This is a genomic window from Marivita sp. GX14005, assembly GCF_023370775.1.
Classification (GTDB): domain Bacteria; phylum Pseudomonadota; class Alphaproteobacteria; order Rhodobacterales; family Rhodobacteraceae; genus Marivita.
In genome coordinates this window covers 1-113,913 of record NZ_JAMCCQ010000004.1, presented here as the reverse complement: position 1 = coordinate 113,913, position 113,913 = coordinate 1, and the positions used below count along the sequence as shown (strand labels likewise).

The 113,913-nt window shown below is 64.9% G+C and carries 105 protein-coding genes and 1 pseudogene (1 of these 106 only partly in view); 59 read left to right on the top strand and 47 right to left on the bottom strand.

The annotated features are described in order from the left end of the window. Window positions 1-1,138 carry the 3' portion of an aminopeptidase P family protein gene (locus M3465_RS12595; protein ID WP_249502117.1) on the top strand. 65 nt of this gene lie to the left of the window's left edge, so the window shows 1,138 of its 1,203 coding nt (coding positions 66-1,203); its start codon lies beyond the left edge, outside the window; its stop codon occupies window positions 1,136-1,138. A gap of 33 nt (window positions 1,139-1,171) precedes the next feature. Here the strand turns inward: M3465_RS12595 and M3465_RS12590 are convergent, their stop codons facing one another. Continuing rightward, the gene (locus M3465_RS12590; protein ID WP_249502116.1) at window positions 1,172-2,212 is read right to left on the bottom strand and encodes a GlxA family transcriptional regulator; all 1,041 of its coding nucleotides are present in this window, start codon (window positions 2,210-2,212) and stop codon (window positions 1,172-1,174) included. Between the two features lie 139 nt (window positions 2,213-2,351). Here M3465_RS12590 and M3465_RS12585 point away from each other — a divergent pair, with 139 nt between their 5' ends. Beyond that, window positions 2,352-2,936, top strand: a complete 585-nt coding sequence (locus M3465_RS12585) for an HPF/RaiA family ribosome-associated protein (protein WP_249502115.1) — start codon at window positions 2,352-2,354, stop codon at window positions 2,934-2,936. A 37-nt stretch (window positions 2,937-2,973) separates the two neighbouring features. Here M3465_RS12585 and M3465_RS12580 read toward each other — a convergent pair whose 3' ends face one another. Beyond that, window positions 2,974-4,209: a urate hydroxylase PuuD gene (locus M3465_RS12580; protein WP_249502114.1), complete on the bottom strand. Its 1,236-nt coding sequence runs from the start codon at window positions 4,207-4,209 to the stop codon at window positions 2,974-2,976. A 102-nt stretch (window positions 4,210-4,311) separates the two neighbouring features. On the opposite strand from M3465_RS12580, the gene M3465_RS12575 reads away from it, so the two are divergent. Then, window positions 4,312-5,244 (top strand): LysR family transcriptional regulator, encoded by a 933-nt coding sequence (locus M3465_RS12575; protein WP_249502113.1) that lies wholly within the window; start codon window positions 4,312-4,314, stop codon window positions 5,242-5,244. On the opposite strand, the gene uraH is transcribed toward M3465_RS12575, so the two are convergent. Further along, entirely contained in the window at window positions 5,229-5,582 is a 354-nt protein-coding gene (uraH, locus tag M3465_RS12570) for a hydroxyisourate hydrolase (RefSeq protein WP_249502112.1), read from the bottom strand. The two genes, M3465_RS12575 and uraH, sit on opposite strands and share 16 nt — an antisense overlap. Window positions 5,583-5,737: 155 nt before the next feature. Between uraH and puuE the strand changes: the two genes are divergently transcribed. Genes puuE through M3465_RS12555 form a run of 3 tightly spaced genes read left to right on the top strand, consistent with a single transcriptional unit; the run spans window position 5,738 to window position 9,154 of the window. Then, window positions 5,738-7,150: an allantoinase PuuE gene (puuE, locus tag M3465_RS12565; RefSeq protein WP_249502111.1), complete on the top strand. Its 1,413-nt coding sequence runs from the start codon at window positions 5,738-5,740 to the stop codon at window positions 7,148-7,150. After that, the gene (locus M3465_RS12560; RefSeq protein WP_249502110.1) at window positions 7,147-7,629 is read left to right on the top strand and encodes an ureidoglycolate lyase; all 483 of its coding nucleotides are present in this window, start codon (window positions 7,147-7,149) and stop codon (window positions 7,627-7,629) included. Before puuE ends, M3465_RS12560 begins: the two co-directional genes overlap by 4 nt. A 52-nt stretch (window positions 7,630-7,681) precedes the next feature. Then, window positions 7,682-9,154 (top strand): uracil-xanthine permease family protein, encoded by a 1,473-nt coding sequence (locus tag M3465_RS12555; RefSeq protein ID WP_249502109.1) that lies wholly within the window; start codon window positions 7,682-7,684, stop codon window positions 9,152-9,154. 69 nt (window positions 9,155-9,223) lie between these two features. Here the strand turns inward: M3465_RS12555 and hydA are convergent, their stop codons facing one another. Genes hydA through M3465_RS12525 form a run of 6 tightly spaced genes read right to left on the bottom strand, consistent with a single transcriptional unit; the run spans window position 9,224 to window position 14,953 of the window. Further along, on the bottom strand, window positions 9,224-10,633 hold the full coding sequence (hydA, locus tag M3465_RS12550; RefSeq protein WP_249502108.1) for a dihydropyrimidinase: 1,410 nt from the start codon (window positions 10,631-10,633) through the stop codon (window positions 9,224-9,226). A gap of 29 nt (window positions 10,634-10,662) precedes the next feature. Continuing rightward, entirely contained in the window at window positions 10,663-11,367 is a 705-nt protein-coding gene (locus tag M3465_RS12545; RefSeq protein WP_249502107.1) for a GntR family transcriptional regulator, read from the bottom strand. 12 nt (window positions 11,368-11,379) lie between these two features. Then, on the bottom strand, window positions 11,380-12,132 hold the full coding sequence (locus M3465_RS12540; RefSeq protein WP_249502106.1) for an aspartate/glutamate racemase family protein: 753 nt from the start codon (window positions 12,130-12,132) through the stop codon (window positions 11,380-11,382). A 15-nt stretch (window positions 12,133-12,147) separates the two neighbouring features. Continuing rightward, window positions 12,148-13,428 (bottom strand): TRAP transporter large permease, encoded by a 1,281-nt coding sequence (locus M3465_RS12535; protein WP_249502105.1) that lies wholly within the window; start codon window positions 13,426-13,428, stop codon window positions 12,148-12,150. Beyond that, window positions 13,425-13,964, bottom strand: coding sequence for a TRAP transporter small permease (locus tag M3465_RS12530; RefSeq protein WP_249502104.1), 540 nt, complete (start codon window positions 13,962-13,964; stop codon window positions 13,425-13,427). The genes M3465_RS12535 and M3465_RS12530 overlap by 4 nt, the downstream gene beginning before the upstream one ends. Further along, entirely contained in the window at window positions 13,961-14,953 is a 993-nt protein-coding gene (locus M3465_RS12525) for a TRAP transporter substrate-binding protein (RefSeq protein ID WP_249502103.1), read from the bottom strand. Before M3465_RS12525 ends, M3465_RS12530 begins: the two co-directional genes overlap by 4 nt. 172 nt (window positions 14,954-15,125) lie before the next feature. Between M3465_RS12525 and M3465_RS12520 the strand changes: the two genes are divergently transcribed. Further along, window positions 15,126-15,542: a DUF3830 family protein gene (locus tag M3465_RS12520; RefSeq protein WP_249502102.1), complete on the top strand. Its 417-nt coding sequence runs from the start codon at window positions 15,126-15,128 to the stop codon at window positions 15,540-15,542. A 95-nt stretch (window positions 15,543-15,637) separates the two neighbouring features. Here M3465_RS12520 and M3465_RS12515 read toward each other — a convergent pair whose 3' ends face one another. Both M3465_RS12515 and M3465_RS12510 read right to left on the bottom strand, forming a co-directional pair. Further along, on the bottom strand, window positions 15,638-16,582 hold the full coding sequence (locus M3465_RS12515; RefSeq protein WP_249502101.1) for a polysaccharide deacetylase family protein: 945 nt from the start codon (window positions 16,580-16,582) through the stop codon (window positions 15,638-15,640). After that, window positions 16,560-17,249, bottom strand: coding sequence for a GntR family transcriptional regulator (locus M3465_RS12510; protein WP_249502100.1), 690 nt, complete (start codon window positions 17,247-17,249; stop codon window positions 16,560-16,562). Before M3465_RS12510 ends, M3465_RS12515 begins: the two co-directional genes overlap by 23 nt. A gap of 170 nt (window positions 17,250-17,419) precedes the next feature. On the opposite strand from M3465_RS12510, the gene M3465_RS12505 reads away from it, so the two are divergent. The 10 genes from M3465_RS12505 (at window position 17,420) to ispD (ending at window position 26,867) form a co-directional block, all read left to right on the top strand. Beyond that, window positions 17,420-18,166, top strand: a complete 747-nt coding sequence (locus tag M3465_RS12505; protein WP_249502099.1) for a maleate cis-trans isomerase family protein — start codon at window positions 17,420-17,422, stop codon at window positions 18,164-18,166. Then, on the top strand, window positions 18,163-18,858 hold the full coding sequence (locus tag M3465_RS12500) for a cyclase family protein (RefSeq protein ID WP_249502098.1): 696 nt from the start codon (window positions 18,163-18,165) through the stop codon (window positions 18,856-18,858). Before M3465_RS12505 ends, M3465_RS12500 begins: the two co-directional genes overlap by 4 nt. Window positions 18,859-18,907: 49 nt before the next feature. Then, a complete protein-coding gene (locus M3465_RS12495) occupies window positions 18,908-19,960 on the top strand; it encodes a TRAP transporter substrate-binding protein (protein ID WP_249502097.1) in 1,053 nt (350 codons plus the stop codon). 66 nt (window positions 19,961-20,026) lie between these two features. After that, on the top strand, window positions 20,027-20,647 hold the full coding sequence (locus M3465_RS12490) for a TRAP transporter small permease subunit (protein WP_249502096.1): 621 nt from the start codon (window positions 20,027-20,029) through the stop codon (window positions 20,645-20,647). After that, complete coding sequence (locus M3465_RS12485; RefSeq protein ID WP_249502095.1) at window positions 20,644-21,945, top strand: TRAP transporter large permease; 1,302 nt, start codon at window positions 20,644-20,646, stop codon at window positions 21,943-21,945. The genes M3465_RS12490 and M3465_RS12485 overlap by 4 nt, the downstream gene beginning before the upstream one ends. Before the next feature lie 3 nt (window positions 21,946-21,948). Beyond that, a complete protein-coding gene (locus M3465_RS12480; protein ID WP_249502094.1) occupies window positions 21,949-23,364 on the top strand; it encodes an amidase in 1,416 nt (471 codons plus the stop codon). Further along, a complete protein-coding gene (locus tag M3465_RS12475; protein WP_249502093.1) occupies window positions 23,361-24,050 on the top strand; it encodes an aspartate/glutamate racemase family protein in 690 nt (229 codons plus the stop codon). The genes M3465_RS12480 and M3465_RS12475 overlap by 4 nt, the downstream gene beginning before the upstream one ends. Next, window positions 24,047-24,589, top strand: a complete 543-nt coding sequence (locus tag M3465_RS12470; protein ID WP_249502092.1) for an MOSC domain-containing protein — start codon at window positions 24,047-24,049, stop codon at window positions 24,587-24,589. The genes M3465_RS12475 and M3465_RS12470 overlap by 4 nt, the downstream gene beginning before the upstream one ends. An 81-nt stretch (window positions 24,590-24,670) precedes the next feature. Further along, a complete protein-coding gene (gene cls, locus M3465_RS12465; RefSeq protein ID WP_249502091.1) occupies window positions 24,671-26,101 on the top strand; it encodes a cardiolipin synthase in 1,431 nt (476 codons plus the stop codon). Between the two features lie 70 nt (window positions 26,102-26,171). Next, window positions 26,172-26,867 carry a 2-C-methyl-D-erythritol 4-phosphate cytidylyltransferase gene (gene ispD, locus M3465_RS12460; RefSeq protein WP_249502090.1) on the top strand — a complete coding sequence of 232 codons (696 nt, stop codon included), beginning with the start codon at window positions 26,172-26,174 and terminating at the stop codon, window positions 26,865-26,867. On the opposite strand, the gene M3465_RS12455 is transcribed toward ispD, so the two are convergent. Beyond that, complete coding sequence (locus M3465_RS12455; protein ID WP_249502089.1) at window positions 26,862-29,258, bottom strand: YbcC family protein; 2,397 nt, start codon at window positions 29,256-29,258, stop codon at window positions 26,862-26,864. The genes ispD and M3465_RS12455 overlap by 6 nt on opposite strands. Continuing rightward, a complete protein-coding gene (locus tag M3465_RS12450) occupies window positions 29,255-30,844 on the bottom strand; it encodes a proton-conducting transporter transmembrane domain-containing protein (RefSeq protein ID WP_249502088.1) in 1,590 nt (529 codons plus the stop codon). Before M3465_RS12450 ends, M3465_RS12455 begins: the two co-directional genes overlap by 4 nt. Before the next feature lie 101 nt (window positions 30,845-30,945). Here M3465_RS12450 and M3465_RS12445 point away from each other — a divergent pair, with 101 nt between their 5' ends. The 3 genes from M3465_RS12445 (at window position 30,946) to bchJ (ending at window position 34,173) form a co-directional block, all read left to right on the top strand. After that, window positions 30,946-31,824, top strand: a complete 879-nt coding sequence (locus tag M3465_RS12445) for a LysR family transcriptional regulator (RefSeq protein ID WP_249502087.1) — start codon at window positions 30,946-30,948, stop codon at window positions 31,822-31,824. 92 nt (window positions 31,825-31,916) lie between these two features. After that, window positions 31,917-33,581 carry a magnesium-protoporphyrin IX monomethyl ester anaerobic oxidative cyclase gene (gene bchE / locus M3465_RS12440; protein WP_249502086.1) on the top strand — a complete coding sequence of 555 codons (1,665 nt, stop codon included), beginning with the start codon at window positions 31,917-31,919 and terminating at the stop codon, window positions 33,579-33,581. After that, a complete protein-coding gene (gene bchJ / locus M3465_RS12435; protein WP_249502085.1) occupies window positions 33,574-34,173 on the top strand; it encodes a bacteriochlorophyll 4-vinyl reductase in 600 nt (199 codons plus the stop codon). The genes bchE and bchJ overlap by 8 nt, the downstream gene beginning before the upstream one ends. Window positions 34,174-34,176: 3 nt before the next feature. Here bchJ and bchO read toward each other — a convergent pair whose 3' ends face one another. Genes bchO through crtA form a run of 4 tightly spaced genes read right to left on the bottom strand, consistent with a single transcriptional unit; the run spans window position 34,177 to window position 38,370 of the window. Further along, window positions 34,177-35,034, bottom strand: coding sequence for an alpha/beta fold hydrolase BchO (gene bchO / locus M3465_RS12430; RefSeq protein ID WP_249502084.1), 858 nt, complete (start codon window positions 35,032-35,034; stop codon window positions 34,177-34,179). Continuing rightward, complete coding sequence (locus M3465_RS12425) at window positions 35,034-36,668, bottom strand: magnesium chelatase subunit D (protein WP_249502083.1); 1,635 nt, start codon at window positions 36,666-36,668, stop codon at window positions 35,034-35,036. The genes bchO and M3465_RS12425 overlap by 1 nt, the downstream gene beginning before the upstream one ends. Continuing rightward, the gene (bchI, locus tag M3465_RS12420; protein ID WP_249502082.1) at window positions 36,668-37,672 is read right to left on the bottom strand and encodes a magnesium chelatase ATPase subunit I; all 1,005 of its coding nucleotides are present in this window, start codon (window positions 37,670-37,672) and stop codon (window positions 36,668-36,670) included. Before bchI ends, M3465_RS12425 begins: the two co-directional genes overlap by 1 nt. After that, complete coding sequence (gene crtA / locus M3465_RS12415; protein ID WP_249502081.1) at window positions 37,669-38,370, bottom strand: spheroidene monooxygenase; 702 nt, start codon at window positions 38,368-38,370, stop codon at window positions 37,669-37,671. Before crtA ends, bchI begins: the two co-directional genes overlap by 4 nt. A 166-nt stretch (window positions 38,371-38,536) precedes the next feature. Between crtA and M3465_RS12410 the strand changes: the two genes are divergently transcribed. The 3 genes from M3465_RS12410 to tspO are packed head-to-tail and all read left to right on the top strand — an operon-like array spanning window position 38,537 to window position 41,621. Continuing rightward, complete coding sequence (locus M3465_RS12410) at window positions 38,537-40,060, top strand: phytoene desaturase (RefSeq protein WP_249502080.1); 1,524 nt, start codon at window positions 38,537-38,539, stop codon at window positions 40,058-40,060. After that, window positions 40,057-41,103 carry a phytoene/squalene synthase family protein gene (locus M3465_RS12405; RefSeq protein WP_249502079.1) on the top strand — a complete coding sequence of 349 codons (1,047 nt, stop codon included), beginning with the start codon at window positions 40,057-40,059 and terminating at the stop codon, window positions 41,101-41,103. Before M3465_RS12410 ends, M3465_RS12405 begins: the two co-directional genes overlap by 4 nt. A gap of 32 nt (window positions 41,104-41,135) precedes the next feature. Further along, complete coding sequence (gene tspO / locus M3465_RS12400; protein WP_249502078.1) at window positions 41,136-41,621, top strand: tryptophan-rich sensory protein TspO; 486 nt, start codon at window positions 41,136-41,138, stop codon at window positions 41,619-41,621. Between the two features lie 2 nt (window positions 41,622-41,623). On the opposite strand, the gene crtC is transcribed toward tspO, so the two are convergent. Both crtC and crtD read right to left on the bottom strand, forming a co-directional pair. Beyond that, a complete protein-coding gene (crtC, locus tag M3465_RS12395; protein WP_349305045.1) occupies window positions 41,624-42,496 on the bottom strand; it encodes a carotenoid 1,2-hydratase in 873 nt (290 codons plus the stop codon). Next, window positions 42,451-44,004 (bottom strand): 1-hydroxycarotenoid 3,4-desaturase CrtD, encoded by a 1,554-nt coding sequence (gene crtD / locus M3465_RS12390; protein ID WP_249502077.1) that lies wholly within the window; start codon window positions 44,002-44,004, stop codon window positions 42,451-42,453. Before crtD ends, crtC begins: the two co-directional genes overlap by 46 nt. A gap of 114 nt (window positions 44,005-44,118) precedes the next feature. Here crtD and M3465_RS12385 point away from each other — a divergent pair, with 114 nt between their 5' ends. The 13 genes and pseudogenes from M3465_RS12385 (at window position 44,119) to dxs (ending at window position 56,270) form a co-directional block, all read left to right on the top strand. Then, window positions 44,119-44,997, top strand: a complete 879-nt coding sequence (locus tag M3465_RS12385; RefSeq protein ID WP_249502076.1) for a polyprenyl synthetase family protein — start codon at window positions 44,119-44,121, stop codon at window positions 44,995-44,997. A gap of 2 nt (window positions 44,998-44,999) precedes the next feature. Further along, the gene (locus M3465_RS12380; RefSeq protein ID WP_249502075.1) at window positions 45,000-46,145 is read left to right on the top strand and encodes a methyltransferase; all 1,146 of its coding nucleotides are present in this window, start codon (window positions 45,000-45,002) and stop codon (window positions 46,143-46,145) included. Between the two features lie 85 nt (window positions 46,146-46,230). Beyond that, window positions 46,231-47,172 carry a chlorophyll synthesis pathway protein BchC gene (bchC, locus tag M3465_RS12375; RefSeq protein ID WP_249502074.1) on the top strand — a complete coding sequence of 314 codons (942 nt, stop codon included), beginning with the start codon at window positions 46,231-46,233 and terminating at the stop codon, window positions 47,170-47,172. 8 nt (window positions 47,173-47,180) lie between these two features. Beyond that, window positions 47,181-48,173 (top strand): chlorophyllide a reductase iron protein subunit X, encoded by a 993-nt coding sequence (locus M3465_RS12370; protein ID WP_283255049.1) that lies wholly within the window; start codon window positions 47,181-47,183, stop codon window positions 48,171-48,173. Beyond that, window positions 48,160-49,764: a chlorophyllide a reductase subunit Y gene (gene bchY, locus M3465_RS12365; protein ID WP_249502072.1), complete on the top strand. Its 1,605-nt coding sequence runs from the start codon at window positions 48,160-48,162 to the stop codon at window positions 49,762-49,764. Before M3465_RS12370 ends, bchY begins: the two co-directional genes overlap by 14 nt. Window positions 49,765-49,906: 142 nt before the next feature. Continuing rightward, window positions 49,907-51,367 (top strand): chlorophyllide a reductase subunit Z, encoded by a 1,461-nt coding sequence (gene bchZ / locus M3465_RS12360; protein ID WP_249502071.1) that lies wholly within the window; start codon window positions 49,907-49,909, stop codon window positions 51,365-51,367. Continuing rightward, window positions 51,364-51,594 carry a cytochrome PufQ gene (gene pufQ, locus M3465_RS12355; RefSeq protein ID WP_249502070.1) on the top strand — a complete coding sequence of 77 codons (231 nt, stop codon included), beginning with the start codon at window positions 51,364-51,366 and terminating at the stop codon, window positions 51,592-51,594. The genes bchZ and pufQ overlap by 4 nt, the downstream gene beginning before the upstream one ends. Before the next feature lie 112 nt (window positions 51,595-51,706). Next, entirely contained in the window at window positions 51,707-51,862 is a 156-nt protein-coding gene (gene pufB, locus M3465_RS12350; protein ID WP_249502069.1) for a light-harvesting antenna LH1, beta subunit, read from the top strand. 10 nt (window positions 51,863-51,872) lie between these two features. Beyond that, window positions 51,873-52,043, top strand: a complete 171-nt coding sequence (gene pufA / locus M3465_RS12345) for a light-harvesting antenna LH1, alpha subunit (RefSeq protein WP_249502068.1) — start codon at window positions 51,873-51,875, stop codon at window positions 52,041-52,043. A 112-nt stretch (window positions 52,044-52,155) separates the two neighbouring features. Continuing rightward, complete coding sequence (gene pufL, locus M3465_RS12340) at window positions 52,156-52,986, top strand: photosynthetic reaction center subunit L (RefSeq protein ID WP_249502067.1); 831 nt, start codon at window positions 52,156-52,158, stop codon at window positions 52,984-52,986. Between the two features lie 14 nt (window positions 52,987-53,000). Continuing rightward, complete coding sequence (gene pufM / locus M3465_RS12335; RefSeq protein WP_249502066.1) at window positions 53,001-53,927, top strand: photosynthetic reaction center subunit M; 927 nt, start codon at window positions 53,001-53,003, stop codon at window positions 53,925-53,927. An 11-nt stretch (window positions 53,928-53,938) separates the two neighbouring features. Next, entirely contained in the window at window positions 53,939-54,178 is a 240-nt protein-coding gene (pufX, locus tag M3465_RS12330) for an RC-LH1 core complex protein PufX (protein ID WP_249502065.1), read from the top strand. A gap of 195 nt (window positions 54,179-54,373) precedes the next feature. Continuing rightward, window positions 54,374-56,270, top strand: a pseudogene (gene dxs, locus M3465_RS12325) (1-deoxy-D-xylulose-5-phosphate synthase). On the opposite strand, the gene M3465_RS12320 reads toward dxs, so the two are convergent. From M3465_RS12320 to M3465_RS12300, 5 genes are all read right to left on the bottom strand, one after another. Beyond that, window positions 56,267-57,448: a geranylgeranyl diphosphate reductase gene (locus tag M3465_RS12320; protein ID WP_249502064.1), complete on the bottom strand. Its 1,182-nt coding sequence runs from the start codon at window positions 57,446-57,448 to the stop codon at window positions 56,267-56,269. The pseudogene dxs and the gene M3465_RS12320 overlap by 4 nt on opposite strands. Window positions 57,449-57,450: 2 nt before the next feature. After that, entirely contained in the window at window positions 57,451-58,734 is a 1,284-nt protein-coding gene (locus M3465_RS12315) for a BCD family MFS transporter (protein ID WP_249502063.1), read from the bottom strand. Further along, window positions 58,734-59,639: a chlorophyll synthase ChlG gene (gene chlG / locus M3465_RS12310; protein ID WP_249502062.1), complete on the bottom strand. Its 906-nt coding sequence runs from the start codon at window positions 59,637-59,639 to the stop codon at window positions 58,734-58,736. The genes M3465_RS12315 and chlG overlap by 1 nt, the downstream gene beginning before the upstream one ends. Window positions 59,640-59,700: 61 nt before the next feature. Then, the gene (ppsR, locus tag M3465_RS12305) at window positions 59,701-61,116 is read right to left on the bottom strand and encodes a transcriptional regulator PpsR (RefSeq protein ID WP_249502061.1); all 1,416 of its coding nucleotides are present in this window, start codon (window positions 61,114-61,116) and stop codon (window positions 59,701-59,703) included. Window positions 61,117-61,166: 50 nt separating this feature from the next. Next, window positions 61,167-61,850 carry a cobalamin-dependent protein gene (locus M3465_RS12300; RefSeq protein WP_249502060.1) on the bottom strand — a complete coding sequence of 228 codons (684 nt, stop codon included), beginning with the start codon at window positions 61,848-61,850 and terminating at the stop codon, window positions 61,167-61,169. A gap of 388 nt (window positions 61,851-62,238) precedes the next feature. Here M3465_RS12300 and bchF point away from each other — a divergent pair, with 388 nt between their 5' ends. The 14 genes from bchF to hemA are packed head-to-tail and all read left to right on the top strand — an operon-like array spanning window position 62,239 to window position 77,453. Then, window positions 62,239-62,727 carry a 2-vinyl bacteriochlorophyllide hydratase gene (bchF, locus tag M3465_RS12295; protein WP_249502059.1) on the top strand — a complete coding sequence of 163 codons (489 nt, stop codon included), beginning with the start codon at window positions 62,239-62,241 and terminating at the stop codon, window positions 62,725-62,727. Continuing rightward, on the top strand, window positions 62,724-64,022 hold the full coding sequence (locus M3465_RS12290; protein ID WP_249502058.1) for a ferredoxin:protochlorophyllide reductase (ATP-dependent) subunit N: 1,299 nt from the start codon (window positions 62,724-62,726) through the stop codon (window positions 64,020-64,022). Before bchF ends, M3465_RS12290 begins: the two co-directional genes overlap by 4 nt. Further along, window positions 64,019-65,527 carry a ferredoxin:protochlorophyllide reductase (ATP-dependent) subunit B gene (gene bchB / locus M3465_RS12285; RefSeq protein ID WP_249502057.1) on the top strand — a complete coding sequence of 503 codons (1,509 nt, stop codon included), beginning with the start codon at window positions 64,019-64,021 and terminating at the stop codon, window positions 65,525-65,527. The genes M3465_RS12290 and bchB overlap by 4 nt, the downstream gene beginning before the upstream one ends. Then, window positions 65,517-69,059 carry a magnesium chelatase subunit H gene (locus tag M3465_RS12280; protein ID WP_249502056.1) on the top strand — a complete coding sequence of 1,181 codons (3,543 nt, stop codon included), beginning with the start codon at window positions 65,517-65,519 and terminating at the stop codon, window positions 69,057-69,059. Before bchB ends, M3465_RS12280 begins: the two co-directional genes overlap by 11 nt. 18 nt (window positions 69,060-69,077) lie before the next feature. Next, window positions 69,078-69,974, top strand: a complete 897-nt coding sequence (gene bchL / locus M3465_RS12275) for a ferredoxin:protochlorophyllide reductase (ATP-dependent) iron-sulfur ATP-binding protein (RefSeq protein ID WP_249502055.1) — start codon at window positions 69,078-69,080, stop codon at window positions 69,972-69,974. Then, window positions 69,974-70,666 carry a magnesium protoporphyrin IX methyltransferase gene (gene bchM / locus M3465_RS12270; RefSeq protein ID WP_249502054.1) on the top strand — a complete coding sequence of 231 codons (693 nt, stop codon included), beginning with the start codon at window positions 69,974-69,976 and terminating at the stop codon, window positions 70,664-70,666. Before bchL ends, bchM begins: the two co-directional genes overlap by 1 nt. Continuing rightward, complete coding sequence (locus M3465_RS12265; RefSeq protein ID WP_249502053.1) at window positions 70,663-72,090, top strand: MFS transporter; 1,428 nt, start codon at window positions 70,663-70,665, stop codon at window positions 72,088-72,090. Before bchM ends, M3465_RS12265 begins: the two co-directional genes overlap by 4 nt. Before the next feature lie 18 nt (window positions 72,091-72,108). Further along, window positions 72,109-72,882: a photosynthetic reaction center subunit H gene (gene puhA / locus M3465_RS12260; protein ID WP_249502052.1), complete on the top strand. Its 774-nt coding sequence runs from the start codon at window positions 72,109-72,111 to the stop codon at window positions 72,880-72,882. Window positions 72,883-72,906: 24 nt separating this feature from the next. Further along, window positions 72,907-73,536, top strand: a complete 630-nt coding sequence (gene puhB / locus M3465_RS12255) for a photosynthetic complex putative assembly protein PuhB (RefSeq protein WP_249502370.1) — start codon at window positions 72,907-72,909, stop codon at window positions 73,534-73,536. Between the two features lie 5 nt (window positions 73,537-73,541). Beyond that, window positions 73,542-73,997, top strand: coding sequence for a photosynthetic complex assembly protein PuhC (puhC, locus tag M3465_RS12250; protein WP_249502051.1), 456 nt, complete (start codon window positions 73,542-73,544; stop codon window positions 73,995-73,997). A 22-nt stretch (window positions 73,998-74,019) separates the two neighbouring features. Continuing rightward, on the top strand, window positions 74,020-74,316 hold the full coding sequence (locus M3465_RS12245) for an O2-dependent cyclase accessory protein (RefSeq protein WP_249502050.1): 297 nt from the start codon (window positions 74,020-74,022) through the stop codon (window positions 74,314-74,316). Beyond that, window positions 74,313-75,440: a magnesium-protoporphyrin IX monomethyl ester (oxidative) cyclase gene (gene acsF / locus M3465_RS12240; protein WP_249502049.1), complete on the top strand. Its 1,128-nt coding sequence runs from the start codon at window positions 74,313-74,315 to the stop codon at window positions 75,438-75,440. The genes M3465_RS12245 and acsF overlap by 4 nt, the downstream gene beginning before the upstream one ends. Then, window positions 75,440-76,249, top strand: a complete 810-nt coding sequence (puhE, locus tag M3465_RS12235) for a putative photosynthetic complex assembly protein PuhE (RefSeq protein WP_249502048.1) — start codon at window positions 75,440-75,442, stop codon at window positions 76,247-76,249. The genes acsF and puhE overlap by 1 nt, the downstream gene beginning before the upstream one ends. Next, entirely contained in the window at window positions 76,239-77,453 is a 1,215-nt protein-coding gene (hemA, locus tag M3465_RS12230; RefSeq protein ID WP_249502047.1) for a 5-aminolevulinate synthase, read from the top strand. The genes puhE and hemA overlap by 11 nt, the downstream gene beginning before the upstream one ends. Window positions 77,454-77,465: 12 nt before the next feature. On the opposite strand, the gene M3465_RS12225 is transcribed toward hemA, so the two are convergent. The 9 genes from M3465_RS12225 to M3465_RS12185 form a co-directional block, all read right to left on the bottom strand. Continuing rightward, a complete protein-coding gene (locus tag M3465_RS12225) occupies window positions 77,466-78,191 on the bottom strand; it encodes an aspartate/glutamate racemase family protein (RefSeq protein ID WP_249502046.1) in 726 nt (241 codons plus the stop codon). Next, a complete protein-coding gene (locus tag M3465_RS12220) occupies window positions 78,188-79,711 on the bottom strand; it encodes an amidohydrolase family protein (RefSeq protein WP_249502045.1) in 1,524 nt (507 codons plus the stop codon). Before M3465_RS12220 ends, M3465_RS12225 begins: the two co-directional genes overlap by 4 nt. After that, complete coding sequence (locus M3465_RS12215) at window positions 79,711-80,910, bottom strand: amidohydrolase family protein (protein ID WP_249502044.1); 1,200 nt, start codon at window positions 80,908-80,910, stop codon at window positions 79,711-79,713. The genes M3465_RS12220 and M3465_RS12215 overlap by 1 nt, the downstream gene beginning before the upstream one ends. A 7-nt stretch (window positions 80,911-80,917) precedes the next feature. Beyond that, complete coding sequence (locus M3465_RS12210; protein ID WP_249502043.1) at window positions 80,918-81,541, bottom strand: flavin reductase family protein; 624 nt, start codon at window positions 81,539-81,541, stop codon at window positions 80,918-80,920. Further along, on the bottom strand, window positions 81,541-82,620 hold the full coding sequence (locus M3465_RS12205; RefSeq protein WP_502846119.1) for an ABC transporter ATP-binding protein: 1,080 nt from the start codon (window positions 82,618-82,620) through the stop codon (window positions 81,541-81,543). Before M3465_RS12205 ends, M3465_RS12210 begins: the two co-directional genes overlap by 1 nt. 2 nt (window positions 82,621-82,622) lie before the next feature. Further along, window positions 82,623-83,618, bottom strand: a complete 996-nt coding sequence (locus M3465_RS12200) for an ABC transporter ATP-binding protein (protein ID WP_249502041.1) — start codon at window positions 83,616-83,618, stop codon at window positions 82,623-82,625. An 11-nt stretch (window positions 83,619-83,629) separates the two neighbouring features. Continuing rightward, the gene (locus M3465_RS12195; RefSeq protein WP_249502040.1) at window positions 83,630-84,562 is read right to left on the bottom strand and encodes an ABC transporter permease; all 933 of its coding nucleotides are present in this window, start codon (window positions 84,560-84,562) and stop codon (window positions 83,630-83,632) included. 13 nt (window positions 84,563-84,575) lie between these two features. After that, window positions 84,576-85,544 (bottom strand): ABC transporter permease, encoded by a 969-nt coding sequence (locus M3465_RS12190; protein WP_249502039.1) that lies wholly within the window; start codon window positions 85,542-85,544, stop codon window positions 84,576-84,578. Between the two features lie 89 nt (window positions 85,545-85,633). After that, window positions 85,634-86,620 (bottom strand): ABC transporter substrate-binding protein, encoded by a 987-nt coding sequence (locus M3465_RS12185; RefSeq protein ID WP_349305044.1) that lies wholly within the window; start codon window positions 86,618-86,620, stop codon window positions 85,634-85,636. A 113-nt stretch (window positions 86,621-86,733) separates the two neighbouring features. On the opposite strand from M3465_RS12185, the gene M3465_RS12180 reads away from it, so the two are divergent. Next, window positions 86,734-87,456, top strand: coding sequence for a GntR family transcriptional regulator (locus M3465_RS12180; RefSeq protein ID WP_249502037.1), 723 nt, complete (start codon window positions 86,734-86,736; stop codon window positions 87,454-87,456). A gap of 36 nt (window positions 87,457-87,492) precedes the next feature. Here the strand turns inward: M3465_RS12180 and M3465_RS12175 are convergent, their stop codons facing one another. From M3465_RS12175 to M3465_RS12165, 3 genes are all read right to left on the bottom strand, one after another. Next, on the bottom strand, window positions 87,493-88,830 hold the full coding sequence (locus M3465_RS12175; RefSeq protein WP_249502036.1) for a TRAP transporter large permease: 1,338 nt from the start codon (window positions 88,828-88,830) through the stop codon (window positions 87,493-87,495). Next, entirely contained in the window at window positions 88,823-89,308 is a 486-nt protein-coding gene (locus M3465_RS12170) for a TRAP transporter small permease (protein WP_249502035.1), read from the bottom strand. Before M3465_RS12170 ends, M3465_RS12175 begins: the two co-directional genes overlap by 8 nt. 69 nt (window positions 89,309-89,377) lie before the next feature. Next, window positions 89,378-90,382 carry a DctP family TRAP transporter solute-binding subunit gene (locus tag M3465_RS12165; RefSeq protein WP_249502034.1) on the bottom strand — a complete coding sequence of 335 codons (1,005 nt, stop codon included), beginning with the start codon at window positions 90,380-90,382 and terminating at the stop codon, window positions 89,378-89,380. Between the two features lie 152 nt (window positions 90,383-90,534). On the opposite strand from M3465_RS12165, the gene M3465_RS12160 reads away from it, so the two are divergent. The 7 genes from M3465_RS12160 (at window position 90,535) to M3465_RS12130 (ending at window position 98,169) form a co-directional block, all read left to right on the top strand. Beyond that, entirely contained in the window at window positions 90,535-91,704 is a 1,170-nt protein-coding gene (locus M3465_RS12160) for an acetyl-CoA acetyltransferase (RefSeq protein WP_249502033.1), read from the top strand. Next, a complete protein-coding gene (locus tag M3465_RS12155) occupies window positions 91,704-93,308 on the top strand; it encodes an acyl-CoA synthetase (RefSeq protein WP_249502032.1) in 1,605 nt (534 codons plus the stop codon). The genes M3465_RS12160 and M3465_RS12155 overlap by 1 nt, the downstream gene beginning before the upstream one ends. Next, a complete protein-coding gene (locus M3465_RS12150; RefSeq protein WP_249502031.1) occupies window positions 93,305-94,138 on the top strand; it encodes a PPC domain-containing DNA-binding protein in 834 nt (277 codons plus the stop codon). Before M3465_RS12155 ends, M3465_RS12150 begins: the two co-directional genes overlap by 4 nt. Window positions 94,139-94,331: 193 nt before the next feature. Continuing rightward, a complete protein-coding gene (locus tag M3465_RS12145; RefSeq protein ID WP_249502030.1) occupies window positions 94,332-95,333 on the top strand; it encodes an ABC transporter substrate-binding protein in 1,002 nt (333 codons plus the stop codon). Between the two features lie 18 nt (window positions 95,334-95,351). Continuing rightward, window positions 95,352-96,164, top strand: a complete 813-nt coding sequence (locus tag M3465_RS12140; protein WP_249502029.1) for an ABC transporter permease — start codon at window positions 95,352-95,354, stop codon at window positions 96,162-96,164. Further along, on the top strand, window positions 96,161-96,910 hold the full coding sequence (locus M3465_RS12135) for an ABC transporter ATP-binding protein (RefSeq protein WP_249502028.1): 750 nt from the start codon (window positions 96,161-96,163) through the stop codon (window positions 96,908-96,910). The genes M3465_RS12140 and M3465_RS12135 overlap by 4 nt, the downstream gene beginning before the upstream one ends. Then, entirely contained in the window at window positions 96,907-98,169 is a 1,263-nt protein-coding gene (locus tag M3465_RS12130) for an NnrS family protein (RefSeq protein WP_249502027.1), read from the top strand. The genes M3465_RS12135 and M3465_RS12130 overlap by 4 nt, the downstream gene beginning before the upstream one ends. 169 nt (window positions 98,170-98,338) lie before the next feature. Here M3465_RS12130 and M3465_RS12125 read toward each other — a convergent pair whose 3' ends face one another. Genes M3465_RS12125 through ribB form a run of 9 tightly spaced genes read right to left on the bottom strand, consistent with a single transcriptional unit; the run spans window position 98,339 to window position 111,384 of the window. Continuing rightward, complete coding sequence (locus tag M3465_RS12125) at window positions 98,339-99,718, bottom strand: aminotransferase class I/II-fold pyridoxal phosphate-dependent enzyme (protein WP_249502026.1); 1,380 nt, start codon at window positions 99,716-99,718, stop codon at window positions 98,339-98,341. Then, complete coding sequence (locus tag M3465_RS12120) at window positions 99,715-101,253, bottom strand: HAD family hydrolase (RefSeq protein WP_249502025.1); 1,539 nt, start codon at window positions 101,251-101,253, stop codon at window positions 99,715-99,717. The genes M3465_RS12125 and M3465_RS12120 overlap by 4 nt, the downstream gene beginning before the upstream one ends. Before the next feature lie 37 nt (window positions 101,254-101,290). After that, entirely contained in the window at window positions 101,291-102,475 is a 1,185-nt protein-coding gene (locus M3465_RS12115; protein WP_249502024.1) for a hypothetical protein, read from the bottom strand. After that, complete coding sequence (locus tag M3465_RS12110) at window positions 102,475-103,257, bottom strand: outer membrane lipoprotein-sorting protein (RefSeq protein ID WP_249502023.1); 783 nt, start codon at window positions 103,255-103,257, stop codon at window positions 102,475-102,477. The genes M3465_RS12115 and M3465_RS12110 overlap by 1 nt, the downstream gene beginning before the upstream one ends. A 38-nt stretch (window positions 103,258-103,295) precedes the next feature. Then, window positions 103,296-104,051, bottom strand: a complete 756-nt coding sequence (locus M3465_RS12105; protein ID WP_249502022.1) for a nitroreductase — start codon at window positions 104,049-104,051, stop codon at window positions 103,296-103,298. 42 nt (window positions 104,052-104,093) lie between these two features. Beyond that, window positions 104,094-106,454, bottom strand: coding sequence for an efflux RND transporter permease subunit (locus M3465_RS12100; RefSeq protein WP_249502021.1), 2,361 nt, complete (start codon window positions 106,452-106,454; stop codon window positions 104,094-104,096). Beyond that, window positions 106,435-108,000, bottom strand: a complete 1,566-nt coding sequence (locus M3465_RS12095; protein WP_249502020.1) for a class I adenylate-forming enzyme family protein — start codon at window positions 107,998-108,000, stop codon at window positions 106,435-106,437. Before M3465_RS12095 ends, M3465_RS12100 begins: the two co-directional genes overlap by 20 nt. Window position 108,001: 1 nt before the next feature. Then, the gene (locus tag M3465_RS12090; protein WP_249502019.1) at window positions 108,002-110,713 is read right to left on the bottom strand and encodes a 1-acyl-sn-glycerol-3-phosphate acyltransferase; all 2,712 of its coding nucleotides are present in this window, start codon (window positions 110,711-110,713) and stop codon (window positions 108,002-108,004) included. Window positions 110,714-110,730: 17 nt separating this feature from the next. After that, complete coding sequence (gene ribB / locus M3465_RS12085; protein ID WP_249502018.1) at window positions 110,731-111,384, bottom strand: 3,4-dihydroxy-2-butanone-4-phosphate synthase; 654 nt, start codon at window positions 111,382-111,384, stop codon at window positions 110,731-110,733. 214 nt (window positions 111,385-111,598) lie between these two features. Between ribB and M3465_RS12080 the strand changes: the two genes are divergently transcribed. After that, window positions 111,599-112,303, top strand: coding sequence for a helix-turn-helix transcriptional regulator (locus tag M3465_RS12080; RefSeq protein ID WP_249502017.1), 705 nt, complete (start codon window positions 111,599-111,601; stop codon window positions 112,301-112,303). 3 nt (window positions 112,304-112,306) lie between these two features. On the opposite strand, the gene M3465_RS12075 is transcribed toward M3465_RS12080, so the two are convergent. Together M3465_RS12075 and M3465_RS12070 are read right to left on the bottom strand one after the other, a co-directional pair. Beyond that, on the bottom strand, window positions 112,307-112,855 hold the full coding sequence (locus M3465_RS12075; protein WP_249502016.1) for a hypothetical protein: 549 nt from the start codon (window positions 112,853-112,855) through the stop codon (window positions 112,307-112,309). Between the two features lie 25 nt (window positions 112,856-112,880). Beyond that, window positions 112,881-113,564: an acyl-homoserine-lactone synthase gene (locus tag M3465_RS12070; RefSeq protein ID WP_249502015.1), complete on the bottom strand. Its 684-nt coding sequence runs from the start codon at window positions 113,562-113,564 to the stop codon at window positions 112,881-112,883. Window positions 113,565-113,913 lie beyond the last annotated feature (349 nt).

Genomic DNA, 113,913 nt, shown 5'->3' with positions numbered 1-113,913 from the left:
ATACGATGCGCGCCTGTCCAAGCTGCGCGCAGGCATGGCCGAAAAGGGCGTCGATGCCTGCGTCATGACCTCGATGCACAATATCGCCTATTATTCGGGCTTTCTCTATTGCAGCTTCGGGCGGCCTTACGGGCTTGTCGTGACACCGAGCGAAAGTGTGACCATCAGCGCCGGGATCGACGCGGCGCAGCCCTGGCGGCGCAGCCATGGCGACAACATCACCTATACCGATTGGCAGCGAAACAATTACTGGCGCGCCATCGAATCCGTCACCGGCGCCGGCAAGGTGATCGGCTATGAGGGCGATCATATCAGCCTTGCGCAGAAGGCGCTGCTCGATGAGTTTCTGATGCCGTCCGGCAGCCTTGATATCGCGCCGATGACGATGGTGCAGCGGATGCACAAGTCGCAGGCCGAGCTCGACCTGATCCGCCACGGTGCGCAGGTGGCCGATGTGGGTGGCTATGCGATCAAGGAGGCGGCAAAGCTGGGTGCGCGCGAGATCGACGTGGCGATGGCCGGGCGCGATGCGATGGAACTGGAGATCGCCAAGCGGTTCCCGGATGCCGAATACCGTGACACATGGGTCTGGTTCCAGTCGGGCATCAACACCGATGGCGCCCACAACCCCGTCACCAGCCGCAAGCTGGAACGCGGCGATATCCTGAGCCTCAACACCTTCCCGATGATCTCGGGCTATTACACGGCGCTGGAACGCACCATGTTCGTGCAGGAGGTGGACGACGCGAGCCGCAAGATCTGGGAGGCCAATGTCGGCGCGCATGAATACGGGATGAGCCTGCTCAAGCCCGGCGCAAGCTGTTCGGAGGTCACGCAGAAGATCAACGAATTCTTCGCCGAACGTGACCTGCTGCAATACCGCACCTTCGGCTATGGCCATTCCTTCGGCGTGCTGTCGCATTATTTCGGACGCGAGGCGGGGCTGGAGCTGCGCGAGGATATCGACACGGTTCTTGAGCCGGGCATGGTGATCTCGATGGAGCCGATGCTGACGATCCCCGAAGGCCAGCCCGGCGCGGGCGGCTACCGCGAGCATGACATTCTCATCATCACCGAGGATGGCAACGAAAACATCACCGGCTATCCTTACGGGCCGGACTTCAACATCGTCGGATAATCAGGCGGGCCGGGGCGGCGCAGGCGGTCCCGGTCAACCCTGCTTCAACTTGCGCAGATGCGCGGACGGGGAGGCGCCGAACCGTTCCTTGTAATGGCGCGAAAAGACACCGCTGGAGTTGAAGCCGCAGGCGATGGCGATTTCCGCAACGGTCATGTCTGTCTCGATGAAGAGCGTGCGCGCGCGGTCGAGCCGGATATTGCGATAGGTCGTCATCGGGCTTTCGTTCAGGAACTGCCGGAAATGCCGTTCGATCTGGCGGCGCGACAGGCCGGTCTCCTCGCTCAGATCGTCGAGCGTGAGCGGATCCTCGATATTCTGGTGCATCTTCTGCACGATCTGGATCAGCCGCGTGTTCCGCGTGCTCAGCGCGCTGGCGAGGGAGGAACGCTGCGCGGTGCGCGGCTCCAGATCGCCGCTGTTCAGGCACATATCCGAGACGACGATGGCGAACTCGCGCCCGTGATCGCGGCGGATGATCGACAGCATCATCTCCGTCGCCGCCGCGCCGCCGCCGCAGGTCCACAGATCGCCGTCGATCTCGAACCGGCGGGGGGAGGGGGCCAGATCCGGGAATTTCTCGATGAATCCCGGTTGGTTCTCCCAATGGAGGGTGAAGGCGCGGGTGCCCAGCAGCCCGGCCCGCGCCAGCGTCGAGGCGCCGGTGCAGATGCCGCCCACCTTGCCGCCGAAGCGCACATGTCTGCGCAAGATCGACAGGACCGCATCGCTCGCCACCTGCAAGCCGCGATTGCCCGAGCAGACGAGAAGCCGCATGTCGCGCGGCAGATCGGTGAGCGCACCGTGCACGCCCACGTCGATCCCCGAGGACGAAGCGACCGGCGCCCCGGTTTCCGACAGCACGGACCAGCGGTAAAGCGGCTTCTGCGACAGCTGGTTGGCGATCCGCAGAGGATCGAGCGCGGAACTGAAGGCCAGAAGCGTGAATTGCGGCAAGAGCAGAAAGCCCAGATGCCGCGTTTCGGTGAAGGTATCCACAGGGAAGAAAAACGCGCCCTCCGGGATGACATCCGGGGCAAGAGCGGCTGTGCTGGCGGGGGCTGAGGCGTTCATGGCGGCATTATGCGCTGCAATTTCCCGCGCGGCAACTGGGCCTGCGCAAGGAACACCGCCTGCCTTCGCCGCGTTGGTTTGGCAGATGCGGCTGGGCCATATCGGGCCGGGCCGGTGCAGTAGCAAAGAGGATCGTCTCATGGATAGCCCACTCGAAATCGTCTGGCACAATGTCGAGAAATCGGAACGGCTCGAAACGCGTATCCGCGAGAGGGTCGACAAGCTGCACCGGTATTTCGACCGGATCAACAGTTGCCATATCGCAGTCGAGCGGCCGCATCGCAGCCAGTATCACGGCTACGAGTTTCATTTGCGTATCGAAGTGCGCGTGCCCGGGCGCGAGATCGTCATCAGCGACGATCCGGGCAACCGGCGCGATCACTTCGACGCCGATCTGACCATCCGCGACGCGTTCGACGCGATGGAGCGGCGGCTCGAAGCGCATTCGCAAAAGGTGCGCGGCGAGGTCAAGACGCTTTCCGGCCCGCCTCATGGCACCGTGGTGCGCAAGTTCGACGATTACGGCTTTGTGCGCATGAGCGATGGGCAGGAGATCTACTTTTCCACCAATGCCGTTCTGAACGAGGGGTTCGATGCGCTCGAGGTCGGATCGGCGGTCGAGCTGACCGTCGCCGAGGGCGAGGGCGCGATGGGGCCGCAAGCCTCCATGGTGCGGCCCATCAGCGATATCAGCCTTGAATCGGAGCGGCGCGAGGAGATCTGAACGATAAAGCGGAGGCACCTTGGCCTCCGCTTTTGTATCACTCGCCGTTCCGGGCGTTTTTCACCCACGCGATGATGGTCTCGCGCGCCTCTTGCGGCATTTCAACGGCGTTGGGCGGCGGCATCGCGTGGCTGATCCCGGCCTGCAGGTAAATCTGCTCGGCATGGCGCGCGACATCGCCTTCGGTTTCCAGATAGACCTTCTTGGGGGCCCATTTCATGCTGCCCCAGACCGGCTCGCGGGCATGGCACATGGAGCAATTGCCCAGCACCGTGTCATAGGCATCCTCGAACCCGGCGGCGGACGCGAATTGCTGCTCGTAATCGGTAAGCGGCACTTCGGCGGCCTCATCGTAGGTCTCGGTCGGGCGCACCGAGGATAGCCATGCGATCACCACCATGATCAGCACCGTGACGGCCCAGGTCCAGGCCGGCCCCTTGCCGGTCGCGTGCATCGTGTTGAAGTAGTGGCGGATGGTCACGCCGGTCAGGAAGATGAGCGACGCGATGATCCAGGCGAATTCCGTCCCGTAAGCCAGCGGGTAGTGGTTCGACAGCATCAGGAACACGACCGGCAGCGTCAGGTAGTTGTTATGCGTCGAGCGCACCTTGGCGATCTTGCCGTATTTCGGATCGGGCTTGCGACCGGCCTTGAGATCCTCGACGACAATGCGCTGGTTCGGCATGATTTGGAAGAACACGTTGGCGGTCATGATCGTCGCGGTGAAGGCGCCCAGATGCAGCAGCGCGGCGCGTCCGGTGAAGATCTGGTTGTAGCCCCATGCCATCACGACGAGGATCACGAAAAGGATCAGCATGAGCAGCGTCGGGTTGTCGCTGAGCTTGGATTTGCAAAGCTGGTCGTAGAGGAGCCAGCCGATGGTGAGCGAGCCGCCGGAGATCAGGATGGCCTGCCACAATGCGAGATCGGCTTTCGAGGGATCGATCAGGAACAGCTCTCCGCCGACCCAGTAGATGATCATCAAAAGCGCGGCGCCCGACAGCCATGTCGTGTAGCTTTGCCATTTGTGCCAGGTCAGATGCTCAGGCATCCGCGCAGGGGCGACGAGATATTTGACGGTGTGGTAAAAACCGCCGCCATGCACTTCCCATTCCTCGCCATAGGCGCCCTCGGGGAGATCCTTGTTCGGTTTCAGCATGAGATCGAGCGCGACGAAATAGAACGATGCGCCGATCCAGGCCATCGCGGTTATCAGGTGGAGCCAGCGCACGGAAAATGCGATCCAGTCCCACATGACGGAAAAATCATACATCAGGTTCAGCCTCCCTAGATTCGCGTATAGGTCACCCTATGCGACCCAATATTCTTCTGCTATCGTCGCAAAGAACCAAGCAGCATCAAAAATTTCCGAATAATGTCTTATCTCGACAATATCCGAACCTTCGTGCGCGTCTATGAGCTCGGCAGCATGTCGGCCGCCGGGCGCGATCTGCGCATATCCCCGGCGGTGACGTCCTCGCGCATCTCGCAGCTTGAGGAACATCTGAGCGTGCGCCTTTTCCAGCGCACGACGCGCAGTCTGACGCCCACCGAACAGGGCAAGGCGTTCTATGGTGGAGCCTGCGAGATCCTGGAATCGGTCGAAAGCGCCGAGGCGCAGGTGATCAACATCACCGAAAATCCGAAGGGGTCTTTATATGTCGCAGCACCCCTGGGTGTCGGGCGGCGGCTGATCGCGCCCGAGATCCCGGCCTTTCTGGCGCAATATCCCGAGGTCAAGATGCGTCTGCGCCTGACGGATCGTAAGGTCGATTTGACGACGGAGGGGCTCGATCTGGCGTTCTTTCTCGGTCAGCCGGAGGACAGCAACCTGCGCATCCGAAAGATCGCGGATGTGCAGCGCGTGCTTTGCGCCTCGCCCGAATATATCGAGGCGCATGGCCATCCCGAAAGTGGCGACGAGATCGTGGAGCAGGGGCATGAATGCCTGAACCTGCGCTATCCCGGCGCGACCGAATTTCACTGGCGGCTGATGACCGAGGACGGCGTCAAGAAATACCGCGTATCGGGGCGATACGAGTCGGACGATGGCGATGTGCTGACCGATTGGGCGCTCGGTGGGCATGGTATCGCGATGAAGCCGATCTTCGAGGTCGCCGCCCATATCGAGGCCGGGCGGCTGATGCCGGTGGCAACGCACACACCGCCCGAGCCGATCCAGATGGCGTGTCTTTTCACCCATCGCAGACGGCAGGATCCCAAGACGCGGCTCTTCATGGAGTTCGTCATCGAAAGGATCGGCGAAGCCGTCCGCGACAGTTCAATGCAGGTTCAGCTGCCCCGGTAGGTCGAATATCCGAAGGGCGACAGCAGTAGCGGCACATGATAGTGCGACGCCTCGGACATGCCGAACCGCAGTGGCACGACATCGAGAAAGCGCGGCTCCTCGGGCGGCGTGCCGGTGGCGGTCAGGTAGTCGCCGGCGTGAAAGACAAGCTCATAGGTGCCGGTCTCGAATTTCTCGGCCGGGAGGATCTGCTCGTCCGTGCGCCCGTCATCGTTCGTCACGAGCGTTTTGAGATGCGTGCGGGACTCGCCGTCGATCTTGTAAAGGTCGATCTTCAGCCCTTCCGCCGGGCAGCCGCGCGCGGTGTCGAGAACATGGGTCGTCAGGTATCCGGTCATTGGAGCCTCTTTCGGTTTTCGGGTTTGTCGCTGTATAGGGCAGGAAGACGCGCGACAGTAAAGCGCGACGGCCAAAATGCTCCTTTCTGCTTTTTTTGAAAAAAGTTTGGATTGTTTTGGATTATTGAGGACACAAACCAAAAAAGGACATCTTTGTGACTCGTTATCCCCGCGACATGACCGGATACGGTTCCAACCCGCCCGCCGCCAACTGGCCGAACGGTGCCAAGATCGCAGTGCAGATCGTGCTGAACTACGAAGAAGGCGGCGAGAACAACATCCTGCACGGCGATGCCGCTTCCGAAGCTTTCCTGTCGGAAATCACCGGCGCGCAACCTTGGCCGGGGCAGCGCCACTGGAACATGGAATCGAATTACGAATACGGCAGCCGAGCCGGGTTCTGGCGCGTTCACCGGATGCTGGGCGATCTGCCGATCACCGTCTACGGCGTTGCCAGCGCCTTGGCCCGCGCGCCCGAGCAGGTCGCCGCGATGAAGCAATCGGGTTGGGAAATCGCCAGCCACGGGCTGAAATGGGTCGAACACAAGGACATGCCCGAGGAGGAGGAGCGCGAGGCCATCGCCCAGGCGATCCAGCTTCACTATGAAGCCACGGGCGAGATGCCGCGCGGCTGGTATACGGGGCGCTGTTCCAACAACACTGTCCGGCTCGCCGCCGAAACCGGACAGTTCGCTTATGTCGCCGACAGCATTTCCGACGATCTGCCCTACTGGATGCAGTTCGATGGCCGCGATCAGCTGATCGTGCCCTACACGATGGATTGCAACGACATGCGCTTTTCGATCCAGGCGGGGTTCACCACCGGGGAGCAGTTCGAATCCTATCTCAAGGACAGTTTCGACGTTCTCTATCAGGAAGGGGCCGAAGGCGCGCCGAAGATTCTGTCGATCGGCCTGCATTGCCGCATCATCGGCCGCCCCGGCCGCGCCGCCGCGCTGCGCCGCGCGATCGAGCATTTCCAGTCGCATGAGGGCGTCTGGTTCGCCACCCGCCTGCAGATCGCAGAGCATTGGGCCAAGGAGCATCCCCCCGTGCACAAGACCAGACCTTCCGAGATGGACCGCGAAACCTTCGTTTCCGAATTCGGCGGCGTGTTCGAGCATAGCCCGTGGATCGCGGAGCGCGCCTATGACAGCGAGCTCGGGCCGACCCACGACACCGCGCAGGGCGTGCATCAGGCGCTCGCGCGCCAGTTCCGCGCCGCATCCGAGGACGAGCGGCTGGGCGTGCTGACGGCGCACCCCGATCTGGCCGGCAAGCTCGCGCAGGCCAAGCGGCTGACGGCGGAATCGACAGCGGAGCAGGCCTCTGTCGGGCTCGACCAGCTGACCGACGAGGAGCGCGAGGGGCTGACGAAGATGAACGAGACCTACACCGGCAAATTCGGTTTTCCTTTCATCATCGCGGTGCGCGACAACTCCAAGCAGTCGATCATCGACACGTTCCAGCGTCGCATCGACAACGACCGCGACACCGAATTCGCCGAGGCGTGCCGTCAGGTGGAACGCATCGCCGAGCTGCGCCTGCTGGAGAAATTCGCATCATGACCGAGATCAGAACGCAAAAGCTGACAGCAGACGCCTTCGCGCCCTATGGCGATATCCTGGATGCCAGCGGCACGCCCGACAAATTCATCAATCAAGGGCGCTGCGCGCGGCACCATGACAAGGCGACGCTCGATTTTTCCGATGGCCGCGCGGGGATCAGCATATTCAAGGGCGAAAAGGAAACCCTGCCGCTGCCGCTCAAGCTGGTGGAGCGCCACCCCGACGGCAGCCAGGCCTTCGTGCCCATGTCGGCCGATCCGTTCCTGGTGGTCGTCGCGCGGGACGAGGGCGGCACGCCCGTCGATCCGATTGCCTTCATCACCGAGCCGGGACAGGCAATCAATTTTCATCGCGGCACATGGCACGGCGTTCTGACGCCATTGTCGGAGCCGGGGCTTTTCGCCGTGATAGATCGCATCGGCGACGGCCCCAATCTGGAAGAACACTGGTTCGAGCAGGAATTCACGATCGTCGAGTAATTTTCGTCGGTGGAGGAGCCGGCACATGTTATCTGTAGGGAAGGGAAACAGAATGGCAGATACATCCATCGGGACACCGGAACAGCTCCGGGATCCCAACTACACACCGGCGCTTCGCCGCGCCATTCCGCTGGGAATCCAGCATGTTCTGGCGATGTTCGTCTCCAACGTCACGCCGGCGATCATCGTCGCCGGGGCGGCGGGCTTCGGCTTTGGATCGAATTCGCCGGATTTTCCGGAATTGCTTTACCTGATCCAGATGTCGATGCTCTTCGCGGGCGTCGCCACGCTGCTTCAGACCATCACGGTCGGCCCGGTCGGCGCGGCGCTGCCCATCGTTCAAGGCACGTCCTTCGCCTTCATTCCGATCATGATCCCGCTCGTTGCGGGTAAGGGTGTCGATGCCCTTGCGGCGCTTTTCGGCGGTATCATCATCGGCGGCATATTCCACGCGTTCCTTGCGCTCTTCATCGGCAAGATTCGCTTTGCCCTTCCGCCGCTCGTGACCGGGCTCGTGGTGACGATGATCGGTCTCGCGCTCGTCGATGTGGGCATCCAATACGCCGCGGGCGGCGTTCCGGCCAAGGCATCCGGCGCGGCTGAATACGGCTCGATGCTCAACTGGTCGGCCGCTCTGGTCGTGGTTCTGGTCACGCTCGGGCTCAAGTTCTTCGCCAAGGGCATGATCTCCGTCTCGGCGGTTCTGATCGGCCTGATCGTCGGCTACCTCTATGCGCTTTTCGTCACGCCGATGTTCGCGACGCCGGAAATTCCGGCCATGCTGACCTGGGAAGCGGTTGCGTCCTCTTGGGATCGCGCGGCGGCCTTTGCCCTGCCGGTGCCGTTTAAATATGGCTTCGAATTCTCCATCGCCGCGGTTATCGGCTTCTGCCTGATGGCCTTCATCTCGGCCATCGAAACGGTCGGCGATGTCAGCGGGATCACCAAGGGTGGCGCAGGCCGCGAAGCGACCGACAAGGAAATCGAGGGCGCGACCTATGCCGATGGTATCGGCACGGCGATCGCGGGCATCTTCGGCGGCTTCCCGAACACCTCCTTCAGCCAGAACGTCGGCCTGATCGCGATGACCGGCGTGATGAGCCGCCACGTCGTGACCTGCGGTGCGATCTTCCTGATCATCTGCGGGTTAATCCCGAAGGTCGGCGGCGTCATCCGCACCGTTCCGATCGAGGTTCTGGGCGGCGGCGTGATCGTGATGTTCGGAATGGTCGTTGCGGCCGGTATCTCGATGCTGTCCGATGTGGCCTGGAATCGCCGCAACATGGTGATCTTCGCCATCTCGCTCTCTGTCGGGCTTGGCCTCCAGCTGGAGCCCGATGCGGTGCAGGGCCTGCCCGACACGCTGCGCATCTTCATGACCTCCGGTCTTCTGCCCGCCGCGCTGATCGCAATCGTGCTGAACCTCATCCTGCCCGAAGAACTGGCGGACGAAGCGACGGAGGAAGTCTCCGGCGGTCATGCCGGCCATGCGAAAGGATCGCTCGTTCCGGACAATCACGTCTGAGTTGCGATCTCGCAAAGAATGGAAAAGGGGCGCTGACATGCGCCCCTTTTTCGTTTCGCCGCCCGCTTGTCAGAGTTGCGTATCCGGCGCTCCACATTCCAGGAACGCGCCGCGCCCCGGTTTTGCCTCTAGCGTGCCGCCCTGGACAACGACCTCACCGCGCGAGAGGACGGTTTCGGGCCAACCCGTCACGCGCCGGCCCTCATAGGGTGTGTAATCGACATTGTGATGCAGCGCGTCGTTGGTGATCGTCACCTCGCGCGTCGTGTTCCAGATCGCCAGATCGGCATCCGCGCCGACCGCAATGGTGCCCTTGCGCGGGTAGAGCCCGTAAAGCCGCGCCGGGTTCGTCGCGGTGAGCGCGACGAACCGGTTGAGCGAGATGCGCCCCTTGCCGACACCTTCGGAAAAGAGCAGCGCCAGCCGCGTTTCAACGCCCGGAATTCCGTTCGGCACATGGGTAAAGCTGGCCCCATCGCCGCGCACCTTCTTGCCTTGTGGATCGTCGAACCGGAACGGCGCGTGGTCCGAGGAGAACACCTGGAACGTGCCATTCGCGAGCCCGCGCCAGACCGATCGCTGCGACGCGCTATCGCGCGGGGGCGGGGAGCAGATGTGCTTGGCGCCCTCGAACCCGTCCAGGTTCAGATCGTCTGCGGTCAGCAGAATGTATTGCGGGCAGGTTTCGGCAAAGACCTTGAGCCCCTTCGAACGCGCATGGGCGATCTGCTCCATCGCCTCGCCGCCTGACACATGCACGACGAGCATCGGCACATCGACGATTTCGGCGAGCGAAATGGCGCGATGCGTGGCCTCGCGTTCGGCGATGGCGGGACGCGCATCGGCGTGGTGGCGCGGTGCAGTCTGGCCGGCCTTCTCCAAAGCCTCGGTCAGCCAAGCGATGGCGTCGGAATTCTCCGCATGGATCATCGTGAGCGCGCCTTCGCGCTTGGCGAGCGCCAGAACCTCGATGATCTCCCGGTCGTTCAGTTTCAGATCGTCATAGGTGGTGTAGATCTTGAACGAGGTGTAGCCCTCTCGGATCAGCGCCGGCAATTCCTGGCCCAACACCTGCGGCGTCGGGTCCGTGACGATGAGGTGGAAAGCGTAGTCGATCACCGACTTGCCCTCCGCGCGCCGGTGGTAATCGTCCACCGCCGCGCGCAGCGATTGGCCTTTTTGCTGGCAGGCGAAGGGGATCACCGTCGTCGTGCCGCCGAACGCCGCCGAGCGCGGGCCGCTGTCGAAATCATCGGCCATTTTCGATCCGTCCGAGGTGGGCTGATCGAAATGGCAATGCGCATCGACGCCGCCGGGCAGAACCAGCTTTCCGGTCGCGTCGATCTCATCGGTCCCGCGCGGCAGATCGGCGGCAAGCGCGGTGATCCTGCCGTCCGAGATGCCGATATCGGCTTCGAAGATATCCGCCGCGGTGGCGATCGTGCCGCCGCGGATTACCAGATCGAATTGCTGCGTCATGAAGGTCCTCTTTATGGGAAGTTTTCTGCTCAGCCGGTTTCGGCCCGCGCCAGAAGGGCGATTGTCTGCTCGCCCGAGGCGATAAGGTGCTTCCGCCATGTCCGGCGCGCCAGATCGGGGTCACGCGCGGCGAAGGCGGCCATCAGATCCTCGTGCTCCTGCATCGCCGAGTCGCGCCGCGAATCGCGCTCCAGCGCGATGAAGCGGACACGTTCGGCTTGCTGCGCAAGAAGGTTGCGCTGCATCGTGAGGATCGGATTGCGCGCGTATTCGACGATCCTGTCATGAATCGTCCGGTTGAGCGCGAAATACCTGTCCCTCGCGGCATCGGCGGCATGGCTTTTCATTTCTTCGTGCAGGCTGGCAAGTTCGGCCAGATCCGCTTCGCTCATCCGTTTGCAGGCAAGCTCTGCCGCCAGTCCCTCGATCCCGGCGATGACCTCGAAAAGGTTGCGGGTCTGTTCGACCGTGACTTCGGAGACGAAGGCGCCGCGGTTGGGGGTGAGATCCACCAGCCCCTCGGCCGCCAGCAGCTTGAGCGCCTCGCGCAGGGGTGTGAGCGAGACGCCGATATCCTCGGCCAGCGCGTTCACCGCGATCTTCTCGCCCGGGGCGAGATCGCCTGTGATGATCCGGTCACGCAGATCGCCCGCGACGCGCTCGTGCAGGGGCTCGCGGCTGAGCCGCATCTTGCGCACTGGCGCAGCGGCGGTTTGGGAAGAGGGCGATGTCATGCCGGCACCTTCTCAGAGTGCGTCTTCATGCGCAATCCGTGCGGCAAGCGCGGGGGAAAGTCCGACCGATCCCTTCGGTGCAGGCCGCGCGAAACTGCCGCGCCGTGCCCCAACCGGCCGCAGCGCGGCCAATGTTGTCGCCTGCCGCACCGCCGCCTGCGCGCAGTCGACGACAGGCACCGGGATACGGTCCTTGACCAGAGGTGCAAGCCCCGAAAGCGGCGCGCCGGCGAGGACGATCACGTCGGCATCGTCCTCTTCCACGGCGCGGTTGGCCAGATCGACAAGCAAGTCGGCTTTTTCGCCTTGCACGTCGGATATATCCCTGAACGCGCCGTCAAGCATCCGCACCCCGGCGCAGCGCCCGGACAGGCCATGCCAATCAACGCATTCGCGGTACCACGGCCCAAGCGCCCGCGCGAAGGTGACGATTGAGAACTTGCCGCCGAGCATGCAGGCGGTCAGCATCCCGGCCTCGGCCAGACCGACGACAGGAATGTCGAAAAGCTCTCGCGCAGCACCGAGACCCGGATCGCCGAAAGCCGCAACGATGGCTGCATCGTAGGCACAATGTGCCTCGGCCAGAATTTCCAGAACCGAAAGCCCGCCGACGACGGCCTCACTCCGGGTGGAGATATAGGGCACGCCGGTTTCGGCCGTCACGCTGTCGAGCGTCACGCCATGCGGAAGGACAGAGCGCGCGGAGGCATCCAGAAGATCGGTCAGCGCCTGCGTCGTGTTGGGATTGATAAGCAGAATTTTCATTGACACGACCTTTGTTCAGTACCCAAGCGCGCGCGGCAGCCATGTGACGATGCCGGGAAAGAGCAGGCAGAGGATCAGCACGACATATTGCACGGCGACATAGGGCCAGACATTGCGGATGAGATCGACCATCGCGACGCGGGTGATGCCGCTCATCACGAAAAGCACGACGCCGACGGGCGGGGTCATCATGCCGATCACGAGGTTGAAAACGAACAGGAACCCGAAGAGCAGCGGATCGATCCCGAAATTCGCAGCGACCGGCGCAAAGAGCGGCACCAGCATGATGTAGGCCGCGTTCGATTCGATGAACATGCCGACGACGATCAGGAGCGACATCACCAGCAGCAGGAAAATCGTCGGGCTGGCGGTGATCGATTGCAGGAAACCGGCCATGGCGGCGGGCACCATGTCGATCGTGAAGATGAAGGTCACACCGGCCGCAAAGGCGATAAGCGCCCCGACCATCGCGGCACCGATGGCGGCTTGAAAGAGGGCTGGGAAAAGATCGGAAATCTTGAGCTCCCGCGTGACGAAGAAGCCGACGATCACCGCATAAGCGACCGCGATCCCCGCGCCCTCCGTCGGGGTGAAGACACCGCCGACGATCCCGCCGACGACGACGACGGGCATCGCCAGAACCGGCAGCGCGCGCCAGGCCTCGATCGCGGCGCGGCGTAGCGAGAACGCATCGCCGCTCAGCTTGAAGCCGCGCCGCACCGAAAGGAGGGAGGCGACCGCCATGAAGCCGATGGTGAGGAGAATCCCGGGCACCACACCGGCCATGAAAAGCCCGCCAACCGATACGGCGGACCCGGCCATCAGCGCGTAAACGATCATCGCATTCGACGGCGGAATGATCGCGCCCAGATTTGCGGCCGAGGCCACGACGGCACTCGAATAGCCGTCGTCATAGGTCTTGCGCATGGCCGGCACCAGCGTCGAGCCGAGCGCGGAGGCGGAAGCGACGGCAGCGCCAGAAACGGCGGCGAGCATCATTCCGGCGACGATGGCGACATGCGCCAGCCCGCCGTGAACGCGCCCGACCAGCGCGTTGGCGAAATGGATCATGCGCGTCATGATCCCGGCCCGCACCATCAATTCGCCCGCCAGCATGAAAAGTGGAATTGCCATCAGCGGAAAGCTGTCGACCGCATGCATCATGCGCTGCGGCAGAACACTCAGTTCAATCCCGCCGACAATCAATCCGCCGAGCGATGCGAACCCGAGCGCGAAGGCCAGCGGCATGCCCAGAAGGGCAAGGATGAAGAAGATCGTGATGGCCGCGAGCGTCATGCCGTCATGTCCTTGTCCCAAGTGCGGCTCCCGCCCCAGGCCAGAAGCACCAGATGCGCGAGCGCGTGAACGGCGGCGACGAGCACCGCGATATAATAGACCGCAGCCGTGAGGTTCAGTGTCGGCATCTTGTCGGGCCAGGTATACGCGGTCACATCCCAGGCGAACCAGAAGATCACCGCCATGAGCAGCGCGCCAAGCAGCGCGGTAGCACGGAACAGCCCTTCCTGGAGCCGCAGCGGAAACTTGACCACCAGAGCGTCGATCCCGACATGAATGCCGCGACGTATGCCATGCGGAATGGCGAGGAACATCGCCCAGACGAAGGCGAGCCGTGCCACCTCTTCGGACCAGTCTATCGCGCTGGAAAAGGCATAGCGGAAGACGACCTGCGTGACCACGAGAACCGCCATGACCCCCATCGCGGCAATCACCGCATAGCGCGTGACGCCATCGACGCGTTCGAGCCCCGCGCGGGCGCGCTCGAAGGCCCGGCCCCCGGTCGGGGGGCCGGAATCTTGTCCGGTCGCGTTCATTGCGCGGAGGCTTCCTTGAGCACCATGTCGATCAGATCGGCGCCGATACGGTCTTTCAGCTCTCCGATCACCGGCTGGCTGCGCTCGCGAAGCGCCGCGCGGGTTTCGTCACTGATCGGGGTAAAGGTCATGCCGGCATCGATGAGCGCCTGCTTGGAGGCCTCGTCTTCCTCGGCCGCCTTGCCGCGTTGCCATTCGATGGCCTCATCGGCAGCCTCGCGGATGGCGGCCTTGTGTTCTTCGCTGAGCGCATCGAACTTGCGCTTGTTGGCGACCAGAACGATGTAATCGAAGAAATGGCCGCTGTCGGACAGGTGGCTCTGCACCTCATCGAAATTGCGGGACGCGATGATCGAGTAGGGGTTTTCCTGCCCGTCCAGCACCCCTTGCTGAAGCGCCGAATACACCTCGGAAATACCCATGCTCACCGGGCTGGCCCCGATGGCGCGGAAGGTGGCAAGATGCGTTTCATTGGGTTGCAGGCGGATCTTCAGACCTTCGAAATCCTCTACCGTTTCGATGGCGCGCTCGTTGTTGGTGACGTTGCGCGAGCCGAGTTCCATCCAGCCGAGTGGAACGAAACCGCGTTCGGCAAGCTTCTCCTCCAGCAGATCACCAGCCGGCCCGTCGATGACGCGGAACGCGGTTTCGCGGTCGGGATAGGCGAAGGGAAGGGACACCGCTTCGAGTTCGGGGACGGTGCGCGAAAGATAGGCCGAGCCGATCCATGTGCCGAAGACCACGCCCGAGCGGACCTGATCGACATTCTCCTTGGCGCCGCCAAGCTGCATCGCGGGGAAATTCGCGATCTCCACTTCCCCGCCGGTCTTTTTGGCCACCGCATCGGCAAAGCGTTCCATCGCAACCGAACTGGAATGCTCAACGGGAAAATTCCCCGCGATGCGCAGGGTTTCGGCAAGCGCCGGTGAGGCGGATAGCAACGCGAGCGCAGTGGCGCCGGCCGCGGCCGTGGCGAAAAAAGTCTTCATGTCATATCTCCCCTTTTGCGACGACCGGACGGGCCGCCCATATCGTGTGCCGTAGGGTCATGCGGAAGCGTGAAAATATCAAGATATTTTTTATAAAAAATTATAAGATATACAAAACGTTGTTTTCAAATAATTATTGAAGCATATAACTTACGCAAAGGAGACCTCTGCAATGTCTGACACAGTTCGGATCACCGCCGGGCGCTACCGGTTCGACGCGCGTTTCGAAAGCGCGGCAGCCCCTGACACGGTCGCGGCCATTCGCAAACGTCTTCCCTACCGCGGGCAGCTGGTTCACGTCCGCTGGAGCGGGGAGGGTGTCTGGGTGCCGCTGGGCGATACGGATTTCGGTGTCGGATACGAGAACCACACCAGCCACCCGGCGCCGGGCCACATGCTGCTCTATCCCGGCGGGATCAGCGAAACCGAGATCATCCTCGCCTATGGCGGGCTCGATTTCTCGTCCAAGATAGGCCAATTGGCGGGAAATCATTTCCTGACGATAACAAGCGACCTCGATGATCTGCCCAGGCTCGGGCATGATGTGCTATGGAAGGGCGCTCAGGATTTGCTGATCGAGCCTGCCTGATCGGCAAGGCGCTCGCTCGGCCGCATCGGCGATGCGGCTGCGGCGCGCAACGTGCATTCCCCGATCTGTGAGGCGCCGCGACCGATCAAGACTCTCTAGGCGGTGACAGGTTCGGCAACCGGGGCATGATGCTTGTGCCAATGATGGGCGATGTCCACACGCCGCGCGATCCAGACGCCCTCATGTTTCGCGACATGATCGAGGAACCGCGCCAGTGCGCGCAGCCGTCCGGGCCGCCCGGCCAGCCGGCAATGCAGCCCGACCGACATCATACCCGGCCGGCGCGCGCCGTCGGACCAAAGCTGGTCGAAACTGTCGATGAGATAGTCGCACCAGTCGCGGCCCGAAACGAAACCGGGCGCAGCGGCGAAACGCATATCATTCGTGTCGAACGCGTAGGGCAGAACCAGATGCCGCCCGCCGCCATGTTCGATCCAGTAGGGCAAATCGTCGTTATAAGCATCGCTGTCGTAGAGGAATCCGCCCCGTTCCAGGACCAGCTTGCGGGTCTGTGCCGATACACGCCCGGTATACCAGCCGGCGGGGGGCGCCCCGGTGAATTTCGCGATGGTCTGAATCGTCTTGGCGATGTGCTCGGCCTCCTCCTCCGGCTTCATGTCGCGATAGTCGATCCAGCGCCAGCCATGCGCGGCGATCTCGTGCCCATCGGCAACGAGCCGGTGCCCGATCTGCGGCACCCGTTCGAGCGCCTGGCCGACGGCGAAGGCTGTGATCGGCAATCCGCGATCCCGGAAAAGATCGAGCAGCCGCCACACGCCGACGCGCGATCCGTATTCGTAATGCGATTCGAGGTTGAGGTTTCGCTGTCCGGGAATGGGCTCGCACACCATATCCGTATTCAGGTGTTCCGACGCCGAATCGCCATCGTCGATATGTCGCTCCGAGCCTTCCTCGATATTCAGCACCAGAGACAGGGCCATACGCGCGCCGTCCGGCCAGCGGGGATCGGGCGGGGTTTCGCCATAGCCGCGAAGATCGGAGAGGCGTTCTGCAGCGTCAAAGCGTATCGCGGAGGGCATCTTCTATATCCACTTCCTGTGCCAGCGGCTCCAGATCGAGCCGGCTGATGATGTTGTCCATATGGGTTTTCATCGCCGCTTCGGCGGTATCGGGATCGCCCGCCTCGATCGCGTCGATCAGGGCGGAATGATCGTGGCACAGGCATCCGGCGGCCCCGCGCGCCGCGTAGACCGCCTGCGTCAGCGCGCTGCGCGAGAGCAAAGAGGCCAGGATATCCGCCAGAACCGGGTTCGCAGCGGCCTCCGCAATGGCGCGGTGGAACCCGCGCGACTTGGCCACCGCGTTGCGCACATCGTCGCTGTCCCAGGCGATCTGTTCTTCGGCCACCATCTCGCGCATCTTCCGCACGGCGTCGGGCGTCGCGCGTTCCGCTGCAAGCCGTGCCGTCGTGCGTTCGGCCATCAGCCGCGCTTCGCAAATATGGCGCGCTTCCTCGACGGTTGGCTTGGCGACAAAAGCGCCCCGGTTTGTTTGCAATTCAACCAATCGTTCATTTGCCAGTAGCGACAGGACTTCGCGCACGCGTGCGCGGCTCGCATCGAGCGCACGCGCGAGCTTTTCCTCGGGAAGCCGTGCACCGGGAGGCAGGCGGCCGTCTTCAATCGCCGCGCGCAGCTTCTCCAGCAGGGCTTCGGGGCGCGTGGCCCTGCGCTTTGGCCGATCCATTGCGCGATCCGGTTGAGCGTCCATAGAAGTTCCAAGCCATCCTTCAGGGGTTGCCGTTGCCGGTATATTGGCACCTTTTTGAAGAGTGGCACAAGTTTTTGTTTGACATGAGAAGGCATTTTGTTGGGAAATGGCGCGAGAATTGTAAACAATCCGAATGGAGACTGTAGATGACCACCCGGCTGGGCATGTTGACGCCTTCCTCCAACACCGTGCTGGAGCCGGTCTGCGCCGAGATGGCGGCGGCCCTTCCCGATACCAGCGTGCATTTCAGCCGTTTCACGGTCACGCGGATCGCAATGGATGACGCGGCGCTGGGGCAGTTCGATACCAGTCCGATGGTGAATGCCGCCAAGCTGCTGGCCGATGCAAAGGTCGATGCGATCGCGTGGAATGGCACCTCGGCCAGCTGGCTCGGCCTCGATTCGGATCGCAAGCTGGTGCGCGAGATCGAGAGCGAAGCCGGCGTGCCCGCTGCGACCTGCGTTCTGTCGGTGATGGATGCGCTCGATGCGCTCGGCGCAAAGACCATTGGCTTGGTCACGCCATATACCGATGATGTGCAGCAGAAGATCATCGACAATTTTGCCGCGCACGGTCTGCGCTGCACCGCCGAAGCGCATTTCGACATATCCGACAATTTCAGCTTTGGCACCGTGCCGCAGGACCGGATCGAATCCGCGCTGCGCGACGTGTGCGGCGCGAAACCGGATGCGGTGATCGTGCTTTGCACAAATCTCGCGGGCGCGCCCGTCGCCCGCCGCATCGAGGAAGAAACCGGCGTGCCGATCCTCGATTCGATTTCGGTGACGATGTGGGGCGCGCTCAACCGGATCGGCGCTCGAACGGGTGCGCTCGCCCCCTGGGGGCCGAAGCTGGCCGAACTCAAGATCAAGGAACCGGAGACCACCCAATGACCCGCATCGTAGACCTCACCCTGCCGCTCGAAGACGGAGCGCCCGCGCTAGGGCGCCTGGCCCGTCCGGTTATCATTCCGCATACCACGCACGAGGGTTCAAAGAAGCTCAAGCAGGGCACGCCTGACGATCTTTTGACCTTCACGACGACCTATATGGGAATGCTCGATCATTCCGGAACCCATATCGACGCGCTCATTCACAACAACCCGGACGGCGCTCCGATCGACGAGATGCCGATCGAGATGTTCATGGGCAAGGCGGTCTGTCTCGATCTGCGCCATGTCGGCGATAGGGGCGATATTACCCGCGAGGATATGGAAGCGGCCGAGAAGGAAGCGGGCGTCACCGTGGACGGGCATATCGTGCTGATGTGCACCGGGATCAACGAACGCCACTGGCCGAACGACGAGATCGTGCGCATGAACCCGCAGGTGACGGCCGAGGCGACATATTGGCTGCATGAACGCGGCAGCCGGGTGCATGGGGTCGAAGGACCATCGACCGACCGGGTGGATGAAAACCTTTTCGTCAATCACCGCATCTGCCGCGATCTCGGGATGGTGCATTACGAATGGCTCTGGAACCTCGAAGCGGTTCTTGGGGCCGGTGAATTTCAGTTTCAGGGCATCCCGCTGCGCATCAAGGGCGCATCCGGGTCTCCGGTGAGGGCGCTTGCCTTCCTGGAGTGACCGCGCCGACCCGGCGCTGTCGAAAACGGCAACCAACAGGGACAAGACGATGAACACCAAATCCATTACCAGATACCTCGCGGGCGCGGCGACCGCCGCCGCGCTGATGGCAGGACCGGCACTGGCCGAACAAATCAACCTGCGCGCACTCGGGCTCGTTTCCACGCACAAGAGCCATACCGCGCTGGAAAAATCATTCTACGAGAGCCTCGGCGAAAAGACCGGGCTGGATATCAATGTCAATTTCAACCCGCTCGACGTGCTGGGCGTGAACATGCAGGACACCATGCGCGTCGTCCGGGCCGGCACTTTCGATATCGTCGAGACGACCATCGGTTCGGCCTCGCGCGACGACCCTTTTCTCGAGGGGCTCGACCTGATCGGCGTGTCGCCGGATATCGATACGCTCAGGGAGGTGGTCGATGCCTACCGCGAGCCCTTCTCAAAGCGCGTGGAAGAGAAGTTCAATGCCAAGGTTCTGACCCTCTGGCCCTTCGGCCCGCAGATTTTCTACTGCAAGGGCGATGTGTCCGGCATCGAGGATATGGAAGGTCTGCGGATCCGTTCCTACACGCCGACCATGTCCGCGCTGGTCGAAAGCTTCGGCGCAACGCCGGTGACGCTGCAATTCGCCGAAGTCTACCCGGCCCTGCAACGCGGGGTCGCCGAATGCGCGATCACCTCGCCGACCTCGGGCAATACCGGCAACTGGCCCGAAGTGACCGACAGCCTTGTGATGCTCTCGATCTCCTGGTCGGTGCAGACCCATCTGATGAATCTGGACACCTGGAACGGTCTGTCCGAAGAGGCGCAGACCGAATTGATGGAGGCCTTCTCCGATCTCGAAGAGCAGTATTGGGAAATGGCGCGCGTCAATAATGGCAAGGCGGTCGCCTGTTCGACGGGTCAGGAATGTGACGAATACCTGCCGTTCGACATGACCGAAGTGACACCCTCGGAAGCCGATCTGAAACAGCTCAACGCATCCGTCGAAAAGGTGATCCTGCCGACCTGGGCGGAAACGTGCAACGCGAACTATGCCGATTGCTCGAAGATCTGGAACGAGACCATCGGCGAGGTGCGCGGCCTCAGGATCGAATGATCAGGGCCTGACGACAAGGGCCGCCCGAAAGGACGCGGGCGGCCTGCCAAGGCAAGGGAGGAACCAATGCAGCCTGGCAATTCAACATTCGCGGCACTGGACAAGATGGTCAGCGCAGTTGCGCTCGCCTGTGGCTGGGCGCTGCTCGCGCTATGCGCGCTGACCGGATATGACATCGTTGCGCGGCGCCTGCTGGGCCATTCGGTGCAGGGGGTCGACGAGATCGGCGGCTATATCCTCGCCATCACGGCTTCTGTCGGATTCGCCGCCGCACTGTTGAACCGGATGCACACGCGGATCGACCTGGGGCTGATGATCATGCCCGCGCCCCTGCGCGCGGTAATGAACGCGCTTGCATCGATCGCGCTTGCCGGGTTCGCCATCTTCATGACGCAGAAGGCCTGGGCCACGCTGATGGAAACGCTGGAATTCGGCGCGCGCGCCTCCACGCCGCTGCAAACGCCGCTCTGGATTCCGCAAAGCCTCTGGATCTTCGGAATTGGCCTTTTCGCGCTGATTTCCACCGCAATGGCGGTCCACACCGTCTGGCTTCTGTTGCGCGGACAGATCGGGGTGCTCAACACGCAATACGGCCCGCCCTCCATCGATGAGGAAACCGAGGCCAGCCTCAAGGTCACCGCGCCCCATTCGAGCGCCGATGCAACCATCAAGGAAGCGGTAAAATGATCGATTTCACAGGCGCAACCATCGGCTTTGTCCTCATGCTCGGCATGATGGCGCTGGGGCTTCACGTCGCCGTTGCCATCTTTCTCACCTCCGTTCTGGGCGCGATCGTCTATTTCGGGCCGGGGCTTCTGGACACGTTCGCCACCCAGCTTTGGGCGGTGATGAACGATTTCATCCTCACGGCGATCCCGCTATTCGTTCTTCTGGGCGAACTGCTCATGCGCGCCGGCGTGACCCAGCGCATGTATAGCGGGCTCTCCACCTGGCTCGGACGGCTTCCGGGCGGTCTGTTGCACACCAATATCGGCGCAAGCGGGCTTTTCGCGGCGGTCTCCGGCTCATCGGTGGCGACGGCGGCGACGATCTCGACCGTGGCGCTGCCGGAATTGCGCGCACGCGGTTATAACGAACGGCTGGTGCTCGGCTCCATCGCCGCAGGCGCGACCCTGGGCATCCTGATCCCGCCTTCGGTGAACCTGATCATCTACGGCGCGCTGACCGGCACCTCCATCGGCCAGCTTTTTGCCGCCGGGATCGTGCCGGGGCTGCTGCTCATCGGGCTGTTCATGCTTTTCATCGCGATCATCTCGGTTTTGCTGCCCGGCTCTGCAGGAGCGCTCGACGAGGCCGCGCCGTGGTCGGAAAAGATGCGCAGCCTGCGTCACCTCGTTCCGCCCCTGTCGATCTTCGTCGTCGTGATGGGCGCGATCTATACCGGCTGGGCCACCCCGACCGAAGCGGCTGCGGTCGGCGTTCTGATGGCCGTCGCGCTGGCGGCGATGAACAAGGCGCTGAGCATCTCGATGCTGCATGACGCGTTTCTGAGCACCGTGCGAACGACGGCGATGATCCTGCTCATCATCATCGCGGCCTTTTACCTCAAGTTCATCATCGGCATCCTCGGCGTGCCGCAGGCGATGACGAGTTTTGTCGCCGCGATGGACCTGACGCCGCTTGGCTTCATTCTCGTGCTGGTGGTGTTCTACCTCATCCTGGGCTGTTTCATCGAAACGCTGTCGATGATGGTCGGCACCATTCCCATCGTGTTCCCCCTGGTGGTGCATATGGGGCTCGATCCGGTCTGGTTCGGCATCTTCCTCGTTCTGATGATGGAGCTGGCGCTGATCACGCCGCCGGTTGGCATGAATCTCTTCGTGGTCCAGGGCGTCCGCCGCACGGGTTCGGTGGTGGATGTGTTCTACGGCATCATCCCCTTCGTCGCCGTTGTGCTGTTCGCGGTGGCGCTCATCGTGGCGGTGCCGGGGATCGTGACCTGGCTGCCCTACAGGATGTTCTAGGCCATGACGGATACGGCGATCTGCGATTGGCCGGCTGTCACGCTGGCCGAGCATCTGCGCAGCGGCGCGCTGTCCTCCGAACAGCTCGTCACCGCCTCCCTTGCACGGATCGAGGCGCTGGACGGCACGCTGCGCGCCTTTATCACCGTCGATGCGGATGCGGCACTCGACGCCGCGCGGGCGGCGGACGCGCATCGCCGGTCGGGCGGAGAGCTCCTCGCGCTGCATGGCATGCCGGTGGCGATAAAGGACGTGACCGCGACCAAGGGCCTGCGCACAACCCAAGGCTCGCGCATCCACGCCGATACCGTTCCCGAGGAAGATGCGGGCTCGGTCGCGCGGCTGCGCGACGCCGGCGCGATCATCCTCGGCAAGACCAACACACCCGAATTTGCCTTCGGCGCGATCTGCACCAACGCGCTTTGCGGGCCGACGGCAAACCCCTGGGACACCGCGCGAAGCTCCGGCGGCTCCAGCGGCGGATCGGCGGTCGCGGTGGCGACCGGCATGGTGCCGCTGGCGCAAGGCACCGATTTCGGCGGCTCGGTGCGCACGCCCGCTTCCTTCTGCGGTGCGGTCGGGCTGCGCCCTCAGCCCGGCACCATCGCGGAACCCGAGCGAAAGCTCGGCGAAGCGCGATTGGCCACGCAAGGCGTTCTGGCCCGCTCGACTGCCGATGCGCTCATGATGCTGCGCGCGATGGCCGGGCCGCATCCGCTCGATCCTGCCTCGCGCGGAGTTCCGTTGCCGCCAAAGCCTGACAGTCAGGCCACACCGCGCATCGCGGCATCGGTCGATCTGGACGGAGCGTTTCCCGTCGATCCCTGGGTGCGCGACCGGTTCGAGGCAGCTTGCAGCGATGTGGCCGCCGCGCTTGGCCCGGTGGAACGGGCCGCGCCCGATCTCAAGGATGGCGTGCAAGCGTTCAAGACGCTGCGGGCGGCGGAATCCTGGTTCAAGTTCGGCGCGATGGTAGACAGGCACGAGGATCAGCTCACCCCGTCCTATGTCTGGAACGTCCGGCAGGGGCGCGAGATTTCCGCCGAACGCTACCTCGCTGCCGAAGCGACGCGCACCGCGATGCAGCGCGCTGCGCTGCGCTTCTTCGAGACGCATGATTTGCTGCTCATGCCCGCAGCCTCCGTGCCGCCCTTCCGCAACGATGGCGGCGAGGTGATGCAGGTCGGCGATGCCGAATGCGAAACGATCATCGACTATCTGGCCTGCACCTTCCTGATCTCTCTGATCGGTTTTCCCTGTCTCTCGCTTCCCGCGCCCACCGGCGAGGGCGATCTGCCTTTCGGCCTTCAGATCGTCGCACGGCCGGGCCGCGAGGCGCTGCTCTGGGGAGCGGCGATGCGGCTCGAAAAAGCAGGCTTTGCGCATCGTTTCGCGCCCATCGTTCGGGATGTGACATGAGCGCACCCTTGATCCTTCTCGTCAACGGCAACAGCCGCGAGGAGCTGACCGCGCGGATGGCCGGGCTGGCGCGCAAGAGGCTGGATGGATTGGCGAGGGTCGAGCCAATGACCATAAGCGCCGCGCCGCCATATATCTCGAACCGCGCCGAAGGGGTCCACGCGGCCAGCGCCATTCTGACAGCGCTTCAAGGCCGCATCGAGGAACCGGACGCGCCGCGCCCGGATGCAGTGATGCTGGCCTGTTTCGGCGAACCGGGGCTTGCCGCGCTCCGACAGGTGCTTCCCATGCCCGTCACCGGCATGGTCGAAGCGTCGCTGCATACCGCCTTTCAGCTGGGGCGCCGGGTATCGATCCTGACGTCCGGGCAGGATTGGCCGGCGCAGATCGACGATCTGCTTGACCTCTACGGTCTGCGCGGGCGTGTGATGCGGATCACCGCCCTGCCGGATGACGCGATGCGTGACGAGGAAACGATATGGCGCCCGGCGCTTGACGCGGCGCTTGAACGGGATGCGCGCCTTGGCGGAGCAGAGGCCGTCATCCTGGGCGGTGGACCCTTGGCCGGCCGCGCCGCTGCGCTGACGCCGCCGCCCGGCGTGCGCGTGATCGACGCTTTCGATGCAACCCTCTGGCAAAGCCTCGCGCTGGCCGGACACACACGCCCAGAAGGAACTGCCCGATGACCCCTCATGTCATTGCTGTTGCCCGCGACGACACCCACCGCTTTTCTAAGGTTCCGGCAGAGGAGATCACCCTGCTGAAGGGGCTGGGCGTCGAAGGGGATGCGCATTGCGGTGAAACGGTCAAACATCGCTCGCGCGTGAAGGCCGATCCGACACAGCCCAACCTGCGCCAGGTGCATCTATATCAGGCCGAGCTTTTCGACGAATACGCGGAGAAAGGCTTTACCGTCGGGCCGGCCGATCTGGGAGAGAATATCACCACGCGCGGCATCGATCTTCTGGCTCTGCCAAAAGGCGCCGTTCTCGAACTGGGGCGGGAGGCACGCGTCGAGATCACCGGGCTGCGCAATCCCTGCGCGCAGATCGACGCGTTCCAGCCTGGCCTGCTGAGCGCCTTCATTTGCCGCGATGCGAATGGCAAGCTGATGCGCCGGACGGGGGTGATGGGGATCGTTCTGGCCTCTGGCAAGGTGCGCCCGGACGATCCGATCGTCGTCCATCTTCCCGAAGGCGAGCATCGGGCGCTGGAACGGGTCTAGCCGCGCGTTGCTGAACGCTTGGGCTTTGCATATCGGACGCGGGCGTTCTATCCCTTTCGGGATGCCTGATATTCGCCGCCCATGACCGTCGCGCTGGCCCTGCATGCGCTATTGGTGATCACCTTCACCGCGCGCATCCTGCTGCGCGATGACCTGTCGCCGCCCGCGCGGCTGGCTTGGTTCATCGTCCTGAATATCCTGCCCTATTTCGGCTCGCTGGTCTATTTCCTCTTCGGCGAGATCGACATCGGCAACAGCGTCAACCGCCGCCATGCCGAGATTTTCGATGAGATCGCGGCAAAGGCCGCGCCCCATATGGGCGCGCCGGGAAACGCCGATGCGCTCATCGATCCAGTCTACCGGCCGGGGTTCAAATATGCCGCGTCCATCAATGGCTTTCATCCTGTGGCGGGAAACCACGCCGAGTTGATGGCCGATGGCGACGAGACGCGCGCGCGCATGATCGCCGATATCGACGCGGCGCAGGATCACGTGCACGTGCTATATTATATCTGGCTGAATGACGGCACCGGCACCGATATCGCCGAGGCATTGATCCGCGCCGCCGAGCGCGGGGTGACCTGCCGGGCGATGGCCGATGCGATGGGCTCGCGCCGGATGATCAAATCCGATCTCTGGAAACGGATGGGCGCGGCGGGCGTGCAATTGGCTGTCGCCCTGCCGTTTCGCAACATCCTGCGCGTTCTGGCCACCAGCCGCATCGATCTGCGCAACCATCGCAAGATCACCGTGATCGACAGCCGCGTGACCTATTGCGGCAGCCGCAATTCGGCCGATCCGGAATTCCGCATCAAGGCAAGATATGCGCCCTGGGTCGATATCATGCTGCGCCTCACCGGTCCTGTCGTCGCGCAGAACCAACTGATCTTCGCCAGCGACTGGATGCTGGCGACCGGTGAGGGGCTGGGCGGGATCAAGGTTTCCGCGGCACCCGAGGAAGGCGGCTTTCCCGCGCAGGCGATGGCCGTCGGGCCGACCGAACGGCACCGCGCGACGCCGCATCTTTTCGCCAACCTGATCGCCTGCGCCGCGGACCACCTGACCTTGACGACACCCTATTTCGTGCCGGATGCCACCGTGCTCGAAGCGCTTTGCGCCGCCGCGCATCGCGGCGTTCGGGTGACGCTGATCTTCCCGCAGAAGAACGACAGCTGGGTCGTTGCCGCCGCCAGTCACAGCTATTATCGCCAGCTGGTCGAGGCAGGTTGCGCGATATACGAATTTCGCGGCGGGCTGCTGCACGCCAAGACGCTAACGATCGACGGCAAGGTGACGCTGATCGGCTCCTCCAATCTCGATCTGCGCAGTTTCGATCTGAACTACGAAAACAACATCCTGCTGCAGGACGAAGCCGTCACCGAGGCGATTTGCCAGCGGCAGGAGACCTATATCGCGCGTTCCGTCCGGGTGCCCTTGCGGGACGTTCTGAATTGGCCCTATCCGCGCCGGATCTGGAACAACGTCGTCGCGACGGTCGGGCCGATCCTTTGAGGCGGCGCCATATGGAGTTCATCTGTCTTGCCGTGATATCTGCCGCGGCAAATCGCATTCGGAGGCGCCCTTGACCACCGCTGCCCTCATCGTTGCCGCGGGACGCGGTCGCCGCATGGGAATGGATCGACCCAAGCAGTTCACGGCTTTGGCCGGCATTCCGGTTCTGCGCCGCACCATCGACGCACTTCTGCTCGCGCGGGAAATCGATCTGTTGCGCGTTGTGATACACCCCGACGATCACGCGCTTTATAACGAGGCGGCGGCCGGGCAATCCGATGCCCGCTTGCTTCCGCCGGTCATCGGAGGCGAGACGCGATCGGCCTCCGTTCGGCGCGGGCTCGAAGCACTGGCTGACGATGCGCCGGAAATCGTTTTGATCCACGATGCCGCGCGTCCGTTCTGCAGCGTCGACTTGATCGCGCGTGTTCTGGAAAGCGCGCGGCATACCGGCGGCGCCTTTGCGGCGCTTCCGGTTGTCGATGCGCTCTGGCAAATCACGGATGGCAGCGCCGCACGCCCGGTCGAGCGCGCCGGGCTCTGGCGCGCGCAAACGCCACAGGCCTTTCGTTTTGACGCGATCCGCCAGGCGCATCAAGGGGCCGAGACGGATGCCGCCGACGATGTCGAGATTGCACGCCGCGCCGGTCTTTCGGTCCGCGTTGTCGAAGGAGACGAGCAGAATTTCAAGATTACCCTGCCGCAGGATCTCTCGCGCGCGGAGTGGATGATTAAGCATGGCGGCACGAATGGCTTCATCTCATGACGCCAGCTTGCGCGGCTCCGTCGCGCTTTCCATACAGGACCACTCCAGATCGCCGATATAGCGCTGCGCCATCTGCCCGGCCTCATCGAGCGCGAAGAGATGCAGCCAGCCGTTGTCGAAGAGATCGCGCACCGAGGCGTGGCGACGCAGGATATCGTTCATCGCCTCGCAAGGCGCTTCGATACAGACGCTCAGCCTGAGCGGCTCATGCATCGGAACGTTGCCGTTATGCACCGATTGCCAAGGCAGTCCGGCCCGCAGCACGCCGCCATTGCCCTCGACCACGCCGATCCCGCCGGTGACGTTGTGCAGTAGCTTGTTGCCCCCGCCGAACACGTCCGGCGCGACGGTGGAGCCGTAATATTGCAGGCTGATCCAGCTTGCCACCACCACCGGGGCGGTCAGGATCAGCTCCAGCACGCCGAAATCGCGGTCCTGCCTCCAGTCGTAATCGTGCAGGAAGGCGCGCCCGTTCAGCGCTTTGCCGGCGGTACGATGGCGCGGCGCGGCGATGAAGGCGCGGCAGCCGGCAAGCGCCCATTCGGGGCGCGTTTCGGCCCAGTCGCGGCTGCGCTTTTCGATTGCCCCCGGCCCGGCGGCGCGGGGCAGGCGCAGGGCGCGTTCGGTGCGCGCCAGCTTGCCGGCTTGCGCGAGCCAGCCCCGTGCCTTTCGTAGATCGTCTTCATGGCCGGGCGCGGCGTGCCCGTCTTCGAAGAGCGTCACCTCATCGGTCGTCGTGTCGTGCAGCGCGCCGAGAAAGAGCGTATCGCCCGGCACGTCCAGCCCGCGCGGACGCAGCCCCTCCCGAACCGCCTGATCGTTGAGAAGCCCGGCCAGCACGCGCGCGCTGACAGCGCCGGTATGGCCGCCGCAGGCGCCGCAATGCAGCGCGCTCAGATGCGGGTTGTTCACCGCACTCGCGCCATGACCGGCCAGCAGAACGACCCGCGCGAAGGGGCCGGTGAGCGACATGGCGCGCAGCACCTGTTCGGCCAGATCCACCCGCGCCTCAGGGCCGGGATCGGGGTTGAGCACGGGCGCAGGCTCAGGCTCCGGCGCAGGACGGGGCAGGCCGAGCGCGTCGCGCAGCAGCTTGCCGACATAGATCGGCCCGGCCGCCTCCACGAAAGCGAAGGACGAGACGGCGGCGAATTTGAACCTGTTCCAGGCGCGGCTGCCGCGCGCCTTGATGCACGCGGCGGTCTCGGCGTCCTCGGGCGGCGCGTTGCCCGAGCGGCTCTTGAGCGCGGGGCGCAGCAGGACCGGCAGATGCGCCTCCGGAATGTCCGAGGCAAAGCCGCGATGTTCGAGGGGAAGGCCGAAGAATCCCGCAAAACCAATGGTTTGCGCATCCGGTGCGACGGCTTCGAGGCTGCGGCGGAACACTTCGGAACGCACATCGATGCAGAACGCCGCCTGCAAGGCAGGGCGCGCGGTGCGCGGCGGCGTCGCGTCCTGGGCCAATGCCCCGGCGATCTCGCGCTGCGCGGCGCGCTCGGCGGCGGTTTGCAGGATCGCGTCGATCACGTGGTCGGCATCCGGCTCGGCCGGGCGGGCATAGTCCTGCACCACCTTTTCCCAACGATCCCCAATCTGCGGCCCGAACCGCAGCAAAAGCGCCTCTTCCCAGATCATGCGGATGGCCAGAAGGTCCACGGCGCTCGCATCCGTCTTTTCCGACAGTTCGGCCTGCCAATGCAGGTAACGCGCGTATTGGCTCCATCCGCCCAGCGTCATCAGCAGGCGGTGAAAGTAGAGTTCCAGCGCGGCCTCGGGCAGGGCGAGCCGCTGTGCGGCTCGCACGATAGCGTCGCGCGCCTCGGTCGGGGCGGCTTCGGCATGGGCGGCAAAGCCGGAAAGCCCGGCGATTTCCGGCGTCAGATCATGGCTCGCGGTGGCGCGCCAGGCCGAATAGGGCCCGCGCCGTTGCGGAGCGGCCCAGAGCGCCTGCCCCTCGTCGAACTGCCCGGCGGCCCAGGCGCCGATCCGGTGGGCGATGATCGCGGGCCAATCCATGCCGGTGGCCTCCGCCGCCAGATCGGCCAGCGTCGGCAGCGTGGCAGGGGCCGGTCGCTCCTGCAGCGCGGCGGCGCGGAGCGCATCCGGCCCCGCCGGCACATGCGGCCCCCGTGTCGCAGCCAGCGCGGCGGCCAGATCGGCCTCGGTGATCCGCCCATCCGCGATCCGCTCGGCATACCATGCGCGCGGCATCGTCATCGGCGCACCGGCCACCCGTTCGAGACGCGCGGCGGCCTGTGCCAGCGTCAGGTCGGACTGGCCAAGATAGGGGTTGACGGCGACCGATGTGGCCAGCGGCCAGACCGGCGGAACCGCGCGGATGGCGCGTTCGGTCGCAGCGGCGCAGGTGTAGCTGTAGGCGGTGTCTTTCATGTCCGGTCCTCCGTCTGGAAAAGGGTCTGCGATTGCGGCCTCGCCGCGCGCCAGCCGCCCAGCAACCGGTCGAAGAGCGCGTTGGCGTAAAGCCCGTTGGCCAGATGCACGCGCAGTCCCGCCGCCGCCGGGTGATGCGCCCAAAGCGGGAACATCGCCTGCGCCAGCGCGACCAGCCCGAAGCTCGCCACGGCGAGGATCATCAACGCCCATTCCAGCGATTGCGGCGCCGGGGCGGGCGGCAGCGTGCCGCGCGTGAGCCATTCGGCGGCGCGGTGCAGGGCGAAATATCCGATCGCGGCGGCCACGGAATAGATCGCGGTGATCCGGGTGAGCGCGCGCGGGGCGGCATCGGCAAAGCCCTGCGCAAGCAGATAGGCCACGCCGAAGATCAGGATCGCCCCGAGCGCAATGGCCTGCGGGGATTTATCGACGAAGCCGAAGGCGAACCCGATAACGGCATAGATCGCCAGCGCCACCGCGAAGGCTTTGGACACCGCACCTACCCCCGGCACCGCGATCGGTCCGGGCCGGCGGACCGAGGTGACAAGCTCGACCGCGCTGCCGGAGGAGAGGAACGCATGCGCCTTGTAGAGCGAATGGGCCACGATATGCAGCAGCGCCAGCGGAAAGAGCGCAAGGCCGCATTGCAGGATCATGAACCCCATCTGCGCGATAGTGGACCATGCGAGCGATGTCTTGACCGCCGATTGCGCCAGCATCGCCGCCGCTCCGACAATGGCGGTCAGCCCGCCGATCATCGCCAGCACCGCGAGCATGCCGGGCGACAGCAGCATCACATCGGCAAAGCGGATGAGCAGGAAACCGCCCGCGTTGATCACGCCCGCATGGAGCAGCGCGGAAACCGGGGTCGGCGTTTCCATCACCTCGGTGAGCCAGCCATGGGTGGGAAATTGCGCCGATTTCAATAGCGCCGCGAGGGCGAGAAAGCCGGCGGCCCAATGGAGCCCCGCCGGGGCGATGCCCGCACGCGCGGCGGTGAGGATATCGGCGATGACGCCGGTGCCATAGCCCCAGCCCAGAAGCAGCGCCGCGGCGATCAGCGCCGCGTCCCCGGCGCGGGCGGTGACGAATTTCTTGCGCGCCGCCCGCTGTGCCCCGGCACGGTGCGGATAGAACAGAAGCAGCCGGTGCAGGCAGACGCTCGCCGCGATCCAGGCCAGCACCAGCACAAGCAGCGTGCCTGCCTGCACCAGCGTCAGCACCGCCGCCAGCGTCAGGCACATCCAGCCGGTGAACGGGCCTTGCCGCGACTCGCCGTCCAGATAGCTATGCGTGAAACGCAGGACGACCCAACCGACACCGGCCACCAGCGTCAGCATGACCGCGCTGACGACATCGACGCGGATGCCGAGGCCGAAACCGTCGGGCCCCATCGGGCCGACGGTCGCCGCGCCGCCGGAGATGAGCGCGCCGCTCGCGACCAGCGCAGCGGCCAGCGCCACCAGCGCCGCGCCTTCGGCAAGGCGCGGTGTCAGGCGGGGCCGGAAGGGCGCGCCCAGAAAGGCCGCTGCAGCAGCGGCGACAAGCGCGACGGGGGCGAGCAGGGCAATCGTGTGGAGCATGATGAACCTCTTGGAAATAGCGGACCGCATCAGGAGATAGAGGCAATGGAACGCCAAGAAAAATTCATTGTTCTGGGGCAATCGTTCTGTTTAATAAATCAATGCCCCAGCTCAACTATCACCACCTGCGCTATTTCTGGGCCGTCGCGCATGACGGCAACCTGACGCGCACGGCGCGGGGGCTGAACCTGTCGCAATCGGCGCTTTCCGTGCAGATCAAGCAGCTTGAGGACCAGCTGGGCCATGCGCTTTTCGAGAGGCGCGGGCGGCAATTGCACCTGACGGAGGCGGGGCGCATCGCGCTTGATCATGCGGATGCGATCTTTGCCGCCGGGGCCGATCTGATGGCCTCGTTGCAGGACACCGGCCGCCCGCGCCGGGCGCTTCGGGTGGGCGCTCTGGCCACGTTGTCGCGGAACTTCCAGATCAATTTCCTGCGCCCCATCCTCGGGCGCGCGGATGTCGAGGTGATCCTGCGTTCCGGCGCGCCCTCCGATCTGCTGGCCGCGCTGGAGGCGACCAATCTCGATGTTGTCCTGCTTAACCGTCCGGCGGGCAAGGATGCGATCACGCCGTTCGTTTCGCACCGGCTCGCCGATCAGCCCGTAAGCCTCATCGGAGCGCCCGCGCATATCCCCGAAGGCGTGCCGGTCGAGGAACTGCTGAACACCCGCCCGCTGATCCTGCCGACAGCCGAAAGCGGCATCCGCGTCGATTTCGATGCGCGAGCCGACCGGCTTGGCCTGCGCCCGACCATCGTGGCCGAAGCCGATGACATGGCGATGCTCCGTCTGCTCGTGCGCGAGGGGATCGGGCTGGCCATCCTGCCGCCCATCGTGGTCCGGGACGAGTTGGACAACGGACGGCTGAGGACGGCCGGGCAGATCGAGGGGATCGTCGAGACCTTCTACGCGATCACGACGGAACGGCGCTTTCCCAACCCGCTCTTGCGCGAATTGATCGCCGCGCCCGGCGAATAGGGCGCGGGCGGGATCGCGCCGTATTTGATCTATGTCAAACAGAACGGACATGGTATGTGTAAGCCTAACGTTACACATTGGCGAGGCTCGATATGCGGATTCTATTTGTCCACCCCAACTATCGCTCCGGCGGAGCCGAGATCGCGGGAACATGGCCGCCCGCCTGGGTCGCCTATCTGACCGGCCATCTGCGACAGGAAGGCTTCGACGATATCCATTTCATCGACGCGATGACCGACAACCTGACCGATGCCGATCTGGCGCAGAGGATGGAGGCGCTGTCGCCCGATGTGGTGGCCGTGACCGCCATCACCCCGTCGATCTACCGCGCGGAGGATGTGCTCAAGATCGCACGCGATTTGGTGCCCGGCGCGGTGCGGGTCATGGGCGGGGTTCACGCGACCTTCATGTATAAGCAGGTGCTCTCCGAAGCGCCCTGGATCGACGTGATCGTGCGCGGCGAGGGCGAGGAGATCTGCGCCGAGCTGATGCGCGCCATCGCGGACGGACGCTGGCCGGAGGATCGGCAGAAGATCAGGGGACTCGCCTTCAAAGAGGGCGACCGGATCATCGCCACCCCGGCGGCGAGCACCGTCAAGGATCTGAAGAAGATCAAACCCGACTGGTCCATCCTCGATTGGGAGAAATACATCTACATCCCGCTCGGTACGCGCGTCGCCATCCCGAACCTTGCGCGCGGGTGCCCCTTCACCTGCTCCTTCTGTTCGCAATGGAAATTCTGGCGCGATTACCGCGTGCGCGATCCCAAGGATGTTGTCGACGAGATCGAGGATCTGGTGGACAATCACGGCGTCGGGTTCTTCATCCTTGCCGATGAGGAGCCGTCGATCAACAAGAAGAAATTCGTCGCCTTCTGTCAGGAGCTGATCGACCGGCGCCTGCCGGACCGCGTCAAATGGGGCATCAACACCCGCGTGACGGACATCTACCGCGACCGCGATCTGCTGAAATTCTACCGCGAGGCGGGGCTGGTGCATGTATCCTTGGGCACCGAGGCGGCGGCGCAGATGAAGCTCGATATCTTCAACAAGGAAACCAAGGTCGAGGAGAACAAGGAAGCGATCCGCTTGCTGCGCGAGGCCGACATTCTGGTCGAGGCGCAGTTCATCGTCGGGCTCGACAACGAAACGCCCGAAACGCTGGAAGAGACCTACAAGATGGCCTGGGATTGGCAGCCCGACCTTGCCAATTGGTCGATGTATACGCCCTGGCCCTTCACACCCTTGTTCCAAGAGATGAAAGACCAAGTCGAAGTCTTTGATTTCAGCCGGTATAACTTCGTCACCCCCATCATGAAGCCCGCCGCGATGGAGCGGGGGGAATTGCTCGACGGGGTGATGAACAACTACCGGCGCTTCTACATGAAAAAGGCGCTGTTCCACTACCCGTGGCGCGGCACCGGGTTCCGGCGGCGGTATCTGCTGGGCTGTCTTTACGCCTTCCTCAAGGCGGGCGTGGGGCGGACCTTCTACGATCTGGGCAAGGTCGGCTATACCGGGCCGCAATCCAAGCACAAGCTCGACTTCCAGTTCGACGAGACGCGCACCATCGCCGAGGCGCAGATGGAGGATTGGGAAGCCAGCGCCGACAAGGCCGCCAAGGCGGCAGAGCGGCGCGAGGCGGTAAAGGCGCAGATGAAGGAGCGGTCCATCGTCCGCACGCAGGATTTCAAGATGCCCAATGGCGCGCAGGTGCGTGCCTGCGGCGGCGGAAGCGAGCAGATGGAAGATGTCTGACGAGGCCGCCGGGGCCGTGATCGGCCCAAACGCCGTGTTGCAACTCCTGCCGCAGATCGAACGTATCGGCGGCGCGGCGCGGGTGGCGCGGATGCTCGCCGAGGCGGGGATTTTCGAGGTGCCCGATGGCAGACGCATGATCCCCGAAACGCAGGCCATGCGCTTGCATCAGGTGTTGCGCCGCGACGCGCCCGATCTGGCCCCCGCGCTTGCCGCACGGGCAGGGCGGGCAACGGCGGATTACATCCTCGCGTATCGCATCCCGGTGCCGGCCCGAACGATGCTGAAGCTGCTGCCCGCGCCGCTTGCCGCGCGCGGCTTGTCGCGCGCCATCGTCAGACATGCCTGGACTTTTGCCGGATCGGGCCGCTTCCGCGCCCTCTCGCCCTGGCGGTTCGAGATCGCGCAGAACCCCATCGTGCGCGGCGAGGTCAGCGCGGTGCCGCTCTGCCATTGGCATGCGGCGGTGTTCGCGCGGCTCTATGCCTGCCTCGTGGCGCCCGGTTGCACCTGCGTGGAGACGCATTGCACGGCGCAGCCCGGCCGCGGCATGTGCCGCTTCGACATTCGCCGGTCCGGCGCGACGGCCTAGCTGTCACGCTTGCAGAAACGGCAGGATCGCGCCCGCGACGGCCTGCGGGTTTTCCTCGTGCATCAGATGGCCCAGACCGGGCAGGCGCTGCACCTCGGCGTTCGGAAGGCGCTTCGCGGCACGATCCGAAACCTCGGGCGGCACGGCGCTGTCTCTCTCGCCTGTCAGCATCAGCACCGGATTGCGCAACTCCCCCAGCCGGGGCAGCAGCCCGTCCAGATCCCATTGCGCCATCATCGACAGCGTGCCATCGACATGCGCCCGGTCGGCCACGAGCCGGCGATAAAGCGCGATATCCTCATCCGGGAGCGCGGAGCCCGTCCCGGCGATCAGCCGCGCGACATTCGACCGGCTGGAGGCGGCGGCGGCAAAGAGATCGGCGGTGAAGGGCGTGGCGGCCAGAAGCTTCGCCAGCCTTGGAAAGAGCCATCCGGCCACGCCCTCGAACCGCGACAGCGCGGCGTTGATCGTCACCACCCGAAGCGCGGGATCGCCCGATTGCAGCGCCAGGTTCATCGCGATGGCGCCGCCGGCAGAATGGCCGATCACCCCGTGCAGCACCCATCCTTCGGCGTCGATGAGCGATGCCAGATCGTTGGTCATACCCTCCAGCCCGCTGCGCTGCCGCGCGCCGGATCGGGTGAAGCCCTGGCCCGGCAGATCGATTGTGACGACGTGGAAGCTGCGCGCGAGGATGGGGGCCAGCCCGCGCCAGCTATGGCTCGCGCCGCCCGCGCCGTGAATCAGCAGGAGCGTGGGGCCGATGCCCATCTCCTGCACATGCCAGCGATGCGGGCGATGCGGCACGAGGCGCGAATGCTCGCTCATCGGCCAGCCTTCGGCATCCTCGGGCCAGCGCATCAGGCGTCCAGCGCGGCGCTGACGGCCGCGGAAATCCGGCCCGCATCGGCACGCGGGAGCGCGAAGTGGTGCCCCTGCATCGCATCCGCCAGGGCGCGCAGCGCGGGTTCGGGCCGTGTGCCGCTATCGATCACCAGCGCCTCCATGCCTGAGGCGCGGATGGCGCGCGCCATGTCCAGTGCATCGGACGCGGCGGCGCCGCGATCCGCCGTGCCGTCGAGCGCGATATTCGCGCGCCCGTCGGTGAGGATCGCAAGGGTGGGCGTCATGCCGCGCCGCCGGGCGGATTTCGCCATTTCGAGCGCCTCGCGCAGCCCGCGCGCCAGCGGCGTCGCCCCGCCGCCGGGAAGGCCGGCGAGCTGCCGCTTGGTGCGCAAGAGCGAGCGGGTGGGCGCGAGCAGCACCTCGGCTTCGGCCTTTCGAAAGGCGATCAGCGCGACGTGATCGCGCCGCGCATAGGCGGCGGCGAGCATCAGTTCCACCGCGCCCTTGGCCTCGGCCAGCCGGGTCATCGCGGCGGAGCCCGACGCATCCACGACGAAGATCAACAGCCGGTCGGAGGGCTGTTCGTAGCGGCGCAGGTGAATGTCGGCGGGGCGGATGCGCAGCGGCCCGCCTTTCGGCCTGCCGCGCGCGGCCTGCCATGGCGCGGCGGCGCGCAGCGTTGCCACCAGATCGAGCCGCGCCGTGCCGCCCAGCCGCCCCTTGCGCGGCGGCACCGGACGCCCCCGGCGGTTGCCGATCCGCGCATCGCCCGTGCCGGTGCCGCGCGCGGCGCGCGCCTTGCGGGCGGCGATCCGGGCCAGCATCCCCTCGGGCAGCTGCGCCAGAACCGCCTCGATGGGCAGATCGGTTGGTGGGTTGTCCTCGGGAAGGCTCTCGGCCTCGCTGCCGGGGTCGCGCGTCTCCTCGGGCTGGGGCGGGGCCGGGGGCGCGCCGGGCTCGGGCAGGTGCGTGGCGCGCGGGGCGAGCACCAGCAGGCAGGCCAGTTCGATATCCTCCGCCGCGATCACCGCGCGGCCCTTCAGCGCGGCATGGGCCGCCGCCGCGCGCAGCGCCAGCCATCCGGCACGCGCGCCCGGAACGCCGAAGGCTTCGGCCAGCCCGGCAATCTCGGCGATCTGCGCATCCTGCGCGCGCGGCAGGGCGGCGGGGCCGGGCAGGGGTGTCTCCACCGGGCCGATCGCCGCCAGCGGCACGGCCTCGAGATCGACATGAAGCGCCAGCCGGTCGGCCAGCGCGGGCGGCACGCGCTCTTCATCGCCGGCGCTTTCATCGAGCGCGATCAGCGGATGCGCCCGCCGCGCGTCCAGCATCCCGGCGAAACGCGCGGCCAGTCGCGGCGGCGTGCGTTCGGCCATTGGCAGGATGAGCGGGCCGTCATGCGCATCGAGCCCGGCGCGCAGTTCGATCCGCCCCGTCGCCAGCGTAGCATCGATATCCAGCCCGCCGAAAAGCGCATCCTCCGGCATCGCGGGATGCAGCCGCGCCGATCCGTGCTCCAGCGCGCGCAAAAACGCCTCCCGCGCGGGACCGGCGCGGGCGCGCAGGAGCACACCGCCCAATCCGCCGGGATCGGCGCAGGCCAGATGCAGCGCGATCACCGCGCGCGCCCATTGCGCTTCGGCGCCCATCAGCCGAGCACGGTTTCAATGACCCGCCCCACGCGCGCCTCCGAGCCCGCCTCGTCGAGCGGATCGCGGCGCATCCGGTGGCTCAGCGCCAGCGGCGCGGCGGCGCGGATATGGGTGCGGGTGATCGCGGTATCGTCGCGGAACGCGGCATAGGCGCGCGCCGCTTTCAGGAGCGCCAATTCGCCGCGTATCCCGTCCGATCCCAGCGCAAGGCAGAGCTCGGCCACATCGCGCAGCGCCGCTTCGTCGGGCGCGAGATCCCGAAGCGCCTTGCGAGCAGAGAGGATCTGATCGCGGATCGTCGCATCCTCGGCCTGCCAGCGCAGCATGAAAGCCGCGTTGTCGTTCTCGAACGCATCGCGCCGGCGCAGAACCTCGATCCGCAGGTCGATATCGGCGGGCGAGGTCACATCGACCGACAGGCCGAACCGGTCGAGCAGTTGCGGGCGCAGCTCGCCCTCCTCGGGGTTGCCCGATCCGACCAGCACGAAGCGCGCCGGATGGCGGATCGACAGCCCCTCGCGCTCCACCATGTTCTCGCCCGATTGCGCCACGTCGAGCAGCAGATCGACGATGTGATCCTCCAGCAGGTTGACCTCGTCGATATAAAGATACCCGCGATTGGCCCGCGCCAGCAGCCCCGGCTGGAACGCCTTTTGCCCGTCCACCAGCGCCCGCTCGATATCGAGCGCGCCGGTCACGCGATCCTCGCTCGCGCCGAGCGGCAGATCGACGACCGGGGTCGGGATCTCATGCGTCCGGTTGGTCGTTATGCCGGCCCAGTCGGGGCAATCCGCAGGGCTGGCCGAATTGACGGGGCAGCCCTCGATGGCGGTGATCGGCGGCAAGAGCGCGGCCAGCGCGCGCACGGCGGTCGATTTGCCGGTGCCCCTGTCGCCGAAGACCAGCACGCCGCCGATGGACGGGTCCACCGCCGTCAGGATCATCGCCAGTTTCATGTCGTCTTGCCCGACGATGGCGGAGAAGGGAAAGGGTTGGGTCATGCAGCAGCCTTGAGCGGGGAGACACCGTTCCAGGTGCCGATATCGGAGTGAATGGCGAAGCGCGCGTAAAGCTCTTCGCGGAACCAGTTTTCGCGCCGAACGGCCTCGATCGCCTCGGCATGGGGGCCGGTGCGGGCGAAAGCGGCCATCGCTCTGGTATCCGGCCAAATGGAGAAGGTCACCTGATGCAGCCACGGCACCTCGCCGATGCCGATCTTGAACAGAACCCCTGTATCGGCCCCGATCACCGATGAGATATCCGGCACCCGCCGCCAGAACCGCGCCGCGATGGCGGGACGGATCGCGGCGCGCGTGAGCGCGGCGAGCGCGGTGGGGGGCGGGCCATCATGGCTGACCGCGAAGGGCGTTCTGTCCGACCATTTGCCGCGCACGGAGGTCGGGCTGAGGAACACGGTCCAGCTTTCGGCAGCGCGGTCGCGGTAGCGGGCGAAGATATCCGCGCCGCAGATTTGCGCGCGGGCGGTTTCCGCGTCCGGCCATGTCGCGAGGATCGCGTAGACGGACAGGTTCGGCCTTGGCGTGAACCCTTCGCCGGTGCCCGATCCGCAAAGCTTCCAGAAACCGATCCCCGGCACCCGCGCCATCGCGCCGCGCGCGAGGCCCATCATCGCGAAGGCCCAGGCGCGACTGCGCAGGCTGTCGAAGCGATGGAAGCTGAGTGACACGATTTGCCCCATGAGGCGACTCCCGGTGGCGTCAACTTAGTCTGACACATCTTCCGGCGATGGGTAAAGTATCAATTGTTCGCGAAAAGAATATTGGATTTTGCGCATCCGGCGGAGTTTTGTTGTAAAAGCAGGTTTACACCTGTAGGCTGAGACGGAACGAGTCACGAGGTGAGCCATGGCAGGCGCAGGCAGCACGGCAATAGTGATCGGCGCAGGGCTGGGCGGGCTCGCCGCCGCCATGCGGCTCGGGGCGAAAGGCTATCGCGTCACGGTGCTCGACAGGCTGGACCGCGCAGGCGGGCGCGGCACTTCGATCCTGCGCGATGGCCACAGGTTCGATCTCGGCCCGACCATCGTGACGGTGCCGCAGCTTTTCGAGGAGCTGTTCGCCGCCTGCGATGCCGATTTCCGCAAGGAGGTCGATCTGCGCCCGCTCGATCCGTTTTATGAAATCCGCTGGCCCGATGGCACGCGCTTTACCGCCACCGGCGATAGCGAGCGCATGGCGGCCGAGGTCGCGCGGCTCAGCCCCGGCGATGTGGCCGGCTACCGGCAGTTCCTCAAGGACAGCGAGGCACGCTATGCCTTCGGCTTCGAGGAGCTGGGCCGGCGTCCGATGAACAAGCTGATGGATATCGTCAAGGTGCTGCCTACCTTCGCGAGGCTCCGCGCCGACAGGTCTGTCTATGCCCATGCCGCCGCGAGGGTGAAGGACGAGCGCCTGCGCATGGCGCTGTCGTTCCATCCGCTCTTCATCGGCGGCGATCCGTTTCACGTTACATCGATCTACGCGCTCGTCTGCCATCTGGAGAAGGCCTTTGGCGTCCATTACGCGATGGGCGGGGTGCAGGCGATTGCCGATGCGATGGTCCGGGTGATCCGCAGCCAAAGCGGCGCGGTGCGGCAAGGCGTGGAGGTGGACGAGATCACCGTGCAGAACGGCGCGGCAACCGGTGTGCGGCTGGCCGGCGGAGCGCATGAGCAGGCCGATATCGTCGTCAGTAACGCCGATGCCGGGCACACCTACACGCGCCTCTTGCGCAACCTGCCGAAACGCCGCTGGACGCCTGCCAAACTAGCGCGCAAGCGGTGGTCGATGGGGCTCTTCGTCTGGTATTTCGGCACGCGCGGCACGGCGATGAAATGGCGCGATGTGGGGCATCACACGATCCTCAACGGTCCGCGCTACAAGGGGCTGGTGCGGGACATCTTCATGAAGGGCCGGCTGTCGGACGACATGAGCCTTTACCTGCACCGCCCCTCCGTCACCGATCCGGGCGTCGCACCGGCGGGGGATGATACGTTCTACGCGCTCTCTCCGGTGCCGCATCTGGGCGGTGCGCACCCGGTCGATTGGGCGCGGGAGGCGGACCGCTACCGCGCCATGGTCGCCGCCGCGCTCGACAAGGTGATCCCCGGTTTCGAGGCGCATCTGTCGGCCTCGGAAGTGTTCACCCCCGAAGATTTCCGCGACAGGTATCTGTCGCCCTACGGGGCGGGCTTCTCCATCGAGCCGCGCATCCTGCAAAGCGCGTGGTTCCGCCCGCATAACATCAGCGAAGAAGCGCGCGGTCTTTACCTTGTGGGTGCGGGAACGCATCCCGGCGCGGGCCTGCCCGGCGTGATCTCCAGCGCCGAGGTGCTGGCCCGTCTGGTGCCCGACGCACCGGCGGCGGCGCAGCGATTGGCGGCGGAATGAGCGGGGCGATCCATCCCGCCGATCTGGCCCATTGCCGGCAGGCGATCCGCAGCGGATCGCTGTCGTTCCACACCGCTTCGCGTGTCCTGCCCGCCTCGATCCGCGATCCTGCGCTCGCGCTTTATGCCTTCTGCCGGCTGGTCGATGACGAGGTGGACGAGGGCCGCGACAAGGCCGCTGCGGTGCTGGCGCTGAGCGAGCGGCTGGACCGCGTCTATGCCATGGCGCCGCGCGATGCGCCCGAGGACCGGGCGTTTTGCGCCATCGTCGCGCAGCACCGGATGCCCCGCGCCCTGCCCGAGGCGCTGCTGGAAGGGCTGGCCTGGGATGCGGCCGAGCGGCGGTATGACGATTTCTCCGGGCTCTGCGCCTATTCCGCACGCGTCGCGAGCGCGGTGGGGGCGATGATGTGCGTGCTGATGGGCGTGCGCGACCGACATGCGCTGGCGCGTGCCTGCGATCTGGGCGTCGCGATGCAGCTGACCAATATAGCGCGCGATGTCGGCGAGGATGCCGCCGCCGGGCGGCTTTACCTGCCGCTGGACTGGATGGAGGAGGCGGGCCTGAGCGCCGAGGCGTTCCTTGCCGATCCGCGTGCCAGCCCGGAATTGCGCGTTCTCGTCGCGCGGCTTCTGGCCGAGGCGCGGCGGCTTTACCTGCGCGCGCAATCGGGCGTGCCGCGCCTGCCGCCGGGCGCACGCGTCGGCATCTATGCCGCGCGGTTCATCTATGCCGCCATCGGCGGTGCGCTTCGGCGGCAGGGCTTCGATCCGATCACCGCCCGCGCAAGCACCGGGCGGCTGCGCAAGGCCGCGCTGCTGGGCAAATCGGCAGGCTATGCGGCGGGCTCTTTCGTCATGCCGCAACCGGCCACGCTCTATGCGCCGCCGCTCGCGGAAACGGCGTTCCTTGTCGATGCGGTCGCGGAGCGGGATGGCACTGCGCCCTTCTGGGGCGCCGGGCGCGCCGGATCGGTGCTGCGCGCGCTGGCGGAACTCAGATCGCGCGATCCGGTGGCTGGACAAGAGGGCAGGCGGGCCTGATACTGACGCGCGGTCGGGCAGGGGTGTGACGCATGGAATTACTCAACTTCTTCATCTTCCTCGCCGCCTGTTTCGGCGCAGGCGTCACCGGAGCGGCCTTCCCGCCGGGGCGCTGGTATGAGAAGCTGAACAAACCCTCATGGACGCCGCCCAACTGGGTGTTCCCCGTGATGTGGACGACGATCTATCTGCTCATCGCCTTTGCCGGGGCACGGGCGTCGGTGCTGCCGGGCAATGACCTCGCGATGGCCTTCTGGGCGGCGCAGATCGCGCTCAACGCGCTTTGGACGCCGATCTTCTTCGGGTTGCGGCGGCTCAAGGGCGCGCTGCCGGTGATCGGCTGTCTTTGGCTCGCCGTGCTGGGGGCAACGGTGACGCATTTCCAGCTCGACCTCTGGGCCGGTCTGGCCTTCGTGCCCTATCTCGTCTGGGTCACGATCGCCTTCGCGCTGAACCTGACGGTCGCGCGGATGAACCCGGACGTGACCCCGCTGCGCCCCTCCGAGATCGACGTCTGAGCCTATCCGAAGCGCCACCGCTTGCGGCGCGGCACGCGCATGGCGAGCATCGGCTTGATGAGCGCGGAGGCGTAACGGTCCAGATCGAGTGCCTCGTGCATGCCGGTGACGGTCTCGCCGCCCAGCCGCGTTTCGACGACCGAGCGGGCATAGAACGGCGCATCGAGCATCGATGTCACGATCCTTGGCGCATGGCCCGCATCGGCCCGCATCTCCAGCGGCAACCGCCAGCCGCTATGTCCGAAGCGGGTTCGGGGCGGGGCGGCGGTTTCCTCCGCGCTTCCGTTGGGATTGAAATGAAACGCCCGTTCGGCGGATGCGCCGCCGCGCAGATGCGCGTCATAAACGCAGAGCGCCCCGTCCCTTGCGGGGAAGCGGCCCCATGTCCAGAACCGGAAATCGCGCTCCAGCGGGCGGGTGCCGAAATTGGCATCGAAATAGCCATGGCCCGACCACGCCCGCTCCGGCGCGTCCAAATCGACATCGATCCGGCAGATCGGCGCGAAGGGCCGCCAGACATGCGCCCCATCCGCCGTCAGCGGAAGCTCCACTGAGGTGAGCGCCGATGGCGTGACCGTGACTCGCCCGCGCAGGCGCGCAACGCGCGGCAGGCCGGATATCTCGTTCAGATCGATGATGAGCCGTGCGCCGTCCCATCGCATCGAGGAGGGGCCGATGGTCAGACAATCGCGCGACCGGCGCAGCGCTCCGCGCCCCCGATCGGTCATGGCGAACCGTGCGCCCGGGCCGCTGGTCACGACGTTGATGCAGCAGTGATCTTCGGGATCGCCCCGCCCCGACCACGCATACCAGGGCGAAAAGACCGTTCCTATGAAGCCGATGATCGAGATCGCCTTTGCGCCGCCGTCGGCGATCCCGTCGATATACCACCACGCATAGCCGCCGGGCGGGATATCGAGGTCGAAGTTAGGTCGGTCAGAATCGCCTCTGCCGCATGCCGGGCGGAGAGCGTCGCCATCGGTAGGCCCGCTCCCGGATGCGCGCTGCCGCCGACGAGGTAGAGCCCCGGCAGACGGCTGCGCGCCGCCGGGCGGGCGAAGGCGGCCATCATCCCCTGCGGGGATCGCCCGTAAAGCGATCCGCGACTGTGCGGGGAGAGCGTGTCGAACATCTCGGGCGTCGTCAGATGGTCCTCCCCCGGCGCGGGGTGAAGGCTCAGCCCGAAGCGGCGCAATGTGGTCAGGATGATCTGTCGGCATAGCGTCTTGTCCGTTTTCGTGCCGGGGGCGGCGTTGGCGATGATTTCGAAGCGTTCGATCCCGCAGGGCGAAGGCCCTCCGCCGCGATCCTGCGCGCAGATATAGAGCGTCGGGTCCTCCGGCATCCGCCCCTTTGCCAGCGCGTCGAATTCCGCACGCGGGTCGGCGCTGAAAAATACCGTGTGATGCGCAAGAGGCGGGCCTTCCACGCGGGCGGCGAAGCTCAGCACGTTGGCCGAAAGGCTGCGCGGCTGCGCCGCCTTGGGCGGCACGGCGGCCATCGCGCGCTTCCCGAGCGCCCCGGCAAGCAGCGCATTCGGATCGCCATTGAACAGCACCGTGCGCGCCGGGACCGTGCCGGCGCTGGTGGTGACGCGGGCGGGCCGGTCGCTCTCCCAGCCGATCCCGGTGACATGGGCGCCGTAGTGGAACACCGCGCCCCGCGCCTTTGCCAGAGCCTCAAGCACGCTTGCCAGCCGGTGCATCCCGCCCTCGATCCGCCAGACGCCGGAGCGTTCGGCATGCCAGATCAGTGCCAGCAAAGCCGGCGCGGCATAGGGCGAGCCGCCGACATAGGTGGCGTATCGCCCGAAAAGCTGCGCAAGGCGCGGTTCGCTGAAGGCATTGCGCAGCAATCCGGCCAGAGTGCGCATCGGCGCAGCCGACAGCGCCAACGCCGGGTTGCGAAGGGCATGGCGGGTCAGCGCGGAAAGCCGCAGCGACGGCGCTTGCATCACCGGCGCGTCGAACCCCTCGAACAACCGTTTCGCGCGGGCGGAGAAGGCGAGGAAATCGGACCGCGCCCGCGCGCCGAAAGCAACTTCGACATTGGCGGCGCTCTGCGCGTGATCGGCGCAAAGATCAAGCCCGGTGCCATCGGGCCAATAGTGCCGCGCGAGCACGGCATCTGCTTGAAGCGTCAGATGGTCCTCCAGCCTTTCCCCCACATCGGCGAAAAGCGCCTCGAAAACCGGGCGCAGGGTCAGCACGGTCGGCCCCGCATCGACAGGCCCGGCGGACGACGGCGTCGTGCGGAGCTTGCCGCCGGGGGTGGCGTGGCGCTCGAGCACAGTGACGTCGCAGCCGGCATACGCCAGCCGCAGCGCCGCCGCCAGCCCGCCGATCCCGGCGCCGACGATCACGATGGGATGTTGTGTGACCATGCGTTCGGCCCGCCTTTCGACTCTGGATTATTGACAGCCAGGGACAAACTGTCCAGTGTAGTTTACACATGGATGTTTGCTTTGTCTGACATTTCCCCGACGAGGAGGAGCGATATGGATTTTTCCGAACGGATCGAAAGCGCCGTGGCGCGTGCCGTTGCGCGATGCCGCGATCCGGCCGCGCCGCAGCGTCTGGGCGCGGCCATCGACTATGCGGTGATGCCGGGCGGCGCCCGGATTCGGCCCACGATCCTGCTCGGCGTTGCGACCGCCTGCGCCGGCGGGCGGGCGGAGATCGAGGATGCCGCCGCCGCCGCGCTGGAGCTGATCCATTGCGCCTCGCTCGTGCATGACGACCTGCCCTGTTTCGACGATGCCGACACGAGGCGCGGCAAGCCTTCGGTGCATCGCGCCTATTCGCAGCCTCTCGCGGTGCTGGCCGGTGATAGCCTGATCATCCTCGCCTTCGAGGAACTGGCGCGGATCGGCGCTCTCGATCCCGCGCTGTCCTCGCGCCTTGTCCTCAGCCTTGCGCGCCGCACCGGGATGCCCGGCGGCATTTGCGCGGGGCAGGGGTGGGAAAGCGAGGGCGAGATCGATCTCGCGGCCTATCACAACGCCAAGACGGCGGCGCTTTTCATCGCGGCGACGCAGATGGGCGCCATTGCCGGCGGTCAGGATCCCGCCCCCTGGGAAGAGCTGGGCGCGCGGATCGGCGCGGCCTTCCAGATCGCCGACGATCTGCGCGACACGCTGCTGAGCGTTGAGGAACTGGGCAAGCCCGCCGGGCAGGACGATCTGAACGGGCGGCCCAACGCGGTCGCGCAATTCGGTGTGCGTGGCGCGACCGAGCGTCTGAAGGACAGCCTCGCCGGGGCAATCGCCTCGATCCCCTCCTGCCCCGGAGAGGCCGCTCTCGCGCGGATGGTGCAGCACTACGCCGAACGGCTCTCGCCCGTGCCCGCCGCCGGGCACAGCGTTCCGGGCGAATAACCATGAGCGACGCGCCGGCACCCGGCCGTGCGCGGCGCCTTGTCGGGTTCGGACCAGCCGGACGGATCAACCGGCTGCTGGCCGATCCGCGCGTTCAGTCCCTTGCCGCGCGCACGCCGGTTTTGCGCCGCCTCGCCCGGCGGGACGGGGAGGCGATCTTCGACATCGTGGCGGGATTCTGCGCGTCGCAGGCGCTGATGGCGCTGGTAGACCTGCGCATTCCCGAGCGCCTGATGGATGGCGCGCTGACGGTCGAGCAGCTTGCCGCGCGGTGCGACATGCCCGAGGCGGGCCTGCGGGTTCTCTTGCGCGCGAATGTCGCAACGGGGCTTCTGAAGCTCCGGCGCGGCGATCGCGTGGCGCTGACGCGGCGCGGTGCGGCGATGGCCGGCGTGCCGGGGCTTCGGGAGATGATCCTGCATCACAAGGTGCTTTACCGCGATCTGGCCGATCCGGTGGCGGTGTTTCGCGGCGAGGCGAAGACCGAACTCGCGCGGTTCTGGCCCTATGTGTTCGGCGCGGCGGAGGCTGGCGATGCGGCGCTTGCCGCCCGCTATTCGGAACTGATGGCGCAGAGCCAGCGGCTGGTCGCCGAGGATACGCTGGCGGCGGTCGATCTGCGCCACGCGCGCGTGCTGCTCGATATCGGTGGCGGCACGGGCACGTTTCTTTGCGCCGCCTGCCGCGCCGCGCCGCGTCTGCGCGGTATCCTGTTCGATCTGCCGCAGGTGGCGGAGGGCGCGCGGACGCGCATCGAAGAGGCCGGGCTGGCCGGGCGGATCGGGATCGCTGCCGGATCGTTCCACACCGATCCGCTGCCGTCGGGCGCTGATACGATCAGCCTCGTGCGCGTGGCCTATGACCATGAAGACAGCACCGTCGCGGCGATCTTGCAGCGCGTGCATGCGATCCTTCCGGATGCCGGGCGGTTGATCCTGTCGGAGCCGATGACCGGCGGCGCGGTGCCGACCGTTCCGGGCGATGTGTATTTCGCGCTTTACACTTTGGCGATGCGCACCGGCAAGGCGCGCTCGGCCTCCGAGATTGCCGCGCTTTGCAAAGCGGCGGGATTTGACAGGGTCGATACACCCAAAATGCCGCGCCCCTTCGTCACCAGCGTCGTGATCGCTGAAAAACTGTCAGAATAAATTGACAGATTATTGTGTAAGAGTAAACTTACACACAACCGGGATTTGATTCCGTGTCCGACATGCCGCGACGAGGGAGGTGGTTGTGCATACCGAAGCAGTCATCCTGAAGGCTCCCAAGGTGCTGGACGTGCAGGCACTGGGCCTCACAGCACCCGGAGCGGGCGATATCGTCGTCGACGTGGCCTATTCGGGCATTTCCACAGGCACCGAAAAATTGTTCTGGAGCGGAGACATGCCACCCTTCCCCGGCATGGGCTATCCGCTGGTGCCCGGCTATGAGGCCGCCGGCGAGGTGGTCGAGGCTGGCCCCGAATGCGGCTACCGCGTCGGCGAGACGGTGTTCGTGCCCGGATCGAGCGGGTTCGAAGGCGCATTCGGCCTGTTCGGTGGCGCCGCGCGGCGTCTGGTTACCGATGCGGCGCGCGTGACGCGGATCGATTCTGCGCTCGGGCCGCAGGGCGCGTTGCTGGCGCTTGCCGCAACGGCGCGGCATGCGATGGCAGGGCCGGGCAAGGCGGTGCCGGATCTGATCGTCGGGCATGGCGTTCTCGGCCGACTCCTCGCACGGCTGACGCTGGCCGCCGGAGCGCCCGCGCCGATGGTCTGGGAAACGGATACCTCCCGCGAATCGGGCAGTGAAGGCTACGAGGTGCTGCACCCCGACGCCGATCCGCGCCGCGATTACATGTCGGTCTATGACGCCTCCGGCGCGGCGGACCTGCTCGATACGCTGATCGGGCGCATCGCGCGCGGCGGCGAGATTGTCTTGGCGGGGTTCTATACCGCGCCGCTCGGCTTTGCCTTTCCGCCCGCCTTCATGAAGGAAGCGCGGCTGCGCATCGCCGCCGAATGGACGCAAGGCGATCTGGCGGCCACGCGCGCGCTCGTCGAAAGCGGCGCGCTGTCGCTGGCCGGCCTCATCACGCACCAAGCCGCAAGCGCCGATGCGCCTAACGCCTACGAGACGGCATTCACCGACCCGGAGTGCCTCAAGATGATACTCAACTGGAAGGATGCCGCGTGAAGGACGACATGCCAAACCTTAGGGAGTTCGACCAGCGGCTGCGCGACGAGGCGGCGGTAGATCCAAGCCTCGACGTGCCGCAGGACGCGCCCACGAGCAAGACGCAGATCATCGCGATCTACGGCAAGGGCGGTATCGGCAAGAGCTTTACGCTGGCCAATCTCAGCCACATGATGGCCGAACAGGGCAAGCGCGTGCTGCTGATCGGATGCGATCCGAAATCCGACACCACTTCGCTGCTCTTCGGCGGCAAGGCATGCCCGACGATCATCGACACCTCCGCCCGCAAGAAGGACTCCGGCGAGGAAGTGGCCATCGGCGATGTCTGCTTCAAGCACGGCGGCGTTTTCGCGATGGAGCTGGGCGGTCCCGAAGTCGGGCGCGGCTGCGGCGGACGCGGGATCATCCACGGCTTCGAACTGCTGGAAAAGCTCGGCTTTCTCGATTGGGATTTCGATTACGTCCTGCTCGATTTCCTGGGCGACGTGGTCTGCGGCGGCTTCGGCTTGCCCATCGCGCGGGACATGGCGCAGAAGGTGATCCTGGTCGCGTCGAACGATCTGCAATCGCTTTATGTGGCCAACAATGTCTGCTCGGCGGTCGATTACTTCCGCAAGCTGGGCGGTAATGTCGGTGTGGCCGGGCTGGTCATCAACAAGGATGACGGCACCGGAGAGGCGGCTGCCTTTGCTGAAGCGGTGAACATTCCCGTGCTGGCCGCCATCCCGCAGGACGACGACCTGCGCAAGAAATCGGCGAATTACCAGATCGTCGGCACGGCGAAATCGCAATGGGGCGATCTGTTCGCGGGGCTCGGCGATGCCGTCGCCGGCGCGCCGCCGACACGTCCAGTGCCGCTCGATCAGGACGGGCTGCTGGCGCTGTTCGACAGCAAGGATACGGGCGGCGATTACCAGCTGGTGCCCGCCACCGATGCCGACATGCGCGGCAAGAACGCGGTTCTGCGCGAGAGCCTTGAGGTCATCTATGACGACGCTTGAGCGGCATAACCTCGCCTCCGGGGCGGATGGCAAACAGGGCTACGAGGTCGGCTATGACGCGTCCGGCGCGGTGATCGTGACCGAAGCGGACGCGCCCGATGTCAAGGCAACCGCGCTTGCGGGCGGCTGTTCGGCGGGTGCGGAGACGATGCAGGCAGCGGCACGGCGCGCCGGGGCCTTGGAAATCCTCGACCAATACGCTGCCGATTACCCGGCCGGCCCGCATGACAAGCCGCAATCCATGTGTCCCGCCTTCGGCAGCCTGCGCGTCGGGCTGCGCATGAAGCGGGTGGCGACCCTGCTGTCGGGCTCGGCCTGCTGTGTTTACGGGTTGTCTTTCGTGTCGCATTTCTACGGCGCGCGGCGGTCGGTGGGGTATGTGCCTTTCGATTCTGAAACGCTCGTCACCGGCAAGCTCTTCGAGGATATCCGCGCGGCGGCGCATGATATGGCCGATCCGGCGCAGCTCGATGCGATCGTGGTGACGAATCTGTGCGTGCCGACGGCGTCCGGCGTGCCGCTGCGGCTTTTGCCGCCGGAAATAGACGGCGTGCGGATCATCGGCATCGACGTGCCGGGCTTCGGAGTGCCGACCCATGCAGAGGCGAAGGATGTTCTGGCGGGCGCGATGCTGAACTACGCGCGCAGCGAAGCCGAAGCCGGGCCGGTGCAACGCCCCGCCTCCGGCAAGTCGGACCGCCCGACAGTGACCCTGCTGGGAGAGATGTTCCCCGCCGATCCGATGATGATCGGCGCGATGCTGGCGCCGATGGGCCTCGCCGCCGGGCCGGTGGTGCCCTGCCGCGAATGGCGCGAACTTTACGCCGCGCTCGATTGCGGCGCGGTGGCGGCGATTCATCCGTTCTACACCGCCAGTATCCGCGAATTTCAGGCCGCCGGCCGGCCTGTGATCGGCTCGGCCCCGGTGGGCCATGACGGCACGGCGGAGTGGCTGGCCTGCGTCGGGGAGGCATTCGGTTTGCCTGCCGAGAAAGTCGCGGTGGCGCAGAACGCGGTTTTGCCGGGCATCCGCGATGCGCTGGCCGGTGCGCCGATCACCGGAACAATCACGCTGTCGGGTTATGAAGGCTCCGAACTGCTGGTCGCGCGGCTCTTGATCGAGAGCGGCGCGGATGTGCCCTATGTCGGCACCGCCTGCCCGAAAACGCCCTGGTCGGCGGCCGATGCGGACTGGCTGCGCTCGCGCGGCGTGACGGTGAAATACCGCGCCTCGCTCGAGGAAGATTGCGCCGCGATGGAGGCCGTGCGTCCCGATCTTGCCATCGGCACAACGCCCGTGGTGCAGAAGGCCAAGGAGCTTGGCATTCCCGCGCTTTATTTCACCAACCTGATTTCTGCCCGCCCGCTGATGGGCGCGGCCGGGGCCGGATCGCTGGCCGAGGTAATCAATGCGGCCATCGGCAATCGCGCGCGGATGGCGGAGATGCGGGAGTTTTTCGATGGCGTGGGCGGAGGCGATACCGCCGGCATCTGGGAAGCCGCGCCGAATGTGCAGCCGCAGTTCCGCGCGCTGAATGCGAAGAAGCTGGCCAAGGCGGCCCGGGCAGCCCAGGCGGAGCAGATGATATGAGCAGCGCTACGATTTTCACGCGTTCCCGGCATCTGCCGTCGATATGGGGGCCAGCCCGCCGTCCATTGGGCTTGAACCAATGGCGCCAAATGAACGGCCCCCCGGGATATTTTGAGCAAGAAGAAAGCAGGGGGCGGGGCTGATGCTGGTTCAGGATCACGACCGGGCCGGAGGCTATTGGGGCGCTGTCTATTCCTTTTGCGCCGTCAAGGGCTTGCAGGTGGTGATCGACGGGCCGGTAGGCTGCGAGAACCTGCCGGTGACCTCGGTGCTGCATTACACCGATGCGTTGCCGCCGCATGAATTGCCGATCGTTGTCACGGGGCTTGCCGAGGCGGAGATGGGATCGGGCACCGAGGAGGCGATGAAGCGCGCCTGGGGCGTTCTCGACCCGGCGCTGCCGGCGGTGGTCGTGACCGGCTCCATCGCGGAGATGATCGGCGGCGGGGTCACGCCGCAGGGCACCAACATCCAGCGCTTCCTGCCGCGCACGATCGATGAGGATCAGTGGGAATCGGCGGATCGTGCGATGACCTGGATCTTCACCGAGTTCGGCATGACCAAGGGCCGGATGCCGAAGGAGGCCAAGCGCGAAGAGGGCGCGGCGCCCCGGGTCAATATCCTGGGGCCGATGTATGGCACGTTCAATATGGCCTCCGATCTGGCCGAGATGCGGCGTCTGATCGAAGGGATCGGGGCCGAGGTCAACATGGTGATGCCGCTGGGCGCGCATGTGGCCGAGATGCGGGGGCTGGTGAACGCGGATGTGAATGTCTGCCTTTACCGCGAATTCGGGCGCGGGCTGGCGGAGGTTCTGGGCAAGCCCTATCTGCAGGCGCCCATCGGGATCGACAGCACGACGAAGTTCCTGCGCAAGCTGGGCGCGTTGCTGGGGCTCGATCCCGAGCCGTTCATCGAGCGCGAGAAACACTCGACGATCAAGCCGGTCTGGGATCTGTGGCGGTCGGTCACGCAGGATTTCTTTGCCACCGCCTCCTTTGCGGTGGTGGCGAACGAGACCTATACGCGCGGCATTCGCAAATATCTCGAGGATGATCTGGGCTTTCCCTGCGCTTTTGCGGTGGAGCGCAAGCGCGGTGTCAAGACCGACAATGACGCGGTGCGCGCGCAGCTTCAGGCCAAGCGGCCGCTGGTGGTGCTGGGGTCGATCAACGAAAAGATCTATCTGGCCGAGCTGGCATCGGGTCATGGCCCCGCGCCCTGTTTCATTCCCGCCAGTTTCCCCGGCGCCGCGATCCGCAGGGCCACCGGCACGCCGTTCATGGGCTATGCCGGCGCGACCTATCTTTTGCAGGAAGTCTGCAACGCGCTGTTCGATGCGCTGTTTCATATCCTGCCGCTGGGCAGCGAGATGGATGCGGCCGAGGCGACGCCGACCGCGCTGCGCCGGGATTTTCCATGGGATGCGGATGCGCAGGCGCGACTCGATGAGATCGTTGCCAGCCATCCGATCCTGACCCGTATTTCCGCGGCCAAATCGCTGCGCGACGCAGCCGAGAAAGCCGCCCTTGCCGACGGGGCCGAACGCGTCGTTCTGGAAACCGTCGAGCGTCTGCAACCTGCCAAAGGAGGTGTATCATGAGCGATGTCACGAGCAATGCCACGGGGCTTGGACCCGTGCGGCACAAACCGCATCACAGGCGGGAATACTCGGTCTATTTCGCGCTTGTCTTCCTGACGGCGCTGCCGTTCGCCGCCGCGGGCTGGGGCGCGCATGTCATCCGGCACCGGCGCAGACCCGGCAGATCGCCGCTGCGCGCGGCGCTGAGCGATGCCGCCATCATCACGCCGAGGATCTTCTCGGCCTGAGGAATCGCGCGAACCGGCCGGGCCGGGGCGCGTGAGAAGGGCAGGGGGCGAGCCCCTGTCGTACCTGGCCGCGGGGCGCTGCGGCATCAGTTCAATTTTCCGGAGGAAAATCATGGCTGATAAAACCGACCTGTCCTTCACAGGTCTCACTGACGAGCAGGCCCAGGAGCTGCATTCAGTGTATATGAGCGGCTTCGCGGTCTTCACGGCGATCGCGGTCGTCGCTCATATCCTGACATACATCAAGCTCCCGTGGTTTGCCTGGTAGAGGGGATCACATGGCACAGTTTTACAAGATCTGGCTGATCTTCGATCCGCGCCGCGTGTTCGTGGCGCAAGGGGTCTTTCTGTTCCTGCTGGCGGTGATGATTCACCTCGTCCTGCTCAGCAACCCGAACACCAATTGGTTCACCCGGGCGTTCGGAACGGAAATCATCGTGGCCGAATAAGGCCGCGCCTGCTGCATAAAGACAGCCGCGGGCGGGCGCGTCCCGCCCCGGCAAACCGACGGCCCGGCCGGGTGCGGCCCGGCGCCGCTGAAGACAGGATTGGAGACGGATCATGGCGCTACTCAGTTTCGAAAGGAAATATCGCGTCCGGGGCGGGACGCTCGTGGGCGGCGATCTGTTCGATTTCTGGGTCGGCCCGTTCTATGTGGGCTTTTTCGGGGTCGTGACCTTCTTTTTCGCGGTGCTCGGATCGGCGCTCATCTTCTACGGCGCCTCGCTCGGCGATACCTGGAACCCCTGGCTGATCTCCATCGATCCGCCGCCGCTGGAGGTCGGGCTCGGCATGGCGCCGCTGGCCGAGGGCGGGCTTTGGCAGATCATCACCATCTGCGCCACCATCGCCTTTGTCAGCTGGGCGCTGCGGCAGGTCGAAATCTGCCGCAAGCTGGGGATTGGCTACCATGTGCCCTTCGCCTTCAGCGTCGCGATCCTCGCCTATGTCACGCTCGTCATCATCCGCCCCGTTCTGATGGGCGCCTGGGGGCATGGCTTTCCCTACGGGATCTTCAGCCATCTCGATTGGGTGAACAACGTGGGCTATGCCTATGGCAATTTCCATTACAACCCCGCGCATATGGTGGCGATCAGCTTCTTCTGGATCACCGCGGTCGCGCTGGCGCTGCATGGCTCGCTCGTGCTGTCGGCGGTCAATCCCGGCAAGGGGCGCGAGATCCGCTCGCCCGATCACGAGGACACCTATTTCCGCGACCTGATCGGCTATTCCATCGGCCCGCTCGGCATTCACCGGCTGGGGCTTTTCCTGGCGCTGATGTCGGGCTTCTGGAGCGCGGTGTGCATCGTCATTTCAGGCACCATCTGGTTCGATCAATGGATCGTCTGGTGGGATTGGTATTACGAACTGCCCTGGTGGGTGGACCTTTGAGGAGGGGATGAACAATGGCCGAGTATCAGAACATCTTTACCCAGGTGCAGGTTCAGGGTCCGCCGGAGCTGGGCATGACCATCGACGGGCTGCCGGTGCGCGGCCGCGCGAACCGCACGCGGTTCAACCGGCTCTTCGGAACCATCGGCAATGCGCAGCTCGGGCCGGTGCATTACGGCACCTACGGGCTGATCGGCGTGATCGGGTTCGGGATGTGGTTCTTCATCATCGGGATGAATTTCTGGGCGCAGGCGGGCTATTCGCCGGGCGTGTTCCTGCGCGATCTCTTCTGGATGGCGCTGGAGCCGCCGGGGCCGGAATACGGGCTCGGCTTCGCGCCGCTCAATGAAGGCGGCTGGTGGCTCATCGCCAGTTTCTTCTTCCTGGTCGGCTGCTGCGCCTGGTGGGTGCGGACGTACCGGCGGGCCGAGGACCTGGGCATGGGCAAGCATGTCGCCTGGGCCTTCGCGGCGCTGCTGTGGCTGATCTTCGTGCTGAACCTCTTTCGACCGATCCTGATGGGATCGTGGTCCGAGGCGGTCCCTTACGGGATCTTCCCCCATCTGGACTGGACGAACCTCTTTTCGCTGACCTGGGGCAATCTGTTCTACAACCCGTTCCACGCGCTTTCGATCGCGTTTCTCTATGGCTCGGCGCTGCTCTTCGCGATGCATGGCGCAACCATCCTCGCGGTCAGCCGGTTCGGCGGAGAACGCGAGATCGAGCAGATCGTGGATCGCGGCACGGCCTCGGAACGCGCGGCGCTCTTCTGGCGCTGGACGATGGGGTTCAACGCGACGATGGAGGGCATCCATCGCTGGGCCTGGTGGTTCGCGGTGCTCACGCCGCTGACGGGGGGAATCGGAATACTGCTGTCGGGCACCGTCGTCGAAAACTGGTTTATCTGGGCGCAGATCCACGACTACGCGCCGCTCGATTGAGGAATGAAGCCATGAGTGAACATCACGACTACCTGCGCACCGGCGATCGCAAGTTTCGGCTGACCGCGGACATCACAGCGCTGATGCTCAAGGGCGCGGGCTATGCCGCGCTCTTCTGTCTCGCGGTTCTGCTTGCCGGTTGGGCCCTGCTCGCCCTGTCGCGGCTTCTGCCCGAGGATTCCAAGTTCGCGCCCGATCCGATCAACCGCTCGTTCCTTCTGATCGAACAGGTGGAGCGCGCACAGGTATGAGCATGTGGCGCGCGGCGGCACCCGCTGCCGCGCGCTGCCGCCGTATCGGGGGCCTTGCGGTTCCCGGTAAAGGGAGAGGCGGCACGAGCCGCGCTCCCGGTTCCCTTCCTGTTGGCGACAGGAGACCGGCACCGCGGGCAAAGCCCTGCGGTGCCGGATGACCCACCGGATGCCCCCAAGGGCAGGAGCGCCGCCATGACCGTATCAGAGACACCGACCCTCGACCGCATCGCCGGGCCATCCGATCTTCGCCTGTTGCCGGACGCGGATCTTGCCGCACTCGCCAACGAGCTGCGCCGCGAGGTGATCGAAGCGGTTGCGGTGACCGGCGGCCATCTGGGCTCCTCGCTCGGCGTGGTCGAGATCGCGGTGGCGCTGCATGCGGTGTTCGACACGCCGCGCGACAAGTTGATCTGGGATGTCGGGCATCAATGCTATCCGCACAAGATCCTGACCGGCCGCCGGGATCGCATCCGCACGCTGCGACAGGAACGCGGGCTCAGCGGGTTCACCAAGCGCAGCGAAAGCGAATTCGATCCGTTCGGCGCGGCCCATTCCTCGACCTCGATCTCCGCCGCGCTGGGATTCACTGTCGGGCGCGATATGGGGATGGACACGGGCGACGCCATCGCCGTCATAGGCGACGGCGCGATCAGCGCGGGCATGGCCTATGAGGCGCTCAACAATGCCGGTGTCGAAGGGCGGCGGCTTTTCGTGATCCTGAACGACAACGAGATGTCCATCGCGCCGCCCGTCGGGGCGATGTCGCGCTACATGTCGCGGCTCTCCGAGACTCCTCTGGGCAAGCTGGGCGAAGATCTCGAAGCGGCACTTCCCGGCCCGCTGCGCGATCACGCACGGCGCGCGCGGGCGCTGGTGACGGGGCGGAGCGCAGGCACTGGAACGCTGTTCGAAGAGCTGGGTTTCGACTATATGGGGCCGATCGACGGGCATGACATGCACCAGCTTCTGGCCGTGCTGCGCAGCGCAAGGACAAGGGCGACGGGGCCGGTGCTCATTCATTGCTGCACCGTCAAGGGCAAGGGCTATGCGCCGGCGGAGACCGCTGCGGACAAGTATCACGGCGTCGGCACGTTCGACGTGCCGAGCGGCGCGCAGGCCAAAAAGCGGCCCAATGCCCAGCTATACCAAGGTGTTCGGCCGGGCGCTCGCAGACGCGGCATCGCGCGATGCGCGGATCGTCGGGATCACGGCGGCGATGCCGTCGGGGACCGGGATGGATATCCTGGCCGACACGTTCCCGGCGCGCGTCTTCGATGTCGGCATCGCCGAGCAGCACGCCGTCACCTTCGCCGCCGGGCTTGCCGCGAGCGGGCTGAGGCCGTTCTGCGCGATCTATTCGACCTTCCTGCAGCGCGGCTACGACCAGGTCGTGCATGACGTGGCGCTGCAAAACCTGCCCGTCCGCTTTGCCATCGACCGCGCCGGGCTGGTCGGCGCGGATGGCGCGACCCATGCGGGCGCCTTCGATATCGGCTATCTGTCGGCGCTCCCCAACATGACCGTCATGGCTGCCGGAGACGAGGCGGAGCTTGTTCACATGGTCGCCACCGCTGCCGCGTATGATGCCGGGCCGATCGCGTTCCGCTTTCCCCGCGGGGAAGGCACCGGGGTCGATCTGCCCGAGCGCGGTGAGGTGCTCGATATCGGCAAGGGCCGGGTGATCCGGGAGGGCAGCGATGTTGCCATTCTGAGCTTCGGCGCGCATCTGGCGGTGTGCCGGGAGGCAGCGACCATTCTGAAAGCGCAGGGACTATCGGTCACGATTGCCGATGCGCGTTTCGCCAAACCTCTGGACCGCGCGCTGATCCGGCAATTGCTGCGCCATCACAAGGCGCTTGTCACCGTGGAGCAGGGCGCAAGGGGCGGTTTCGGGGCGATGGTGCTGCACGATCTGGCGAATGACGGCTTGCTTGATGGCCGGTGTCAGCTGCGGACGATGACGCTGCCGGACCGGTTCATCGAACAGGCCGCGCCGGATGCGATGTATGCCGATGCGGGGCTGACCGCGCTCGACATCGCGGCCACCGCCGCGCAGGCCGTCGGACAGGACGCGCTGGCGAAGCGCTAAATCCGCGTCGCAGCGACCATCCCGGTCAGATGCGCGAGGTTCTTGATCCCGATCTTCAAATGCGCAAGCGGACGCGCCTTGACCAGTTCCTTGTTCATATACGCCTCGAAGGTCAGGCGCTGCACGTCGATATCGTGGCAGAGCGACACGAACCGTTCGCGCCGCATGTCGCTGCGGTAATAGGCGCGCTGCATCGCGCCCAGAACCTTGAAGACACCCTTGTGCTCGCGCATGAAGAGCTTGCGCGCCAGTTTCAGATCGCCGGTGCGGCCCGAAGCAAGGCAGGCCGCCGCTGCCGTGGCCGCGACGCGCCCGCCGACCATGGCGTAATAGATGCCCTCGCCGGAGGAGGGCGCGACAACGCCCGCCGCATCGCCCGCCAGCACCACGTCGCGCCCGTTGTCCCACCGCTCCAGCGGCTTGAGCGGGATCGGCGCGCCTTCGCGGCGGATGGTGCGGCACTGGTCGAGCCCCGAGGCGAGGCGCAGGGCAGCGGTGGCCTTCTTGAGATCGACGCCTTGCACTTCCGTTCCCATGCCGACGCTGGCCTGCGCGCCATGCGGAAAGACCCAGCCATAGAAATCGGGCGAGATGCGGCCGTCATACACGACGTCGCAGCGCGCCGGATCGTAGGAGGGCACATCGCCCCGCGGCGCTTCGATCACCTCGTGATAGGCGATTACATAGGGGATCCTGTCGCCCCCCGGCACCTCGTGCCGCCCCACATTCGAGCGCGCGCCATCGGCGCCGATCACGATGCGGGCGGTGACCTTCCGCGTCTCTCCGCTGGCCTTGCAGCGATAGGAGACATGCGTTCCGGCCTCGTCGCGGGCGATGGCGACGTAGGTGCCGGTGATCCGCTCCGCCCCGGCCTTCGCGGCACGCATGCGCAGGAACTCGTCGAAATGCTCGCGGTCCACCATGCCGACAAAGCCGTTCTCGATCGCCATGTCGACGCGGCGCCGGGTCGGTGAGATCATGCGGGCGGTGTTGATTTTCGCGACGATCTGATCGTCCGGGATGTTGAAATCGCGCATGAGGCGCGGCGGGATGGCTCCGCCGCAGGGTTTGATCTTGCCGGCCCGGTCGATGAAAGCGACCTTGTGGCCAGAGCGCGCGAGGTCTTCGGCGGCGGTTGCGCCGCTTGGGCCTCCTCCAACGACGACGACATCGAACATGATTATTCTCCTGCGATGGCGAACGCCCCCGGCAGGGGGCGCTCCAAGATTTTCAGTGCCATGACGGCTGCCGCGACGAAGATCGCCGCCTCGATCAAAAAGACGGTTCCGAACGCCTGCGCATCGCTTAACTGTGCGAGGCGGAACAGATCGACCAGCGCCGCGCCGGTCAGCCCGCCGAAACCCGCCGCGACGGCTTGCGCGGCGCCCCACAGGCCCATCCGCGTGCCTTCGCGCCGTCCGCGCCCCGCGCCGGCCAGCGCCATCATCGAGCCGATGGCCGCGACCGCGAACATCCCGTTGAACACGCCCAGCATCACCACGAATGGCGCAAAGAGCCCGGCCGCGCCGAGCGCGCCGGCGGCGGCGATCAGGCACAGCGCGCTGCACGAGCCAAGGCAGCCGGCGATCACCCAGGCGCGCAAGGAGCCGATCTTGAACCCTGTCGCGGCGATGCCGACGGTCAGCATCCCGATGAACATGCCGCCATTCTGCGCGCCGCTCAGGCTCGTTGTCTGGCCGGGTGTGAGGCCGAAAACGAGCCCGCCGAAGGGCTCCAGGATGAGTTCCTGCATGAAATAGGCGGTCATCGACAGGAACACGAACAAGGTGAAATTCCGCGCGCGCGGCTCGGCCCAGATTTCGGTCAGCCCCTGCCGGAACGGCTGGCTTTCGGGCTGCGGCAGGACGGTAAGGCCGCGTTCGATGCCCCATGTCGCAAGGACGGTGAGAGCGAAAGCGCCGAACGCCACGCTGCAGACGATCCGAAGCAGCAGCGCGGGCGAATAGGGGTGCAGCATCGCGCCGACGCCGCCGGCGGTGACGGCGATGCCGAAGATCATCATCAGCCAGGTGATGGTGGCGGATGCGGCGCGGCGATGGGGCGCGGTGCTCGATGCCAGAAGCGCGAGCAGCGAGGTGCCCGACGCACCGACACCGAGGCCGATGGCGGAATAGGCCAGCAGCGACAGGATGAGCCCCGGCCAATAGGCGGCCTGCATCGTGACGACACCGACCGCCGCCGCGACGCCGCCCAAAGACAGCACCGCCATGCCTCCGACGATCCAGCGGGTGCGGTTGCCGCCCGTGTCCGAGCGGAACCCCCATTGCGGGCGCGTGAGTTGAATGCCGTAGTGCAGCGCGACGAGAAAGCCGGGCAGAACGGCGGGCAGCGCCAGTTCGACCACCATCAGCCGGTTCAACGTCGAGGTTGTCAGCACGACGATCGCGCCAAGCGCGGCTTGAACGAGGCCGAGCCGGAAAATCTGGACCCATGTGAGAGTCATCAGGCGCCTCCCAATGTGCGGATGGCGAGAGCGGCGACAAGCATCCCGGCGACATAGAGCGCAACCCCGGTGCCGTTATACCACGGCGCAAAGGTCTTCGGATCGCGAAGCAGACGGCGCATCGCCAAGCCTTGCAAGCCGAGCAAAACGGTGATCCCGGCAGCGTGAAGCGGGCGATCCCAGCCGAGCAGCAGCGCGATCACCGCGACCTGCGGCAGCGCCATGACGAGACACGCCACTTGCCCTGCACGCCGCGGGCCGAGCGTAACGGGCAGGGAGTTGACGCCCATGTGCTTGTCGCCCTTCAGCGCCTTGAAATCGTTGAGTGTCATGATGCCATGCGCACCGATGGAATAGAGAAGCGCGACGATCACGACAGGAACAGACGGCGCTCCGGCAGAGATCACGGCGGCGCCGGTGAACCATGGCAGGCCCTCATAGCACAGCCCGACCAGCCCCGGACCCCAGATGCCCGACCGCTTGAGCCGCACCGGCTCGGCCGAATAGGCCCAGGCAGCCGCGATGCCCACCAGCGTCGCGCCGAACCCCCATGGCCCGAGTTGCCAACCGACGAGGAGCGCGAGGCCCGTCATCGCCCAGGCGATCCAGAGCCCCCAGCGGCCGGGTATCCGGCCTGACGGGATCCCCCGGTTCGGCTCGTTGATGGCATCGACATGCCTATCGCACCAGTCATTCGCCGCTTGGCTCATGCCGCAGACGATTGGCCCGGCAAGCAGAATTCCGAGCAGCACGAGCGGCCATTGGACCTCCGCCGTTCCGCTGGCCGAGACGCAACCGATGGCGAAGGCAAAGATCGGCGGGAACCATGTCACAGGCTTGAGGAGCCGCAGAACCGCGAGCGGTTTGGGATATGCTGCCTGTGGAATGGAAATCGTGTCCGCCATATTGTCAGGATAGCCTGACAATAAGCGAGTCGCCAAGTGTAAACTATAGTTTACGGATAGATCAGCCGTCCTTCGCCAGCAGATCGTATTTCCGCAGCTTGACGTAGAGCGATTGCCGCGAAAGCCCCAGCATGTTCGCCGCCGCGACGCGGTTGTTGTTCGTCAACTCGATCGCCGTTTCGATGCACATCTTTTCGATCACGTCGGTCGTCTGTGCGACGATGTCCTTGAGCGAGGCGCTCCCGACGAGTTCGACCAGCGGCTTGCTGTCCTTCTCGGGCACCAAAAGCCCGCTCGGCAGCGGCGTGTCGCGGGTCTGCGCATCGCGCAGCACGAATGCGAAGCAGGATCTGCGATCGGCCGAAAGCCGCGTCGTGGCGATGGTCACGGACCGCTCGCCGCCATATTCGCCGACCACCCGCGTGGTATAGAGGCGCATGTTCCCGGCCTGCGCCGCGTGATCCATCAATACCTTCTGGTCAAGCATCCCGCGGGCGAGGAAATCTGAAATCAGGCGACCATGCACACCGCGCCCATCCGCCGCATCGACGAAATCGAGAAACGCCTCGTTGACGGAGGTGATCGCGCCGGTCTCGTCCGTCATCACCACACCGTCCGGGCCGTTCTCGAAAAGGGCGACCAGATGGCGGCTGAAATCGTCGAGCTTTGGCGGAGCCGTGTCGTTGTGGTTCAGGCGGCACAAAAAGATGCGCTCTCCGGCGGCGCGGAACAGGGTCGGCAGCACGCGCAGGGCATCACCCTTCAGGGATGTCCTGATCTCGATCCCGAGCGCATCCTCACTCAATGCTGAGGCGGCGAGCCGGTCCATGAGATCGGCATGGGCGATCCCCTGCAGCTGCTGGGCGAACCGGCTGCCGAGGATCGATTCGCGATTGGTGCCGAGCATGCGCGCGGCGGCTTCGTTCGCTTCGGTGATCCGCCCATCGCTCATGCTGACGAACAGCACGGCATCCGACACCTGACCGAGCAGCACGTGAAAATGCGTGTCGAACTCGCGTTTCTTCTCGTAATCCTTCTCGAGCGCGATCTGCGCCTTGACCAGTTGCTGCTGCATCTCCGCAACCGGCTGCATGTCGCGGCCCAGCATCAGAAGGGTCTTGTCCGGCCCGATGGTGTGGAAGGAGTATTTGACCGGAAACTGCCACTTCTTGCGATGATCGGAATGGTTGAGCTCGACCGGCCGGGCCGCGCCATCCGCATCGAGAAAGCGTTTCAGCGCACGTTCGAATTTCGGGACGCTTTCGCTGGTCAGAAACTGGCGAAAATTACCGTGCTCCCAGGCTTTGAGATCACCATAGCTGCGTTGGCTGGGATTGGTCAGAACCGAAAGGATCTGGCCCTCCGCCGTGATGACGATGGCCAGATCGGCAAGGGATGCAATGATGTTACCGAGGATCTCGGGCGCTATGAGAGGAACTGCACCGCTGTCCCAATATTTCGTGCCGCGAGATGTCATGACCGTTGCCCAGTTGCCCGATTGTCATTTTTATCCACGACACATCGGTGTTATATTTTGGCTTTGCAATGTATGTCGCAAAACAAAAGCGCTTGATCTAGGTCGTTCGTGATTTTGTCAACACCGGCGACGTCGAGACTGTGGTTATCTTGCGTCACTATCTGGCCGCCCAGCACGATCGGCGGCGTCGGGGTTTCGAATTTCCGTATCTCGCCCACCAGGTCGCGCAGCGCGGGCAGGTCACCTTCAACGCAGGCCGACATGAAAATCGCGCCGAACCGGGTGCTGTTCATCGTGTCTAGAAGGGCTGCCGTCGTCTCGCCGATGGACAGCTTTACCGAGATGCCGGCGCGACGGAGCTTGCTTGCCAGGACCATCACGCCGAGCGTGTGATCGGCATCGTGCGACATCAGCAGCAGCACCGATGTCTCGGGCGCATCGATCGGGCCGTTGCAATCGTCCGACTTGCCCGAACCGATCTCGCGCAGGATGCGCTGCAACCGCGATGAGCCGATGGTGACCGTCGTGAATGTGATGTCGTCCTCGCACCAGCCTTGCCCCAGCAGCCGCGCTACGTCGGGAATGAACTGTTCGCAGATCATCTCGGCCGGAATCCCGCTGTCGAGCATCCGGCGCGACAACCGCAGGACGGCTTTGGGATCCTCGCTGACGGCGGCGCGGAGCAGCAGCTGCGCATTCTTTTCGTCCGAGTTGCCTCTCAGGGTCTTGGCCATGAGAGACACCTCGTCGAGCGCGAGAGAGGCGATCCTGTCGACCGCGGTTTTTCGGTGCGTATCAGCATGCTGCGGTTCACGATCGGGTCTTCCATTCATGGTGGCACTCCCCCTCTGTTCCGCATCCGATTCCGCTCCGTCAAGTCCTCCCGGCAGGAAACGCATGTCCGCAGAAATCATCCGCGTCATTGCCAAAAATGTCAAATATTATTGACATTCTCGTCCCGGTAATTTCGGCAGCCTTTCACGGGAAGCGTAGAATTGCTGAAATGCTCCAATGGATTGCGCATATTTCGTCATTTTGCTGACAGCAAGGTTGTAAATCAAAGTTGACACACGGAAAGATGCCGGATTACCTTTGGTTGAGACATCTTCGCCAAGGTGGACCATGCAACGCGATTCTCTGACAGCACCGAACACGCGTCCGCTCTATACCGCGGAGCAGAGACAGCGCCGGGATGGATCGCGTTGGACCCTGGTGCAGGCGATTCTCGCGCCGACGCAGTTCGCGGTCTTCCTCGTCTCGCTGGTTCTGGTGCTGCGCTATCTCGGCACGGGCGAGGGATACGCGGCGGCGACGGTTTCGGTGCTGCTCAAGACCGCGCTGCTTTATCTCATCATGATCACCGGGGCGATCTGGGAAAAGGTCGTGTTCGGTCAGTATCTTTTTGCGCCCGCGTTCTTCTGGGAGGACGTGTTCAGCTTCGCGGTGATCTTCCTGCACACGCTCTACCTCGCTGCGCTTTTCGAGGGATCGACGGGTCCGGCGGGGCTCATGTGGATCGCACTTGCCGCCTATGCCGGATACGCGATCAATGCGGGGCAATTCCTTCTCAAGCTGCGCACGGCGCGGCTGCAGGCGGAGGTGGCGTCATGAGCGCGCCCGGCCTTGCCCCTTCCTCCGGATGCCGCAACACGCCGGTGCTCAAGCAGCGCGGCCAGCGCGAGGTGTTTTGCGGGCTGACCAGCATCATCTGGCTGCATCGCAAGATGCAGGACGCGTTCTTTCTCATCGTCGGCAGCCGCACCTGTGCCCATCTGCTGCAATCGGCCGCCGGCGTCATGATCTTCGCCGAGCCACGTTTCGCCACGGCGATCCTAGAAGAGGGCGATCTGGCCGGCATGAACGACGCGCATGACGAGCTCGACCGCGAGGTCGCCCGCCTATTGGAGCGGCGGCCCGGTATCCGCCAGCTCTTCCTTGTCGGATCCTGCCCGTCCGAGGTCATCAAGCTCGATCTTGCCCGCGCTGCGGAGCGTTTGACACAAATCCACGCGCCGCGTGTGCGCGTGCTGAACTATTCCGGCTCGGGGATCGAGACGACCTTTACCCAGGGCGAGGACACCTGCCTTGCATCCATGGTCCCGGTGCTGCCGAAAACGGACCGCCGCGAGTTGCTGGTGATCGGCGCGTTGCCCGATGTGGTCGAGGATCAGATGCTCGGGCTTTTGTCGGGCCTGGGGATCGAGAACGTCCGCTGCCTTCCGGCGCGGGGTGTGGAGAGCGGTGTGGCCGTGGGGCCGAATACCGTCTTCGCCCTGACGCAACCTTTCCTCAGCGATACCTGTGCCGCGCTGGAGCGCCGCGGCGCGCGTCATATCGCGGCACCGTTCCCCTTCGGCGCTGATGGCACGACCGCCTGGCTTCGCGCCATCGCGCAGGAGTTCGGTATAGGGGCGGACCGTTTTGCCGCCGTTACAGACGCACCGCGCAAGCGGGCCGAGCGGGCCGTGGCGCAGGCGGCGCAGGATCTGGCCGGCCGGTCGGTGTTCTTCTTCCCCGACAGCCAGCTTGAAATCCCGCTGGCGCGCTTTCTCACCCGCGAATGCGGCATGACCGCGATCGAGGTCGGCAGCCCCTATATCCACGACGCCATCCACGGCCCCGATCTCGATCTGCTCGAGGCCGGGCCGATGATCTCCGAAGGGCAGGATGTCGATCTGCAACTGGACCGCGCCCGCGCTGCGCGGCCCGATCTGACAGTCTGCGGCCTCGGTCTCGCCAATCCGCTGGAGGCCGAGGGGCTGACGACGAAATGGGCCATAGAGCTCGTGTTCACGCCGGTCCATTTCTACGAACAGGCGGGCGATCTGGCCGGGCTTTTCTCGCGTCCGCTGCGCCGCAAGGGGCTGATCGCCGGGCTTTCCCCAAGGCTGAGGGCGGCGGAATGAAGCTGACCGTCTGGACATATGAAGGCCCGCCTCATGTCGGCGCGATGCGCGTGGCGACCGCGATGAAAGGGCTGCACTACGTTCTGCACGCCCCGCAGGGCGACACCTATGCCGATCTGCTGTTCACCATGATCGAGCGCCGCGATCACCGCCCGCCGGTCAGCTACACCACCTTCCAGGCGCGCGATCTCGGCTCCGATACAGCGCAACTTTTCCAGGACGCTTGCTGCGACGCCTATGCACGTTTCAAGCCCGAGGCGATCATCGTCGGCGCGTCCTGCACCGCCGAATTGATCCAGGACGATCCGGGCGGGCTGTCAGAGTTGATGGGCCTGCCGGTGCCCGTGATCCCGCTTGAATTGCCGAGCTACCAGCGCAAGGAGAATTTCGGCGCGGACGAGACCTTCTTTCAGATCGTCCGCACGCTGGCGAAGCCCTGTGAGCGGACGGCGCGCATTTCGTGCAATATCCTTGGGCCCGCGGCTCTGGGCTTTCGCCACCGCGATGACATCACCGAATTGACGGCGATGCTGCACGAGATCGGCATCGACGTGAATGTGGTGGCGCCGATGGGGGCCACTCCGTCCGATATCGCCCGGCTCGGGGCTGCGCATTTCAACATCCTGCTCTATCCCGAAACCGCCGAAAGCGCGGCGCGCTGGCTGAAGCGGGAATTCGACCAACCGCACACCACCATTGTTCCGATAGGCGTGACGGCCACGCGCGATTTTCTGGCCGAGCTGGCAACCCTCACCGGCTTGCCATGCCGCGCCGGCGAAGAGCGGTTGCGCCTGCCGTGGTACGCGCAATCGGTCGACAGCACCTACCTGACCGGCAAGCGCGTCTTCATCTTCGGCGACGCGACCCATGTGCGCGCCGCCGCCTATATCGCGCGCGACGAGATGGGCTTCGAGGTGGCGGGGATGGGCTGCTACAACCGCGAATTCGCGCGCGGCATCAGGGCATTGGCACGGGAGTTCGGTGTCGAGGCGCTGATCACCGACGATTATCTCGAGGTCGAGCAAACCATCGAAGCGCTGCAGCCCGAAATGATCCTCGGAACCCAGATGGAGCGCCATATCGGCAAGCGCTTGGGCATTCCCTGCGCCGTGATCTCCGCCCCGGTGCATGTGCAGGATTTCCCGGCCCGCTATTCCCCGCAGGTCGGCTTCGAAGGCGCGAATGTCATCTTCGACACCTGGGTGCACCCGCTCGTCATGGGTTTGGAAGAACATCTGCTGCACATGTTCCGCGAGGATTTCGAGTTTCACGACGCCGCCGGGCCGAGCCATCACGGCGCCGCCGCGACGCCCGAGACGCCCCGCGCGCCGGCAAGCGCCGGGGATGTCATCTGGCTCGATGCGGCAGAGCGCGAGCTAAAGAAAATACCGTTTTTCGTGCGCGGCAAGGCGCGCCGGAACACCGAAACCTTCGCGCAATCGAAAGACCTGCGCGAGATCTCCGTCGATACGCTTTACGAGGCGAAGGCCCATTATGCGCGATGAGGCGATCCATAGCTACCGCGTCGTCATCCTGACGCTCGACCGGCACGCCGCCGGCCCTGCCGCGCGGGTCGCGCCGCGGCTGGCAGCGGATTATCCGGGGCTTCAGCTTTGCGTGCATGCCGCCGCCGAATGGGGCGAGGATCCCGCCGCGCTGGCCGCTGCGAAAGCCGATATCGCGCGGGCCGATATCATCATCGTCAACATCCTTTTCCTCGAAGAGCACATCAACGCGATCCTCCCCGATCTGACCGCCCGGCGAGAGGTCTGCGACGCCTTTGTCGGCATGGTCGCGGATGCGCAGATCGTCCGGCTGACGAAAATGGGCGATCTGGACATGTCCAAGCCGGCCTCGGGTGCGATGGCGCTGCTGAAAAAGCTCAAGCCCGCGCCGAAGGCCAAGGGCGGCACCGGCGCGTCGCAGATGAAGATGCTGCGCCGAATTCCGAAGATCCTCAAGTTGGTGCCGGGACGCGCGCAGGATCTGCGGCAATGGTTCCTGTCGATGCAATACTGGCTTGGCGGGTCGGACGACAATATCGAGAACATGGTGCGCAGCCTTGTGTCGCGCTACGCGTCGAACCCGCTCTGGCGCGATACCGATGCCGCGCCGCCGGTGGAGTATCCCGAGGTCGGGCTCTATCATCCCGATCTTCCCAAGCGGATCGTCACCGATCCCGCCGCGCTGCCGGAGCGCCCTGCCACGCATGGCACGGTCGGGCTGGTGATGCTGCGTTCCTATATCCTTGCCGGGGATACCGCGCATTACGATGCCGTCATTCGCCGGCTTGAAGCGGATGGTCTTCGGGTGATCCCCGCCTTTGCCGGCGGACTGGATGCGCGCCCCGCGATCGACGCCTATTTCGACAGGATCGATGCGCTGGTCTCGCTCACCGGGTTCAGCCTCGTGGGCGGGCCGGCCTATAATGACAGCGACGCGGCGGTCGCCGTGCTCTCCCGGCTCGACGTGCCGTATATCGCCGCGCAGCCGCTCGAATTTCAGACGCTCGATCAATGGGCCTGCTCGCGGCAGGGGCTTGGCCCGGTCGAGACGACGATGCTCGTCGCGCTGCCCGAGATCGACGGCGCGACCAACCCCACCGTGTTCGCGGGGCGGCATGGCGCGGCGGGTTGCACCGGCTGCGCGCAGCGATGCCAGGCGATAGGCTGCGACCGGGCGATGGCGCCTTGCCCCGACCGGGTTGGCGCGCTTTCGGAAAAGACGCGGCGTCTGGCCCGCCTGCGCCGCGCTCGCAATGCCGACAAGACAATCGCAATCGTCCTGTTCGGCTTTCCGCCCAATGCCGGTGCCATCGGCACCGCCGCTTATCTCAGCGTGTTCGAATCCCTGTTCAACACGCTTCACCGGATGAAAGCGGAAGGCTACGACCTGTCCCCGCCCGCCAGTGTCGACGCACTACGCGAGGCCGTTCTGGGGGGGAATTCCGCCGCATTGGGCCAAGAGGCCAATGTCGCCGCGTCGTTGCCCGCCGACCGGATCGTCGCGGAGACCCCTTGGCTGGACGAGATCGAGGCGGTCTGGGGCCCGGCACCCGGCAAGCTGCAATCGGACGGGCGCGGCGTGTTTATCCTTGGTGCGCAGTTCGGCAAGGTTTTCGTCGGCATCCAGCCGGGCTTCGGCTATGAGGGCGATCCGATGCGCCTGCTTTTCGAGCATGGCTTCGCCCCGACCCACGCGTTCTCCGGCTTCTATCACTGGCTCAAGCACCATCTGCGCGCGGATGCAGTGCTGCATTTCGGCATGCACGGCGCGCTGGAATTCATGCCGGGCAAGCAATCCGGCCTGTCGGGGGCCGATTGGCCCGAACGGCTGATCGGTGCGCTGCCGAACATCTACCTTTATGCCGCCAACAACCCGTCCGAAGCGACGCTGGCGAAGCGGCGCTCGAACGCCGTGACCGTGACCCATCTGACGCCGCCTTTGGCGCAGGCGGGGCTTTATAAAGGGCTTGCCGCGCTTAAGGACAGCCTGACGCGCTGGCGCGAGATGCGGGGCGGCGATGCGGCGCAAGGTGAGTTGGAAGCGCTCATCCGCGATCAGGCCGAAGCGGTGGATCTTGACGGCACCGACCCCGCGCGGCTCTGGCTGACGCTGCTGGAGGCCGAGGCGGCGCTGATCCCCAGCGGTCTGCACGTCGTCGGGCGCGGCATGACCGCCGAACAGCGCGCCGATACCATCGCGCTGATGCAGCACGCCAAGGAGGCGGAACGTGCGCGCGCCGATCATCTCTTGCAGCAGGACAGCGAATTGACCGGGCTGATGCGCGCCCTTGGCGGCCGTTTCATGGCCCCGGTGCCGGGCGGCGATCTGATACGCAACCCCGCGATCCTGCCGACCGGGCGCAACATCCATGCGTTCGATCCGTTCCGCATGCCCACGGCATTTGCGATGCAAGATGGCGCAAGACAGGCGCAGGCGCTGCTCGAGGCGCATCCGGCATTGCCGCAATCAATCGCGCTGGTGCTTTGGGGCTCGGACAACATCAAATCCGACGGCGGCCCGATCGCCCAAGCGCTCGCGTTGATGGGATGCGCGCCGCGCTTTGACGCCTATGGGCGGCTCTGCGGTGCCGATCTAGTGCCGCTTGGCGAACTGGGCCGCCCGCGCATCGACGTGATCATGACGCTGTCAGGCATCTTCCGCGATCTGCTGCCGTTGCAAACAAGGATGCTGGCCGAGGCCGCATTGAAATGCGCCGAAGCGGACGAACCCGTCTCGCAAAACTTCATCCGCGCTCATGCGCTGCGCTACGCCGAGGCGATGGGCTGCGATTTGCAGACCGCCGCGCTGCGCGTCTTTTCCAATGCCGAAGGGGCGTATGGCTCGAATGTCAATCTGCTGGTGGACAGCTCCGCCTTCGGCGATGAGGACGAGCTGGCCGACGCCTATCAGGCGCGCAAATCCTTCGCCTATGGCGTCAATGGCAAGCCGGCGCAGAACGCCGCGCTGCTGCAGGCCGCGCTGAGCGATGTGGATCTGGCCTATCAGAACCTCGAAAGCGTCGAGTTGGGCGTGACCACGGTGGATCACTATTTCGACACGCTGGGCGGCATCGCCCGCGCGGTCAAGCGGGCGCGGGGCGGGGCGGACACGCCGGTTTATATCGGCGATCAGACGCTGGGCGGCACCAAGGTGCGCACGCTCGCCGAACAGGTCACGCTCGAGACGCGCTCGCGGAGCCTCAATCCGAAATTCTACGAAGCGCTGCTGGAACACGGTCACGAGGGCGTGCGCCAGATCGAGGCGCATATCACCAACACCGTCGGCTGGTCCGCGACGGCGGGGCAGGTGGAGCCTTGGGTCTACCAGCGGCTGACCGAGACATTCGTTCTGGACGAGACGATGCGCGAAAGGCTGGCGGCGCTCAATCCGCAGGCGTCGATGCGCATGGCGAGCCGGCTGCTCGAAGCGTCGGACCGCTCTTACTGGAGCCCGGACGAGGACATGTTGAACGATCTTCAGAACGCCGCCTACGCGCTCGAAGATCGGCTCGAAGGCATTGCGGCCGAATAGGCCCGGAAGGAGAAACAGATGGCATTGGACAGAACCGCACCGATCCTGCGCGGCGAAGACGGAGAAGGATCCGTCCAGGTGCATCAGGACGCGAGCGCCGCCATCACCGGGGCCAAGGTCTTTTCCGTCTATGGCAAGGGCGGGATCGGCAAATCGACCACCTCGTCCAACCTGAGCGCGGCTTTCACGATGCTGGGCCGGCGCGTGCTTCAGATCGGGTGCGATCCAAAGCATGACAGCACCTTCACCCTGACCGGCACCTTGGTGCCGACGGTGATCGACATTCTCAAGGAGGTCGATTTCCACCCCGAGGAACTGCGCGCCGAGGATTTCGTGTTCGAGGGGTGGGGCGGCGTGAAATGCGTCGAGGCGGGCGGACCGCCCGCCGGGACGGGCTGCGGCGGCTATGTGGTCGGGCAAACGGTCAAACTGCTCAAGCAGCATCACATGCTGGAGGACACCGATGTCGTGATCTTCGACGTTCTGGGCGACGTGGTCTGCGGCGGCTTTGCCGCGCCGCTGCAACATGCCGACCGCGCGCTGATCGTCACGGCCAATGATTTCGACAGCATCTACGCGATGAACCGGATCATCGCCGCCGTGCAGGCCAAATCGAAGAACTACAAGGTGCGGCTGGCCGGCTGCGTCGCCAACCGCTCGCGCGAGACAGACGAGGTGGACCGCTATTGCCGGACCGTCGGTTTCAACCGCATCGCGCATATGCCCGATCTCGACGCCATTCGCCGGTCGCGGCTCAAGAAGAAGACGCTGTTCGAGATGGAGGATGACGAGGAAATCGTGCAGGTGCGCAAGGAATATATCCGGCTCGCCGAAACGCTCTGGAACGGGACCGAACCGCTGGCCCCCGCGCCGATGGAAGACCGCGATATCTTCGAATTGCTGGGGTTCGATTGATGGACGCGACCCCGACATATGAGCGCACCCGCGCGAGGGTCGAGGATTACTTCGACCGCACGGCCACGCGCACCTGGGAACGGCTGACCTCGGATGCGCCTGTTTCGGGCATTCGCGCCACCGTGCGGGCTGGGCGCGACCGGATGCGCCATCTGATGCTCTCCCGGCTCCCCTCGGAACTGAACGGCGCGCGCGTTCTGGATGCCGGTTGCGGCACGGGCGCGATGGCCGTGGAGCTTGCCCGGCGCGGGGCCGATGTGGTGGCGATCGACATATCGCCGGCGCTGATCGGCATCGCGCAGCGGCGCTGCCCGGCCAATCTGGCGGGGCGGATCACCTTTCGGGCGGGCGACATGCTCGCCCCCGAGCTGGGGCGTTTCGATTACGCGCTGGCGATGGACAGCATGATCTATTACGGCGCCGAAGACGTGGCCGGATGCCTCGCGCGTCTGCGGCCCCGGCTTGCCGAAAGCTTCGTGTTCACCCTTGCGCCGCGCACTCCGCTTCTCATGGCGATGTGGCGCGCCGGCCAGATGTTCCCGCGCTCCAACCGCGCGCCGACGATGGTGCCCCATTCGCACAAGGGCATCACCCGCGCGATGCGGCGCGCCGGGGTCGGAGGCGCCCTGGTCCCGGTGGATCGCGTCACATCGGGTTTCTACATTTCCTCGGCCATGGAGTTCCGCCCATGATCTTCCGTGCCAAATCGCTCAAGAGCCTGACGGCCAACCTGCTGCCCTTCGCGGATGCGGCCAGCGAGGGGCTTCCGATGGGCCAGCTGCTGCGCCTGTCGCTCTTTCAGGTGGCGGTCGGCATGGCGGCGGTGCTGCTGCTCGGCACGCTCAACCGGGTGATGATCGTGGAGCTTTCGGTGCCGGCGATGATCGTTGCGTTCTTCATCGCCATTCCCGTCCTGTCTGCCCCGTTCCGCGCGCTTCTGGGCTTTCGCTCGGACACCCACCGCTCCGCCATCGGCTGGAAGCGGGTGCCTTACCTCTGGTTCGGCACGCTGTGGCAGTTCGGCGGGCTGGCGATCATGCCCATGGGGCTGGTCCTTTTCACCGGGCGGCAGGCGCTCGACGTGCCGTTCAGCGCCGAGATCGGATCGGGCCTCGCGTTCCTGCTGACGGGTATCGGGATGCACATGACGCAGACGGCGGGGCTGGCGCTGGCCGCCGACCGGGCCGATGACGAAACGCGCCCGAGGGTCGTGGCGCTGCTTTATGTCATGTTCCTTGTCGGGATGCTGCTGTCGTCGATCATCATCGGCACGCTGCTGCGCGATTTCAGCGAATTGCGGCTGATCCAGGTGGTTCAGGGGGCGGCGGTGATGACCATTGTTCTCAACCTGCTGGCGCTCTGGAAGCAGGAAAAGGTCAACCCCATGAGCCGCGAGGCGCGCGCCGCGCCAAGGCCGCTCTTTCGCGATGCCTGGGCCGACTTCATGTCGGGCGGCGATGCGGGACGGCTGCTTGCGGTGGTGTTTCTAGGCACGCTGGCCTTCAACATGCAGGATATCCTGCTGGAGCCGTTCGGCGGCGAGATCCTCGGCCTGAGCGTGTCGGCGACAACGCTGCTTACCGCCATATGGGCCATCGGCGCGCTTTGCGCCTTCGGTTGCGCCGCCAGGTGGCTGGCGCGTGCGCGCGATCCCCATCGGCTTGCCGGGCGCGGTATTCTGGTGGGGCTGGCGGGGTTCTCGGCGGTCGTCTTCGCGCCGCCGCTCGGCGCCCCGGCGGTCTTCTTCGCAGGCGCGTTCGGGATCGGTTTCGGCGGCGGGCTCTTTGCCGTCTCCACGCTCAACGCGGCGATGACGATGCCCGCGCGCGGCGCGGCCCGGCGCGGACTGGCGCTGGGGGCCTGGGGCGCGGCGCAGGCGACGGCGGCCGGGCTGGCGATCTTCCTGGGCGGCGCGCTGCGCGATGCGGTCGGATCGCTCGCCATGTCGGGCCGGCTCGGAGAGGCGCTGACCTCGCCGACGACGGGCTATTCCTTCGTCTATCACCTCGAGATCCTTCTGCTCTTCATCACCCTCGTCGCCTTGGGTCCGCTCGTGCGGACGCGCGGCATTCGCAAACCGGCAGGGCCGATCGGTCTTGCGGATTTTCCGACCTGACACCGAAAGGAAACCATCATGCTGGGCCATACATTCTTCGGTGATTTCGATCTGGCAAGCGCCGCCATCTGGGCGTTCTGGGTCTTTTTCGCCTTGCTCGTCTATTACCTGCAAACCGAAAACATGCGCGAAGGTTATCCGCTGGAGGAGGAAACCAAAAAGGGGCGCTTCTGGTCCGGGCTGTTTTCGCTGCCGAGTGACAAGACCTTCCACCTGCCGCATGGGCGCGGCAGCGTCAGCGTGCCGTCGCAGCAGCGCGGAGACCGGCACAACGTCGCGCTAGAACGCAGCTCCGAAACCTCCGGCTTTCCCTATCTTCCGACGGGCGACCCGATGCAGGACGGCGTCGGACCGGCGTCCTGGGCCAATCGCCGCGATGTGCCGGAACTGGACGGGCTGGGCCATCCCAAGATCCGCCCGCTCTCGACCTTGCCGGAATTCAAGGTCAGCGGCGGGCGCGATCCGCGCGGCAAGGCGGTCGTTGCCGGCGACGGCGAGGTTGTCGGACGCGTGATCGATATGTGGATCGATGTGCCGGAAAGCCTCGTGCGGTTCCTGACGGTCGATCTCAATCCCGAAGGGACGGGGCAGACCCGGCTCATCCCCATCAACCTGTGCCGGATCAAATCCGACCGCGTCGCCGTTCGCTCGCTCTATGGCGCGCAATTCGCCGGGGTGCCGCAGATCAAGGCGGAGGACAGGATCACGCTGCTCGAAGAGGAGAAGATCATGGCCTGGTATGCCGGCGGCACGCTTTACGCCGATCCGAAACGGCTGGAAGCGCAGCTTTGAGCCGATCCGCGACACGGGGGATGCATCATGCATGACGATTTCAAATTCGAGCCGGTTCGCGGATTGCCCGAAGCCCTGCCGCCAGATGAGCATATCCTGTGGCAAGGCAGCCCTTCGGCATGGCGGCTGGCCTGCGAAGCGCTGATGCTGCCCTGGGTGGCGGGCTATTTCGCAGTATTGGCGATCTGGCGGCTCGGCGTTTCATCGGTTGAGCTGCCGCTGGCCGTGGCGGCGGGACACGCGGTTCCGTTCCTTGTTCTGGGGGCGGTGTGCTGCGCGCTCTTGCTCGGCATCGCGGCGGTCCAGGCGCGCGGCACGGTCTATACGCTCACCAACAAGCGGGTGGCCATGCGCATCGGCGCGGCGCTGACGGTGACGCTGAACCTGCCCTATACCCAGATCGGCAGCGCCAGCATCGATCTGCGCAAATCCGGCCACGGCACAATCGCCTTCGAGCTTCTGGGAGAAACGCGCCTGTCCTACCTGATGACCTGGCCGCATGTGCGCCCATGGATCATGGCGCGCACGCAGCCGTCGCTGCGCTCCATTCCCGAGGCGGCCGCCGTCGCCGAGATCTTCGCGGAGGCGGCAGAGTGCCGTCAGAGCGTGCCGCAGGTTGCGCCGGCTCACCCCATAGCCCTTGCAGCGGAGTGACGGAGATGACCACCCAAACCACCAACCACCAGCGCGAGCCCGAACTTGTTCCGCGCGTCATGGTGATCGCGATGTTCATTCTGATGGGCCTGGCGCTCGCCATCGCCGGGTTCGCACGGCTGATCGATGCGCCGCTGGCCGGTGCCGTGGTCAAGGCGCCCGTCGCCGCCGAACGCAGCGTGAGGCTGATCGGCGGGCGCGACGGCGCGGTCGAGGTGCGCGGCGCCGATAATGCGCTCATCGCCCATTCGAGCGAGGAGAAAAACGGCTTCATCGGCGTCGTCTGGCGCGTGCTCGCGCGCGACCGGGCCACGCATGGGGTGCCCGATACCGCCCCGATCCGCGTGCTGCGCCGCCAGAACGGGCATATCGCCATCGAAGACACCGCCACCGACTGGTCGATCGAGCTGATCGGCTACGGGGCCGACAATGTCGCCGCCTTCGCCAGGCTGGTCGACTGATACCATCGAAGGAGGGAACCTGATGGGACTGCTGACAAGAACGACGGAAACCGCCCCCTGCACCGTGCGGGTGTCGCACCGTTTCGACGAGCTGAGCGCGCATCTGCGGCTCGACAATGGCGCGGTGATCCACCCCGGCGACAGCGTGCTGGTGCATGGCAGCGAGATCATGGCCCCTTACGGCGAGGTCGTGGAGGAAAAGCGCGAGGCGACGATCACGCGGGCGAGCGCGCTCGAACGGCTCTGGACCCGCGCGACCGGCGATCTGGAATTTATGGAGCTTTGCGAATTTTCCTTTTCCGACGAGGTGATGACATGAACGCGCAGCTTCCCCATTCCTCCACCGCTGCCACCGCAGAGGAAGCGATTGCCCGGCAGGAGGCGCTGCCCCCGCTCAGCAACGAGGCCGCGACCGATGTGGCGATGCAGAACACGCTTCTGACGCCGCGTTTCTACACGACCGATTTCGACGAGATGGACGCCATTGACGTCACCCCCGTGCGCGAGGAATGGGACCGGCTCATCGCGGCAATGAAGGCCGATCCGAACCGGGGCCATTTCAAGAAGAACGAGGACTGGGACGATGTCGATTGGGAGGGGATGGAGCCGCGGCTCAAGCGCGAGTTCATCGATTTCCTGATCTCCTCCTGCACCGCCGAATTTTCGGGCTGCGTGCTTTACAAGGAAATGAAGCGTCGCGGCTCGAACGAGGATATCACGACGCTTTTCCAACTTATGGCCCGCGACGAGGCGCGCCATGCCGGTTTCATCAACGACGCGCTGCGCGAGGCGGGCATCGCCGTCAACCTGGGCTTTCTGACGAAGCAGAAGAAATACACCTATTTCCGCCCGAAATTCATCTATTACGCGACCTATCTCAGCGAAAAGATCGGCTATGCGCGATACATCACGATCTATCGCCATCTGGAGGCAAACCCCGAGCATCGCTTCCATCCGATCTTCAAATGGTTCCGCGAATGGTGCAATGACGAGTTCAGCCACGGCGAGGCCTTTGCCTTGCTGCTACGCACCGATCCCAGGCTGACGCAAAGCTGGGGCAACAAGTTCTGGATCAAGTTCTTCCTGACGGCGGTTTACAGCACCATGTGGGTGCGCGACCATCAGCGCCCGGTGTTCCACGAAGCGCTCGGCGTCGATACCACATGGTATGGGCAGGAAGTGTTCCGCAAGACCTCCGAGATCTCGCGGCAGGTGTTTCCGTTCACTCTGGATATCGACCATCCGCGCTGGCGGCCCAATCTCGACCGGCTGGAGCGTGCTTCGGTTCAGGTCGCCAAGGGCAAGGAGCGGGGCGGCATTGCCGGCACGGTCTCGCGGCTGGCCGGAATGGCCAAGGCGGCGTTCGGCTTCGCCGCGCTCTATACGATCCCTGTCATTCGCCATGACGTTCCCGAAACCAGCCGTCTGGAGCCTGCATACTGATGTTCACCGAGATCTGGATCGCGGCCGGTGTGGCCATTTTCGTCTGGTGGTTCTCCACCGGCGCGATCCTGATCGCGGTGCGCCGGGCCGACAGGCGCGGGCCGGCGGCGCATGCGATGAATGTCGTTGCCAGCGTGCCGGTGCTGGTGCTTGGGCTGGCGGCCGTCCATGTCTTGGCCTCCGGCACGGGCATCGAAGCGGCTTATGGCGGCTTTCTGGGGGCGCTGGCGATCTGGGGCTGGATCGAGCTGACGTTCCTGTCTGGCATCGTTTGCGGCCCGGAACGGCGGTCCTGCCCCGATGGCCTGCGCCCGCCCGAACGCTTCGCTCGCGCGTGGTGGACCGTGGCCTACCACGAAATCGCGCTTCTTCTGGGGCTTTTGGTCGTCGCCGCGCTGTGCTTTTCGCGGCAGACGGATGTGGCGCTCTGGACCTATCTCATCCTCTTCGTTGCGCGCATTTCGGCCAAGATGAACCTCTTTTTCGGCATCCCGCGCATCAATACCGAATTCGTGCCGATCCCGCTGGCGCATCTGCCCAGCTATTTCCGCCAGCGGCCCGTGACGCTGATGTTTCCGCTGTCGATCACCGTGCTCACGCTCGGCGCGGCGTATTTCTTCCAGATGCTGACGCAGGCCGAAACCGATGCCGCCATCGTTGCGGCGACGCTTCTTTGCGCGCTCTCCACGCTGGCGCTGGTCGAGCATTGGCTGATGATCGTGCCGCTTCCCGATGCCCGCCTGTGGCGCTGGATGCTGCCTGCACCGCCCTCACGCCGACCCAAAGAAAGCAAGACCAATGGATTTTGACGCGCTCTTTCAAACGCAACTCGATGCGCTCAGGACCGAGGGCAATTACCGCGTCTTTGCCGAACTTGAACGCAAATGCGGCCAGTTTCCCCGCGCTGCCAGCCATGATGCCGCGACGGTGCGCGATGTGACGGTCTGGTGCTCGAACGATTATCTGGGCATGGGTCAGCACCCGAAAGTGACGGGCGCCATGTGCGAAGCGGTCACGCGCTGCGGCGCCGGCGCGGGGGGCACGCGTAATATCTCGGGCACGACGCATGATCACGTTTTGCTCGAGGCGGAACTGGCCGATCTGCACGGCAAGGAGGCGGCGCTGCTGTTCACTTCCGGTTACGTGTCGAACTGGGCGGCCCTGTCGACACTGGGCAGCCGGCTCAAGGATTGCGTGATCCTGTCGGACGCGGGAAACCATGCCAGCATGATCGAGGGCATCCGCCATTCGCGCGCCACCAAGGTCATCTGGAAGCACAACGATGTCGCAGATCTGGAAGCCAAGCTGCGCGCCTTGCCGGCGAATGTGCCGAAGATCGTCGCGTTCGAGTCGGTCTATTCGATGGATGGCGATATCTGCCCCATGCGCGAGATCGTCGAGGTCGCCGAGAAATACGGCGCGATGACCTATCTTGACGAGGTGCATGCTGTCGGTCTTTACGGCCCGCGCGGCGGAGGTATTTCCGAACGCGAGGGGTTGGCGGAACGGATCACGCTGATCGAGGGGACGCTGGGCAAGGCTTTCGGCGTTGTCGGCGGCTATGTCACCGGCTCGGCGGCGCTGTGCGATTTCATCCGCTCCTTCGCCAGCGGGTTCATCTTCACCACGGCCCTTCCCCCCGCCGTCGCCGCAGCCGCTCGGGTGTCGGTCGCGCATCTGAAACGATCGGACGTCGAACGGAAAATGCAGCGCCGACAGGTCGCCAGGGTGCGCGCGTATCTCGACAATGCCGGGATTCCCCATATGCGCAACGACAGCCACATCATCCCGGTGCTCATCAAGGATCCGGTCAAAACGAAAATGCTGGCCGATTACCTCATGGAGGAATGGGGGATCTACGTTCAGCCGATCAACTATCCGACGGTTCCCAAGGGCACCGAACGGCTGCGCATCACGCCGTCCCCGCTGCACAGCGATGCCGATATCGATTACCTCATCAGCGCGCTGGTCATGCTGTGGAAACAATGCGCCATCGCCCGCGCAGTCGCCTGAGCGCGCCGATCTTCAACTTCGCAACAATGTTTCTCGCAGGGCAGGGGGTGGCATCTCTGGCGGTGCGTAGGCGCCCGCTTTCGATGTCGAGAGGCCTGCGGCGCAAAGCGCTTCGGCCATCGTCACCGCGCAGGAGACGCCGTCGATAATCGGCAAGCCGAAACGTCCCGAAAGTCGGCGGTTGAGATCGGCCATGCCGGCGCAGCCCAACACGATCGCATCCGCCCCGTCGTCGGCGATGGCCGCGGCGATCTCGGTGGCAATGCGTTGCTCCGTAGCGCCCGGGTCGCATTCGAGTTGCAGCACCGGCACATCTGCTGCCCGCACGCCGGCGCAGCGACGCGAAAGCCCATAGCGATCGAGATTGTCCTTCAGGCCCGGGATCGCGCGGGCGAGTGTCGTAACCACCGAAAAGCGTGAGGAAACGAGTGAAGCCGCGTGAAACGCTGCTTCGCCGATGCCGATGACCGGCCCCTCCATTATACAGCGAAGCGCATCGACCCCGGTATCGTCGAAACAGGCTACGACCGTCGCATCGACATCGCGATGACTTTCGGCAATTTCGAGCAGGCCGTGATGGCTGCGCGCGATATCGAGAAAGCCCTGAATGCTCTCGGGTCCAGTTTTCGGCTGCGTAGCGACGATCTCGGTGCCGGAGCGCGCGACAGCACGCGCAGCAAGTGCGATCTTGGCGGTCATCGAGCGGGTCGTGTTCGGGTTGATGACGAGAAGCCTCATGCCGGCTGACTCCGTTTGGATGGCTCTCTTGTCCGCTCAGGGGCGGGACGGATCGGGTAGGTGGGCGGAAAGATGCGTTTCAGCGGAGGATGGCCGAAGGTGCGGTCGGGATATTGTGCGACCATGCCATCGAACCGCTGTTGCGCGCCTTGGCGCAGCGTATCGTGATCGACGCCGGGAATGCGCCCGTTCTCCATCACGATCCGCCCGTCCACGATCACTGCGCGCACATCGCGTCCGGAGCCGTTGAGACAAACGGTCTGGATCGGATCGATGATCTGTCCGATGGCCGGATCGTCGAGCGCGATCACTGTGATATCGGCCGCTGCACCGGGGGCGAGCCGCCCCAGATCGTCGCGCCCCAGCGCCTGCGCGCCGCCCAGCGTGGCGGCATCGTAAAGATCGCCCGCGCTGACCGCCCCGGCATCGCGTTCGGCCAGCCGCGCGGTCATCAGCCCGATCTGCATGTTCAGGATCATGTCGGGCGGATGCGTGTCGGTTCCCATACCGATGGTCAGCCCCGCATCGCGGTAGCGCGCGAATGATTGCAACATCGTGCCGCCGCGCGCCATCACCAACGGGCAATGCGCCAGCGCCGCTCCGCTATCGGCCAGAATGGCAAGGTCGGGCGAATCGTATTCGATGCCGTTCACACCCGACAGATAGGTCAGATGCGGCAGGATCGCGCGCGGCGACAGAAATCCAAGACGTTCCAGCCATTGCGGCGGGCTTGCGCCGTGCATCTCTACGACGCTGTTGTATTCGAAGGCGGATTGGCAGCAATGCAGCCGCACCGGCACATCCAGATCACGCACCACCTCTGCGGTCCGGGTTAAAAGCGTTTCAGTGCAGGTCTCGATCCGGTCGGGCGCGAGCATGGTGCGGATCAGCCCGCCCGCGCGCCCCTCGAATGTTTCGCAGAAGCGCCGCGCCTCGGCCAGTCCGTCCAGACCGCGCGCCTCGTCGAAATGAAAGGCGATCTGGCCCAATGCGTTCACATAAGTATTGCCGCTGCGATAGGCCGGGCCGAGATAGACGCGCAGACCCAGTTCCTCGGCCGCCTCCGCAGCGCCGGCAAACTCGTGCCATGTCTCCCCCCATTCGCGGTAGAAGAGCGAGGCGATGGGCAGCGCGGTAGTGATCCCGTTGCGGATCAGCCGCGTGAACGCGTAGCGTTTTTGCCAGACCAAATCCTGCGGCGAGTACATCTCGCGCGGGCCAGCCTGCATATAGCTCTCGGGCCACACGCGGCCCTTTTTCCAGGCCGGCTGGTTGTCGAAGCCCAGAACCGTCGTGTCGAGATCGGCCAGCGCGTCAAGATCGACGAAACCGGGACCGATGAGCGCCGCGCCGCAATCGATGCGGCGGGCAATCTCGCCATCGAAGCCGTGCCCGACAAAGACGATCCTGCCATTCTCGAACACCACTTCACCGCCGGGCAGCAGAACATGCCGTCCGTTCTCGTGTCCCACCACCCAATCGGCGGTCATAAGGACGCGGCCCTTCTCACGCTTGGTCATCACGGCGCCTCCTTTAGCGATTGGCCATTCCGCGCGACGATGCGCCCGGCCTTCAGCACGGCCTTGCGCGGCGGGTGCGATACGACCGCATGGGTCACGGTTTCGGCCTCGATCAACACCAGATCGGCACTGCAGCCGACGTCCAGCCCGTGCCCGTCCAGTCCCATGACAGCGGCGCCATTCGTGCTGCAACAGGCGAAAGCATGTTCGACATCGGCATCGGCGCGCAAATTGTTGCGCAGGCCAAGCAGCATGGCGCGCTCCAGCATGTCGCCGTTGCCGTAAGGCCCCCATGTATCGCGGATCCCGTCGGTTCCGGCGCAGAGCGTGACGCCCGCCGCGCGCAGATCCTCGGCCAGCGGCACGGGGCGCGACGGGGTGGCGACGGTGGCGATATCGATGCGCAACTCAGCCAGCCGGGCGATCAGATCGCGGACGCGGTCCCGGTCCGGCATGCCGAGACAGAAGGCATGGCTGATCGTCACGCGCCCCTGCATCCCCAGCGCCTGCGTGCGGTCGAGGATCATCTCCATGCTGAACGCACCAAGTTCGCCCGGCTCGTGCAGATGGATGTCGATGGGTTTGCCATAGCGCTCGGCCATGTCGAACACGGTGTCGAGCTGACCCTTTGGATCGGCATCGATGCCGCACGGGTCGAGCCCGCCGACCACATCCGCGCCCATACGCAGCGCCTCGTTCATAAGCTCCGCCGTGCCGGGGCGGCTCATCAGCCCCGATTGCGGAAAGGCGACGGTTTCTATGTCGATCAGGTCGGAAAGTGCCTCTGCGGTCTGCATCACGCCTTCAAGCCCCGCAAGCCCGACCTCAGTGTCGATATCGACATGGCTGCGGATCGCGGTGGTACCGTGACCGAGCGACAGAAGCGCTTGGCGCATCGACTGGCGATGCGGGTCGATATCCCATTCGCGGCGCAACCGCCGTTCGGTGTCGATCTTCTCGCGCAGGGACGGGCCGGCCTGGTGCTCGCGCCAGCCCATGCCCCAAAGCGTCTTGTCGAGATGCGTATGCGCATCGACAAGACCGGGCAGGGCCAGCGCGCCGCCGCACTCTTCCTCGGGCAGTCCATCAGGCGCGGACAGGTTCGGCGCAATCTGGATGATGCGTCCCTTCTGGATCAGCATATCCACTGTATCGCCGCCCATCGGGCGCAGGTTTCTCAGAACGATATCGCTTGTCATAGCAGCCTCATCCGCCTTGAGCCGCCGCCGGAAGTGCAGACGCCTTCAGTTCGAATTGTCGGTCGGACACGATGTAGTTGTCGGCATGAAGCCGCGCGACCGGCTGATAGTTTTCGGGGCGGACATAGCGGCCCTCGGCATCGAGACAGGTATCGCGCACATGCATTTGCACCACTTCGCCCAGCACGATGGCGCGGCGCGGGTAATCGATGATCTGGCTAACGCGACATTCCATCGAAGCCGGTGCCTCGGCTACGCGCGCAGGCGCGATCTTGAGCGAGGGCGCGTGGTTCAGACCGGTCAGCGCGATCTCGTCCACCTCGTCGGGGAAAGCGATGCCGCAATCGACCATTCGCTGCGCGATGGCCATGTCGCACAGGTTGACGGTGAATTCCCCGCTGCGACGGATATTGCGCATCGTTTCCTTTTCGGTCCCGTCCGGCTTGGCCTGGATGCCGAGGATGACGATCGGAGGATCCTGGGAAAAGACGTTGAAAAAGCTCATCGGCGCGGCGTTGGGCGTGCCGTCCGCGCCAAGCGTCGTAACCAGCGCGATGGGGCGCGGGGCAACAAAGCTGCACAGCAAGCGGTAGCGATCCGGCGCAGGCAGGGCTTCGAAATCGAACTGCATCACGCGGCCCCCCGGCAGGCGGTCGGCTCATCGCGGCCCACGATCCCGGCGGGCGCCGTGCCGGTCAGATCGGCGCGCCCCTCGGCCACCGCATGACAGGCGACCACGGTGCCGCCCGCGCGGGCGATCAGCTCGGGTGCGCTTTCGCGGCAGCGCGCATTGGCGAGCGGGCAGCGCGGGTTGAACGAACAGCCGGGCGGCGGGTTGATCGGGTTTGGCACCTCGCCCGTGACCGGCGCACGGTCGCGCCGGCCCATGGCGATATCCGGCACGGTGTCCATCAGCAGGCGCGTATAGGGATGTTCGGGCGCGGAAAAGATACGCTCTGCCGGGCCGGCCTCGACCAGACGGCCCAAATACATCACGCCAACATAATCGGACATGAAATCGACCACAGCAAGATCGTGGCTGATGAAGAGATAGGTCAGCCCCAGCTCGTCCTGCAGGTCGCGCATGAGGTTGAGCACCTGGCTTTGCACCGACACATCGAGCGCAGAGGTCGGCTCGTCGCATACCAGGAATTCGGGCCGAGAGGAGATCGCTCGCGCAATGGAGATGCGCTGGCGTTGCCCCCCCGAGAACTGGTGCGGGAACTTCTCGCCATCCTGCGCGGACAGGCCCACCATCTCGAGCAGGCGCCCCACCTCTTCGCGTTCTTCCGCGCGGCTGTTCGTGATGCCGAAACTGCGCAGCGGTTCCGCGATGATATCGCGTACGCGCCAGCGCGGGTTGAGGCTGGCGTAAGGGTCCTGGAAGATCATCTGGATGCGCTTGCGGAACGTGCCACGCTCGGCAGCGGGAAGCGCTGTCAGATCGGTGCCGTCGAAGCGGACTTCGCCGGCGGTGGCGACGTGTAGACCCACCACCAGCTTGGCGACGGTGGATTTGCCGCAGCCCGATTCACCGACGAGGCTGAAGGTCTTGCCACGCGGTATTTCGATATCGAGCCCATCGACGGCACGCAGATGTTGCATGCCCTTGCGTTCGATCAGCCGGTTGAGGAAAGGCGCGGACAGATCGAATGTCTTGGACAATCCGCGCACCGAAACGAGCGGTTCGGGTTGGCTTGCGTCGGTCATGGTCATGCCGGTTCTCCCTGATAGAGGTGACAGGCGACATGGCCGCCCTCGACCGGCAAGGATGCCGGTTTGCTCCTGCTGCATTCGGCAAAGGCGCGCGGACAGCGGGGGTGAAAGGCGCAGCCGTCCGGTAGGGCGGTGAGCCGCGGCATAGCGCCGTCGATCTGGGTCAGACGCTCAGCGCCCGAGCCGACGCGTGGAATGGATTGCATCAGGCCGGTCGTGTAGGGATGATGCGGATCTCGCACGACCTTTTCGACCGGCCCGATCTCGACCACGCGGCCGGAATACATCACCGCCACACGGTCGGCGGTTTCCGCGATCACGCCCATGTCATGCGTCACCAGGATCACCGCCGCGCCGTGATCGCGGCACATCCGTTTGAGCAGATCGAGGATCTGCGCCTGGATCGACACGTCAAGCGCCGTTGTCGGCTCGTCGGCGATGACCAGCGACGGCTCGGCGCAAAGCGCCAGCGCGATCACCACGCGCTGCCGCATCCCGCCGGAGAACTGGTGTGGATACTGGTCGATCCGCGCCTCGGGTGCCGGGATCCCGACCTCTTCGAGAAACGAGATCGCCCGCTTGCGCGCCGCCTCCCGGCTGAGCGGCATATGTGTGCGGATCGTTTGAACAAGTTGTTGCCCGACCGTCATCAGCGGATTGAGGCTGGTCAATGGATCCTGGAAGATCGCGCCGATCTTGCGCCCGCGCAGGCGGCGCATTTCTTCGGCGCCCAGCGTGTCGATACGCTGGCCCTCGAAATGGATCTCACCGCGATCAATACGTCCGGGTCGTTCCAGAAGCCCGGTGATCGCGGTACCGGTCAGGGATTTTCCGGCTCCGGATTCGCCCACCATTCCGAGGATTTCGCCGGGCGCAAGATCGAAGGTGATCCCGTCCACCGCGCGCAGAGGTCCATGCCGCGTGTCGAAGCAGATGGACAGGTCGCGCACGCTCAGCAGCGGGGCAGGGGGGGAGGATGTAGAAAAGGTCATCTTCATTCCTTTCAGCGCAGCTTGGGGTTCAGCGCGTCGCGCAGCCAGTCGCCCAGCAGGTTCACCGCCAGCACCAGCGCCACCAGAGTCAGCGAGGGGAAGATCACCACCCACCAGACGCCCGAGAAGAGGTATTCGTTGCCGACGCGGATCAGCGTGCCGAGCGAGGGGTTGGTGGGCGGCATGCCGACCCCGAGGAAAGACAGCGTCGCCTCGATCAGGATCGCCATCGCGAGGTTGATCGTGGCGATCACGAGAACCGGGCCCATCACGTTGGGCAGGATGTGGCGGAACAGGATCGCGAAGGGACGCCGCCCGACGAGCTGCGCGGCATAGACGTATTCGCGCCCGCGCTCGACCATGGTCGAGCTGCGCACGGTCCGCGCATATTGCACCCAGGTGGTCACGGTGATGGCAAAAACCAGCACAATCAGCGCCGCGCTGTCATGCATTTCGCGAGGCAGGGCGCCGCGCACGATCCCGCTGACCAGTAGCGCCACCAGAATGGTTGGAAAGCTCAGCATGACATCGGCGATGCGCATGAAGAACGCATCCACCTTGCCGCCGAAATAGCCCGAGACCAGGCCGATCACGATACCGATCGCCATCGCGAAAGCGACGCTGATGAACCCCACCGCGAGCGAGATGCGCGAGCCGTAGAGGATGGCCGACAGCACGTCGCGCCCTTGATTGTCAGTGCCGAGCAGAAAGCGCGGATCGCCGCCCTCGGCCCAGACGGGTGGCAATTCGCTGTCCCACAGACTGAGCGTTGAGACATCGAATGGATCGTGCGGTGCGATCCACGGCGCCAGCAGGGCCGCCAGAACGATCGCCAGTGTAACCAGCGCCGCGGCGAGCGTGACATAGGACGTGCGGAACTTGTAGAACAGATCGCTGCGCAGGACTGCGGCGAGGCGGGATTGGGGATAGACTTCGAGCGTCATTATGATGCCTCCGTCATGCCCGCACCGACAGGCGCGGGTCGATTGCGAAATAGAGAAGATCGACGATCATGTTGATCGCCACAAAAACCAGCGCGACCAGAACCAGGTAGGCGGACATCACCGGGATGTCTCCGAAGCTCACGGCCTGGATGAAGAGCAGCCCCATTCCAGGCCACTGGAAGACCGTTTCGGTGATGATGGCAAAGGCGATCATCGCACCGAGTTGCAGTCCGACGATTGTCACGACCGGCATCAGCGTATTGCCAAGCGCGTGGCCGAAATTCACTGCCCGATTGGTCAATCCGCGTGCACGCGCGAAGCGCACGAAATCGGAGCGCAGAACCTCCATCATCTCGGCACGGACCAGCCGCATGATGAGAGTGACCTGAAAAAGCCCCAGCATGACCGCCGGCAGGATCAGCGATTTCAACCCGCTGGCGGTCAGTAGGCCCGTGCTCCACCAGCCGATCTGCACCGTATCGCCGCGCCCGAAAGAAGGCAGCCAGTTCAGCCAGACGGAAAAGACGAGGATGAGCAGGATGCCGGTCACGAAGGTCGGCACCGATATGCCGATGAGCGAGACGACATTGAGCAAGTTGCTCAGCACCCCCTTGGGGTAAAGCGCCGCGTAAATTCCCATAGGGACGCCCAGCAGCAGCGCGAAGATGGCAGCTGCGGCGACAAGCTCCAGCGTCGCGGGGAGCCGTTCGGCAATCATCGCGGCGACGGGGCGCTTGTTGCGATAGGAAATTCCGAATTCGCCCTGAACTGCGCCGGAGACGAAGCGTGCGAATTGCACCGGGACGGATTCATTGAGACCGAGTCGGTCGCGCAAAAGCTGGCGATCTTCGGCAGAGGCGTTTTCGGGAAGCATGCTGTTCACCGGATCGCCGATGAAGCGAAACATCGAAAAGGCGATCAGGGCAACGGCGAGCATCACGATGACGGATTGTATCAACCGTCTCAGAACGAAGGCGATCATGGGTCTATCCTTGGCTTGTCAGCGTCTGGACCGGGTTGTCCGGGCCCGCGCCGGGAGGGGGCGCAGGCCCGGCTGGCCGAGCGGGAGGCTTACTCGACCGTCGCGTACCAGAGCCGCGGTTTGTTATCGGCGGTGATCGGGATGTCCACGCCATCGCGAACCGCCCAAGCCAAGGGCTGTTGATGCAGGGGGATCATCGCCACATCGTCGCGCGCGATCTTCAGCGCCTCGGTCATCATGGCAAGACGCGCCTCCTTATCGAGTTCGGTTGCCACCTTGCTTGTCAACTCGTCGATCTTCGGGTTCGAATAGCCGCCCGGGTTCCAGGCGCCCATGCGCTCACCGGGCGTATGGAGCAGCGCAGAGAGCACGCTGTAGCTGTCGAGCATCGGTAGTGTCGCCCAGCCGACCATGAAGATATCGGAGCCGCCCGCCAGCGCCTTTTCGAAATGCTTGGATTTAGTCTGCGCCGTCAGGTTCGCATCCACACCGATCCGCGCCCACATGGAGGTGATCGCCTGACAGATTTCTTCGTCATTGACGTAGCGATCGTTCGGACAATCCAGACCGACCTCGAAACCGTCCGGATAACCTGCTTCAGTCAGCAATGCGCGGGCCTTCTCCAAATCTGGCGCGGGGCGACTGTCGAGGTCGGGATCATGGCCCGGAACGGGCGGGGCAACCAGAAGCCCGGCATTGCGGGACCGCTCGCGCATGATCTTCTTGCGGATCAGATCCATGTCGATGGCCATGTTGAGTGCCTGCCGCACACGCTTATCGGCAAGCGGATTGGCGTCCGTCACGTTGGAATCATGCAGCTTGTCGCCATGGTTCAGGCCCAGCATGATGGTGCGCAGCGCGGGCGCAACGATCACCGATGCACCATCGGAGCGGTTGATGCGGTCGATATCCTGCAAAGGGGCAGGGGTGATGAAATCCAGCTCGCCCGAAAGCAGCGCTGCGATGCGGGTTGCGTCCGAGCCGATGGGGCTGAATTCGATCCGGGTCAGGTTGTGCTGCGGCTCGTCCCACCAGTTGTCATTGACGGTGAGCACGGTGCGCGCGTCGTATACAATCTTCGTATACGTTCAATCTTTTTTTTGTGTGAAAATTCGTATACGACAGCAAGGCGCCAATTTCGTGCGCTCGATCCCCATGCCGGCCATAGCCCACGGAGGGCGCGATCTTGATGTCCCTACCCCGGAGCAAAGCGGCCAATGTCACCGACCCGCAGGCCGGACGTGTCGATAGCGATACGATCTACCGGCGCATTTTCGACGCCATTGTCGATCACAAGCTTACCCCCGGAACACATCTGAAAGAGGACGAGCTTTGCGACCTTTTCGGTGTCGGACGCACTCGGGTGCGCTCAGCGCTATCGAGACTGGCGGCCGATCACGTCATTGTGCAGCAAGCCAATCGCGGAGCTTTCGTCGCGCGCCCGACGATCGAAGAGGCCCGCGAGGTGTTTCGCGCCCGCCGCGTGACCGAATGTCATTTGGTGCATCGCGCCGCCGAACGGCCGGATGAGGCGATGCGCAAGGCGCTGAGCGATCACCTTTGCGGTGAGGATGCCGCCCGCGAGGCCGGAGATACGGCGCGCGTGATCCGCCGCTGCGGCCGCTATCACCAGGTCCTTGCCGAGCAGGCGGATAGCCCGATCATGGCGCAGTTCGTGCGCGAATTGATCGCGCGTTCCTCGCTCATCATCGCGATTTACGAGGCCGCCGCGCCGCGCGAATGCGAAGCCGACGAGCACCGCCGGTTGACCGATCTGGTGCTCTCCGGCCGTGGCGAAGAAGCGGCCGCCTTGATGAAGACGCATCTGCTCGGCATCGAAAGCCGTCTCGATCTTGACCCGGGCACTGGCCCGGCGAGCGATCTTGGCCAAAGTCTTGGGTTCGGGCGGTAGGACGGGCAGCGGCGTTCGCCGGGCAGGGCGGGTGTGTCACTCCATCCACGCAAGCAGGAATTCGGAGAGGCCGGGAAAGACCGCGATGATGGTGAGGCCGACGAGGCTTGCGGCAAGGAACGGCATGACGCTGCGCGCAATACGTTCGATGGGGAGGCGGGTGACATTCGCCGCGACGTAGAGATTGATCCCGACCGGCGGCGTGATCAGGCCGATGGCCAGGTTGACCATGACCAGAACGCCGAACCAGACCGGATTCCACCCCAGTTCGCGGACAACCGGCAGGATGATCGGCAGGGTGATGAACATGACGGTGACTGCGTCCATGAACATCCCGGCGATGAGCAGAATGAGCATGATCACGGCGAGGATGACGAATTCGTTCCCGCTCAGCCCGAGCAGCGCGGTCGAGTAGTTTGCGACGAGATCCTCGACCGTGACCACCCAGCCGAAGAGGCTGGCATAGGCCACCACGAGCATGACCACCGCCGAGGATGCGGCGGCATCGCCAAGCGCGTCGTATAGGCCGCTCAATGTCAGCGTCCGGTAGGCAAAGGCGCCCACGACAAGCGCATACACGGTTGCCACGAGCGCGGCTTCGGTCGGGGTGAAGATGCCGGAGTAGATGCCGCCCAGGATCACAACGGGCGTCATCAGCCCCCAGAAACTGTCGCGGAAGGACTGCCAGAGGCGCGTTCCGTAGCTGTTTCCGGGCTGAACAATCGGGCTCAAAGCGTCGAGGCTTGGGCTATGCGCCGGCAGGGCGGCCGTTCGCGCGGCGAAGGGCAGCACCGCGATCATCGCCGCGCCCATCACCAGCCCCGGCAAGATTGCGGCGATGAAAAGCTGGGAAATCGACGTTTCCGCAATCACGCCATAGATCACCAGCCCGATCGATGGCGGGATGACGATGGACAGCGCGGCGCCGGTGCAGACAAGCCCCGCCGCGTAGCCACGTGGATAGCCATCCTGTTCCATGCCCTTGATGATCATCGGACCGATTGCCGCGACCGAGGCCGGTCCGGACCCGCTGACCGCGCCCCAGAACAGGCACACGACCGTGCCGACCGCGCCCATACCGCCCGGCAGGTTTCCGACCAGCACGCGAAAGAAACGGATCATCCGCTCGGCAATGCCAAGGCGGCCCATCAGCGTTCCGGCCAGGATGAAAAAGGGGATCGCCAGAAGGGAGAACTTGGTGATGCCGGCAGCGATCAGATCACCGGCGAGATCGAAGCCGAAGCCGATCAGCCACATCGCATAGATCGCCGAAAGACCCAGCGAGAAGGCGACGGGAACGCGCAGCGCCATGAGCAAAAAGAACGCGATCACCATTTGCGTGCCGGCGGGAATGTCGGGAAGAAGCTCAGACATCCGGGACCGCGTCGCGCTCCCGGCCTTTCAGAACCTCGGCGGCGTGCTGGACATAGCGCAGAATGATGAGGGCGAACCCGAAGGGAACGGCCGCCTGATAATACCATGCCGGAACACCGAGCGCGTAGGATCGCATGCCGTTCGAGTATAGGTTGGCCAGGGACGCCCATGAAAACCATGCCGAAATGGCCAGCAACCCGACCGATAGCGCCGCGGACAGGAGGAAGACGGGGCGCCACAGGATGCGCGGCAAGCTGTCATGCACGAGCGTAACCGCCAGATGTTCCCCCCGCCTTGCCGCCACTGCAGCACCGAAAACCGTCAGGATGAGAAAGCCGTTGGTCAGCAATTCCTCGGTCGCGGCCAGCGACATGTTCGTTGCGTAGCGCACGAAGACATTGGCGAAGCCAAGCGCCGTCATGGCAAGAAACAGCGCCGCGCAGATGATCTTTTCCGCATCGAGCAAGACAAGACGCATGGTCAGGGCCCTTCGGGAATGAAGCGATAGGGGCAAGCCCGTGCACCGGGCTTGCCTTCCAGCACACCGTTACTGGCTATCGGCAATCGTGGTCTGGAATGTCTCGACGATATCGGTTCCGACTTTCTGCGCCCATTCGTCGAAGGCGGGCTGTGTGGCTGCCCGGAACGCGTCCAGCTCCTCGGCTGTCGGCTCGTAGACCTCCATGCCTTTTTCCTGCAGGAAGGCGATCCCGTTTTCCGTGCCCTCGCGTGTGATCTGCCGCTGATAGGCCATCGCTTCGTCTGCGGCCTCCTGCATGGCGGCTTGTGTGTCGGCGTCCATCTCGTCCCATTTCGACTGCGCGACGCCGAGGAAGATCGGATCGTAGGAATAGTGCCATGTCGTGAGGTATTTCTGCACCTCGTAGACCTGCTGCGGAATGATCACCGCGCCGATCGGATTTTCCTGACCGTCGACGACGCCTTGTTGCAGCGCGGTCATTGTCTCGACCCATTGCATCTGCTGCGGGTTCGCGCCCAGGGCGTTCATCACGTCGATATACATCGGCCCGGCAACGCGCATGTTGAGGCCTTTCATATCCTCCGGCGTCTTGATCGGGCGCACGTTGTTCGTCACCTCGCGAAACCCGTTTTCGCCCCAGGCCAGAACCTTGATGCCTTTTTCGGCCAGGATCTCCGACAGCGTCTCGCCCGGCGCGCCTTGGGTCGTGGCGTCGACCTGATCGTAATTCGCGTACAGATACGGCAGCGAGAAGACCGCCATTTCAGGAACGAGCGGCGTGACGTTGATGGCCGAGGTCAGCACCAGATCGAGCGCGCCGCGCCCGACCATTTCAGCCTGTTTCATCTGGTCGCCGCCCGAAAGCTGTGCGTTGGGGAACACGCGCACGTCAAAGGCGCCATCGGTCTTCTCGCTCAACAATTCGCCGAACTTTTCGGCACCCTGATGCCATGTCGTCGCATCGCCGGTATTGTGCGACAGGCGAAGCGTTTCCGCACCTGCCGGAACGGCCAGAGTGGCGCCCGCAAAAAGAGCGACGGCCGCTGCGCGACCGAAATTGATGAAACTCATGGTGATTCTCCTTCATTGACCGGCCCGCGCCGGTCATTACCCCAGATGACTTTCCCATCATGGACCGATTGACTTTCCTCTGACAAGATCATGGAACAAGAATTGGCGCGCAGCGGCTCCAGTGAAACGAGATCAACCGAAAGGACAGCAATATGAGCAAGGCACAGATCGTCGGCTGGGCGCATAGCGCGTTCGGCAAGTCGGATCATCCCGATACCGAGAACCTGATGCGGGCCACCGTTCCGGATGCGCTCGAGCATGCCGGGATCGACGCGGAGGATGTGGATGGCATCTTCGTCGGCGTCTTCAACAACGGGTTTTCGAAACAGGACTTTCAGGGCGCGCTCGTCGCGATGGGCGACGAACGCTTCGCACATACGCCCGCCACGCGCTACGAGAATGCCTGCGCGACAGGATCGGCGGCATTGCACGGCGCGATGGATTTCATCGAATCCGGTCGCGGCCGGATCGCGCTGGTCGTCGGGGCCGAAAAAATGACGGCCACCCCGACCGCCGAGGTCGGAGACATTCTGCTCAGCGCATCCTATCGCAAGGAAGAGGCCGATATCGAGGGCGGCTTCGCCGGCCTCTTCGGGCAGATCGCCGCGGGATATTTCCAGCGCTACGGCGACAAGTCCGAAGAGCTTGCGATGATCGCCGCCAAGAACCACCGCAACGGCATGGACAATCCGCTTGCGCATATGCGCAAGGATTTCGGCACCGATTTCTGCAATCGCGTCAGCGACAAGAACCCCTATGTCGCCGGCCCGCTCCGGCGCACGGATTGTTCGCTGATTTCCGACGGGGCGGCGGCGCTCGTTCTGGCCGACGAGGACACCGCGGCGCAGATGAAGCGTGCCATCGGGTTCCGCGCGCGGGCGCATGTCAACGACATCATGGCACTGTCGCATCGCGATGCCCTGCAGTTCCGAGGCGCGGCGATGGCGTGGAAGGCCGCGCTTGGCGATGCCGGGATCACGCTGGACGATCTGTCCTTCGTGGAGAGCCACGATTGTTTCACCATCGCCGAGCTTCTGGAATACGAGGCGATGGGCCTTGCGGAACCGGGGCAGGGGGGCCGCGTGATCCGCGAAGGAATCACGGCCAAAGACGGGCGCTTGCCGGTGAACCCCTCGGGCGGGCTGAAATCCAAGGGCCATCCCATCGGCGCGACCGGCGTGTCGATGCATGTGATGGCCGCGATGCAGCTCGAAGGCGAGGCCGGCGATATGCAGATCCCCGGCGCCGAGATGGCGGGCGTGTTCAACATGGGCGGCGCCTCGGTCGCCAACTACGTTTCGATCATGGAAAAGGTGCGCTGATGGCGGCCAGCGGCGGCATGGTCCCGGCATCGACGCGCGTGATGAACCTGTCGCATTTCCTGACCGAAACGGCCCGGCGTCACAGCGCCGAGGCTGGGTTCGTCTGGGGCGCGCAAAGCTGGACATGGGCCGAAATGGAAGCCCGCGCCGCGGCCTTCGCCCGCGCGCTTCAAACCGAGTTCGGGGTGTCGAAGGGTGACCGGATTTTGGTGCAGTCGGAAAACTGCAACCAGATGTTCGAGGCGATGTTCGCCTGCTGGCGGCTCGGCGCGGTCTGGGTTCCCGCCAATTTCCGGCAATCGCCGCAAGACATCGCCTGGCTGGCCGCATCGTCCGGCGCGCGCGGATTGATCTGCGGTGCGCGGTTCGAGGAGCACGCGGCGGCCTGTGCGCCATCGGTGGAGTTCACCATCTCCATCGGCAGTGCGGATTTCGCGGAGGATTACGAGACCATACTGGCGCGCCATACCGGGCAAAGCTGCTCGACAGAGCCGGTGGACCGTGACGATCCCGCGTGGTTCTTCTTTACCTCCGGGACGACGGGGCGGCCCAAGGCGGCGGTTCTCACGCATGGGCAGATGGCCTTTGTGGTGACGAACCACCTTTGCGATCTGATGCCGGCCACCGGCCCGAAGGACGCATCGCTGGTGGTTGCGCCCCTGTCGCATGGCGCGGGCGTTCACCAGTTGGCGCAGGTGGCGCATGGGGTGAAAACCATTCTTCCGGCGCAGGACAAGTTCGATCCGGCGGAGATCTGGCATCTGGTCGAGAAATGGCGCGTCACCAATATGTTCACCGTGCCGACCATCGTGAAGCTGCTGGTGGAGCACGAAAGCCTTGGCCGGTTCGATCATTCCAGCCTGCGATACGTCATCTATGCCGGCGCCCCGATGTATCGCGCCGATCAGGTGCGCGCGCTCAAAGCGCTCGGGCCGGTTCTGGTGCAGTATTTCGGCCTTGGCGAAGTGACCGGTAACATCACCGTCTTGCCACCCGCGCAGCATCATATCGAGGATGGCGCTATGCGCGTGGGCACCTGCGGTTTCGCCCGCACCGGGATGCAGGTTCAAATCCAGACCCCGAGCGGAGAGGAATGCGCGCCCTTCGAAACCGGGGAGATCGCGGTGATCGGGCCGGCGGTGTTTGCCGGCTATCACGACAACCCCAAGGCCAATGCCGAAAGTTTTCGCAACGGCTGGTTCCTGACCGGCGATCTTGGCCATATGGATGAAGAGGGGTTCGTCTACCTGACGGGGCGGGCCTCCGATATGTATATCTCGGGCGGCTCCAACATCTATCCGCGCGAGATCGAGGAGAAGCTGCTGATGCACCCCGCGCTGTCCGAAGCGGCTGTTCTGGGGGTGCCGGATCCGGTCTGGGGCGAAGTCGGCATTGCCGTTTGCGTTGCCAAAGACGGCAAACAGCCCGAGCCGCAGGAGGTTCTCGACTGGCTGGCCGATCGGATCGCGCGCTACAAATTGCCCCGCCGCATGGTCTTCTGGGACGAGATGCCGAAATCGGCTTATGGCAAGATCACCAAAAAGACGATCCGCGACGAGCTGCTTGCACGCAAGGAGATCGAGGGCGAACTTGCGCCCTCATGACGCCGATCGTTCATCCCGGCCCGGCTCATTCCGCGCGCCATGTGGCTCTGCCCTGTCATGCGCGGCGTGTGTCGATCACATTGCGCGAAGGGTTGCGTTTCGGCGAGGCGGTGGCGCAGGGTTTTGCGGAGCAGGGGGCAAAGGCCGGCTACCTGCGGCTGTGCAATATCCCGATGAAGCGGCTCTGCTTCGTCATGCCGGCCCCTGCACCGGGCGATGGCCATGTCGCATGGTATAGCGACACGCATGAGGCACCCGGCGCGGCGGTGATCGAAACAGGCGGCACACATCTGGGATTGCGCGACGGCGCGCCCTTCACGCATACCCATGGGCTTTGGCACGGACCGGACGGCACCCGCCACGCAGGCCATCTGTTGCCCGACAGCAGCGTAATCGCGGGTGATACGCAGGTGGAAGGCTGGGCGCTGACAGGCGCGCATCTGGTTGCCCGGCCCGATCCGGAAACGCAATTCACCCTTTTTACGCCTGAACCGACGGAAGCCCCGGATACGCCGCCGAACGCGCTGCTTTGCATGCTGCGCCCGCACGAGGACATCACGCGCGCGCTCGACATGCTTGCCGATACGCATGTCTCGACGCCGGTCAAGGTCGAGGGCATCGGAAGCCTGATCGGCACGCATTTCGAGACCTCCGCCATTTCTTCCTACGCGACCGAAGTTCTGTTGACCGGAGGGCAAGCCGGAGGCAACGCAGACCCTTTGGAAGCCCTGTCGGTCGGCATTGACGGAGGCTATGGGTGGGGCGTTCTGCGCAAGGGCGAAAACCCGGTTCTGGTCACTGCCGAAGTCCTTTTGATCGGCGGAAGTTGATGGGATCGATGAGTTTGCCGGATGGCGTGATGGATGGCTGCCATCCATGGCACCGACGCAACTGCGATAAGGCGCTGCGACATTATTTCTGACTGAAACAATCAGTCTTTTCTTGCGGTGCGCGTATCGGCGGCGTAATCGGTAAGGCGAATACCGAATTATCGGTCCGCATCCCGCCGAAAAGGAGCGTTTCATGACAGTTCCCTTGCACCCCACGCATCCAACCCGTCGCGCCATCCTTGCCGGGGCAGCCGCCAGCGCAGCCGCGCTGGCTTGCCCCCTTCCGCTTCGCGCGCAGGGCGGGATCGCCGCACTTGACTTCTACGGCCCGCCGGCCGGCCCATCGATCACGCTCGCACATGCGGTCGCCACCGGGCGCTTCGACGATCTCGCGCAGGCGGCAAGCATGACCGCTTGGCGCAGCCCCGACGAATTGCGCGCGGGGCTGACCTCCGGGTCGATCCAACTTTCCATCGTGCCGGTTCAGGCGGCGGCCAACCTTTACAATCGCGGCTTTCCGATCCGGCTCGCCAACGTGATGACGGATGGGCTGCTCTATATCGCGTCAAGCGATGCCGAGATCGGGTCCATCGGCGATCTCAAGGGGCGCGGCCTGGCCGTGCCGTTCCGCGGCGATACCCCGGAGATCCTCTTCGCGCAGCTTCTGGCGCATCATGGCATCGCGGGCGATCCCGATATCACCTATGCCGCCACGCCGGTCGAGGCGATGCAGCTTTTGCTGGCCGGCCGTGTCGAGGCGGCACTCACGACAGAGCCGAGCACATCGGCCGCCGTGGCGATGGGCAGGACGGCGGGCAAGGATATTCGCCGGGTGGTTGACCTTCAGACCGCCTGGGGCGAGATGACGGGCGCCGCGCCGGTGCTGCCGCAAGCCGGGCTGGCAGTTGCGGGCGATTTCCTGACGGCGCATGACGATGCCGTTCCGGCGATCCTGTCCGCACTGGACGCGGCGAATGCCGATGTTCTGGCCGATCCCGAAGCGGCGGCGCGCCATGCCAGCGCGGCCCTGGACATGCCCGCACCGCTTCTGGCGGCGTCGATCACCCATTCCAATCTGGTTGCCCGCCCGGCCAGCGAGGCTCGGGGCGATATCGAACGGATGCTCACGGCGATGACCGGGCCGGACATGGGCGCGATCAACGGCAAGCTGCCAGATGACGGATTCTATCTGTGACTGTGAAAGGGGCGAGCCATGTCTGCCAGCCTGCCGGGACGCGCCGGGCGCATTCTTGAATTCCTCTGGTCCGGCTGGGCCGGCCTTGCGGCGCTCTTTCTGCTCGCCGCGCTTTGGCAGGCGGGGCACGAGGCCTATGGGCCTTTCATCCTGACCTCTCCGCAGGACACGCTGGCCGCTGTCGCGCGCCTCGCGGGCGATCCGGCGTCCTGGGCGCTGGCAGGGCTGACGCTGCAGCGGGCGATTACCGGCTTTGCCGTCGTCGCCGCCGCAGGCACTGCGCTCGGGCTGATCGCGGGCTATTCGCCCGCCACGCTGCGGCTCGCGCGGCCGCTCATCACGGTGCTGATGGGGGTGCCGCCGATTGCCTGGATCGTTCTGGCAATGATCTGGTTCGGCGGATCGGACGCTACGGTGCGCACGGTGATCGTGGTCTCGGCGCTGCCGGTGGTGTTCCTCGGCGCGGCGCAGGGCATCGCCACCCGCGACCGCAGTCTGGACCGGATGGCCCAAGCCTTCGGCGCCGGTCCGGTGCGGCGCTTTCTGGTGATCGGTCTACGCCAGACCACGACAACGCTCTTTCCCGCACTGGCGCTGGCGCTCGGCACCGCGTTCAAGGTGGCGGTGATGGCCGAGCTTCTGGCCAATGCGGGCGGCATCGGCGGCGCACTGGCGAATGCACGGATCAATCTCGATATCGCCACGGCGCTGGCTTGGGTTGTGATCGCGGTCGGGCTGCTGATCGCGGTGGAATACGCGTTGGTGCACCCCGTCAAGGCAGAGATCGACCGCTGGCGCCGGGCGGCGCAGCCCTGGGGGGTGAAGCGATGAGCATCCTTGCGCTGAAGGCCATCGAGCACGCCTATCTCGGCCGCTCCGTGCTGTCGGGGATCGACCTGCGCATCGATGCGGGTGAGATCGTCGCACTCGTCGGACCTTCGGGATGCGGGAAATCGACGCTGGCGCATGTCGCTGCCGGCTTGATCGCGCCCAAATCGGGGCGACTTTCGCGCGGGTACGAGCGCCACGCGATGATCTTTCAGGACCCGTCGCTGATGCCCTGGGCCACGGCGTCGCAGAATATCGCCCTCGGCCTGCGTCTGGCCCGCGTCCCGCGCACGATGCGCGGCGCCCGCGTCGCCGAAGCGGCGGCGCAGGCCGAGCTTCAGCCCGGCGATCTCGATAAATACCCTGTCGAACTTTCAGGCGGGATGCGCCAGCGCGTGGCCATCGCGCGTGCGCTTGCGGTGCAGCCCGATTTCATCTTTTTCGACGAGCCTTTTACTGCGCTCGACGTGGCGCTGCGACGGCGGATGCAGGATCTGGTGATCGGCACGTGCAGCGAAGCGGGGCTCGCGGGTCTTTTCATCACCCATGACCTGCACGAGGCGGCGCGGGTTGCACACCGGGTTGCGGTGCTCGACACCTACGGGCGCGGCATCCTGGGCAGCCGTGCGCTGCCCGGTGCACCTGCCGAGCGGAGCGATAGCGCGGTGCAGGACTGGGTCCGTGCCGCGCTGGCGGGGGATCCACTCTTCCGGCATATCCACGATGTCGATGAAAGGCGCATCGCATGAGCTGTTCCAGCTGTTCGTCCCGCAGCCGCCCCTGGCCTGCCTCGCGCCTCGGAATGCTCGGTGATGAGGGCTTCCGGCTCTTCTTTCCGCTGGGCGCGGTTTATGCGGCATTTTTTCCGCTGTTCTGGGTGCTGGCGATGGGCTTCGATCTGCCCCTGACAGAGACTGTGCCGCCCGCGCTCTGGCATGCGCACGAGATGTTGATCGGCGCGTTCGGCGCGGCCTTGATCGGGTTTCTGACCACCGCCGCACCGGAATGGACGGATACCGAGCCAATGCGCGGGTGGCCGCTCTGGGCATTGGCGGCGCTCTGGGGCGCGGGGCGTGCGGTCGGCTTGCTTGGCTGGGACGGGCTGGGCGCGGTTGGCGCGCTCGCCGATCTGGTCTGGATCGCGGCGCTTCTGGTCTACCTGCTGCGGCTCTCATGGCTAAAGCACACCGATCGACTGCTCGTCTTCGCCCTGTGGCTCGCGATGCTGCTGGCCTGCACGGCGGCGGCGCGGTTCGGCTTCGTTGCGGGCGATATCGCGCTCGCGCAACATGCGCTGCACTTGGCGGGTTTCGCCTTTCTAGGATTGCTCGGCCTCGCGCTCGCGCGGATCACGGTGCCGGTGACGAATCTCGTGCTCGATCCGACGGAAAACGACTCGCCTTTCCGCCCGCATCCGGGGCGGCTCAACCTCGCGCCCGGGCTGGTGCTGGTGGCGATGGCCGGGCAGGTGTCCGGGCTTTCGCCTGCGGTGAACGGGTATCTTCTGCTCGCCGCCGGGGCCGCTTTCATGGACCGGGTGGCCGAGGCCTTCATCGGTCGCGCCGCGCTGCGGTCGGAGATCGTGATGCTGGCCGGCGCCAGCGCGCTGGCCGGAACGGGGCTGATGATGACCGGCGCCGCCGAACTCGGTGCACAATGGCCTGCGGTGACTGGGCTGCATGTCGCCTTCATGGGCGGGCTGGGCCTTGGTGTTTACGCGGTGTTCTGCATCGCGGGGCTTTTGCACACGGGCCGCGGACTTGGCCTGAGCCTGACGGTGCGAGCGGGGGCGCTCGCGCTCGGGGTGTCGGTGCTTCTGCGCATCGCGCCGGATCTGGGGATCGCGCTGCCCGGCCCGCTACACGCCGCCGCCGCGCTTCTTTGGGCCGGCGGATTCGGGGCCTGGCTGTCGGTATTCTGGCGCTATATGCTCGCCGCGCCGATGGACGCACCGCAGACAGCCCCTGCGGACGCCCCCCATGCCGACCTTCTCGCCGCTGCCGAATAGCCTCGTCCGGTGTCCACCGGTTTCCTTTACCCGATTACGATCTGCGATAAACGCAACGTCTGTGTTGCCTATGACAGAACGATCAGGGTCGCCCCAACCGAGGGTCGAAGGTTACCCGGCGCGAAAGTCGGGTGCGATAGCGACGCCGCCGTGGCGCCGCCCGCCTGTACTACTCCGCAGGTTCCAGCGATAACGCATCGGCGCCTGCATCGATCTCGGCCTGATAGGCGCGCGCCCAGTCGATCGACTCGGCAATGATATCGACCGCGGCGATCAGCACGGCTTCGTCATGTTCAGGGCTCATTGACAGGCGAAAACGCGCCTTGCCGCGCGAGACGACGGGATATTCGAGGATCGTCGTCACCAGCCCGTTGCGGAATGCCCTGGCGCAGGCCAAACGGGCGATCTTTTCCGATCCGACATGCAGCGACACGATGGGCGACGGCGCCCCATAGGCGAGGATGCCATGCTCCGCCGCCCGTCCGCGCGTGGCCGCGATGTTCGCCTCCAGCTTGGCCCGGCGGGCAGCGCCCTCGGGGCCGGCGGCGATCTCGAGCCCCGTTTGCGCGATCGAGATCTGCATCGGCGAGAGTGAGGTTGAATAGGTATACGGCCCGGCAAAGCAATAGGCCGCGAAGATCACACCCAGATTGGACGTGGTCAGGAAACCGCCATTGGTCGCAAAGGCCTTCGAAAACGCCCCGACGACGATCAGGTCGGGATCGCCAAGAATGCCTTGCAGTCCCAGCGTGCCCGTTCCGCGGGGACCGGTGCAGCCGAGATCGTGGCAGATATCGACCAGCAGCGCGGCGCGGTGATCCTTGCAAATCTGCAGCAATTCGCGGATATCCGGCGCATCGCCATCCATTGAGTAGAGCCCTTCGGTAACGACAAGGACGCCCGCATCGGGATCAGCCTTGCGCAGTGCGACCAGGCGGTTTGCGACCTCCGAATTGTCGAGATGGCGAAACTTGATGACGCTGTCGCAGGCGGCATTGGCGCCCTGCTTGAGGCTCTGATGCGCGTATTCGTCGATCAGCACATGGTCGCCGGGCCGCGCGAGGGCGGCCACACCGCTGAAGGAGGCAGCCCATCCGGTCGGAAAGAGCATCCCGAACTCATGCCCCATATGCCGTGCCATCCATGTCTCGAGCGCGCCGGATTCGGGCGAATTTCCCAGAAGCGGGCCAGTATTGACGCTATGGAGCCGGCTTGTGTCGAGCGTGCGGCGCGCGGCATTCTTGATCTTCGGGTGATCGGATAGCCCCATGTAATCAACCGTCGAGAGGTTGATGCCTGTGAATTCTCGCCCGGCCAGATCGCGGACCGTCGCCCTTGTGCCGGGATCGCCGACAACTTGCATCCGGTGGCTGAACACCCCCGCTTCGAGGCGGCGGCGCAGATAGCCCTCCAGCCCGTCGAAGCGGTTCAGGATGTGATCCGACTTGGGGTTGAAATACCGCATCTGACCTTTGGTCAGAACGCCATCGGCCGTCAGGAGCTGGCGGTCGGGAAACGTGTCGGGAAAGTCGTAGAATGAAGGGGTCATGTCGCAATGCTCCAATGGGTGTCGCTGTAGACGACCGATCGTCCCAGATCGATGCGTTCGAGCAGATCGTGAAGATCGACGGCGGCAAAAGCGCGGCGATGCGCCTTGGTGCCGATGATCAGATGCCCGGCATCCATGCGCTTGCGCAGGATGTCGGCGATGGCTTGCTTGTTCCGTGCCGCCAGCGAGAAAGTGCGCTCCCATCCCTTGATGAAGGTCTGGATTTCCGGGCTTGCGCGATCTTCGTTGCGGGTAAAGCTGCGCCGCGCGCGACGCACCGCCCCGGTGGACAGAACGCGCGTGCGGGTGAAAAACGGGGTTTGAACCCCCAAAGCGTCGATCGCGACCGGGTCGGTCACATCGAGCCCCGTTCCGGCCAGCGTCAGCACCCGGTCGAACAGGCAATGTTCAAGGTCGATGCAGGTCAGAACGCCCGTTTCGGAGCAAAGCAAGGTGTTGCGAGGGCGCCAGTCGGCATTGCTGACGATATAGGCCGCCGCCGCCTGCGCGCCGACTTCCTCAGCGATGGAGAGATCGTAATCGCCCTCCTTCCACGGCGCGCCCTCCGCGGGCGAGGTGAAGAGCAGCGGTTCTTCGGTGTCGGTGATGAAGGCGCGCGGCACGGTGATTCCGATCAGCGCCATCAACTCATGCGCCGTGAGTTCAGCATGGATGCTGGCTCCGTCAAGAAACCGCTTGGCATACCACATCTGCGCGTTGCCGCCTGCATCGACGCCATGCACCCGCGAGACGATGTTGTAGAGCCCCAGATCATCTTCCGCCAGCGGCTCGATCCGGGAAATGGTGAACCGCCCCAGCGGCGTCTTTATCTTCTGGCCGGGTCGCAGCAGCGTCTGCCCGGTCTGCGAAACCCAAAGCAGATCGCTAAGCGCTCCAACCGTTTCGGCGCGCGGGGCGGAGCCGATGTGGACCGGGCGCATCGCCAGCGACAACGGACCGTCATAATCGTTGCGCGCATCATCGCCGAAGAAAAGGCAATCGCCGGGCGCAACATCGAGCGCCGTGCAAACGCCGAGATATGCCGCGCGTTCCGGCTTGCGGTGGCCGGTATCGCTGGAGAAGTGAACAACGTCGAAATACTGCTCCAGCCCCAGATCGGCGAACGGCCTGCGGAAGATCTGTGCGACATTCGACAGCACCGCCAGCTTCATACCGCGCCGGCGCAGGAACGCCAGAAGCGGACGCACGCCGGGATAAAGCCGGGCTTTTGCCAGATGCGCATCAAGCATCTCCCGCGTATGGGTCAGCTGTTCCTGCGTTGCCGGTCGGCCCAGCAGAAGTTCGAGAAAGCCCGCGATGGCGGCGTTCTCGTCGGGATAGCTGAGCGTCAGAGATTGCCGCAGCATGTCGGGCGAGATGCGCAGGTTCAGGTAGCGCGACAGTGCGCGCAGGAGCGAGCGGGTCTCAAGCTCGATCAGAGTGCCGTAGAGATCGAAGATCGCGACGCGTCGTTCGCGCGGCGGGTCTTTGGGCCGGTATGGGGCCGGCCGCTTTGGGGTTTGCAGTTGCGCCATGTGCCTGTCCTTTCCAGTTGGTGAAGTCCGCCAAGTTTCAGAAGTGCCATTCCAGCCCGAACGAAGCCTGATCGAAGTCGCGGGCATTGAAGAGCGCGTCGTCGGGATCGGACGCGTCAGCGTAGATGTATTCAGCCGAAGCGCGCAGATTGCGGGTCAGCCGCGAGCTGAGACTGACCGATCCGATCACGCCATCATGCTCAAGATCGAAGATTGCGCCGATCTCGAACTCGGTATCGCGCGTTCCCGGCAGCCGGATCTGGGTGCCGAGGAACAGATCGTTCTGGAACAGGACCGATGAATCGTCCCGCCGCGAATCGTGGTAGTATTCGGCGAAAAGCGACGTGTCCCAAGGCTGGCCGAAGGTTTCGCCCAGCAGGTATTCTACGCCGAAGATGGTGGACCAATAGCTGTCATCGCTGTCGGGCCAGACCCGCACGCCCTCGAATTTATAGAGCGCGGGGCCAGCGGTGTATTGCGCTTCCGCGCCGATCTGCCGGCCCAGCCGGTAATGCGGGACCAGCGTTTGGCCCTGCGGGCCGAGCCGGTATTGCGGCTCGCGCAGGGTGCCGTCGAAGGCAAAAACGCCATATTCCAGATCACCCGCGACCCCCGACAGCCGCAATGCGTAATCGATGTGATCGGCCCCCTTGGCGGACTCAAAGGTGGCGGCATCGCCGTCCACCGGCAGGCCAAGCCCCCACGGCCGCCCCTCCGCCCCGAAATCGAGCTCTTCGAAGCGGGGCAGAACAAAGGCTTCGATGGTGACGGAGGACCCGAACCAGCGCGCGGCAATCATGCTTTGTCCGAGACCTCGATCAAAGAACAGATCGCGGATCTGGTCGCGCTGGTTGAGCACATTGACCACGTTGCGCCCTTCGGCGACGCCCCAGAATACAAGATCGTATCCGACATCGAGTTGCCAGGGGCCGCGGCGCCAGGTGAGCTTGGCGACCGTCGGATCGACATAGCTGCCCTCCGGCTCGCCTGGTGTCGCGCGCCCGTAGAGGCGCAGATCGAAGGACAGGCTCTCGCTCAGATCGCCGCGCGCGCGTAACTCCGCGGTCAGACTGTCGATGCTGTCCGGCTCCAGATCGCTATCGGCGAAACGCAGCGCCTCGATGCCGACGAAACCGCCGACATCGATGGATTGCGCCGCCGCCGGAAGCACCGCCGCGCCATGTAGCGCAAGCGCGCAGGTCAGCAGGCCCGCCCGTTGCATCAGCTCACCCGCTCGAAACGGTTGGCGCTGAAATTCGCCGCAGCCGTTCCGTTCGACCGGAAGGCTGAAAAGACGATTTCGGTCGTGCTGCCCTTGGCATGATCGGTCATCACAAGATGGTGCGGCCGCCAGATCGCCCCGCCGCCATAGGATTTGTATCCGCCCAGATGCAGCGTCTTCATATGTTCGCCGCGCCGGTTGAAATAGTGGTTCTGGATCGGCTGGTAATGCGACGGATCGAGATAGGAGCGGATGGCCGAATAGCCGGTGCCGGAATAGCGCGGCGTATACGTCACCTCGATCGCGTTCACCCCACCGACAGCGGAGGTTCCGGCGGCGGTGAACTCGTATTTCTCCAGTTCCAGTGAGGACAGGTCCTCATAGGCGAAATCGCTCCCGACAAACGCGCCGCTGCGGTTGGACGAGGAAATGCGTTTGACCCGCCCGACAGACGGGAGGAACAGCCATTGCCGGTCATCTCCGTTCAGCGCCGAATGGGTGAGTATCGACACGCCTTGCACATCCGCCGGGCTGGAGAACACATTGATCGTCTGGTTGCCTGAATTGGGCGTTTCCAGCACGTATTGTCGCATCTTGCGCACGCTGGCGCGGCCCTGCGCGGTGATCGTCATGGTCACATCGGCCATCGAATTGGTCAGCCCGCGTCGCAGCTCGCGGCTCTTGTGCATCGCGTCCGCCGGTCCGGCGAGCGCAATGCGGGGCGCTACCAGCGCGGCAATGCCGGCGGCAAGGATGAAGCGGCGGGAAGGGGTATAGGTCATGATGATGTCCTTTTCGGTTGAGCAGAGGTTGGAAACGGTCAGTCGGTGGCCGGCGGAGGGGTGATCCACTCCTCCAGCCGCGCCCGCGGCGTTTGCAGCGCGTTTTCGGGTTTCGTCGGGTCGGCGTAGCCAAGCGCGATGCCGCAGACGAGGATCTCCTGATCGGGGATCCCGACAACGCTGCGCACCTGCGTGTGAAACGGTGCGAAGGCGGCAATCGGGCAGGATGCGATCCCGCGCGCTTGCGCCGCCAGCAGAACGTTCTGAATGAACATTCCCAGATCGAGCCGGGAGCCGACCGCAAGATCGCGATCGATGGTCACGAAGATCCCCACCGGCGCATCGAAGAACCTGTAGTTGCGCATGAACTGCGCCCGCATCGCCGGAATGTCGCGCTTGGAGATGCCCAGCAGGTTGTAGAGCGCCTTACCGAGCGCGCGGCGACGCGACAGGAAGGGATCGACGAAATTCTCCGGGTAATACTGGTATTCGGTCCATCGCGCGCGCTCGGGCTTGATGCCACTTTGCGCGATGGCGCCGTAAACCTTGTCCACCCCGGCCCGATCGACCCAATAGGCTTTCCACGGCTGGATATTCGTGCCCGACGGGGCGCGCGCGGCGATTTCGAGAATGTCGCGCACGGCGCCCGCACTGACCGGATGCGGCAGGAAAGCCCGGGTCGATTTACGGCTTCGCATCACGCCATCGACCACTTCGGGAATACAGGCCGGCATTTCCAGCGTCGAAGCGCAGTTGATCTGCACCGGGTCGGGTCTCGACAAGTCCTGGAGCATTTTCAGAGCCTCTTCTTGATTGGGAGTGGTTGCGCAAACGGGTTACCGGGCGCCCGGCGAACGAGCGAACAGGCGAAGCTTCGGCGCGCGACGCCCGCTCTCCCCGCGAAGCAGCAGCGCTGGCAGAAGCGCACAGTCGACGATCAGCGCCACCAGCAGCACCGCTGCGGCCAGCACACCGAACACCTGATAGGGCGCGAAGGACGCCAGGATCGACACGCCGAAGGCGGCCATCAGGACCAGCGTGGTCGAAGCCAGGGCAATCCCGGTTTCCGAGAACACGCCTTCGAAGGCTGCGGCCGCGCCTTGCCCGTTGCGGCGCAAGCGCCGGTATTCGGCAAGGATATGCACCGTGTCATCGACCGCGATGCCGAGCGTGATGCTGACAACGAGAACCGTGCCGACATTGAGATTGGCCCCGAGAGCCCACAGCCCAAGCCCGCCGACGAGCAGCGGTGTCAGGTTCGGAAGCAGAGCCAGCGCGCCAAGCCGCAGTGAGCCGAAAGCAAGCGCCAGAACCGCGCAGATCAGGAGCAGGGCCAGCCCGACCGACGACAGGAACGATGCCACGACATAGCTTTCCTGCCGCTGATAGAGCGCGTATTTGCCCGTCACCGTGGCATCGAGGCCAAGCACGGCGGCGCGTGTCTCTATCGCCGCGATTTCGGTCAGTGCGCGGGAGGAGCTGCTGACGCGCCACATGACGGTCAGCCGCACGGCGTCGTTTGCCGTGGCGATGCGGTTGTTCACCGAAAGCCCCTGCGGCAAACCCATCGTGTAGAACAGCAGTTCCTGCGCGATCTCGCTCTGGCTGTCGGCGAGACGGTATTCTTCCCGCGCCCCGCCTTGCAGCGCGCGGCGCGATGCCTTGAGCAGATCGACGATTGAGATGACCTGAACCACATCCTCGCGCCCTTCGATCCAGCGCTCGAACGTATCGACGCGGCGCAGAAAATCGGGCGCCTTGGCACAATCGGCGCAGCCGGCGTCGATCATGATCTCGATATTGCGGGCCGAACCGATACCGGCGTCGATGGCCTCCACCCCGTCGCGCAATTCGTGTCCTTGGGAAAAATAGGCGACCGGGTCGGCATCGACCTGAACCCGCGTCCCGGCATAGACACCAAGCAGCGCGAAGGCGGCGAACCCGGCCAGAACCGGCCTTCGATACCGTCCGAGGGCTGCGACCATCGCCCGCGCCGCGCCGGGAGCAAGGCGCATCGGCTCGCCGGCGCGCGGCCCGCCGAAGGGCAGCAGCAACAGCGCCGGACCAAGCAGCAGGTAGGACAGCGCCCAGGCCAGAATCACGCCGGCCGCGGCGGCAAGGCCCAGATCGGCAATCGTCTTGATATCGGACAGCGTGAAGCCCAGAAACCCGATGGCAGTCGTCAGCGTGGTCAGGAGCGTCGGCAAGGCGTTCTTCTTCAGCGCATAGAGCGCGGCCTCGCGCCGTTCGGGAATATCGCGCTGCACCAGCCGATAGGTGGACAGGATGTGCAGGCAATCGGCGACCGCGACACCGATCATGATTTGCGGCAATACCGTCGTGATCGAAGTCATCTGCACGCCCAGCCACCCGGCCAGCCCGAGCACCGACACCGCCGACAGCACCACGATTGCAACGCCGTATGCTACGCACCACACGCTGCGCAGCACGGCATACATCAACAAGGTGACGCAGAGCAGAAGCAGCGGAATGATCCTGGCGTTGTCCGCTGCCGCTATCTCGGCGAAGGAGGCGACGATCATCGGCGCGCCGACAAGGTGCAACTCGTGGCCTTTTGCATCGATGCTCGCAATGAGCGCTCGCGCGGCGTTCGCGACCTCGGCCGCATCGGGCGGCGCGTCACCGGCGGGCCGCAGCGTGCCGAACAGCATCGTCATCGTGCCGTCCGGGGAAACCAGATAGCCCGGCAGCGTCTCATGCGACAGGGCGACATCCTTGCGGTCCTGCAGATACTCCGCCGTCAGCGCCGCGTCGGGCGCGATCAGCGGCGCGACGATGATCTCGTCGCCTTCGGCAAAGACATGCTGGTAATTGGTCAGCGTATCGACGCGGATCACATCGGGCAGTTGCCACAGTCGCTCGGTCAGTTCATGCAGCAGTGCGATGGAGTCCGGGTTGAAAAGCCCGCCGGGTGTCTCGACCGCGACGATGATGGAATCGTCGTTGCCGAAGACCCGCTCGAATTCATCGAATTCCTGAAGCCAGGCATCGTCCTTGTGGAAATAGCCGGCATAGCTGAAATCGGCCTGAAGCCGCGCTAACCCGGTGAGTGCGGACATCGCCAGCAGCAGCCCGCACAGCAGCGCGGTTTTCGGGTATCGCGCCAATCTCTCTATCGCAGTTGCAGCGATGCCGGGGCCGATGTTTCGTTTCGGATCAAGCGGGGACGGGCGCATAGACGTCATCCTTTCTGGTGTCGGACGTGGCAAGCCATGTGTCGCGGAGGATCGGTTTGAGGATCTTGCCCGACGGGCCAAGCGGAAAACGGTCGATGAACCAGACCGCGGAGGGGTGTTTGTAGCGAGACAGCCGCGCCTTCACTGCGGCGTCGATCTGGCGGCGGGCGAGCGCCGGATCGGCCCCGTCCTTCAGGATCACGGCGGCCAGGATACGTTCCCCGCGCACCGGATCGGGCAGGCCGAGCACCGCCGCATCACGCACCAGCCCGGCGCACCGGATCGCTGTCTCGACTTCGGACGGAACGATATTGTAGCCGCTCTTGACGATCAGGTCCTTGAGCCGCCCGGCGATGAAGCAGAATCCATCGGCATCGACATGGCCCAGATCGCCGCTACGCAGCCAGCCATCCTCGAGCACCTGCGCCGTGTCATCGGGCCGGTTCAGATAACCGAGCATGACATTCGCGCCGCGAAAGACGAGCTCTCCGGTGGTGCCGGCCGGCAGGGTTCGGCCCGCCTTGTCGATGGCGCGCGCCTCGATCCCTGCATAGGGACGCCCGACCGAACCGGGCTTGCGCCCGTCGGGTGCGGCGGCATTGCTGGCAACGCTCACCGTCGTTTCGGTGAGCCCGTAGCCTTCGAGGATCGCAGGCCCGAAGCGCCGCTCGAACCCGCTCAGCACCGCAGAACTCATCGCCGCGCCGCCGGCAAGACAGATGTCGAGATCGGGAAAGCGCAGACCGGGGCGCCTGTCGCCCTCCTCGAGCAGCAGCGCATACATGGTCGGCACGCCGGCGAACCAGGTGATGCCGCCCTGCGCAAGACTGCGTGCACAGGCGGCGGCGTCGAAGCGAGGGTGCAGAACGATGGTTGCGCGGGTGCGAAAGGCTGTGCCGACAAGCGCATTGAGCGCGTAGGCGTGAAAGAGTGGCAACGCGCAAAGGATACGCGTATCCGGCCCCGGCTTGAAGGTGCCGAGAATCATATCGACCTGCGCGCGCAGACAGGCCGGTGACAGCATCACCCCCTTGGCCGGCCCGGTCGTTCCGGAGGTGTAGAGCGTCAGAAGATGATCGTCCGGCGCGATGGTCAGGGGCGTTGCGGTCGCGCAAGATGCCAGGAACGCGCCGAAATCCGTATGCGCCCCGGCATCGCCGCCGAGAACCACAAGGTCCGGTGTCCGGTCAAGATCGACCATCGCCGCCTCGATCACCGGCACCAGCACGGCATCGACGAACAGAACCTCCGGCGCGCTGTCGCGCAGGATGTGCCTGGCCTCGAACGGAGTCAGCAGGACGCTCAGCGGCGTGGCGACATGGCCGGCGGTAAACGCCCCGCAGGCAATGGCAATGAATTCGGGGCAATTCGGCAGCATGATCGCAATGGCGCAGCCCCGTCGATGCCCTCTGCCCTGCAACCCCGCCGCAACTGCCTGCGCTTGCGCGTGAAGCGCGCCGTAGGTGATTGTCGCGCCTTCGAACTCAAGCGCGGCTTGCTCCGGAAAATCGCGCGCGGCGCGGCGAAGATCGTCATGCAGCGCCATGTCAGACCACCGGTTCGGGTTCGGGCACAAGGCGAGTATTCGCCTTGGCGCGATGCTCAGCGGCGGCGCGCGGGATATAGTCGCGCAGCGGAAGGTTCGATGCATCGGCACCCGTGCTGCGCTCCATCAGGAACACCACGAGGTCGAAAAACGCGGCACCGAAATCCCGCGTGGCAGCGGGGGCCATCGAGGTGGCGCTATAGAATAGCCGCCCGTTCACCGACCGCAGCCAGAAGTAGAGCATCGAGCCGCCCTTTTGCGACGCGCTCATCCCGTGCACCGCGTTGATCCGCACTGCGCCGGTTTGCGGCGGGAAGGGAAACTTGCCCACATTGCTCATGGTCAGCGGCCCGCCCGCGCCCCCGCCGTCCTCTCGCCCGAGCCGGTATCTGGCGTAGGCCTTTTCGAGGTTGAAGAAGCGGTCGAACACCTGATGAAAGATCACCGGCGACTTGTGCTTGATCTCGCCCCGCGAGGTTTCGGTGAAGCTTGCCGCAAGCTCCCAGAAGCTGGCTGACGGATCACCGTCGAAGATCACCGGCGCAACGCCGGAAAAAAGCCCGACCGCCTCCTGCGCCGCATCCGCTCCGGCGATGAAACGACGCAGGCTGAAATCCATGGGGACGTAATATTTCTGTTTTCCCCCGAAGGATGCGCCGGAAATATGGAGCATCGCACATTGGATCGCTGCCGCATATGCACCGCCGACCGTGACGCCATGCGCATGGCAGGCGGCAGTGATCGCATCGAAGGACGCGCTATCGCCTTCGGCGAAATAGCACTCGGTCGCGGGGGTCTCGCCCTTTTCAAGCCGCCCGGCGATTGGAAGCGGAGACCATTCGGCAAAACGGCTGCGCGCCCGCAGGAAACTCTCGCGGTGCACCAAGCCGACCGCCTTTTCCAGCAACGACAGCTTCGGCGCGCTTCGCAGCGCGGGCGGCGTCGGCGGCAGGTTGGGGCCAAGCTCCTGACCGGCGCAGTGTCGTGCGAAATCGTGCAGCAGGCGCATCAGCGACACGCCGTCAATCACGGAATGCTGCGCGTTCAAAATGACATGCCCGCTTTCGGGCAGCCAGGTGACGCGAAACATGTAGCCATCCGACAGATCGAAGAGATGGTTGACCTCGCGCTCGGCCACTTCTTGCCAGAATGGCCGGTCAACGGGCCGCGCGCCCTTTGGCGGGCGGGCTTCTGTCACATGGAGCCGGGTCTGATCGGCTGGAAGGTATTCGAAGACCGACCGCGCATCGCGCCCTTCTGGCCACACGACACGGGCGCGCAATCCGGGGTGGCGCTGTTGCAGCGCGCTTGCCGCGTCGAAGACCTGCGCGAAATCAAGAACGCCCTCGATTTGCCCGACGATGATATCGGAGATGCGCGTTTGCGCCATGACCAGTTCGAAGCCGCGCAGCGGCCGGCTGGGCAGATCGGGTGTGCTCGGGTCGGATCGCTGCAATTTGCTCATCAGTGCCATTCCTCTTTCCCGCCGCCTTAAGGCGCGCGGGCCGTTGATTGTCTGGGGGCCGTCGAATGTGTCCTGCAAAAGCGCGATGGCGTGTTTGCGTGCACCCGTCCGGGCAAGGGCGGTGGCAAGCCCGTGCGCGAACCGCGCTTGCGGGTAGCCGTCTCGCGCGGCGGCATCATGCGCGGCCTTGAACCGGCGCAAAGCCTCTTGCGCATCGCCGCCGCCGAGCAGTCGGGGCAGCCTGAGTTGAAGCAATCCGGCGCAGTAGTTGAGATAAGAATGGTTTTCGCGCTGTCGCAGCAAGGCGGACAGGCGCGCGCGGTAGCGCGGCAGAGCGAAGACTGCGCGATACGGCGGCAGATCGGCAAGCTGGAACCCCTGCGCGCGCACATCCTGCAGATCGAGATCGAAGCTAAACTGGCCCAGAATGGCGCAAGCCGAGACGATCCGGCGCACGCGGGCGGCATCGCGGCGCGTGATGAGTTCGGCATTGCCGTCAAGCAGCGCTTCCAGAGCGACATCGGCGCGGCGCGCGAGGGCAGCGATCTCCCGCGTCTTCCGCTCTACCGCCGGGGGATCCAGCGCAGCCTCTTCCAGCCAGCCGCGCACATGCGCGCGCAGGTGGCGCGCCGTTTCCTGCGCATCGCGTCCGGCAAAACGCGAATCGGCAGGATCGACAGGCGGGCCGAAGACAAGGCCGCCCCTCGCTCCGCGACGAAAGCGCAGTTGGCCCTTGGGCAGTATCCCCGCAAACCCGCGCAGCGCGACCGGCAGGATGGGAACGCCATGCGCCACCGCGAGATTGAACGCACCGAGCTTGAACGGGTGCATTGCGGTTCCGTCTGATCGCGTGCCCTCAGGGAAAAGAACAACCGCTTCGCCCCGTTCCAGCAGCGCGGAAAGGCGGGCATAGGTCTGTTCCCGATCCGCAGGGTCGATCGGCACCGCGCCGCCGGCAGTCTGGCAGAACGCGACGAACGGATTTCCCAGCGCCTTTACGTTCGTGGGAATACGCACGTGGCGCCCCGCGATCTTCCACATAAGCGCGGTGATCGCGAACCCGTCGAAATAGCTTTCATGGTTGGGAACCAGGATCACCGGCCCACGCTCGGGCAGGTGCTCGGAGCCCTCGAAGTGATCGAGATGTGTGATCAGCTTGCCGTCGAGCCACGACAGGAACAAGCGGCGGAACACCGCTTGCGCCTGACGGGCGATGCGGCTGGCATCGCCGGTGGTGGGAGAGGTCATCGGCGATGTCATCCCGCTTACGCCGGCTCGAGTTCGAGTTGAGCGACGTATTTGCAGAGATCGTCGATGGTGACATAGGTAATACCGAATTTCTCGGCCATCGCCAAAAGCTCGGGCCGGCGGGCCATTTCCCCGTCCTGACGGATCACCTCGACGATGACGGCCGCATCGTGCTTCAGCCCCGCGAGACGGCACAGCTCCGCACCCGCTTCAGTATGGCCGCGCCGGGCCTTGAGATAACCCGCCTTGGCGACCAGCGGAAACATGTGGCCAGGCGCCTGAAGATCCTCGGGGCCATATTGGCTGTCGATGACGACCTCGATTGTCTTGGCGCGGTCATGCGCGGAAATCCCGGTGGTCACGCCTTGCGCTGGGGTCGCATCGACACTGGCGGTAAACGCAGTGCCGAGGTGATCGCCATTGCGCTCCACCATCGGGGCAAGCCCCTTCTGACGCGCGATCTCTTCGGAGACGGTCAGGCAGACGAGTCCCTTGCCTTCGGTGATCATGAAGTTGATTGCCTCAGGCGTCGCGTGTTCGGCGGCGATGACGAGATCGCCCTCGTTCTCGCGGTCCTCGTCATCGGACACGAGAAGGAACTTGCCCTTCCTGAAATCCTCGATGGCCTGTTCGATGAGCTTGGTTCGGTCTAGCGATAGAATATCGAGCACGGAGGTGATCCTTTCGGGAGTTATCGTGACTATCCGAAAAAAGCATGCCCCGAGCCCCACAGTCCCGGTATCCCCCCGTCGGTGGTGTCGAAATCGAGGTTCGCAATTGTGGGATTGACTTCGGCGGGATACTGCCGCCCGCTTTCTGAATTTCCCACTTTACCCTTGGTAAACCGGCGCGAGCTCAACCCTGATTTGCGGAAAGCCCATCATCATGTCTTTTGTCTTCGACAAGATCCTCGATGCGATCGTCGCGTCCAATTCCACGCGCGATGCGATTAGGATCGTCCAAGATGCCTATGACCACGACTTCACCACGTTTCACCTGCTGGTGAACCCCGCCGAAAAGCTCGACAATCCGTTCGTGCGGACGACCTACCCCGATGCCTGGGTCACGCATTACCTGCTCAACAACTACGCCGGAATCGACCCGATCCTGGAGCGCGCGCTGAGCGAAGGGGACTCCTTCGGCTGGCATGAGCTGGAGCCTTCGGCCAATACGCGGATGATGTTCAAGGCCGCCGCGCGGTTCGGGATCGGTGCGTCGGGCTACAGTTTCGTCTACGAGGACCGCCGGGGGCGGCGCGGGGTGTTCAGCCTCAACTCCGGAATGGAACAGGCGGCGTGGATACGCTACATCACGCCGCTGGTGGACCAGTTTGAAACCATGCTGCCGATCCTGCACTCCAAGGCGGTGTCCGAGGCGACGTCGGAAACCAGCGGCGCGCCGGTGTTAACGCGGCGGGAATACGAATGTCTGCGCTTATCCTCGGAGGGCAAATCCTATTCCGAAATCGCCATCATCCTGTCGCTGTCGGATCATACGGTGCGCAGCTATCTCAAACTTGCGCGGATCAAGCTGGATTGCGTTTCGCTGGCGCAAGCGGTCGCCAAGGCCGTTCGCCTGCGCATCATCTGACGCCTATGGTGCGTCCTGCCGGGCGACGCGCAACGCGGCATAGCGCAGGCGCGCCAATAGCCGGTCGATCCGCGAGGCCCGGCGGTAGCAACCCGCACTCTCCGGCCACCGGCCTTCTTCATGATAGAGCGCCGCGAGGGCGGCCAGCCCGTCAATCTCGATCAACTGAGGCAGGTCGCGCGGCGCATAGGGCCGCTCCAGCGCTTGCAGGAACCCAAGCGCAGTCTGCCTTTCGGCCCTGTGCGGGCCAAGCCGGGCCCAGGCCAGACCATTGATGACACGCACCCGTAGCGCCGTGGCCGGCCCGGCCTTTCGCAGCGCGGCCCGGGCCAGAGCCAGCGCATTGCGCCGGTAGACCGGATCGTTGCGAGGCAGGCCGCTATCGCCCTGCACGATGAGCATCAGCGCGGATTTGCTCCCCAAGAGCAGCGCGTCCGCCGGCGCGCGCAGAAGCAGCCGTTCGATCATCCCAAGGCATCTCTCGGCTTCGGCGGCGCCGTTGATATGGGCGTGCAGGAATAGCCCGAGCGGATAAGGATGGAGCACAGACATTGCGATCACTCGTTACCAACGCCCGTCAGGCGCGGGCGGCCAGGGCGGGCGGCGCCGAAGCGGTGGGTGTCGGCAGTCGGCAAAAGCCACGCGGCAGGGTCGCGATGGGCAGGTCTATGCCGATGGTCCGGCGCATTTGCGCAAGCACCGGCATGGACACTTCGAACGACGCGCAGCGCACGGGACGCTTGCCATATCCATCGGCTTCCCCGTGCAGCACGCAATCCAGCCCCGCGCGGCGGTAGAGGCGGCTCATCCCGGGTTCGAAATTCGACACCATGCGCGTTGCGCCGATGGCCAAACCGACCTCGCAAAGCGCCAGAAAGAGCTGGTTGAACCCGGCGCCCGCATCGAGCGTCGGAAAATCGCGGGCGATCGCAGCCTCGTCGATGCACATCCGCGTGCCTTCGAGGATCGTGTCGCCGCGCAGCGTCGGCGTATGACCATGTGTCGCGCCGAACACGTCATAGAGCAGCGTCGGCGCGCTGGTCGGGCGCAACCGGATTGTGCCGTATAGCTTGCGCCGGTCGGGGCTGCACCATATCAGGTATTGCGCAAGCTTGTCGTCATAGGCGTCGAACTCCATGTCCCCGGTGGCGCGCACATCCCAGCCGAGCCGGTCATGAAACACCCGCTTGCGAAGCCGGAACGCCGCTTCCAGCAGCGGCATGTCGCTTTGGTAGGTGCGGGATTGTACGAGTGTGAACATCGGCGGCATCCTTTTCGATGCTTCGGGTAAAGCACCCCTCGTCCACTTCGGTTATCCCCATATTGGGGCTACCGATTCCGCGTGCCACAATTGTGGGTATCGGTTCCGGTGACAAAGCCCCCAACAATAAGCGCTGCCGCGAACGCGCTGTACCGGGCAGGCCGAGCATGGCATCGTCTCGCCGGCTCAATCGGGACGGCAAGACAGCACTATGGTGCTTCAGCGAGTGATGGGTTTCAAATTCTTCGATCCGGCGCAGCCTTGAACGACCGCTTCGCTCATCTGCGCAGCGGTCGAACCCCGGTTGCTGCGGCTGCCAGCGCGCTCCCGCTTGCAAATTGTAAATGTA

Excerpts from the sequence above, each read along its gene's own strand:
- M3465_RS12590 (WP_249502116.1), bottom strand. The coding sequence starts at position 2,212 with ATGAACGCCTCAGCCCCCGCCAGCACAGCCGCTCTTGCCCCGGATGTC.
- M3465_RS12585 (WP_249502115.1), top strand. The coding sequence starts at position 2,352 with ATGGATAGCCCACTCGAAATCGTCTGGCACAATGTCGAGAAATCGGAA.
- M3465_RS12580 (WP_249502114.1), bottom strand. The coding sequence starts at position 4,209 with ATGTATGATTTTTCCGTCATGTGGGACTGGATCGCATTTTCCGTGCGC.
- M3465_RS12575 (WP_249502113.1), top strand. The coding sequence starts at position 4,312 with ATGTCTTATCTCGACAATATCCGAACCTTCGTGCGCGTCTATGAGCTC.
- uraH (WP_249502112.1), bottom strand. The coding sequence starts at position 5,582 with ATGACCGGATACCTGACGACCCATGTTCTCGACACCGCGCGCGGCTGC.
- M3465_RS12560 (WP_249502110.1), top strand. The coding sequence starts at position 7,147 with ATGACCGAGATCAGAACGCAAAAGCTGACAGCAGACGCCTTCGCGCCC.
- M3465_RS12555 (WP_249502109.1), top strand. The coding sequence starts at position 7,682 with ATGGCAGATACATCCATCGGGACACCGGAACAGCTCCGGGATCCCAAC.
- hydA (WP_249502108.1), bottom strand. The coding sequence starts at position 10,633 with ATGACGCAGCAATTCGATCTGGTAATCCGCGGCGGCACGATCGCCACC.
- M3465_RS12545 (WP_249502107.1), bottom strand. The coding sequence starts at position 11,367 with ATGACATCGCCCTCTTCCCAAACCGCCGCTGCGCCAGTGCGCAAGATG.
- M3465_RS12540 (WP_249502106.1), bottom strand. The coding sequence starts at position 12,132 with ATGAAAATTCTGCTTATCAATCCCAACACGACGCAGGCGCTGACCGAT.
- M3465_RS12535 (WP_249502105.1), bottom strand. The coding sequence starts at position 13,428 with ATGACGCTCGCGGCCATCACGATCTTCTTCATCCTTGCCCTTCTGGGC.
- M3465_RS12530 (WP_249502104.1), bottom strand. The coding sequence starts at position 13,964 with ATGAACGCGACCGGACAAGATTCCGGCCCCCCGACCGGGGGCCGGGCC.
- M3465_RS12525 (WP_249502103.1), bottom strand. The coding sequence starts at position 14,953 with ATGAAGACTTTTTTCGCCACGGCCGCGGCCGGCGCCACTGCGCTCGCG.
- M3465_RS12520 (WP_249502102.1), top strand. The coding sequence starts at position 15,126 with ATGTCTGACACAGTTCGGATCACCGCCGGGCGCTACCGGTTCGACGCG.
- M3465_RS12515 (WP_249502101.1), bottom strand. The coding sequence starts at position 16,582 with ATGCCCTCCGCGATACGCTTTGACGCTGCAGAACGCCTCTCCGATCTT.
- M3465_RS12510 (WP_249502100.1), bottom strand. The coding sequence starts at position 17,249 with ATGGATCGGCCAAAGCGCAGGGCCACGCGCCCCGAAGCCCTGCTGGAG.
- M3465_RS12505 (WP_249502099.1), top strand. The coding sequence starts at position 17,420 with ATGACCACCCGGCTGGGCATGTTGACGCCTTCCTCCAACACCGTGCTG.
- M3465_RS12500 (WP_249502098.1), top strand. The coding sequence starts at position 18,163 with ATGACCCGCATCGTAGACCTCACCCTGCCGCTCGAAGACGGAGCGCCC.
- M3465_RS12495 (WP_249502097.1), top strand. The coding sequence starts at position 18,908 with ATGAACACCAAATCCATTACCAGATACCTCGCGGGCGCGGCGACCGCC.
- M3465_RS12490 (WP_249502096.1), top strand. The coding sequence starts at position 20,027 with ATGCAGCCTGGCAATTCAACATTCGCGGCACTGGACAAGATGGTCAGC.
- M3465_RS12485 (WP_249502095.1), top strand. The coding sequence starts at position 20,644 with ATGATCGATTTCACAGGCGCAACCATCGGCTTTGTCCTCATGCTCGGC.
- M3465_RS12480 (WP_249502094.1), top strand. The coding sequence starts at position 21,949 with ATGACGGATACGGCGATCTGCGATTGGCCGGCTGTCACGCTGGCCGAG.
- M3465_RS12475 (WP_249502093.1), top strand. The coding sequence starts at position 23,361 with ATGAGCGCACCCTTGATCCTTCTCGTCAACGGCAACAGCCGCGAGGAG.
- M3465_RS12470 (WP_249502092.1), top strand. The coding sequence starts at position 24,047 with ATGACCCCTCATGTCATTGCTGTTGCCCGCGACGACACCCACCGCTTT.
- cls (WP_249502091.1), top strand. The coding sequence starts at position 24,671 with ATGACCGTCGCGCTGGCCCTGCATGCGCTATTGGTGATCACCTTCACC.
- M3465_RS12455 (WP_249502089.1), bottom strand. The coding sequence starts at position 29,258 with ATGAAAGACACCGCCTACAGCTACACCTGCGCCGCTGCGACCGAACGC.
- M3465_RS12450 (WP_249502088.1), bottom strand. The coding sequence starts at position 30,844 with ATGCTCCACACGATTGCCCTGCTCGCCCCCGTCGCGCTTGTCGCCGCT.
- M3465_RS12445 (WP_249502087.1), top strand. The coding sequence starts at position 30,946 with ATGCCCCAGCTCAACTATCACCACCTGCGCTATTTCTGGGCCGTCGCG.
- bchE (WP_249502086.1), top strand. The coding sequence starts at position 31,917 with ATGCGGATTCTATTTGTCCACCCCAACTATCGCTCCGGCGGAGCCGAG.
- bchJ (WP_249502085.1), top strand. The coding sequence starts at position 33,574 with ATGTCTGACGAGGCCGCCGGGGCCGTGATCGGCCCAAACGCCGTGTTG.
- bchO (WP_249502084.1), bottom strand. The coding sequence starts at position 35,034 with ATGCGCTGGCCCGAGGATGCCGAAGGCTGGCCGATGAGCGAGCATTCG.
- M3465_RS12425 (WP_249502083.1), bottom strand. The coding sequence starts at position 36,668 with ATGGGCGCCGAAGCGCAATGGGCGCGCGCGGTGATCGCGCTGCATCTG.
- bchI (WP_249502082.1), bottom strand. The coding sequence starts at position 37,672 with ATGACCCAACCCTTTCCCTTCTCCGCCATCGTCGGGCAAGACGACATG.
- crtA (WP_249502081.1), bottom strand. The coding sequence starts at position 38,370 with ATGGGGCAAATCGTGTCACTCAGCTTCCATCGCTTCGACAGCCTGCGC.
- M3465_RS12410 (WP_249502080.1), top strand. The coding sequence starts at position 38,537 with ATGGCAGGCGCAGGCAGCACGGCAATAGTGATCGGCGCAGGGCTGGGC.
- M3465_RS12405 (WP_249502079.1), top strand. The coding sequence starts at position 40,057 with ATGAGCGGGGCGATCCATCCCGCCGATCTGGCCCATTGCCGGCAGGCG.
- tspO (WP_249502078.1), top strand. The coding sequence starts at position 41,136 with ATGGAATTACTCAACTTCTTCATCTTCCTCGCCGCCTGTTTCGGCGCA.
- crtD (WP_249502077.1), bottom strand. The coding sequence starts at position 44,004 with ATGGTCACACAACATCCCATCGTGATCGTCGGCGCCGGGATCGGCGGG.
- M3465_RS12385 (WP_249502076.1), top strand. The coding sequence starts at position 44,119 with ATGGATTTTTCCGAACGGATCGAAAGCGCCGTGGCGCGTGCCGTTGCG.
- M3465_RS12380 (WP_249502075.1), top strand. The coding sequence starts at position 45,000 with ATGAGCGACGCGCCGGCACCCGGCCGTGCGCGGCGCCTTGTCGGGTTC.
- M3465_RS12370 (WP_283255049.1), top strand. The coding sequence starts at position 47,181 with ATGCCAAACCTTAGGGAGTTCGACCAGCGGCTGCGCGACGAGGCGGCG.
- bchY (WP_249502072.1), top strand. The coding sequence starts at position 48,160 with ATGACGACGCTTGAGCGGCATAACCTCGCCTCCGGGGCGGATGGCAAA.
- bchZ (WP_249502071.1), top strand. The coding sequence starts at position 49,907 with ATGCTGGTTCAGGATCACGACCGGGCCGGAGGCTATTGGGGCGCTGTC.
- pufQ (WP_249502070.1), top strand. The coding sequence starts at position 51,364 with ATGAGCGATGTCACGAGCAATGCCACGGGGCTTGGACCCGTGCGGCAC.
- pufB (WP_249502069.1), top strand. The coding sequence starts at position 51,707 with ATGGCTGATAAAACCGACCTGTCCTTCACAGGTCTCACTGACGAGCAG.
- pufA (WP_249502068.1), top strand. The coding sequence starts at position 51,873 with ATGGCACAGTTTTACAAGATCTGGCTGATCTTCGATCCGCGCCGCGTG.
- pufL (WP_249502067.1), top strand. The coding sequence starts at position 52,156 with ATGGCGCTACTCAGTTTCGAAAGGAAATATCGCGTCCGGGGCGGGACG.
- pufM (WP_249502066.1), top strand. The coding sequence starts at position 53,001 with ATGGCCGAGTATCAGAACATCTTTACCCAGGTGCAGGTTCAGGGTCCG.
- pufX (WP_249502065.1), top strand. The coding sequence starts at position 53,939 with ATGAGTGAACATCACGACTACCTGCGCACCGGCGATCGCAAGTTTCGG.
- M3465_RS12320 (WP_249502064.1), bottom strand. The coding sequence starts at position 57,448 with ATGTTCGATGTCGTCGTCGTTGGAGGAGGCCCAAGCGGCGCAACCGCC.
- M3465_RS12315 (WP_249502063.1), bottom strand. The coding sequence starts at position 58,734 with ATGACTCTCACATGGGTCCAGATTTTCCGGCTCGGCCTCGTTCAAGCC.
- chlG (WP_249502062.1), bottom strand. The coding sequence starts at position 59,639 with ATGGCGGACACGATTTCCATTCCACAGGCAGCATATCCCAAACCGCTC.
- ppsR (WP_249502061.1), bottom strand. The coding sequence starts at position 61,116 with ATGACATCTCGCGGCACGAAATATTGGGACAGCGGTGCAGTTCCTCTC.
- M3465_RS12300 (WP_249502060.1), bottom strand. The coding sequence starts at position 61,850 with ATGGCCAAGACCCTGAGAGGCAACTCGGACGAAAAGAATGCGCAGCTG.
- bchF (WP_249502059.1), top strand. The coding sequence starts at position 62,239 with ATGCAACGCGATTCTCTGACAGCACCGAACACGCGTCCGCTCTATACC.
- M3465_RS12290 (WP_249502058.1), top strand. The coding sequence starts at position 62,724 with ATGAGCGCGCCCGGCCTTGCCCCTTCCTCCGGATGCCGCAACACGCCG.
- bchB (WP_249502057.1), top strand. The coding sequence starts at position 64,019 with ATGAAGCTGACCGTCTGGACATATGAAGGCCCGCCTCATGTCGGCGCG.
- M3465_RS12280 (WP_249502056.1), top strand. The coding sequence starts at position 65,517 with ATGCGCGATGAGGCGATCCATAGCTACCGCGTCGTCATCCTGACGCTC.
- bchL (WP_249502055.1), top strand. The coding sequence starts at position 69,078 with ATGGCATTGGACAGAACCGCACCGATCCTGCGCGGCGAAGACGGAGAA.
- bchM (WP_249502054.1), top strand. The coding sequence starts at position 69,974 with ATGGACGCGACCCCGACATATGAGCGCACCCGCGCGAGGGTCGAGGAT.
- M3465_RS12265 (WP_249502053.1), top strand. The coding sequence starts at position 70,663 with ATGATCTTCCGTGCCAAATCGCTCAAGAGCCTGACGGCCAACCTGCTG.
- puhA (WP_249502052.1), top strand. The coding sequence starts at position 72,109 with ATGCTGGGCCATACATTCTTCGGTGATTTCGATCTGGCAAGCGCCGCC.
- puhC (WP_249502051.1), top strand. The coding sequence starts at position 73,542 with ATGACCACCCAAACCACCAACCACCAGCGCGAGCCCGAACTTGTTCCG.
- M3465_RS12245 (WP_249502050.1), top strand. The coding sequence starts at position 74,020 with ATGGGACTGCTGACAAGAACGACGGAAACCGCCCCCTGCACCGTGCGG.
- acsF (WP_249502049.1), top strand. The coding sequence starts at position 74,313 with ATGAACGCGCAGCTTCCCCATTCCTCCACCGCTGCCACCGCAGAGGAA.
- puhE (WP_249502048.1), top strand. The coding sequence starts at position 75,440 with ATGTTCACCGAGATCTGGATCGCGGCCGGTGTGGCCATTTTCGTCTGG.
- hemA (WP_249502047.1), top strand. The coding sequence starts at position 76,239 with ATGGATTTTGACGCGCTCTTTCAAACGCAACTCGATGCGCTCAGGACC.
- M3465_RS12225 (WP_249502046.1), bottom strand. The coding sequence starts at position 78,191 with ATGAGGCTTCTCGTCATCAACCCGAACACGACCCGCTCGATGACCGCC.
- M3465_RS12220 (WP_249502045.1), bottom strand. The coding sequence starts at position 79,711 with ATGACCAAGCGTGAGAAGGGCCGCGTCCTTATGACCGCCGATTGGGTG.
- M3465_RS12215 (WP_249502044.1), bottom strand. The coding sequence starts at position 80,910 with ATGACAAGCGATATCGTTCTGAGAAACCTGCGCCCGATGGGCGGCGAT.
- M3465_RS12210 (WP_249502043.1), bottom strand. The coding sequence starts at position 81,541 with ATGCAGTTCGATTTCGAAGCCCTGCCTGCGCCGGATCGCTACCGCTTG.
- M3465_RS12205 (WP_502846119.1), bottom strand. The coding sequence starts at position 82,620 with ATGACCGACGCAAGCCAACCCGAACCGCTCGTTTCGGTGCGCGGATTG.
- M3465_RS12200 (WP_249502041.1), bottom strand. The coding sequence starts at position 83,618 with ATGACCTTTTCTACATCCTCCCCCCCTGCCCCGCTGCTGAGCGTGCGC.
- M3465_RS12195 (WP_249502040.1), bottom strand. The coding sequence starts at position 84,562 with ATGACGCTCGAAGTCTATCCCCAATCCCGCCTCGCCGCAGTCCTGCGC.
- M3465_RS12190 (WP_249502039.1), bottom strand. The coding sequence starts at position 85,544 with ATGATCGCCTTCGTTCTGAGACGGTTGATACAATCCGTCATCGTGATG.
- M3465_RS12180 (WP_249502037.1), top strand. The coding sequence starts at position 86,734 with ATGTCCCTACCCCGGAGCAAAGCGGCCAATGTCACCGACCCGCAGGCC.
- M3465_RS12175 (WP_249502036.1), bottom strand. The coding sequence starts at position 88,830 with ATGTCTGAGCTTCTTCCCGACATTCCCGCCGGCACGCAAATGGTGATC.
- M3465_RS12170 (WP_249502035.1), bottom strand. The coding sequence starts at position 89,308 with ATGCGTCTTGTCTTGCTCGATGCGGAAAAGATCATCTGCGCGGCGCTG.
- M3465_RS12165 (WP_249502034.1), bottom strand. The coding sequence starts at position 90,382 with ATGAGTTTCATCAATTTCGGTCGCGCAGCGGCCGTCGCTCTTTTTGCG.
- M3465_RS12160 (WP_249502033.1), top strand. The coding sequence starts at position 90,535 with ATGAGCAAGGCACAGATCGTCGGCTGGGCGCATAGCGCGTTCGGCAAG.
- M3465_RS12155 (WP_249502032.1), top strand. The coding sequence starts at position 91,704 with ATGGCGGCCAGCGGCGGCATGGTCCCGGCATCGACGCGCGTGATGAAC.
- M3465_RS12150 (WP_249502031.1), top strand. The coding sequence starts at position 93,305 with ATGACGCCGATCGTTCATCCCGGCCCGGCTCATTCCGCGCGCCATGTG.
- M3465_RS12145 (WP_249502030.1), top strand. The coding sequence starts at position 94,332 with ATGACAGTTCCCTTGCACCCCACGCATCCAACCCGTCGCGCCATCCTT.
- M3465_RS12140 (WP_249502029.1), top strand. The coding sequence starts at position 95,352 with ATGTCTGCCAGCCTGCCGGGACGCGCCGGGCGCATTCTTGAATTCCTC.
- M3465_RS12135 (WP_249502028.1), top strand. The coding sequence starts at position 96,161 with ATGAGCATCCTTGCGCTGAAGGCCATCGAGCACGCCTATCTCGGCCGC.
- M3465_RS12130 (WP_249502027.1), top strand. The coding sequence starts at position 96,907 with ATGAGCTGTTCCAGCTGTTCGTCCCGCAGCCGCCCCTGGCCTGCCTCG.
- M3465_RS12125 (WP_249502026.1), bottom strand. The coding sequence starts at position 99,718 with ATGACCCCTTCATTCTACGACTTTCCCGACACGTTTCCCGACCGCCAG.
- M3465_RS12120 (WP_249502025.1), bottom strand. The coding sequence starts at position 101,253 with ATGGCGCAACTGCAAACCCCAAAGCGGCCGGCCCCATACCGGCCCAAA.
- M3465_RS12115 (WP_249502024.1), bottom strand. The coding sequence starts at position 102,475 with ATGCAACGGGCGGGCCTGCTGACCTGCGCGCTTGCGCTACATGGCGCG.
- M3465_RS12110 (WP_249502023.1), bottom strand. The coding sequence starts at position 103,257 with ATGACCTATACCCCTTCCCGCCGCTTCATCCTTGCCGCCGGCATTGCC.
- M3465_RS12105 (WP_249502022.1), bottom strand. The coding sequence starts at position 104,051 with ATGCTCCAGGACTTGTCGAGACCCGACCCGGTGCAGATCAACTGCGCT.
- M3465_RS12100 (WP_249502021.1), bottom strand. The coding sequence starts at position 106,454 with ATGCGCCCGTCCCCGCTTGATCCGAAACGAAACATCGGCCCCGGCATC.
- M3465_RS12095 (WP_249502020.1), bottom strand. The coding sequence starts at position 108,000 with ATGGCGCTGCATGACGATCTTCGCCGCGCCGCGCGCGATTTTCCGGAG.
- M3465_RS12090 (WP_249502019.1), bottom strand. The coding sequence starts at position 110,713 with ATGACCTCTCCCACCACCGGCGATGCCAGCCGCATCGCCCGTCAGGCG.
- M3465_RS12080 (WP_249502017.1), top strand. The coding sequence starts at position 111,599 with ATGTCTTTTGTCTTCGACAAGATCCTCGATGCGATCGTCGCGTCCAAT.
- M3465_RS12075 (WP_249502016.1), bottom strand. The coding sequence starts at position 112,855 with ATGTCTGTGCTCCATCCTTATCCGCTCGGGCTATTCCTGCACGCCCAT.
- M3465_RS12070 (WP_249502015.1), bottom strand. The coding sequence starts at position 113,564 with ATGTTCACACTCGTACAATCCCGCACCTACCAAAGCGACATGCCGCTG.